This is a genomic window from Shinella sedimenti (assembly GCF_022601905.1).
GTDB lineage: Bacteria > Pseudomonadota > Alphaproteobacteria > Rhizobiales > Rhizobiaceae > Shinella > Shinella sedimenti.
Window position 1 is genome coordinate 110969 of record NZ_JAKVIN010000002.1, and the last position, 111528, is coordinate 222496.

General features: G+C 63.8%; 108 protein-coding genes and 1 tRNA gene (2 of these 109 only partly in view). 58 read left to right on the plus strand and 51 right to left on the minus strand.

The genetic code is table 11. The annotated features are described in order from the left end of the window. The 3 genes in view from MKI86_RS04715 to MKI86_RS04725 are tightly spaced (at most 31 nt apart) and all read right to left on the minus strand, a layout consistent with a single transcriptional unit that may run on beyond the window. Positions 1-466, minus strand: partial view of an ATP-binding protein gene (locus MKI86_RS04715; RefSeq protein ID WP_241598117.1) — the start only. The gene continues 917 nt to the left of window position 1, outside the view; only the first 466 of its 1383 coding nucleotides appear in the window; it begins with the start codon at positions 464-466; its stop codon lies beyond the left edge, outside the window. Positions 467-497: 31 nt separating this feature from the next. Next, on the minus strand, positions 498-1205 hold the full coding sequence (locus MKI86_RS04720; RefSeq protein ID WP_241599267.1) for a response regulator: 708 nt from the start codon (positions 1203-1205) through the stop codon (positions 498-500). Positions 1206-1229: 24 nt separating this feature from the next. Next, complete coding sequence (locus MKI86_RS04725; protein ID WP_370879907.1) at positions 1230-1718, minus strand: MarR family winged helix-turn-helix transcriptional regulator; 489 nt, start codon at positions 1716-1718, stop codon at positions 1230-1232. 254 nt (positions 1719-1972) lie between these two features. On the opposite strand from MKI86_RS04725, the gene MKI86_RS04730 reads away from it, so the two are divergent. Beyond that, complete coding sequence (locus tag MKI86_RS04730; RefSeq protein WP_241598119.1) at positions 1973-2860, plus strand: branched-chain amino acid aminotransferase; 888 nt, start codon at positions 1973-1975, stop codon at positions 2858-2860. 63 nt (positions 2861-2923) lie between these two features. On the opposite strand, the gene MKI86_RS04735 is transcribed toward MKI86_RS04730, so the two are convergent. Beyond that, complete coding sequence (locus tag MKI86_RS04735; protein ID WP_241598120.1) at positions 2924-3193, minus strand: hypothetical protein; 270 nt, start codon at positions 3191-3193, stop codon at positions 2924-2926. 290 nt (positions 3194-3483) lie between these two features. On the opposite strand from MKI86_RS04735, the gene MKI86_RS04740 reads away from it, so the two are divergent. Both MKI86_RS04740 and MKI86_RS04745 read left to right on the plus strand, forming a co-directional pair. Continuing rightward, positions 3484-3648: a hypothetical protein gene (locus MKI86_RS04740; RefSeq protein WP_241598122.1), complete on the plus strand. Its 165-nt coding sequence runs from the start codon at positions 3484-3486 to the stop codon at positions 3646-3648. 74 nt (positions 3649-3722) lie between these two features. Continuing rightward, the gene (locus MKI86_RS04745) at positions 3723-4364 is read left to right on the plus strand and encodes an MBL fold metallo-hydrolase (protein ID WP_241599271.1); all 642 of its coding nucleotides are present in this window, start codon (positions 3723-3725) and stop codon (positions 4362-4364) included. 49 nt (positions 4365-4413) lie between these two features. Here MKI86_RS04745 and MKI86_RS04750 read toward each other — a convergent pair whose 3' ends face one another. The 6 genes from MKI86_RS04750 to MKI86_RS04775 all read right to left on the minus strand — a co-directional run bounded on the left by MKI86_RS04750 (position 4414) and on the right by MKI86_RS04775 (position 9122). Further along, positions 4414-4848, minus strand: a complete 435-nt coding sequence (locus MKI86_RS04750) for a BA14K family protein (protein ID WP_241598132.1) — start codon at positions 4846-4848, stop codon at positions 4414-4416. 134 nt (positions 4849-4982) lie between these two features. Next, positions 4983-5198 (minus strand): cold-shock protein, encoded by a 216-nt coding sequence (locus MKI86_RS04755; protein WP_134647092.1) that lies wholly within the window; start codon positions 5196-5198, stop codon positions 4983-4985. Between the two features lie 401 nt (positions 5199-5599). Then, on the minus strand, positions 5600-6502 hold the full coding sequence (locus MKI86_RS04760) for a DMT family transporter (protein ID WP_241598133.1): 903 nt from the start codon (positions 6500-6502) through the stop codon (positions 5600-5602). A gap of 87 nt (positions 6503-6589) precedes the next feature. Then, positions 6590-7759 (minus strand): PQQ-dependent sugar dehydrogenase, encoded by a 1170-nt coding sequence (locus MKI86_RS04765; RefSeq protein WP_370879908.1) that lies wholly within the window; start codon positions 7757-7759, stop codon positions 6590-6592. Between the two features lie 72 nt (positions 7760-7831). Then, positions 7832-8035, minus strand: a complete 204-nt coding sequence (locus tag MKI86_RS04770; protein ID WP_241598137.1) for a hypothetical protein — start codon at positions 8033-8035, stop codon at positions 7832-7834. A gap of 175 nt (positions 8036-8210) precedes the next feature. Next, complete coding sequence (locus tag MKI86_RS04775; protein ID WP_241598139.1) at positions 8211-9122, minus strand: EAL domain-containing protein; 912 nt, start codon at positions 9120-9122, stop codon at positions 8211-8213. A 323-nt stretch (positions 9123-9445) separates the two neighbouring features. On the opposite strand from MKI86_RS04775, the gene MKI86_RS04780 reads away from it, so the two are divergent. Then, positions 9446-10648, plus strand: a complete 1203-nt coding sequence (locus tag MKI86_RS04780; protein WP_241598142.1) for a pyridoxal phosphate-dependent aminotransferase — start codon at positions 9446-9448, stop codon at positions 10646-10648. A 121-nt stretch (positions 10649-10769) separates the two neighbouring features. Continuing rightward, positions 10770-11003 carry a hypothetical protein gene (locus MKI86_RS04785; RefSeq protein WP_241598144.1) on the plus strand — a complete coding sequence of 78 codons (234 nt, stop codon included), beginning with the start codon at positions 10770-10772 and terminating at the stop codon, positions 11001-11003. On the opposite strand, the gene MKI86_RS04790 is transcribed toward MKI86_RS04785, so the two are convergent. The 5 genes from MKI86_RS04790 to trxB all read right to left on the minus strand — a co-directional run bounded on the left by MKI86_RS04790 (position 11000) and on the right by trxB (position 16196). Beyond that, entirely contained in the window at positions 11000-12094 is a 1095-nt protein-coding gene (locus tag MKI86_RS04790) for a calcium:cation antiporter (protein ID WP_241598145.1), read from the minus strand. The genes MKI86_RS04785 and MKI86_RS04790 overlap by 4 nt on opposite strands. 149 nt (positions 12095-12243) lie before the next feature. Then, positions 12244-13365, minus strand: coding sequence for an alkene reductase (locus MKI86_RS04795; protein ID WP_241598147.1), 1122 nt, complete (start codon positions 13363-13365; stop codon positions 12244-12246). Continuing rightward, positions 13362-13706, minus strand: coding sequence for an ArsR/SmtB family transcription factor (locus MKI86_RS04800; RefSeq protein WP_241598149.1), 345 nt, complete (start codon positions 13704-13706; stop codon positions 13362-13364). Before MKI86_RS04800 ends, MKI86_RS04795 begins: the two co-directional genes overlap by 4 nt. Positions 13707-14196: 490 nt before the next feature. Then, positions 14197-15093 (minus strand): LysR family transcriptional regulator VtlR, encoded by an 897-nt coding sequence (locus tag MKI86_RS04805; RefSeq protein ID WP_134647264.1) that lies wholly within the window; start codon positions 15091-15093, stop codon positions 14197-14199. 113 nt (positions 15094-15206) lie between these two features. Continuing rightward, complete coding sequence (trxB, locus tag MKI86_RS04810; protein ID WP_241598150.1) at positions 15207-16196, minus strand: thioredoxin-disulfide reductase; 990 nt, start codon at positions 16194-16196, stop codon at positions 15207-15209. 254 nt (positions 16197-16450) lie between these two features. On the opposite strand from trxB, the gene MKI86_RS04815 reads away from it, so the two are divergent. Next, a complete protein-coding gene (locus tag MKI86_RS04815; protein WP_241598151.1) occupies positions 16451-16918 on the plus strand; it encodes an Lrp/AsnC family transcriptional regulator in 468 nt (155 codons plus the stop codon). A 6-nt stretch (positions 16919-16924) separates the two neighbouring features. Here the strand turns inward: MKI86_RS04815 and MKI86_RS04820 are convergent, their stop codons facing one another. Further along, a complete protein-coding gene (locus MKI86_RS04820; protein ID WP_370879888.1) occupies positions 16925-17992 on the minus strand; it encodes a glycosyltransferase family 4 protein in 1068 nt (355 codons plus the stop codon). Between the two features lie 11 nt (positions 17993-18003). Then, positions 18004-18480: a transcription elongation factor GreA gene (gene greA, locus MKI86_RS04825; RefSeq protein ID WP_241598152.1), complete on the minus strand. Its 477-nt coding sequence runs from the start codon at positions 18478-18480 to the stop codon at positions 18004-18006. 223 nt (positions 18481-18703) lie between these two features. On the opposite strand from greA, the gene MKI86_RS04830 reads away from it, so the two are divergent. From MKI86_RS04830 to MKI86_RS04850, 5 genes are all read left to right on the plus strand, one after another. Next, positions 18704-18967 carry a hypothetical protein gene (locus tag MKI86_RS04830; protein ID WP_241598153.1) on the plus strand — a complete coding sequence of 88 codons (264 nt, stop codon included), beginning with the start codon at positions 18704-18706 and terminating at the stop codon, positions 18965-18967. A gap of 405 nt (positions 18968-19372) precedes the next feature. Continuing rightward, on the plus strand, positions 19373-19717 hold the full coding sequence (locus MKI86_RS04835) for a hypothetical protein (RefSeq protein ID WP_241599275.1): 345 nt from the start codon (positions 19373-19375) through the stop codon (positions 19715-19717). A gap of 10 nt (positions 19718-19727) precedes the next feature. Beyond that, positions 19728-20693, plus strand: coding sequence for an SDR family oxidoreductase (locus MKI86_RS04840; RefSeq protein WP_241598154.1), 966 nt, complete (start codon positions 19728-19730; stop codon positions 20691-20693). Positions 20694-20754: 61 nt separating this feature from the next. After that, complete coding sequence (locus MKI86_RS04845) at positions 20755-21984, plus strand: putative DNA modification/repair radical SAM protein (protein ID WP_241598155.1); 1230 nt, start codon at positions 20755-20757, stop codon at positions 21982-21984. Next, positions 21984-23441, plus strand: coding sequence for a UdgX family uracil-DNA binding protein (locus MKI86_RS04850; protein WP_241598156.1), 1458 nt, complete (start codon positions 21984-21986; stop codon positions 23439-23441). The genes MKI86_RS04845 and MKI86_RS04850 overlap by 1 nt, the downstream gene beginning before the upstream one ends. An 82-nt stretch (positions 23442-23523) precedes the next feature. Here MKI86_RS04850 and carB read toward each other — a convergent pair whose 3' ends face one another. After that, positions 23524-27006 carry a carbamoyl-phosphate synthase large subunit gene (gene carB / locus MKI86_RS04855; RefSeq protein WP_241598158.1) on the minus strand — a complete coding sequence of 1161 codons (3483 nt, stop codon included), beginning with the start codon at positions 27004-27006 and terminating at the stop codon, positions 23524-23526. A gap of 241 nt (positions 27007-27247) precedes the next feature. Next, positions 27248-28054 (minus strand): class D beta-lactamase, encoded by an 807-nt coding sequence (gene blaOXA / locus MKI86_RS04860; protein WP_241598160.1) that lies wholly within the window; start codon positions 28052-28054, stop codon positions 27248-27250. Positions 28055-28164: 110 nt separating this feature from the next. On the opposite strand from blaOXA, the gene MKI86_RS04865 reads away from it, so the two are divergent. Further along, entirely contained in the window at positions 28165-29052 is an 888-nt protein-coding gene (locus tag MKI86_RS04865; protein WP_241598162.1) for a LysR family transcriptional regulator, read from the plus strand. On the opposite strand, the gene MKI86_RS04870 is transcribed toward MKI86_RS04865, so the two are convergent. Together MKI86_RS04870 and MKI86_RS04875 are read right to left on the minus strand one after the other, a co-directional pair. Continuing rightward, positions 29049-30080 (minus strand): zinc-dependent alcohol dehydrogenase family protein, encoded by a 1032-nt coding sequence (locus MKI86_RS04870; protein WP_241598164.1) that lies wholly within the window; start codon positions 30078-30080, stop codon positions 29049-29051. The two genes, MKI86_RS04865 and MKI86_RS04870, sit on opposite strands and share 4 nt — an antisense overlap. 56 nt (positions 30081-30136) lie before the next feature. Beyond that, positions 30137-30796 carry a dihydrofolate reductase family protein gene (locus tag MKI86_RS04875; RefSeq protein WP_241598165.1) on the minus strand — a complete coding sequence of 220 codons (660 nt, stop codon included), beginning with the start codon at positions 30794-30796 and terminating at the stop codon, positions 30137-30139. A gap of 221 nt (positions 30797-31017) precedes the next feature. Here MKI86_RS04875 and ypfJ point away from each other — a divergent pair, with 221 nt between their 5' ends. The 4 genes from ypfJ (at position 31018) to MKI86_RS04895 (ending at position 35281) form a co-directional block, all read left to right on the plus strand. Then, positions 31018-31950, plus strand: a complete 933-nt coding sequence (ypfJ, locus tag MKI86_RS04880; protein WP_241598167.1) for a KPN_02809 family neutral zinc metallopeptidase — start codon at positions 31018-31020, stop codon at positions 31948-31950. Positions 31951-32131: 181 nt separating this feature from the next. Further along, positions 32132-33385, plus strand: coding sequence for a TCR/Tet family MFS transporter (locus MKI86_RS04885; RefSeq protein ID WP_241598169.1), 1254 nt, complete (start codon positions 32132-32134; stop codon positions 33383-33385). Positions 33386-33536: 151 nt separating this feature from the next. Next, on the plus strand, positions 33537-34907 hold the full coding sequence (locus MKI86_RS04890) for an MATE family efflux transporter (protein ID WP_241598170.1): 1371 nt from the start codon (positions 33537-33539) through the stop codon (positions 34905-34907). Then, positions 34907-35281: a nuclear transport factor 2 family protein gene (locus tag MKI86_RS04895; RefSeq protein ID WP_241598171.1), complete on the plus strand. Its 375-nt coding sequence runs from the start codon at positions 34907-34909 to the stop codon at positions 35279-35281. Before MKI86_RS04890 ends, MKI86_RS04895 begins: the two co-directional genes overlap by 1 nt. Positions 35282-35340: 59 nt before the next feature. Here MKI86_RS04895 and carA read toward each other — a convergent pair whose 3' ends face one another. Then, positions 35341-36549: a glutamine-hydrolyzing carbamoyl-phosphate synthase small subunit gene (gene carA, locus MKI86_RS04900; protein WP_241598174.1), complete on the minus strand. Its 1209-nt coding sequence runs from the start codon at positions 36547-36549 to the stop codon at positions 35341-35343. A gap of 323 nt (positions 36550-36872) precedes the next feature. Here carA and MKI86_RS04905 point away from each other — a divergent pair, with 323 nt between their 5' ends. From MKI86_RS04905 to recQ, 3 genes are all read left to right on the plus strand, one after another. After that, the gene (locus MKI86_RS04905; RefSeq protein ID WP_241598176.1) at positions 36873-37322 is read left to right on the plus strand and encodes a GatB/YqeY domain-containing protein; all 450 of its coding nucleotides are present in this window, start codon (positions 36873-36875) and stop codon (positions 37320-37322) included. Between the two features lie 124 nt (positions 37323-37446). Beyond that, entirely contained in the window at positions 37447-39447 is a 2001-nt protein-coding gene (gene dnaG / locus MKI86_RS04910; RefSeq protein WP_241598178.1) for a DNA primase, read from the plus strand. A 215-nt stretch (positions 39448-39662) separates the two neighbouring features. Further along, positions 39663-41501 carry a DNA helicase RecQ gene (recQ, locus tag MKI86_RS04915; protein WP_241598180.1) on the plus strand — a complete coding sequence of 613 codons (1839 nt, stop codon included), beginning with the start codon at positions 39663-39665 and terminating at the stop codon, positions 41499-41501. A 3-nt stretch (positions 41502-41504) separates the two neighbouring features. On the opposite strand, the gene MKI86_RS04920 is transcribed toward recQ, so the two are convergent. Next, entirely contained in the window at positions 41505-42275 is a 771-nt protein-coding gene (locus tag MKI86_RS04920; protein ID WP_241598182.1) for an SDR family oxidoreductase, read from the minus strand. 152 nt (positions 42276-42427) lie between these two features. Here MKI86_RS04920 and MKI86_RS04925 point away from each other — a divergent pair, with 152 nt between their 5' ends. The 5 genes from MKI86_RS04925 to rpoD all read left to right on the plus strand — a co-directional run bounded on the left by MKI86_RS04925 (position 42428) and on the right by rpoD (position 48411). After that, positions 42428-43156, plus strand: coding sequence for a class I SAM-dependent methyltransferase (locus tag MKI86_RS04925; RefSeq protein ID WP_241598184.1), 729 nt, complete (start codon positions 42428-42430; stop codon positions 43154-43156). Positions 43157-43290: 134 nt separating this feature from the next. After that, positions 43291-44478, plus strand: a complete 1188-nt coding sequence (locus MKI86_RS04930; protein WP_241598186.1) for a glycine C-acetyltransferase — start codon at positions 43291-43293, stop codon at positions 44476-44478. A 33-nt stretch (positions 44479-44511) separates the two neighbouring features. Beyond that, the gene (gene tdh, locus MKI86_RS04935) at positions 44512-45549 is read left to right on the plus strand and encodes an L-threonine 3-dehydrogenase (RefSeq protein WP_241598188.1); all 1038 of its coding nucleotides are present in this window, start codon (positions 44512-44514) and stop codon (positions 45547-45549) included. A gap of 43 nt (positions 45550-45592) precedes the next feature. Beyond that, the gene (locus MKI86_RS04940; RefSeq protein WP_241598190.1) at positions 45593-45940 is read left to right on the plus strand and encodes a GFA family protein; all 348 of its coding nucleotides are present in this window, start codon (positions 45593-45595) and stop codon (positions 45938-45940) included. A gap of 416 nt (positions 45941-46356) precedes the next feature. Further along, positions 46357-48411, plus strand: a complete 2055-nt coding sequence (rpoD, locus tag MKI86_RS04945; RefSeq protein WP_241598193.1) for an RNA polymerase sigma factor RpoD — start codon at positions 46357-46359, stop codon at positions 48409-48411. A gap of 63 nt (positions 48412-48474) precedes the next feature. Here rpoD and MKI86_RS04950 read toward each other — a convergent pair whose 3' ends face one another. Next, positions 48475-48714 (minus strand): DUF2798 domain-containing protein, encoded by a 240-nt coding sequence (locus tag MKI86_RS04950; RefSeq protein ID WP_241598194.1) that lies wholly within the window; start codon positions 48712-48714, stop codon positions 48475-48477. A 262-nt stretch (positions 48715-48976) separates the two neighbouring features. On the opposite strand from MKI86_RS04950, the gene MKI86_RS04955 reads away from it, so the two are divergent. Continuing rightward, positions 48977-50623 (plus strand): alpha/beta hydrolase, encoded by a 1647-nt coding sequence (locus MKI86_RS04955; protein WP_241598195.1) that lies wholly within the window; start codon positions 48977-48979, stop codon positions 50621-50623. Positions 50624-50715: 92 nt separating this feature from the next. Here MKI86_RS04955 and MKI86_RS04960 read toward each other — a convergent pair whose 3' ends face one another. Continuing rightward, positions 50716-51822: a branched-chain amino acid ABC transporter substrate-binding protein gene (locus MKI86_RS04960; protein WP_241598196.1), complete on the minus strand. Its 1107-nt coding sequence runs from the start codon at positions 51820-51822 to the stop codon at positions 50716-50718. 297 nt (positions 51823-52119) lie between these two features. Between MKI86_RS04960 and MKI86_RS04965 the strand changes: the two genes are divergently transcribed. From MKI86_RS04965 to MKI86_RS04985, 6 genes are all read left to right on the plus strand, one after another. Beyond that, entirely contained in the window at positions 52120-52692 is a 573-nt protein-coding gene (locus MKI86_RS04965; RefSeq protein ID WP_241598197.1) for a transglycosylase SLT domain-containing protein, read from the plus strand. 96 nt (positions 52693-52788) lie between these two features. After that, positions 52789-53142: a DUF1428 domain-containing protein gene (locus MKI86_RS04970; protein ID WP_241598198.1), complete on the plus strand. Its 354-nt coding sequence runs from the start codon at positions 52789-52791 to the stop codon at positions 53140-53142. Positions 53143-53193: 51 nt separating this feature from the next. After that, entirely contained in the window at positions 53194-53319 is a 126-nt protein-coding gene (locus MKI86_RS23790) for a hypothetical protein (protein WP_256464528.1), read from the plus strand. A 13-nt stretch (positions 53320-53332) separates the two neighbouring features. Beyond that, positions 53333-53755: a secondary thiamine-phosphate synthase enzyme YjbQ gene (locus tag MKI86_RS04975; protein WP_241598199.1), complete on the plus strand. Its 423-nt coding sequence runs from the start codon at positions 53333-53335 to the stop codon at positions 53753-53755. Between the two features lie 57 nt (positions 53756-53812). Further along, entirely contained in the window at positions 53813-54163 is a 351-nt protein-coding gene (locus MKI86_RS04980) for a nuclear transport factor 2 family protein (protein WP_241598201.1), read from the plus strand. A 110-nt stretch (positions 54164-54273) separates the two neighbouring features. Beyond that, positions 54274-54702: a hypothetical protein gene (locus MKI86_RS04985; protein ID WP_241598203.1), complete on the plus strand. Its 429-nt coding sequence runs from the start codon at positions 54274-54276 to the stop codon at positions 54700-54702. Between the two features lie 202 nt (positions 54703-54904). Here MKI86_RS04985 and MKI86_RS04990 read toward each other — a convergent pair whose 3' ends face one another. Continuing rightward, a complete protein-coding gene (locus tag MKI86_RS04990) occupies positions 54905-55666 on the minus strand; it encodes an SIMPL domain-containing protein (protein ID WP_241598204.1) in 762 nt (253 codons plus the stop codon). A gap of 157 nt (positions 55667-55823) precedes the next feature. Between MKI86_RS04990 and MKI86_RS04995 the strand changes: the two genes are divergently transcribed. Then, a tRNA-Ile gene (locus tag MKI86_RS04995) sits at positions 55824-55899 on the plus strand. Between the two features lie 125 nt (positions 55900-56024). After that, on the plus strand, positions 56025-57011 hold the full coding sequence (locus MKI86_RS05000) for an aldo/keto reductase (RefSeq protein WP_241598205.1): 987 nt from the start codon (positions 56025-56027) through the stop codon (positions 57009-57011). A gap of 69 nt (positions 57012-57080) precedes the next feature. Here MKI86_RS05000 and MKI86_RS05005 read toward each other — a convergent pair whose 3' ends face one another. Continuing rightward, on the minus strand, positions 57081-57278 hold the full coding sequence (locus tag MKI86_RS05005; RefSeq protein ID WP_241598206.1) for a hypothetical protein: 198 nt from the start codon (positions 57276-57278) through the stop codon (positions 57081-57083). Between the two features lie 168 nt (positions 57279-57446). Between MKI86_RS05005 and MKI86_RS05010 the strand changes: the two genes are divergently transcribed. The 5 genes from MKI86_RS05010 (at position 57447) to MKI86_RS05030 (ending at position 61897) form a co-directional block, all read left to right on the plus strand. Continuing rightward, the gene (locus MKI86_RS05010; RefSeq protein WP_241598207.1) at positions 57447-57830 is read left to right on the plus strand and encodes a hypothetical protein; all 384 of its coding nucleotides are present in this window, start codon (positions 57447-57449) and stop codon (positions 57828-57830) included. A gap of 247 nt (positions 57831-58077) precedes the next feature. Then, a complete protein-coding gene (locus MKI86_RS05015) occupies positions 58078-59103 on the plus strand; it encodes a sulfate ABC transporter substrate-binding protein (RefSeq protein ID WP_134647193.1) in 1026 nt (341 codons plus the stop codon). A gap of 5 nt (positions 59104-59108) precedes the next feature. Next, on the plus strand, positions 59109-59972 hold the full coding sequence (gene cysT / locus MKI86_RS05020) for a sulfate ABC transporter permease subunit CysT (protein WP_241598208.1): 864 nt from the start codon (positions 59109-59111) through the stop codon (positions 59970-59972). Next, entirely contained in the window at positions 59962-60825 is an 864-nt protein-coding gene (cysW, locus tag MKI86_RS05025; protein ID WP_241598209.1) for a sulfate ABC transporter permease subunit CysW, read from the plus strand. The genes cysT and cysW overlap by 11 nt, the downstream gene beginning before the upstream one ends. Before the next feature lie 19 nt (positions 60826-60844). Beyond that, positions 60845-61897, plus strand: a complete 1053-nt coding sequence (locus MKI86_RS05030) for a sulfate/molybdate ABC transporter ATP-binding protein (RefSeq protein WP_241598210.1) — start codon at positions 60845-60847, stop codon at positions 61895-61897. Positions 61898-61912: 15 nt separating this feature from the next. Here MKI86_RS05030 and MKI86_RS05035 read toward each other — a convergent pair whose 3' ends face one another. After that, entirely contained in the window at positions 61913-62056 is a 144-nt protein-coding gene (locus tag MKI86_RS05035) for a hypothetical protein (RefSeq protein WP_241598212.1), read from the minus strand. A 168-nt stretch (positions 62057-62224) separates the two neighbouring features. Between MKI86_RS05035 and MKI86_RS05040 the strand changes: the two genes are divergently transcribed. The 5 genes from MKI86_RS05040 (at position 62225) to MKI86_RS05060 (ending at position 67227) form a co-directional block, all read left to right on the plus strand. After that, positions 62225-63862: a phosphoethanolamine transferase gene (locus MKI86_RS05040; protein ID WP_241598214.1), complete on the plus strand. Its 1638-nt coding sequence runs from the start codon at positions 62225-62227 to the stop codon at positions 63860-63862. 94 nt (positions 63863-63956) lie between these two features. Next, positions 63957-64613, plus strand: coding sequence for a response regulator transcription factor (locus MKI86_RS05045; protein ID WP_241598216.1), 657 nt, complete (start codon positions 63957-63959; stop codon positions 64611-64613). Next, on the plus strand, positions 64610-65953 hold the full coding sequence (locus MKI86_RS05050; RefSeq protein ID WP_241598217.1) for a histidine kinase dimerization/phospho-acceptor domain-containing protein: 1344 nt from the start codon (positions 64610-64612) through the stop codon (positions 65951-65953). Before MKI86_RS05045 ends, MKI86_RS05050 begins: the two co-directional genes overlap by 4 nt. Positions 65954-66125: 172 nt before the next feature. Beyond that, complete coding sequence (locus tag MKI86_RS05055) at positions 66126-66347, plus strand: hypothetical protein (protein ID WP_241598219.1); 222 nt, start codon at positions 66126-66128, stop codon at positions 66345-66347. A gap of 103 nt (positions 66348-66450) precedes the next feature. After that, positions 66451-67227, plus strand: a complete 777-nt coding sequence (locus tag MKI86_RS05060) for an SDR family oxidoreductase (RefSeq protein ID WP_241598221.1) — start codon at positions 66451-66453, stop codon at positions 67225-67227. A 21-nt stretch (positions 67228-67248) separates the two neighbouring features. Here MKI86_RS05060 and MKI86_RS05065 read toward each other — a convergent pair whose 3' ends face one another. Both MKI86_RS05065 and MKI86_RS05070 read right to left on the minus strand, forming a co-directional pair. Beyond that, positions 67249-67503, minus strand: coding sequence for a hypothetical protein (locus MKI86_RS05065; protein ID WP_241598223.1), 255 nt, complete (start codon positions 67501-67503; stop codon positions 67249-67251). A 63-nt stretch (positions 67504-67566) separates the two neighbouring features. Beyond that, positions 67567-68415 carry a LysR family transcriptional regulator gene (locus MKI86_RS05070; RefSeq protein WP_241598225.1) on the minus strand — a complete coding sequence of 283 codons (849 nt, stop codon included), beginning with the start codon at positions 68413-68415 and terminating at the stop codon, positions 67567-67569. Between the two features lie 130 nt (positions 68416-68545). Between MKI86_RS05070 and MKI86_RS05075 the strand changes: the two genes are divergently transcribed. From MKI86_RS05075 to MKI86_RS05085, 3 genes are read left to right on the plus strand one after another with little or no spacing between them, the layout of a single operon-like run. Then, positions 68546-70996 carry a GcvT family protein gene (locus MKI86_RS05075; protein ID WP_241598227.1) on the plus strand — a complete coding sequence of 817 codons (2451 nt, stop codon included), beginning with the start codon at positions 68546-68548 and terminating at the stop codon, positions 70994-70996. Continuing rightward, a complete protein-coding gene (locus tag MKI86_RS05080) occupies positions 70993-73440 on the plus strand; it encodes a GcvT family protein (RefSeq protein WP_241598229.1) in 2448 nt (815 codons plus the stop codon). The genes MKI86_RS05075 and MKI86_RS05080 overlap by 4 nt, the downstream gene beginning before the upstream one ends. After that, complete coding sequence (locus tag MKI86_RS05085; protein ID WP_241598231.1) at positions 73437-74273, plus strand: isocitrate lyase/PEP mutase family protein; 837 nt, start codon at positions 73437-73439, stop codon at positions 74271-74273. Before MKI86_RS05080 ends, MKI86_RS05085 begins: the two co-directional genes overlap by 4 nt. Positions 74274-74325: 52 nt before the next feature. Here MKI86_RS05085 and MKI86_RS05090 read toward each other — a convergent pair whose 3' ends face one another. From MKI86_RS05090 to MKI86_RS05135, 10 genes are all read right to left on the minus strand, one after another. Then, entirely contained in the window at positions 74326-74841 is a 516-nt protein-coding gene (locus MKI86_RS05090) for a hypothetical protein (RefSeq protein WP_241598232.1), read from the minus strand. A gap of 59 nt (positions 74842-74900) precedes the next feature. After that, positions 74901-76004, minus strand: coding sequence for an ABC transporter substrate-binding protein (locus MKI86_RS05095; protein WP_241598234.1), 1104 nt, complete (start codon positions 76002-76004; stop codon positions 74901-74903). Continuing rightward, entirely contained in the window at positions 76001-76756 is a 756-nt protein-coding gene (gene fhuF, locus MKI86_RS05100; protein WP_241598236.1) for a siderophore-iron reductase FhuF, read from the minus strand. The genes MKI86_RS05095 and fhuF overlap by 4 nt, the downstream gene beginning before the upstream one ends. A gap of 168 nt (positions 76757-76924) precedes the next feature. Next, positions 76925-77098 (minus strand): DUF1328 domain-containing protein, encoded by a 174-nt coding sequence (locus tag MKI86_RS05105; RefSeq protein WP_241598238.1) that lies wholly within the window; start codon positions 77096-77098, stop codon positions 76925-76927. 116 nt (positions 77099-77214) lie between these two features. Then, a complete protein-coding gene (locus tag MKI86_RS05110; RefSeq protein WP_241598240.1) occupies positions 77215-78642 on the minus strand; it encodes a gamma-aminobutyraldehyde dehydrogenase in 1428 nt (475 codons plus the stop codon). Between the two features lie 23 nt (positions 78643-78665). Further along, positions 78666-79481 carry an ABC transporter permease gene (locus MKI86_RS05115; protein WP_241598242.1) on the minus strand — a complete coding sequence of 272 codons (816 nt, stop codon included), beginning with the start codon at positions 79479-79481 and terminating at the stop codon, positions 78666-78668. Continuing rightward, complete coding sequence (locus MKI86_RS05120; RefSeq protein WP_241598244.1) at positions 79471-80421, minus strand: ABC transporter permease; 951 nt, start codon at positions 80419-80421, stop codon at positions 79471-79473. The genes MKI86_RS05115 and MKI86_RS05120 overlap by 11 nt, the downstream gene beginning before the upstream one ends. Beyond that, positions 80421-81413, minus strand: coding sequence for an ABC transporter ATP-binding protein (locus tag MKI86_RS05125; protein WP_241598246.1), 993 nt, complete (start codon positions 81411-81413; stop codon positions 80421-80423). The genes MKI86_RS05120 and MKI86_RS05125 overlap by 1 nt, the downstream gene beginning before the upstream one ends. Before the next feature lie 235 nt (positions 81414-81648). After that, positions 81649-82809: an ABC transporter substrate-binding protein gene (locus MKI86_RS05130; RefSeq protein ID WP_241598254.1), complete on the minus strand. Its 1161-nt coding sequence runs from the start codon at positions 82807-82809 to the stop codon at positions 81649-81651. An 812-nt stretch (positions 82810-83621) separates the two neighbouring features. Beyond that, positions 83622-84530: a LysR family transcriptional regulator gene (locus tag MKI86_RS05135; protein ID WP_241598255.1), complete on the minus strand. Its 909-nt coding sequence runs from the start codon at positions 84528-84530 to the stop codon at positions 83622-83624. Positions 84531-84648: 118 nt separating this feature from the next. Between MKI86_RS05135 and MKI86_RS05140 the strand changes: the two genes are divergently transcribed. From MKI86_RS05140 to MKI86_RS05155, 4 genes are read left to right on the plus strand one after another with little or no spacing between them, the layout of a single operon-like run. After that, positions 84649-85284: a LysE family translocator gene (locus MKI86_RS05140; RefSeq protein WP_241598256.1), complete on the plus strand. Its 636-nt coding sequence runs from the start codon at positions 84649-84651 to the stop codon at positions 85282-85284. Between the two features lie 13 nt (positions 85285-85297). Further along, a complete protein-coding gene (locus MKI86_RS05145; protein ID WP_241598258.1) occupies positions 85298-86209 on the plus strand; it encodes an alpha/beta hydrolase in 912 nt (303 codons plus the stop codon). Continuing rightward, the gene (locus MKI86_RS05150; RefSeq protein WP_241598261.1) at positions 86206-86625 is read left to right on the plus strand and encodes an ACT domain-containing protein; all 420 of its coding nucleotides are present in this window, start codon (positions 86206-86208) and stop codon (positions 86623-86625) included. The genes MKI86_RS05145 and MKI86_RS05150 overlap by 4 nt, the downstream gene beginning before the upstream one ends. Then, positions 86622-86966: a PAAR domain-containing protein gene (locus MKI86_RS05155; RefSeq protein ID WP_241598264.1), complete on the plus strand. Its 345-nt coding sequence runs from the start codon at positions 86622-86624 to the stop codon at positions 86964-86966. Before MKI86_RS05150 ends, MKI86_RS05155 begins: the two co-directional genes overlap by 4 nt. A gap of 60 nt (positions 86967-87026) precedes the next feature. On the opposite strand, the gene MKI86_RS05160 is transcribed toward MKI86_RS05155, so the two are convergent. The 9 genes from MKI86_RS05160 to bcoG all read right to left on the minus strand — a co-directional run bounded on the left by MKI86_RS05160 (position 87027) and on the right by bcoG (position 99244). Continuing rightward, positions 87027-88658 (minus strand): ABC transporter ATP-binding protein, encoded by a 1632-nt coding sequence (locus MKI86_RS05160; protein WP_241598265.1) that lies wholly within the window; start codon positions 88656-88658, stop codon positions 87027-87029. After that, complete coding sequence (locus MKI86_RS05165; RefSeq protein ID WP_241598266.1) at positions 88651-89478, minus strand: ABC transporter permease; 828 nt, start codon at positions 89476-89478, stop codon at positions 88651-88653. The genes MKI86_RS05160 and MKI86_RS05165 overlap by 8 nt, the downstream gene beginning before the upstream one ends. Further along, entirely contained in the window at positions 89475-90584 is a 1110-nt protein-coding gene (locus MKI86_RS05170; protein WP_241598267.1) for an ABC transporter permease, read from the minus strand. Before MKI86_RS05170 ends, MKI86_RS05165 begins: the two co-directional genes overlap by 4 nt. After that, positions 90584-92173 (minus strand): ABC transporter substrate-binding protein, encoded by a 1590-nt coding sequence (locus MKI86_RS05175; protein WP_241598269.1) that lies wholly within the window; start codon positions 92171-92173, stop codon positions 90584-90586. The genes MKI86_RS05170 and MKI86_RS05175 overlap by 1 nt, the downstream gene beginning before the upstream one ends. 283 nt (positions 92174-92456) lie before the next feature. Next, positions 92457-93239 (minus strand): carnitinyl-CoA dehydratase, encoded by a 783-nt coding sequence (locus MKI86_RS05180; RefSeq protein WP_241598271.1) that lies wholly within the window; start codon positions 93237-93239, stop codon positions 92457-92459. Next, positions 93236-95296 (minus strand): acetate--CoA ligase family protein, encoded by a 2061-nt coding sequence (locus MKI86_RS05185; protein WP_241598279.1) that lies wholly within the window; start codon positions 95294-95296, stop codon positions 93236-93238. The genes MKI86_RS05180 and MKI86_RS05185 overlap by 4 nt, the downstream gene beginning before the upstream one ends. A 6-nt stretch (positions 95297-95302) precedes the next feature. Further along, positions 95303-96463, minus strand: coding sequence for an acyl-CoA dehydrogenase family protein (locus MKI86_RS05190; RefSeq protein WP_241598280.1), 1161 nt, complete (start codon positions 96461-96463; stop codon positions 95303-95305). A 172-nt stretch (positions 96464-96635) separates the two neighbouring features. Then, complete coding sequence (locus MKI86_RS05195; protein ID WP_241598282.1) at positions 96636-98129, minus strand: carnitine 3-dehydrogenase; 1494 nt, start codon at positions 98127-98129, stop codon at positions 96636-96638. A gap of 200 nt (positions 98130-98329) precedes the next feature. Next, the gene (gene bcoG / locus MKI86_RS05200) at positions 98330-99244 is read right to left on the minus strand and encodes a 3-dehydrocarnitine:acetyl-CoA trimethylamine transferase BcoG (RefSeq protein ID WP_241598285.1); all 915 of its coding nucleotides are present in this window, start codon (positions 99242-99244) and stop codon (positions 98330-98332) included. 114 nt (positions 99245-99358) lie between these two features. On the opposite strand from bcoG, the gene MKI86_RS05205 reads away from it, so the two are divergent. Further along, positions 99359-100333 carry a GlxA family transcriptional regulator gene (locus MKI86_RS05205; RefSeq protein ID WP_241598287.1) on the plus strand — a complete coding sequence of 325 codons (975 nt, stop codon included), beginning with the start codon at positions 99359-99361 and terminating at the stop codon, positions 100331-100333. On the opposite strand, the gene MKI86_RS05210 is transcribed toward MKI86_RS05205, so the two are convergent. After that, the gene (locus MKI86_RS05210) at positions 100330-101499 is read right to left on the minus strand and encodes a LysR family transcriptional regulator (protein ID WP_241598289.1); all 1170 of its coding nucleotides are present in this window, start codon (positions 101497-101499) and stop codon (positions 100330-100332) included. The genes MKI86_RS05205 and MKI86_RS05210 overlap by 4 nt on opposite strands. Positions 101500-101671: 172 nt before the next feature. Between MKI86_RS05210 and MKI86_RS05215 the strand changes: the two genes are divergently transcribed. The 7 genes from MKI86_RS05215 (at position 101672) to MKI86_RS05245 (ending at position 110829) form a co-directional block, all read left to right on the plus strand. After that, on the plus strand, positions 101672-103210 hold the full coding sequence (locus MKI86_RS05215; protein WP_241598291.1) for an aromatic amino acid lyase: 1539 nt from the start codon (positions 101672-101674) through the stop codon (positions 103208-103210). A 12-nt stretch (positions 103211-103222) separates the two neighbouring features. Next, a complete protein-coding gene (gene ertD, locus MKI86_RS05220) occupies positions 103223-104599 on the plus strand; it encodes a hydantoin-5-propionate amidohydrolase (protein WP_241598295.1) in 1377 nt (458 codons plus the stop codon). Between the two features lie 2 nt (positions 104600-104601). Then, entirely contained in the window at positions 104602-105870 is a 1269-nt protein-coding gene (locus tag MKI86_RS05225) for a Zn-dependent hydrolase (protein WP_241598298.1), read from the plus strand. Next, complete coding sequence (gene ertC / locus MKI86_RS05230; RefSeq protein WP_241598300.1) at positions 105870-106967, plus strand: thiohydantoin desulfurase; 1098 nt, start codon at positions 105870-105872, stop codon at positions 106965-106967. Before MKI86_RS05225 ends, ertC begins: the two co-directional genes overlap by 1 nt. Positions 106968-107046: 79 nt before the next feature. Then, on the plus strand, positions 107047-108708 hold the full coding sequence (gene ertB, locus MKI86_RS05235; protein ID WP_241598302.1) for a thiourocanate hydratase: 1662 nt from the start codon (positions 107047-107049) through the stop codon (positions 108706-108708). Between the two features lie 228 nt (positions 108709-108936). Beyond that, positions 108937-109962, plus strand: a complete 1026-nt coding sequence (locus MKI86_RS05240) for a glycoside hydrolase family 25 protein (protein ID WP_241598304.1) — start codon at positions 108937-108939, stop codon at positions 109960-109962. Positions 109963-110115: 153 nt separating this feature from the next. After that, positions 110116-110829, plus strand: coding sequence for a L,D-transpeptidase (locus MKI86_RS05245; protein ID WP_241598307.1), 714 nt, complete (start codon positions 110116-110118; stop codon positions 110827-110829). 13 nt (positions 110830-110842) lie between these two features. Here MKI86_RS05245 and MKI86_RS05250 read toward each other — a convergent pair whose 3' ends face one another. Next, positions 110843-111528, minus strand: the 3' portion of a protein-coding gene (locus MKI86_RS05250) for an ABC transporter substrate-binding protein (RefSeq protein WP_241598308.1). The gene runs 469 nt beyond the window's last position; 686 of the gene's 1155 nt are visible here — the last part of the coding sequence; its start codon lies off the right edge, out of view; the stop codon is at positions 110843-110845.

Genomic DNA, 111528 nt, shown 5'->3' on the forward strand with positions numbered 1-111528 from the left:
CGACGACCTTGCTCTCGCCCACGGTGTCGATCCAGAACGGCCGGCGAATCTGGCGGACAATTTCCTCGCTCAGGATCTCATCGAGGATATTGAAGAAGGGCTTGCTGCGCGGCGGCGGCAGCGTCGTGCCCTGCTCGACGGAGATGATGAGTTCCAGCCGCTCGCGGGCGATGCGTGTGATCTCGGCGTAGTCGTCGTCCTGCGGATAGGTCTCGATCAGGTCGATGATGGCGGCGATGTCGCGGGTAACGGCCATGGACAGGCGCTGCGTGACGAGCTGCCAGTGTCGTTCCATGAAGACGAAGGCGACGACGGCCTGGAGAAGCACCATCGGCAGGATGATGATAAGCAGCGAGCGGGCGTAGAGGCCGGTCGGCATCTGGTGGCGCAGCCAGCGCGTGAAGCGCTTCCAGCCGACTGACGGCGCGCGCTCGATATCCCGCCGGAAAGCCGAAAACAGGGTCATGTGGTCACATTCCCCGACGGGCCGCGCACGGTCAACCCTGCTCCACGCTCAGGCGGTAGCCGATGCCGCGCACGGTCTGGAGCCAGACGGGATTGGACGGATCTTCCTCGATCTTGCGGCGCAGGCGGTTGATCTGCACGTCGATGGTGCGCTCGCCCACCTCCGTTTCCTCGCCGATCAGTTCGTGGCGCGGAATGGTCTCGCCGGCCCGCTGGGCAAACAGCAGCATGATGTCCTGCTCGCGATCGGTAAGCCGGATGGGATCGCCGCCGCGTTTCAGTTCCTTGCGCACGATGGAGAACGTGTAGGGACCGAACATGACCTGCTCGATCTTCGGCCCGGCGGGCGCCGCATTGCGCTTGAGGATGTTGTTGATGCGCAGCACCAGTTCGCGCGGTTCGAATGGCTTGGACAGATAGTCGTCCGCCCCGGCTTCCAGACCCTCGATGCGCGCCCGGGATTCGGCGAGCGCCGTCAGCATGAGGATCGGTACGGGCCGGATTTCCCTGAGGCTCTTGGTGAGCGACAGGCCGCTTTCGCCGGGCATCATCACGTCCATGATGATGAGGTCGTAGTCGAGGCCGCGCAGTTTGCGCCGGGCCTCGTCGGCATCCGCCGCTACCGTCACACGAAACCCCTGCTCGACGAGATAGCGGCCGAGAAGGTCGCGGATGCGCGTGTCGTCATCGACGACCAGAAGGTGGGAAGCATCGTCGGAGGGCGCGCCGGCAGCCGTCATCGTCATCAATCTCCCTGAAACCGGTCAGTCGCTCTTGGCATTCTGCATGCCGGCGAGAAACCGGATTACGGTGCGCCGATCGTCCGGCGCCATTTTCTCGAATGCACGGGCGATGCGGCGGGATTGCGGCTCAGCCAGTGCGAGCGCCAGTTCCCGCCCCGTCCGCGTCGGGTAAAGCTTGCGCTGGCGGCGGTCCTCGGGGCCGGCCACCTGCTGGATATAGCCGGAATCCACGAGCTGCTTCAAGACGCGTGCCAGGCTCTGCTTGGTGATCTTCAGCGTGTCGAGAAGATCGGCGACCGTCATGCCGGGCTCGCGGTTGACGAAGTGAACGACGCGGTGATGGGCGCGCCCGAAGCCGCTCTTTTCGAGAATGGCGTCGGGATCGGAAATGAAGTCGCGGTAGGCGAAGAACAGACCTTCGATGATCTCCATATCGATGCGGCCGTCGCCGGTCATCGCGTCCTCGTGCAGCTCGTTCTTGCCGTCTTTGTCCGGCATCTGTCGGGCCACGGTGTCATTTCCTTTCATGTCGCGCCACCCTTGCGTAATTTTCGGCAAGATATGTCAGCTTTGTTGACATATTTTTCCGTCATTGCTAGGGTTCCCGTCGTTATTGCGGTCCCCGGGGCACCGTTGCGAGGTGTTTGCCCGATTCTCAATCTGGACTACCTTTCCACTCAGGTAATCCCGCCGTTTCTGGTTAGACCGCAATTGGCGAAACAATCAACAGAAAGAATGGCGTGAGAGCGCCGGAGGATGACACGATGGCAGTTCCCTTCGATCAACTGGATGGACAAATCTGGTTCAACGGTGAGTTCGTCGACTGGAAGGATGCAAAGATCCATGTGCTGACGCATGGCCTGCACTATGCAAGCGCCGTTTTCGAGGGCGAGCGCGCCTATGGCGGGCGCATCTTCAAGCTTACCGAGCATAACCAGCGCCTGCACGCCTCCGCCGAAATTCTCGGCTTCAAGATTCCCTATTCCGTCGAAGAGCTGGATGCCGCGAGCGTGGAGCTCCTGAAGCGCCAGGGCTTCTCCGAGGCCTATGTGCGCCCGATCGCCTGGCGCGGTTCGGAAATGATGGGTGTCTCGGCACAGAGCAACCGCATCAACGTCGCCATCGCCATCTGGCAGTGGGGCAGCTACTTCAATCCGGCCGAAAAGCTGAAGGGCATCCGTCTTGACATCGCCGAGTATCGCCGTCCCGACCCGCGGACCGCGCCGTCGAAGTCCAAGGCCGCCGGCCTCTACATGATCTGCACGATCTCCAAGCATGCCGCCGAGGCCAAGGGCTATGCGGATGCGATGATGCTGGATTATCGCGGCCAGGTGGCGGAAGCGACCGGCGCCAATATTTTCTTCGTCAAGGATGGCGTCATTCATACGCCCACGCCGGACTGCTTCCTCGACGGCATCACGCGCCGCACGGTGATCGAGCTTGCCAAGCGTCGTGGCTATCAGGTCATCGAGCGGGTCATCATGCCGGAAGAGCTGTCGGACTTCTCCGAATGCTTCCTGACCGGCTCGGCCGCCGAAGTGACGCCGGTCTCCGAAATCGGACCGTACCGCTTCACGCCCGGCACGATCTGCGAAACGCTGATGAACGATTACATGAAGGAAGTCTACCCGATCGCTGCGGCCGCTGAGTAAGCGTCAGCCGCGTCATTGACGCCAAGTCGGCGGCCCAGCGGGCCGCCGTTTTTCGTTCTGCGCTCAGGCCGCTTTCTTGCCGAGAACCGCGCCGACGATTGCGGTGAGCACGCCACCCCCGACCAGGCCGCCGATACCGTTGGCGACGAGGCCGCTCAGGCCCGCTTCGCCGCCGAGCAGCTGGAGCAGCATACCGCCGCCGACGCCGCCAATGGCGCCGACAATGGTGCGGACGATAACGCTGACGGCCGCCTGCTTCAGCGCCGCACCGGCGACGTTGCCTCCGACAGCGCCGGCAATGAGCTGCGTGATGATGGGCATCAATGCTTCCATGGAATTCCCCTCCTGATCGTCCGCCGAGGGTTACCCCAGGCGGACAGGTTGCCCTCGGACCGCAGCCCCTCGGGACCGCGCCCCGCGCCGATAGACTCGACAGTCGAAAGGTGCGGCCAATTTTGCGGCCTGTCAATTTATCCGTGTGAGCTGCATGGCGCATTCGCCGTCAGGTGCAGGGTAGATGCCCTGTATCCGCAGGAACAGACGCGTTTTGCGCGTCGCCGTAAAAGTCGTTGGAACAAACATGCCCCACGGCTATTTCCCCAGCACAATCAAGGAGACGGACAATGCATCCCACGACGAAGACGCCGCACGACACGGTTGCCAGAGGGCTTCGGCCGGTGGTTTTCCTTTATGCCATGCTCAATATCGTCGTCGCCACATTCCTGCTCTCGACCGTCTCCCTTTCGCCCGTCAGCGGCCCCGCGGAAGAAATGGCAAGCCTGCGCTGACGGCCCCCTTGGTGTGAAGCATCCCTTGCGGCTATAGGTGGGCAAAGCGGCAACCGAGCGAGGACCCTATGGGCATGCTTCAGGCGGGCATCATTCCCGTCACACCCTTCCAGCAGAACTGCACCATTCTCTTCGATACGGAGACCAAGGAAGGTGTCGTTGTCGATCCGGGCGGCGATGTCGATGCCATCTTGCGGACCATTGAGGAGAACGGCATCACGCTTAAGGCGATCTGGCTGACGCATGGCCATATCGACCATGCGGGTGGCGCGAAGGAACTCAAGGAAGCGCTCGGCCTCGACATTGTCGGCCCCCACAAGGATGACCTGCCCTTGCTGCAGGCGCTCGAAACGCAGGCGCAGCGCTTCGGTGTGGCGATGAAGGTCTCGAATGTCGTTCCCGACCGCTGGCTGGACGATGGCGACACCGTTTCCTTCGGGGAGCACGAGTTCGAGGTGTCCCATACGCCGGGCCACGCTCCGGGCCACGTTATCTACTTCAACCGCAAGCAGGGCTTCGCCCATCTCGGCGATGTATTGTTCCAGGGTTCGATCGGCCGGACGGACCTGCCGGGCGGCAACCATGAGCAGCTGCTCCAGTCTATCCGTGACAAGGTGCTTCCTCTCGGAGACGAGGTCGGCTTCCTGTGCGGTCACGGCCCGGGCGGCCGCATCGGCGAGGAACGGCGCACCAACCCGTTCCTGCGCGGTCTCTGAAACGAAAACGGGCGCCGTCAGGCGCCCGCTCTTGTTCATGTGGGTGGTGTCAGCCCGCGGTGCAGAAATGCTCGCGGCCGTCATAGCCGACGAATGTGCCGCTCTGCGGGTCGAACGAGCGATAGCGGCGGGCGCAGTAATCGTACCAGGACTGGGTCCAGGGTTCGTAGCTGGGGGCCGGACGGTAGATTACGCGGCGCTCGGGTTCGGGATAGTATTCCGGCTCGACATAGCGGCGCTCGACGTAACGCGGTTCGTCGTAGCGGGGCTGGGAAGCAAGCGCGCCGCCGATGATGACGCCGGTGGCAAGACCGAGCGCGCCGCCGATCAGGGCGTCGCGGTCACGGTGGCGGCGGTGTTCGCGATAGCCGCCGTCGCGCCAGTAACCGTCGCGGTCGCGCGCCTGGGAGACGCCGGCAGTTGCGGTCAGCGCCGTCGCGGCGACGGCTACGGACAGGACCAGGGCCTTCATTATGTTCTTCATGGCATCGTTCCTTTGGACGCCGGCCTTTGCCGGTCGATGACAGGAATAAACTAGACGGTTTTGGCTGAACGCAGGCTGAACGAAAAAACCCGGCATCACTGCCGGGCTCCAACTCAAAATCCTGAGATTACCGGTTAGCCGGCAATCTCGAGGTTGACCGCCTTCGGGCCTTTGCCGCGGCGATCAGGTTCCGTGTCGAAGCTTACCTTCTGGTTTTCGGAAAGGCCGTTCAGGCCGGAAGCCTGTACAGCAGAGATGTGTACGAAAATATCCGCACCACCATTGTCGGGCTTGATGAAACCAAAGCCCTTCTCAGTGTTGAAGAATTTTACAATGCCAGTTTCGGCCATGCGTCAGGTCCTTTTCTCTCTGCCCGTATATTGGCGGCGGGCAGAACGTCAGTTTTGCCCCGAAGGGCGTTAGGCAGGCAGTTCTCGAGGTTGAGGAAAGGGTCCTGTTTTCACCGCAGCCAGCCAACCATATGACCCTGGGATCATCCAGATGTTGGCTGCCCGGAATTATTTCGCGTCTCCGGCGCGCTTTTATTAAAGGTCTTCCCGTGTCCGCAAATTGCCCGAACAAAGGAAGATTGATGTGTTTGTGGCAAATTGGCAAGCAAAAGTTTTGGCGGGCATTTGACATGCCTCACTTTGGTCAAATTGCAGGGGATTGCCGAAAAAGTCACCCCTTGCCATGAAGGAAGAGGTTAGTGGCAAGATCTATATTGTGCGGTCGCGGGAAACGGCCGGCATCATACTTCGGCGGGCGTATTCCCGCGCCGCTCGCGCAGCAGTTCCGGCACCAGTTCCACAGCAAGCATCGCAAGGAAGATGATTCCGCAGCCAATATAACCGGCTGTGCTGATGGTCTCGCCCAGCAGAAGCACGCCGAAGAAGGCTGCGAACAGCGCCTCGCTGGACAGGAAGATCGCCGCCTGCGGCGCAGTCGTATAACGCTGCGCGATGTTCTGGACCATGAAGGCGAGGCCGCTGGAGAACAGGCCGGCATAGAGGATTTCCGGCAACGCGCCGGTTATGGCAGCAAGGCTGATGGGCTCGAAGAGCGCGCCGAAGGCGCAGCCGAGCACGCCGCAGATGGCGAACTGCGTAAGCGACAGCGCAAGCGGCCGCCCGGAGCGGCCGGCGAAGACACCGACGCAGATCATCTGCACGGACCAGAGAACTGCACATAGGATGGTCAGCATGTCGCCGACCGTCAGGGCCGCAAGCGTGCCGCCGGACAACAGGAAGATGCCGACGGACGCCATGACGGCGGCCGGCCAGATGACCCAGTGCGGCCGGCGGCGCAATATCAGCACGGTGAGAATGGGCGTGAAGACGACGTAGAGACCGGTGAGGAAGCCGGAATTGGTGACGGTCGTCGTGAGGAGACCGACCTGCTGGGAGCTGGCGGCGGCGAAGAGCGCAAGGCCTGTCAGCACGAAGCCGGCCATGTCCCTGCGGCTGACGGCGGTTTCGGCGCGCATCTGTTCCCACCGGGCGAAGGGCAGGGCGACGAGGGTTGCCACTGCAAAGCGCAGGCCTATGAACCAGATCGGCCCGAGCGTCTGCATCGCGGTCGATTGCGCGATGAAGCCCGCGCCCCAGATGGCGCCGGCCAGCAACAGGAGAAGGTTCGCCTGAATGCGCGTCATGTCATTCCACCCTGATGGAGGCAACCGGCGCGGAAGGCGCCGCTCATCCTGCTAGCAGGCGCCCGTTTTTTGGGCAAGGGTGGAGGCTCAGTCCGTCGCGTCGGCCCGCGACACGCGCAACAGGGCGCCGTCGTCCTCGTCGGTCAGAAGGAGAAGCGCTCCATCCGGCGCGACGACGACATCGCGGATGCGGCCAAACTCTCCGCCAAACATGCGCTCCTCCGAGAGGACCGCGCCGTTTTCATCGCGCTCCAGCCGGGCAACCAGGCGGTAGGCGAGTGCGGCGACAATCAGGTTGCCATCCCATTCGGGAAACATCGCGCCGCGATAGACGGCGATGGCGCCGGGCGCGATGGACGGATCCCAATAATAGAGTGGTGGTTCATAGCCGGCAGCCGTCGAGCCAAGCTCGAACTCTGCGCCCGAATAGTGGCGGCCATAGGAGACGCGCGGCCAGCCGTAGTTGCGCCCGGGCTGCGGATTGTTGATCTCGTCGCCGCCGCGCGCGCCGTGTTCGGCGGTCAGCAGCGTGCCGTCCTTCGGATCGATAGCGATGCCTTGCGGGTTGCGATGGCCCTTCGACCAGATCTCCGCCAGCCCGTCCGAGCTGCCGAGGAACGGGTTGTCCGCATGGGGCGTGCCATCGGGATTGATATGCATGATGGCGCCGGCATGGTCGCGCGGGTCCTGGGCGCGTTCGCCTTCGCCGCGATCGCCGATACCGAAGAAGAGGCTGCCGTCGCCGGCAATCGCGATGCGGGAGCCGAAATGCTGGCCGCGTGTCGTCAGGCGGCTCATCTGGAAGATGCGGGTCGTGTCCTCGAGCCGTGTGCCGTCTTCCGACAGCCGCCCCCGGGCGACGGCCGTGCCGACACCGCCATTGCCGCGTGCGCTATAGGTGAGGAACAGAATGCGGCTGGTCTCGAAATCCCCTGCCAGCGCAATGCCGAGCAGTCCGCCCTGACCGTTTGTCGCCACTTCGGGCAAGCCTGAGATGGGGGCGGAAACCTTTCCCGCCTGCACGCGCCGTAGCGTGCCGCCCTTTTCGGAAACCAGATAGCTGCCGTCCGGCAGCACTTCGACGGACCAGGGGTGGTTGAGGCCGCTCGCGACTGTCTCGACGGCAAGCGGGACCTTCTTGCTGGGAACGATGCGAATATCGGCCAAGGCCGGCGTAAGGGACAACGGCAGCGCGATGACGAGGGCGATGACCTTACTGCCCCATGTGACTATCCTGAGTCTTTGCCGTTCCTGCATAGCCATCTCCCGCCTCTTGCCGTTACCTGACGCAGAGCCGTGCGGCTTGCAAGAGCGGCGGCCGCCGGCGTGTCACTTTTGCGCGGGGTGAACCTGCTGGGAGGCTGCATTGCCGATACCGGAGGTCTTGATCGTGTCGAGCGCAACGGCCGGCGGCGACATCAGGCTGACCACCATAAGCACGCATGCGGCCAGTGCCGTCATGGCGATGAGAAACATGGCCCGCGACTCGCGGGCCTTTGGCGTCTTGCCGGGCTTGTCTTCATCCAGAAACATCGTTGTCCCCTGTCTTTGCTTTTTGCTTGAACGATGTCCAAAAGGCCTGCCGAAATCGGCGCGACAAGGACCGAATTGCGGCAAGGCCCGACATTTATTGTGGCGAAAAAAAGGCATGGTAAAAATGTCACGTTTCCAAATGCTTCAGGCGAATAGAAGGGGCGACTGCGCCGTCTTAGGCACCCCTTCTGCCGAAGTGCCGAATGGCTCTCGCGACACGGTGTTCGACCGGTGCTACGGCATCGGATAGGGGGGCGGCGGGTTGCTCCGCCGCAGGGCTATCCTCGCCGATATCGGGAAAGGTCGTGTTGAAGTGCGTCGGAGCCAGTTCCGGCCGGGCGAGAAGGAAGCCTTGCATCAGCGGTCCTCCCATCTCGCGGCAAAGCGCCATGGTCTCCGGTGTCTCGATACCGCCGACGATGGTTTGGATGTTCTTGTCTGCGAACTGGCCGATCACGACCCGCAGGAGCGCCAGGCCGGCCGAGTTTTCGGCAAATTCCTGCAGCCAGGATGTATCGAAGGCCACGAATTGCGGCTTCAGGCGCTCGAGGCGGGCAAGATCGCGGTCATCGCCGGTGTATTCGTCGATCGCGATGGAGAAGCCGGCCTCGTGCAGCCGGTCGGCGAAAAGCGCGAGGGCCTCGGCATCGTCGCCCGGCAGCTGACGAATTTCGCAGACGATCCGCTCGGGAGCGATTCCTGCCTCATGGGCGGCAAGCCGCAGCCACTCCACTTCCTGACGCATGGCCTGCGGCGCACGGTACAGGCCGGAATGGACGCTCATGATGAGGGCGACGTCAGGCCGGCCGATGAGGCCGGCATTGAGGATGTGCAGGCTGCGGCACAGGCCGTCGACTGCGGCGCGCTCATCCTCCGGCACACTCTGGAAGAACTCGCCGGGAGACGTCGGCATATCGCCGGCGCTGGCGCGGATCAGCCCCTTGAAAGCCGCGATCTGCAACCGTCCGTCCGCATGTTCGCGGAAGATGGGCTGGAGCGCCGATTGCAGGAAATAGGGGCCGTAAACGGCGCTGTAAGCACCGTCGGCCTGCCGCACGAGGTTGGTGAAGATGCTTCTTTCACTCATGCAGAGCACCATCAACGGGAGGGCTATCGACCGGCGCAGGATAGACCGAATCCGTTAAGGGCTGCTTAATCGTTCGCGTAAAAATCTCATCTTTTCTCTCGCCTCAACCATTTGGTGTCCGGAGTTCCCGACTTGTGGGCGATCCATTCGCTTTTGTGATGGGGCGTATGAAATTTTGCGCGAAAGCCCGGTTTTCCTGCTTTTTTTCGTTCGCGTGCTTGCAAGACCGGCGCAGTTTCGACATAGACCTAACCGCTATGGAGCCCGGCGCTCCGGGTCCATGGCTTCAAGCCGTCTTTGAACCCGATGAGGACATCTCCATCATGGCCTTTCTTGCCGACGCCCTTTCCCGTGTGAAGCCCTCCGCCACCATCGCTGTTTCCCAGAAAGCGCGCGAGTTGAAAGCGAAAGGCCGCGATGTCATCGGGCTTGGCGCAGGCGAGCCGGATTTCGATACGCCCGACAACATCAAGGCTGCCGCCATCGAGGCGATCAAGCGCGGCGAGACGAAGTACACGCCGGTCGCCGGTATCCCGGAACTGCGTGACGCCATCGTCAAGAAGTTCAAGCGCGAGAACAACCTCGATTACACCGCCGCGCAGACCATCGTCGGCACAGGCGGAAAGCAGATTCTTTTCAACGCCTTCATGGCGACGATGAATCCGGGTGATGAGGTCGTTATCCCGACACCTTACTGGGTCTCCTACCCGGAAATGGTTTCCCTGTGCGGCGGCACGCCCGTCTTCGTCGCCACGACACAGGAAAACAAGTTCAAGCTGAAGGCCGAAGACCTGGAAAAGGCGATTACGCCCAAGACCAAGTGGTTCATCTTCAACTCGCCGTCCAACCCGTCGGGAGCCGCCTACAGCCACGCCGAGCTGAATGCGCTGACCGACGTCCTGATGCGTCACCCGCATGTCTGGGTACTGACCGACGACATGTACGAGCACCTGACCTATGGCGACTTCAAGTTCGCGACGCCGGTCGAGGTCGAGCCCGGCCTCTATGACCGCACGCTCACCATGAACGGCGTTTCCAAGGCCTATGCAATGACCGGCTGGCGTATCGGCTATGCGGCCGGTCCGCTCAACCTCATCAAGGCCATGGACATGATCCAGGGCCAGCAGACGTCGGGCGCATGCTCGATTGCCCAGTGGGCGGCTGTCGAGGCGCTGAACGGCACGCAGGACTTCATTCCCGAGAACAAGAAGATCTTCGAGGGCCGTCGTGACCTCGTGGTCTCCATGCTCAACCAGGCCAAGGGCATCGAGTGCCCGTCGCCGGAAGGCGCGTTCTACGTCTATCCGTCCTGCAAGGGTCTGATCGGCAAGACTGCACCGTCGGGCAAGGTCATCGAGACCGACGAGGACTTCGTGTCCGAACTTCTGGAAGCGGAAGGCGTTGCCGTCGTGCACGGTTCGGCCTTCGGCCTCGGCCCGAACTTCCGCATCTCCTATGCGACGTCGGAAGCGCAGCTCGAGGAAGCATGCAAGCGTATTCAGCGCTTCTGCGCAGCCTGCAAGTAAGGCATACCGCCTTTCCTGATTGAAGAACCCGCCGGAGACGGCGGGTTTTTTACGTTCGGTCCATGAAATTGCTGTCATCGTGACCGATATAGAGGTGATATCGACAACGCGGAGCCGAACCATGAAAGCCATACCCCTCTCCATCGCGACCATGCTTGCGCTTTCCACCGCAGCCGTGGCCGCGGACGGCGATCGTTATACAGGGCAGGGGGACGATGCGCCGCGCGGCGGGGTGGTGGTCAGCGAAGGCGCGCGCATGATGACGGCGTGGGATTACTTCTTCAACAATCCGGAAAAATACCACTCCATGCGCAACGGTCCCGGTGAATACCATGTCGGCGGCATGCGCCGCTAAAGTCCAATCAGCGTCAGCATGATGAACGTGGCGAAGAGGATGAAATGCGTCATTCCTTCGATGGCGTTCGTCTCGCCGTCATTGAGGTTGATGGCGGCGGCGATGAGCGTGATGGTCACCATCACCGTCTGGACCGGCGACATCGCCATAATGAAGGGCTGGCCAGTGTAGAGCGCGATGGCCTCCATGACGGGCACCGTGAGGATGACCGTCGACAACGAAGCCCCCATGGCGATGTTGACGACCGATTGCATGCGATTGGCGAGCGCAGCGCGCAGTGCCGTCAGGATTTCTGGCGCGGCCGAAATGGCTGCGACGATCACCGCCATCAGCGCCGGCGGCGCGCCGGTGCCCTTGAGCCCGGCGCCGAGCAGCACCGACATCACTTCCGCCAAAGCGCCGATCAGCACCACGCCCGCGACGATAACGAGGATGGAGACGGTCGCGGATTCGTCTTCTTCCGGTGCGCTGCTGTCGGGGTGCTCCTTCCGCTCGGCGCGCGGATAGGCATAGCTGAAGAAATAGCTGTGTGCGCCAACCTGCATGCGCAGGAAGACGGCATAGAGCGTGATCATCGCGCCGATGGTGAACAGGGAATAGAGATGCCAGCTTTCGCGCGGTACGAATTCGGGCACGACCATGGAGATGCCCATGGCCGTCAGGATCATCACGCCATAGGTCTTGCCGGAATCGTCGTTATAGGGTTGCTCGCCGTGACGGATGCCCCCGAGCAGGGCGGCAAGCCCGAGGATGCCGTTGATATCGAGCATGACGGCGGCGTAGATCGTGTCGCGCACGAGCGTCGGCGAGGTTTCTCCCCGCATCATGATGGCGAGGATCACCACCTCCACCAGAACCGCCGAGAGCGTCAGGATCATCGTGCCGTAGGGATCGCCTACCTTGGAGGCGAGGATTTCGGCGTGGTGGGCGACGCGGGTGGAGACCAGCACGATCACTGCAATCAGCGCGAAGGCGGCAACCAGCATCGCCGGACGGCCCAACTCCAGCAGACTGTGTTCGGTCGCATAGGCAAGGACCGCCACGGCGAGGCCGACAAACAGGAAACGTTCCTTGGTGAGGCTGGAAAGCATGGGTGGCTGGCTCCGTGGCAGATGATCCGTCAGTAGATGTAGCCGCGACGCGCGAAAAGAAAACGCCCGCGTGATGCAACGCGGGCGTTTTATCTTGGGGACGCGAGCGGGCCAGAGAATGTCGGCCCTCCGGCGATGGGCTTAACCGGTCAGGCGACGTTCTCCAGCGCCGGATAGTCGGTATAGCCCTTTGCGCCGCCGCCGTAGAAGGTGCCCTGGTCCGGGGCGTTTAGAACTGTGTCGTTCTTCAGGCGCGTGACGAGGTCGGGGTTGGAGATGAAGAGCTTGCCGAAGGCGACGAGGTCTGCCTTGCCTTCCTCGATTGCGTCGATGGCCATTTCGCGATTGTAGCCGTTGTTGACCATCCAGGCGGCTTTCCCGCCCGCGGCCCGATAGGCGGCGCGCAGGGCATCGTAATCGAACGGGGCATCGCCCTGCTGGAAATCACGCGGACCGCCCGTGGCGCCCTCTATGACGTGGACATAGGCGAGGTCGTGGCGCGCAAGCCCTTCGACGACATGGGTGAAGAGCGGCTGCGGTGCCGGATCGAAGGCGTCGTTTGCTGGTGTTACCGGCGAGATACGGATGGCGGTGCGGCCGGCGCCGATTTCGGAGACGATCGCATCGACCACTTCGAAGAGGAAGCGGGCACGGTTTTCGATCGAGCCGCCGTAGTTGTCGTCGCGCTGGTTGCTGCCCGAGCGCAGGAACTGGTCTATCAGGTAGCCATTCGCGGCGTGGATCTCGACAGCGTCGAAGCCGGCGTCGATGGAGGCACGCGCCGCGCGGCGATAGTCTTCCACGATGCCGGCAATCTCCTCAGGGGCAAGCGCCCGGGGCTCTGATGTCTCGGCGAAGGAGCCGCTGCCATCGGCATCGATGAGATAGGTCTTCGACTTGGCGCGGATGGCAGAGGGGGCAACGGGCTTGCCGCCATTCGGCTGCAGGCTGTCATGAGAGATACGGCCGACATGCCACATCTGCACGACGATCTTGCCGCCGGACTTGTGCACGGCGTCCGTCACTTGGCGCCAGCCGGCAAGCGCTTCCGGCGTGTAGAGGCCGGGCACGTCGGCGTATCCCTGACCCTGCTGGGTGATCGGCGTTCCCTCGGTGATGATGAGGCCGGCCGACGCGCGCTGCTCGTAATAGGCGGCGTTCAACGTGTTCGGTACTGCGCCCGGAGAGCGGTTGCGCGTCAGCGGCGCCATGACGATACGGTTGGCAAGCTGGATATCGCCGATCTTGATGGGGTCGAAGAGCGAGGTCATGGAGTATCCTTTTTCTGGCTGGATGCCGGCTCGAGGGTGCTGTTGATGTGGTGGAGAAAGGCGGCGATTTTGTCTTCGTCGCGTTTGAAGAACACCCATTGGCCGACCTTGCGCGTCGTCACGAGACCGGCGCGTTGCAGCGTGGCGAGATGGGCGGAAACGGTGGACTGCGAAAGATCGCAGCGCTTTTCGATCTGTCCGGCGCACACGCCGAAGTCCAGCGGATGCTCCTGGCCGGCGAAATAGGCCTGCGGCTCCTTCAGCCAGGCAAGGATCTCCAGCCGCGTGGGATGGGCCAGCGCCTTCAGGATCTCGTCTGTGTCGGTGTCGGGGGCGGTCATGCCTTTTATGTCCGGTCCTTTGTATATCGCTTTTACCCGATATTGTGATCGTGTTTGCGCGATACAAGGGCGGCAGCAAAAAAAGAGGGCCACAAGCGTAAGCCTGGGCCCTGCAAAGTTTGAAGGTCAAGAACCTCCAGAGGGGAACAGCCAGCGCGCGGTACTGGGAGGAGAAAGACCGCATGTGCGTTGGCTGAAATGAATATGGGGGAGGGCCTGAGTTTCTTCAAGGCAAGCGCATACCAAGTTTTGCAAGAAACTTGGAAATTTCAACTTGGCTAATGAAAGGCAAAAAAAGAGGGCCACAAGATCAACTTGGGCCCTTTATAGTTTTGAAGGTAATAAAACCTCCAGAGGGGAACAGCTGGTGCGGTGGCACTGGGAGGAAAAAGCCACCGAAATGCATCAGCTGGGCGCGATATGATGCTTTTCTGAGCATGCGGCAACCATTTAATGTGCATGCCAGCCATGCGTAGGGCGCAGGCCTTGGTCAGAAGTTCCAGTTTCGGGCCTTGGCAACGATGAAATCCCTGAAAACCTTGAGTTTCGCCGAGTTTTTCATTTCGCTCGGATAGCAGAAATACGTATCGAAGGAGGGAATATCCGCGCTCAGCGGAAGCTGAAGCAGGCCCGGATCGCGCCCGACGATGTAATCGGGAAGCATAGCGACCCCGATTCCCAGCAGGCACGCGCGCTTGATCGACGTCTGGCTGTTGATTTGCAGGATGGAGGGGCGGGGATTGTCCGAATCGCGTCCGGCGATCTCCAGCCAGTTGACGTCGAGCAGGTAATTGGGGGCCGGCTCGCCGAAGGTGATGATCCTGTGGTTGTCGAGGTCGTCGATTGACTGCGGCTCGCCATAGCGGTTGATGTAGGACGGTGCGGCATAGATATGCATGTGCACCGTGAACAGACGCCGTTGGATGAGGTCCGACTGCTGCGGTTCGCGCAGGCGGATGGCGCAGTCGGCGTGGCGCATGTTCACGTCCAGCTCCTCGTTGTCGAGGATGAGCTGCACCTGCATGTCGGGATAGAGCGCGAGAAATTCCTGCACCTTGTCGGTCAGCCAGCCCTGACCGAGGCCGACGGTGGTGGTGATGCGCAGCTTGCCGCTCGGCTTCTCGGTGTTTTCCGTCAGCTGGACGCGCACGCCTTCGAGCTTCATCAGCACGTCGTGCGCTGTCCGGTAGAGGATTTCGCCCTGTTCGGTCAGAATCAGACCGCGTGCATGGCGATGGAACAGCTTGATGCCGACATCCTGCTCCAGCGCGCTGACCTGCCGGCTGATGGCCGATTGAGACAGGTGCAGCTTGTCTGCCGCGTGCGTGAACGAGCCGGCCTCGGCCGCGGCGTGAAATATCCGCAGCTTATCCCAATCGAGCGGCATTCTATCCCCCATAAGTCCCTCCTGCGGGCAGACGACGTCTCCCGCTCGGTCGCTGATTCAACTGTTCCCACGTGGGAGGTCGGATGGAATCCGCCTCCCTTGGTTGGCGGCTTCTACTCGGCCGCAATTGCGACAGGCATATGACCTGCAAGGTACTTTTCGGTTTCCAGGGCTGCCATGCAGCCCATGCCGGCGGCCGTCACGGCCTGGCGATAGATGTCGTCGGTCACGTCGCCGGCGGCAAAAACGCCCGGCACGTCCGTCGCGGTGGAATCGGGCGCGGTCCACAGGTAACCGTTCGGCTTGAGGCGCAGCTTGCCCTTGAAGAGTTCGACGGCCGGCGCATGGCCGATCGCCACGAAGACGCCATCAGTCGCCATGTCGCTGATGTCGCCCGTCTTGACGTTGCGCAGCCGCACGCCGTTGACGGAGGCCGGCATCGGCGGCTTCGGATCAGCGCCCAGATATTCCAGCACTTCATGATCCCAGACGATCTTGACGTTTTCCTTGGCGAACAGGCGCTCCTGCAGGATGCGCTCGGCACGGAAGGTGTCGCGGCGGTGCACGACGGTCACGGTCTTCGCGAGATTGGCGAGATAGAGCGCTTCCTCGACGGCCGAGTTGCCGCCGCCCACGACAATGACGTCCTTGTTGCGATAGAAGAAGCCGTCGCAGGTCGCGCAGGCCGAAACGCCGAAGCCCATGAACTTGTGCTCGGTCTCGATGCCGAGCCACTTGGCCTTGGCGCCGGTAGCGATGATCAGCGCGTCGGCGGTCCATTCGGTGCCGCTGTCGGTGGAGATGCGGAAGGGACGCACGTCGAGGTCGACATTCGTCACGAGATCGTTGACGATCTCGGCGCCGACATGCTCGGCCTGCTTGAGCATCTGCTCCATCATCCAGGGCCCCTGGACCGGATCGGCATAGCCCGGATAGTTTTCCACATCCGTGGTGATCATCAGCTGGCCGCCCTGTTCCATGCCGGCGATCAGCACGGGTTCCAGCATGGCGCGGGCCGTGTAGATGGCGGCGGTGTAGCCGGCGGGGCCGGAGCCGATGATCAGCACCTTGACGTGGCGCGAATTCGCGGAGGCGGCGGACATGGTCGTTCCTTTCGGGGCACTCTACCCCAAATCGGCCCCGCCGCGCGGCGTCGTTGCGCAGGGTAGGGCCAGCATTATCGTTGTTCAGGTCTCATTTATGAGGGGACTGCCGCGAGTTTCAAGTGCGCGCGGGCCGTTGCCAACAACCAAGCGGACCCCCGTGACATATTTGTGCCTCTTGCAGTAACAATGTTGCGCTGATGTGCCGATTCGGATCACTTCCGGTCGCCCTCCCGAAAGGTCTGAAAATTTCCATGTTCCGTGCCGAACTCGATGCAATCGACATCCGTATCCTGAAGGAACTCCAGGCGGATGGCCGGATGACCAATGTGGAGCTTGCCGCGCGCGCCGGCATTTCCGCGCCGCCCTGTCTGCGCCGCGTGCGCAAGCTGGAGGAGGCGGGCATCATCGAGGGCTATACGGCGCTCCTGAACGCGCCGGCGCTCGGCTACGATCTCGTCGCCTTCTGCATGGTCGGGCTCAAGCACCAGTCGGAAGCCAATCTCAAGGCGTTTGCCGCGGCGACCGGCGAATGGCCGATGGTGCGGCAGGCCTGGATGGTATCCGGCGATAGCGATTACCTGCTGCACTGCGTGGCGGAAAACCTCACCCGCTTCCAGGATTTCGTCATCGAGGAACTGACCGCCAATGCGCAGGTCGACACGGTGCGCACCATGCTGACGATCCGCCAGGTCAAGAAGGTAGGACTGGTCGAGCTTTAAGCCCGTTCAAAGGCCGATCGCGCGGGCATAGACCTCGCCCAGCCGCTGGGCTTCTTTCTCGATCGCAAAATGGGTCGAGACATGGCGCCGCCCCCGTTCGCCGGCCGCCTCACGACGGGTGTCATCGTCGAGCAGGGCCGCAGCCGCGGAGATCATTGCCGACAGATCGTTGATGGCGATCATCGTGCCGGTCTCTTCCGTGCCGCTTACGATCTGCTCGCTGAAGGCGCCCACATCCGTCGCGACGACGGGAACGCCGCTTGCCATCGCTTCGAGCGGGGTGAGACCGAAACCTTCCCATCGCTGCGGAGCAATGAACAGGTCCAGCGCCCGGTACCAGTCATTGATATTGGTGTGCTCACCGACGAAGAGGATGCGCTCGGACAAGCCTGCCTTCTCGACCTTCCGTTTCAGTTCCGCCTCGAAAGCGGCATGCTGCGGTGTGGTCCGGCCCGCGACAACGGCCGACCACGCCGGCCGCTCGGGCAGGAGCGCGATCATCGCATCGACGAAGAGGTCCGTGCCCTTCTGGTGGCGGACGCGGCCGAAACAGCCGACGAATTTCCGGTTCGCATCCAGTCCGCAGGCTTTCTTCGCCGCGATCTTGTCTGCCGGTGGCGAGAAACGGGTGATATCGATGCCGTGCAGGACGACGGTATTGGGTACGCGAAGATAGGATGCCGTCTTTTGGCTTGTCGCGACAACCGCATCCATCTTGGAAACGAGAAAACGTGTCCAGCCGCTATGGGCGCGCTGCGAGGCGGAGGTGAAGACCAGTCTGAGCTTCATGCGCAGGAGATCGCGCATGAGGATACCCGGCAACATTTCGAGGTTGCGCCGTGCATGCCAGACACGAAACGGTTTTTGCGCCGGCGCCTTCCAGAGAGAAAGAAGGTGACGCCAACGCATCGCCGGCAGGTTCGCAGGCAAGCCCGGCCCGAGGGTTGAAACCTTCTGGCCGAGCCGGTTCTGTATCGGGACAAGCTGGATGATCGTGGACGTCACGCCGGATAGCCGTCGCTTGAAATTCGGCGCGATGACCTCAACGTCCTGCATGTCCTTTATGTATGCCATGGAGTGCTGGTTCAGCCCCAGGTCACGGCGAGGATTTCGTAGGCCTTGGCGCCGCCGGGGGCGTTAACCTCGATCGAGTCGCCGACTTCCTTGCCAATGAGGGCACGCGCGATGGGCGAGGAAATAGAGATGCGGCCCTGCTTCACGTCGGCTTCCTGGTCGCCGACGATCTGGTAGACCTTCTCTTCATCCGTGTCCTCGTCGATGAGCTTGACACGCGCACCGAACTTGATCTTGTCGCCAGACATCTTGGAGAGGTCGATCACCTCGGCGCGGGCGACGAAATCCTCCAGCTCCGTGATGCGGCCTTCATTGTGGCTCTGGGCTTCCTTGGCCGCGTGGTACTCGGCGTTTTCCGACAGGTCGCCATGGGCGCGCGCCTCGGCAATCGCTTCAATGATTCGCGGGCGCTCTTCCTGCTGACGCCAGCGCAGTTCCTCCTGCAGCTTGACGAAACCGCCCTGAGTCATCGGCACCTTTTCAACCATTTTATCCCGTCCTTCAGAATGCGCCGCGCGGATTTCAGCCCGCGTAAAACGCAAAAGAAAACGGCCCCCGGAGAAGAATCCCCGGAACCGTCTGAAACATTCGAACGCCCCTTATAACAGATTGCCTGCTGTAAAAGCCAGTTTTTTCGCTGCAGGGGTCAGGTGCGCGCCCGCCGGAACATTCGCCCAGGGCTTCCGTTAGCCGTTCAGGCAGGAGGCAAGAATGGCCATCGAAAACGCGATTCATCTGGAAGGCAGGACCAACGCACACCGGCGCCTGTTGGTGGAACTCGTTTCGGTCCTTGCCGGCATTCCCGAGGCCCGCGAGGCGCTCGTTGCCATGGCGCGCGACAATGAAACGGTTGTCGACCATGAGGAGGATCCGGGCAGCGACCCCGATCCAGCCTTCGCCGCTCAGCAGATCGCCGACGATGAACTGCGCGCGATCCTCAAAGCGGCGATGGCGCGTCTCGAAACCAGATTGTGAGGAAAGACCATGAGCGTGATGCACAAGATATCCGGTTACTTCAAGCAGCTCGCCGGCGAGGTTTCCGGCAACCAGGCGCTGCATGACGAGGGTCGCCGCGAGGCGGGCTATCAGGAAAAGGACGAGCAGGTGGTTCCCGTGGCACCTGTCGCTGTTGCAGGTTCCGGCGATGTTGTGTCCGCGCAGACGGGGCGAAGGACGGTTGTGGAAGCCGACGCGGTTCCGCAGTTCGTGGTTTCGCAGGCGGGCGGCACAAATGACGGCGTTGCCAGCGCCAAGCCGCGCGTGATCACTGGCAGCGACGATGCGACGGCCCACCGCACACTTCCCGGCACGCCGGCCCCGGGCGCAGACTGGTCCGTCGGCTACGACGAAAACGCGCCGCGGCAGGATACGGAGGCATCGGTGACAGATTATTCCGATGTCGAGCAGTTGAAGCTTTACCGGCTCGTTCCGATTGCGGCGCCATCCGATCCAAACTGGGATAACGCGCAGAACCAGGGTGAAGTCGTGGTGCGGGCCCGTTCCAGCGGCGATGCCCGCGTTGTCGCGGCCGAAGCGGAGCTGGATTTCACCGAAATCGATGCGCTTCCCGGCGACGGGAATTCCACGACGTCATCGAGCGCTTTCCGCAACGAAAAGCTCTACACCGTCGCCGACGAGACGAACTCCGCCTATTCGACGGACGGTCCGCGTGGCGTGGTCGACGGCACGGTTCGTGTCGACAATATCCGCCCCACCCAGCTTTAAGGAGGCTGTCATGAGCCCGAGCCAATCCGCACGGACGGCTGCCAAACAGCGCAATATCCAGGACAACGTGGCTAAGGCCGACCGCAAGGGCGGCAAGCAGGGTGAGGAGGCCATGCAGGCCGGAGCGCGCCTCTATCCCGTGCCGCCCTTTCCCAAGCAGCACCAGCCGAAACCGGGCGTGGAGGCGAAGCTCGATCCGCCACCGATGTATGATGCGCCGTTCTACAAGGGATCGGGCAAGCTGGAAGGGAAGGTCGCGCTCATCACGGGTGGCGATTCCGGAATCGGTCGCTCGGTCGCGGTGCTCTATGCGCGGGAGGGTGCAGATATCGCCATCTGCCACCTCGAAGAGGGCAGGGATGCCAAGGACACCATTGCCGCCGTCGAGGCGGAAGGGCGTCGTTGCCTCGCCTTCGCCGGCGACGTCAAAGACAAGGCATTCTGCGTCCAGACGGTAGAATGCGTCGCGCGCGATCTTGGCCGGCTCGATGTCCTCGTCAACAATGCCGCCTTTCAGGTCCATAGCAAGGATATCCTTGACCTGACTGAGGAGCATTTCGACGAGACGCTGAAGACCAATCTCTACGGCTATTTCTACATGGCGCAGGCCGCCATTGCGCACATGGAGCCGGGTTCGGCGATCATCAACACGGGCTCCGTCACGGGACTGGAGGGCTCCAAGGATCTCATTGACTATTCCACGACGAAGGGCGGCATTCATGCCTTTACCCGTTCGCTTGCCAGCCAGCTCGTGCCGCGCGGCATTCGCGTGAATGCGGTTGCGCCGGGTCCGGTCTGGACGCCGCTCAACCCTTCCGACAAGAAAGCCGAGGATGTCTCGAAATTCGGCGCGAAGACGCCGATGAAGCGGCCCGCCCAGCCGGAAGAACTTGCGCCGGCCTATGTATTTCTCGCGTCGCCGCAGTGCTCCAGTTACATCACCGGCGAGGTGCTTCCCATCATCGGCGGCTATTGAGCCGCCGACCCAACCCGCCTCTCGCATTGACTCTCCGTATAAGAACATATAGTGAACAAATATGAAGAAATCGCTGCAGGAACGTTTGGCCATTCTGTCGGATGCCGCCAAATACGATGCCTCTTGCGCATCGAGCGGAACGGAAAAACGCGACTCCGTGAAGTCGGGAGGCCTCGGCTCCACGGAAGGGGCAGGGATCTGCCATGCCTATGCACCGGACGGGCGATGCATTTCGCTCTTGAAGATCCTGCTCACCAATTTCTGCGTTTTCGATTGCGCCTATTGCATCAACCGTTCTTCCAGCAATGTGGAGCGCGCACGATTCACGCCTGATGAGGTGGTCTGGCTGACGCTGGAATTCTACCGGCGCAACTATATCGAGGGACTGTTCTTGTCGTCGGGCATCATCCGTTCGCCCGATCATACGATGGGTGAAATGGTGCGGGTGGTGCGCGACCTGCGTACCGTGCACGGCTTTCGTGGTTACATCCACCTCAAGTCCATTCCGGATGCATCGCCCGAACTTATCGAGGAGGCGGGGCTTTATGCCGACCGCCTGTCGCTCAATATCGAGCTGCCGACGGATGCCGGCATCGGGCGTTTCGCGCCGGAAAAACGGCCGGAAGGTATTCGGCGCGCCATGGGCGACCTGCGCCGCAAGATCGAGGCGGCCGGTGAGCCGACGCTGCGCACGAAGCAGCGCAAGCGGTTCGTGCCCGGCGGCCAGAGCACACAGATGATCGTCGGTGCCGACGGCGCCGATGATGCGACCATTCTCAAGACCAGCGCGCGGCTTTATGGCAGCTACGGGCTGAAACGGGTCTATTATTCCGCCTTCAGCCCCATTCCCGATGCCTCGCGTGCGCTGCCGCTGATCAAGCCGCCGCTGGTGCGCGAGCACCGGCTCTATCAGGCCGACTGGCTCTATCGCTTCTACGGCTTCGGTGTGGATGAGATCACGGCCTCGACGGGCGGCATGCTCGATCTCGATATGGACCCCAAGCTCGCCTGGGCGCTTGCCAATCGTGCGCGTTTTCCTGTCGATGTGAACCGGGCGGAGCGCGAAATGCTGCTGCGGGTTCCGGGCATGGGTACCAAGACGGTGACGGCCATCCTGTCCAGCCGGCGTTTCCGGCGCCTGCGGCTGGAGGACCTGGCGCGGCTCGGTGTTTCGCTGCGCAAGGTGCGCGCCTTCATCGAGGCGGAAGGCTGGACGCCGCGGCACCTTGCCGACCGTGCGGACCTGAAGACGCTGTTTGCGCGTAAACCGGAACAGCTTTCGTTGCTCTGATGCACACGATCCCTCTCCTTGGCCGGGGTGATTTTTCCGAATGGCGCGATGCCGCGCGCGCACTCGCTGCCGCCGGCATCTCGCCGCGCGAGGTTGACTGGCGGGTCAATGGATCGGAAGAGCTGTTCGAAGTCGAGGCCCCCGAATTGCCCGCGCCATCCGCCACAGCGCCGCCGCTCACCGTTCCGCCCGCGTTCCTGCCGCTGGCCGAGGCCGTGGTCTGCCATACGGAGCCGGGCCGGTTCCATCTGCTCTACCGGCTGCTCTGGCGGCTGCAATCCGATAAGCGCCTGTTGGAGCTTTCGGCCGACAAGGACGTGGCCTGGGCGCGGATCCTGGCCAAGAACATCCATCGCGACAGCCACAAGATGACGGCCTTCGTGCGGTTCAAGGAAATTCCCGGTGCGGTGGAGGGCCGGCGGCGTTTCTTCGCCTGGTTCGAGCCGACGCATTTCGTCGTTGCCCGCACCGCGCCCTTCTTTCGGCGACGTTTTGCCGACATGGACTGGATCATCGCTACGCCAAAGGGTACGGCGAGCTGGGATGGCGAGAGCCTGATTTTCGATACGCGGCCGGGCGACAATCCCGGACATGGCGATCCGACCGACGATCTGTGGCGCACCTATTATGCCAGTATCTTCAATCCGGCGCGGCTGAAGCTGAAGGCTATGCAGGCGGAGATGCCGAAGAAATACTGGCGTCATCTGCCGGAAGCCGACCTGATCCCGGAACTCATCGCCAATGCCGAGGCGAATGTGCGCGCCATGGCCGAGCGCGCGGCGAGCGATCCGCCGCTCTTCCACTATCGCCTGCGCGAGAATGCCCCGGCACTGCCGCAGATCATACCGGCCGAGGCCGACACCATCGAGGGGCTTCGCGAGGAGGCGCGCCGCTGCCAGCGTTGTCCATTGCATTGTACGGCCACCCAGACCGTGTTCGGGGAGGGGCCGCCGGATGCACGTATCATGATGGTCGGCGAGCAGCCGGGCGACCAGGAAGACCTTGCCGGCCGCCCCTTCGTCGGCCCGGCTGGCAAGGTCTTCGATGCCGTGTTGAAAGAGGCCGATATCGCGCGCGATGCGCTTTACCTCACCAATGCGGTGAAGCACTTCAAATACGAGCCGCGCGGCAAGCGCCGCATCCACCAGAAGCCGGACCGCAACGAAATCGAGCATTGCCGCTGGTGGCTAGCCAAGGAGGTTGAACTCGTCAAGCCGAAGCTCATCGTGGCACTCGGCGCCACCGCCGTCTTTGCGCTGAGTGGCGAGCGCAAGCCGCTCAGCCAGTTGCGCGGCAAGCCGATCACCATGCAGGGCGATGTCGTGCTCTACCCGACCGTCCACCCGTCCTTCCTGTTGCGCCTGCCGGATGAGGCCGAACGCAAACGACAACACGCCCTCTTCGTGGAGGACATGCAGATGGTGCGGCATCTCTCGGAGACGATGGCGGCAGCGTGATCGGTCGCACGGAGTTGCGTCTCCATAAAAGAGAGCCGGGTGGCGGACCAACCGGCTCATTCTATTCGACCTGTTCGACGTCTCAGAAATACGACTGCAACGGACGCACTTCGAGCTGGCCCTGCTTGAGGGCCCGGATGGCCTGGGCGGCGGCGAGCGCGCCGGCCATGGTGGTGTAGTAAGGCACCTTCTGCATCAGCGCGGCGCGGCGCAGCGACTTCGAATCCGAGATCGCCTTGTTGCCGTCGGTCGTGTTGATGACCAGCTGGACCTGCCGGTTGCGGATGGCATCCTCGATATGCGGACGGCCTTCCTGCACCTTGTTGATCTTGATGGCCTCGATGCCCTTTTCGGCGAGGAAGCGGGCGGTGCCGGAGGTTGCCATCACCTTGAAGCCGATGCCGGTCAGGATGTTAATGGCAGCGAGTACGCGGTCCTTGTCCTCGTCGCGCACCGACACGAAGACCGTACCTTCGCGTGGCAGGTCGACGCCGGCGCCGAGCTGCGACTTGGCGAAGGCCAGCGCGAAGTCCGTGTCGAGGCCGATAACCTCGCCGGTCGAGCGCATTTCCGGGCCGAGCAGCGTGTCGACGCCCGGGAAGCGGGCAAACGGGAACACGGCTTCCTTGACGGCGATGTGCTTGAGGTTGCGCGGGTCCGGCTTCTTGCCATAGGCGGCAATCGCCGCGTCGAGGCCTTCGCCGGCCATGACGCGGGCAGCGATCTTGGCGATCGGCGCACCGATGGTCTTGGCCACGAAGGGCACGGTGCGCGAGGCGCGCGGGTTGACTTCCAGAACGTAGATCGTGCCGTCCTTGATGGCGTATTGCACGTTCATCAGGCCGCCGACATTGAGCGCCTTGGCCAGCGCCTTGGTCTGGCGCTCCAGTTCATCGACGATCTCGTTGGACAGTGTGTGGACCGGCAGCGAGCAGGCCGAGTCGCCCGAATGGATGCCGGCTTCCTCGATATGTTCCATGATGCCGGAAACGAAGACATCCTTGCCGTCGCACAGCGCATCGACGTCGACTTCCACGGCATTCGACAGGTAGCTGTCGAAGAGCAGCGGGTTCTTACCGAGCAGGGTGTTGATCTGGCCGGTCTTATCGTTCGGGTAGCGCTGCTTGATGTCCTCGGGCACCAGTTCCGGCACAGTGTCGAGCAGGTAGGTCTGCAACATCGATTCCGAATGGATGATCTGCATGGCGCGGCCGCCGAGAACGTAGGACGGGCGCACGACGAGCGGGAAGCCGATTTCGCCTGCGACCAGGCGGGCCTGCTCGACCGAGTACGCGATGCCGTTGTTCGGCTGGGCGAGGTCGAGCTTCTGAAGGAGCTTCTGGAAGCGGTCACGGTCTTCGGCAAGGTCGATCATGTCGGGCGCGGTGCCGAGGATCGGGATGCCGTTCTTCTCCAGCGCCTCGGCCAGCTTCAGCGGCGTCTGGCCGCCGAACTGCACGATGACGCCGACGAGCTCGCCGTTGGTCTGCTCGGCCTTCAGGATCTCGATGACGTCTTCGGCCGTCAGCGGCTCGAAGTAGAGGCGGTCGGAGGTGTCGTAGTCGGTCGAGACGGTTTCCGGGTTGCAGTTGACCATGATCGCCTCATAGCCGGCATCCTTCAGCGCGAAGGCGGCGTGGCAGCAGCAATAGTCGAACTCGATGCCCTGGCCGATGCGGTTCGGGCCGCCGCCGAGGATGACGACCTTCTTGCGGTCGGAAATGCCGGCTTCCGAGCGTGTGGCGCCGGCGAACGGCGTCTCGTAGGTTGAGTACATGTAGGCGGTCGGCGAGGCGAACTCGGCCGCGCAGGTGTCGATGCGCTTGAAGACCGGGCGCACGTTCAGGCCGTTGCGGAGTTCCGCGACTTCCTTCGGACGCTTGCCGGAGAGCGTGGCAAGGCGCGCGTCGGAGAAGCCCATGGCCTTCAGCATGCGCAGGTTTTCGGCGTCGGCGGGCAGGCCATGCTCGCGGATGCGGACCTCCATATCGACAATGGCCTTGAACTGCTCGAGGAACCACGGGTCGATCTTGGAGCCCTCGTGCACTTCCTCCAGCGACAGGCCAAGGCGCAGCGCCTGGGCAACCATGCGCAGGCGATCGGGTGTCGGCGTGGAGATGGCGGCGCGGATGGCGTTCTTGTCGTTGCCGTCGCCGAGGCCGGGGATTTCGATCTCGTCGAGGCCGGTCAGACCCGTTTCGAGGCCGCGCAGCGCCTTCTGAAGCGATTCGGCAAAGGTGCGGCCGATGGCCATGACTTCACCGACCGACTTCATGGCAGTGGTCAGCGTCGGCTCGGCGCCGGGGAACTTTTCGAAGGCGAAACGCGGGATCTTCGTGACGACATAGTCGATGGACGGTTCGAACGAAGCAGGCGTCGCGCCGCCGGTGATGTCGTTCTCCAGCTCGTCGAGCGTGTAGCCGATGGCGAGTTTTGCCGCGATCTTGGCGATCGGGAAGCCGGTGGCCTTGGAGGCGAGGGCGGAGGACCGCGAAACGCGCGGGTTCATTTCGATGACGACGAGGCGGCCGTTCTTCGGATTGACGGCGAACTGCACGTTCGAGCCGCCGGTCTCCACGCCGATCTCGCGCAGCACCGCAATCGAGGCGTTGCGCATGATCTGGTATTCCTTGTCCGTAAGGGTCAAGGCCGGCGCGACGGTGATCGAGTCACCCGTATGCACGCCCATCGGGTCGATGTTCTCGATGGAGCAGATGATGATGCAGTTGTCCGCCTTGTCGCGGACGACTTCCATCTCGTATTCCTTCCAGCCGAGCACGGACTCTTCGATCAGCACTTCGGTGGTGGGCGAGGCGTCGAGACCGGAATTGACGATCTCGAAGAATTCCGAGCGGTTGTAGGCGATGCCGCCGCCGGTGCCGCCAAGCGTGAAGGACGGGCGGATGATGGCGGGCAGGCCGATTTCGTCGAGCGCCTGCGCGCCGATCGCCATGGCATGGCTCATATAGCGCTGCTTGCGGTCGGTCTCGCCGAGGTTCCACTGGTTTTCCAGCTCGTCCAGCGCCTTGTCGAGCGCTTCGCCGGACAGTTCGGCCTTGAGCTTGGCGCGCTGGGCCTCATGAACCTTGCGGTCCTGGTCCTTGATCTCGGTGGCGTTGGCGAGCAGCGACTTCGGCGTCTCCAGGCCGATGCGGGCCATGGCCTCGCGGAAGAGGGCGCGGTCTTCCGCCATGTCGATGGCGGCGGGCTTGGCGCCGATCATCTCGACATTGTAGCGGTCGAGAACGCCCATGCGCTTCAGGGAGAGCGCGGTGTTGAGCGCTGTCTGGCCGCCCATCGTCGGCAGCAGCGCGTCCGGGCGTTCCTTGGCGATGATCTTGGCGACGACTTCGGGCGTGATGGGCTCGACATAGGTGGCGTCTGCCAGGCCCGGATCCGTCATGATCGTTGCCGGGTTGGAGTTGACGAGGATGACCCGGTAGCCTTCCTCCTTCAGCGCCTTGCAGGCCTGGGTGCCGGAATAATCGAATTCACAGGCCTGACCGATGACGATCGGCCCCGCGCCGATGATGAGGATCGATTTCAAATCTTGGCGCTTGGGCATATCTCTATCCGTTCTTCCGCTTTGCCGCGTGCGCGAAAAACCGGCATGGCGATGGGTTCACCGGGCCGGGCGCGCAAAAGTGGTCTTTCAAGGCTAGAAGCGGCTTATAGGCAAATGCGGGGGCGAGCGGAACCCCGAAAATTGCCCCGTCGACAGGAAAAATGCGGCGCGCGGGATCAGGCGCTCGGGGCGGTGCCGGCCGGGGGCGTGCTCCCCGCACCATAGCGGGGAGCGACAGGCCTCAGTTCTTCGCCAGAATGGCCGGCAGTTCGGCGAGGATGCCGTCGCGGGCGCGCAGGCTGGTGCGTGGTTCTTCCTTCTTCTCATCCTGCAACAGGCGCGCGAAAACGACCGTGCGATCGTCGCGCCGCGCCCAGCCGACATACCAGCCCCATGGTTTGGCATAATCGAAACTGCCGTCCGCCTTGCGGGGATAGGCCATGCCGGTCTTGCCCTGTGCGTGCCAGCCGTCGGCAATGTCCTTTCCTTCCACGATTTGCATGGCCGCATCCATGGCGTTGGCGGAAACCGGCAGTTCGTGGTTCACGAGCTTGGCGAGAAACGCCACCTGCTCGCGCGGCGATATTTTCAAGGAGGAAGCGATCCAGGCCCGCTCCAGGCCGTTGTCCTTGCCGGGATCGCCCGTCATGTCGCCGTTGCCGTAGCCGAAGGCATCCGCATAGTCGCGCAGCTGCTCGTAGCCGAGGAATTCTGTGATGCGCTGCGAGTACCAGACGACCGAAAACTCCATCCAGCGCTTCGGGGTGGTCGGCTGGCGCCAGTTGTCGCCGCCCCAATCCGGATAGCCCTTCATGAAGGGCAGGACCGGTTCTTCCGCGTTTTCCAGAAAGCCGGCATCGTAGCCCATGACGGCAAGAGGAACCTTGAAGGTGGAGGCGGGCGTCACCCGTGTCTTGCAGTCGCCCTTCTCCAGAATCATCGCACCGTCGGCGGCGTCAGTGACGATGGTACAAATAATGCGGGCTTCGGCCGGCGTGCAGAGGCTTGCAGCCAGCAGGGTGCCGGCCGCGAAAAGACGGATATCCATCACGGTTTCCTTGAATTCTGAATGACTTGCGCATTGTGGATAGCAATGATCTGATGCCGGGACAAAAGATCAATACTGGTCTCAGCCATTAGGAAAATTGGGGCATTGCCATGGTTCGGCCCTATCTGCCGCTGAACGCCTTCCGCGCCTTCGAGGCCTCGGCGCGCCATCTCTCCTTTACGCGCGCCGCCATCGAACTGAATGTCACGCAGGCGGCGGTCAGCCATCAGGTGAAGAGCCTCGAAGAGCAGTTGAACGTCGTGCTCTTCAAGCGGCTGCCGCGCGGGCTGATGATCACCGCGGAGGGCGAGAGCCTGTTGCCGGTGCTGCGCGACAGTTTCGATCGCATGGCCGATGTCGTGGAGCGGTTCCGGGGCGGTCATGTGCGGGAGATCCTCACGGTCGGCGCGGTCGGCACCTTCGCCGTCGGCTGGCTTCTGCCGCGCCTTGCGGGATTTAGCGAGCGCCATCCCTTCGTGGAAATCAGGCTTTCGACCAACAACAACCGTGTCGACCTCGCCGCCGAAGGGCTCGATTTCGCCATCCGCTTCGGGGCCGGCGCGTGGCACGGCACGGATGCCGTCAGGCTGTTCGATGCGCCGCTTTCCGTGCTCGCCATCCCCGCCATCGCGCGCGGGCTGAAGACGCCGGAGGACCTGCTCGGCCTGACGCTGCTGCGCTCCTATCGGCGGGACGAGTGGACGCGCTGGTTCGAGGCCGCCGGCTTGCCGCGCACCCCGCCGCCGCAGAACGCCATCGTCTTCGACACCTCGCTCGCCATGATGGAGGCGGTGCTGCAGGGGGAGGGCGTGGGCCTCGCTCCGCCGCTGATGTTTTCCCGGCTGCTTTCGGCCGGCACCGTCGTCCAGCCCTTCGAGACCAGCGTCGCGCTCGGCAGCTACTGGCTGACCCGCCTGCAATCGCGCAGCCTCACCCCGGCCATGTCGGCCTTCGCGGCATGGCTGGAGGAGACCGTGGCGGCGGAGGCGCTTGGCTAGTTTTTAAGGCCTGGCATCACAAGCACCTTCACCTCTCCAGGCCGGGGCGGGTTCGCCACGGCGTCCGGCAGGGCTTCGAGGCCGATGCGGCGCGAGATCAGCGGCTCGACCCGGATCGTTCCCTCCGCGATCAGGGCGGCGGCGCGGGCATGGGTATCGGGGTTGAGGAAAGCGGTCAGCACACGCACTTCCCGAAACAGCAGGTCGAAAGGCTCGATGGCGACCGTCTCGCCCTGCGGCATCACGCCGAGAATGACGACGGTGCCGCCGTTGCGGGCGAGTTTCGGCGCGTCCGCCACGGTCTCCGCCACGCCGGCGCATTCGATGACGACATCCGCGCCACCGGGCAGCAGGCCGCCCCGACCGCTGATTCCCTCGACCACATTGCCGCTGCCAGGATCGAAGGATGCAGTCGCGCCGGTTGCTTCCGCCAGCTGACGGCGCGTGGCCTGGCGGGTGACGAGGATGACGGAGGTCGCTCCGGCCAGCCTTGCGAGCTGCACCACCAGCATGCCGATGACCCCGCCGCCGAGCACGACGACGGAACTGCCCCGGTGGATGCCGGCCATGTCGATGCCGTGCAGGCAGCAGGCCAGCGGCTCGCAGAACGCGCCTTGCTCGGGCTGTAGCGAAAGCGGCAGTTCATGGGCCTGCTTTTGCGGCACCAGCACATAGTCCGCAAAGCCGCCGTCGCGGTGGATGCCGATGGCCTCCAGGTTCTCGCACAGATTGATGCGGCCGCGTCGGCACTGGGCGCAGCGCCCGCAATGGATGTTGGGATTGCCGGTGATACGTATGCCGGGGCGGAAATCGATGACGGCATCGCCGACCGCCTCCACGATACCGGAGAATTCGTGGCCGAGCGTCACCGGAGGCCTGCAGGGGAACGTGCCGTGCAGGAGGTGGCGGTCGGTGCCGCAGATGCCGGCGGCCTCGACCCGCACGAGTAGTTCGTCGGGGCCGGGCGACGGCGTTTCCACCGTGTGCACGTGAAATTCGCCGATCGCTTCGAGCCGCGCCGCCTTCATGCCGTCCTCCCTTGTCCTCGCAACGGATTGGATCGGGGAAGGCGCGCGCGGTCAAGTCATGTCAGGTTGCGGCGACGCTCCAGTTCGGCATCCGTCGGTGTGTCGAACTCGAAGGAGCCGGTCGTGACATCGCCCGCGCGGACATAGCGGCTGATGACGATGCCGTTCTGGCTCGTCCTGGAGCTTTCAAGGGTGAGGGCGCGCGGGAAGGAGGCATCGCCGAACAGGCGCTTGCCCTTGCCGAGGATGACGGGGAAGACGAAGACGTTGATCTCGTCGACAAGGTCGTTTTCGAACAGCGTCTTGAGGAAATCCGACGAGCCCTGCGTGAGGAGATCCGGCCCGTCGCCGCTTTTGAGCGCCTTCACCGCCGCGATAGCATCGCTACCAAGGGTCTGGCTGTTCTGCCAAGTGGTGCGGAAGCCGGGGTTGCGGGTCGCGACATATTTGGTCACACGGTCGAAGAGCGGGCCGATGGGGTCGTTCGCATCCGCATAGGGCCAGTGGGCCGCGAAGATGTCGTAGGTCTTACGGCCGAGCAGCAAGTCGAAGGGGCGGGCGAACAGTTCGCCGATGACGGCGCCAGCCGTTTCGTCGAAATAGGGCGCGACCCAGCCCCCGAAGCGGAAGCCGCCGATGGGATCCTCCTGCGGCCCGCCCGGCGCCTGCATGACGCCATCGAGACTGGTGAATGCACTGACGATGAGCTTTCGCATGGGGTTACTCCTGATCCGGATCGATTGACGATACCTAGAGACGATTGATGCGACGACGAGCCGACAGGGTGGCCGAAAATTCTTGGCAATGCAGCTTTGTGGACGGCGCCGAGCGCCCGCTTTTCGTTTTGCAAGCAGGCACGCACGCCCTATAAGCTGTTGCTGAGGAACGAATTCGTGTCGTGAACGTTCGTCGGCAATTCAATGCGGGGAAATGCGCCATGGAATGGAAAGGTCGTCGCCAGTCGGACAATATCGAGGACCAGCGCGGAGCCGGGCCATCCATGGGTGGGGGTAACCCCTTCGGGCGCGGCGGCGGCTTCCGCATCCCCATGGGCGGCGGGCGTCGTGCCGGCGGCGGCATGAGCATCGGCACGATCATCTTTCTTGTCGTGATCTATTTCGTCTTCAAGGCGATGGGCATCGATCTCCTGCAGGTCATGGGCAATGGCGGCCAGGTCAGCGTGCCGGGTGTCGAGCAGACGGAAAGCGCCAACCGGCGCACCTCGCCGCAGGAGGAAGAAACCAAGGCCTTCATGGCGACGGTCCTCGCCGAGACGGAAGACACCTGGAACGGCATCTTCCAGGCGGCCGGCGAGCGCTACGAGGAGCCCAAGATGGTGCTCTTTTCCGGTTCGGTCCAGTCGGCCTGCGGCTTTGCGTCGGCGGCATCAGGCCCGTTCTATTGCCCCGGTGACCGCAAGGTCTATCTCGACATGAGCTTCTTCGACGAGCTTGCCAGCAAGTTCGATGCGGCCGGCGATTTCGCCCAGGCCTATGTCGTCGCCCATGAGGTCGGCCATCACGTGCAGAACCTCACCGGCGTCCTGCCGCGCTTCAACCAGCAGCGCCAGCGCATGAGCCAGGCGGACGCAAACCAGATGTCGGTTCGCGTCGAGCTTCAGGCGGATTGCTATGCCGGCATCTGGGGCAAGTACACGCAGCAGAAGGGGCTTCTGGACGCGGGAGACCTCGACGAAGCGCTGAATGCCGCCACCCAGATCGGCGACGATACGATCCAGAAGCGCATGCAGGGCTATGTCGTGCCCGAGAGCTTCAACCACGGCACGTCCGAACAGCGCCGCCGCTGGTTCAAGCGCGGCTTCGATACCGGCCGCGTCGATCAGTGCGACACGTTCAAAGGCGACGTCTGAACCTGTCGTTTCATGCAAACGAAAAAACCCTCCGGCCCAGGCAGACCGGAGGGATTTTTTCATGGGCACGATTGCCAATTTGCGATGTTCATGGATTGTTTCGCCCCGAAAACTGAAATAGAAGTCGCCGCCTGACATTCTTGCGCCGGGCGGCGGTGTTTTTCGTTTCGAGGAATTTTTCATGGTCGATGCCAGGTCCACCCGGCGCGGGCTCTTTCTCGTCTTCATGATCATGTTCCTCGACGTGATCGGCATCGCCATCGTCGTGCCGGTGCTGCCCACCTATCTTCATGAACTGACCGGCGACGATATCAGCCAGGCGGCCATCGATGGCGGCTGGCTGCTGCTGGTCTATGCCGGTATGCAGTTCCTCTTCGCGCCGCTCATCGGCAATCTCTCGGATCGCTTCGGGCGCCGGCCGGTGCTGCTGGCCTGCATCCTCACCTTCGCCATCGACAACCTGATCTGCGCGCTGGCGACGAGCTACTGGATGCTGTTTGCCGGCCGCGTGCTGGCGGGCATCAGCGGTGCGAGCTTCTCCACGGCTGCCGCCTTCATCGCCGATGTCTCCAACGACGAGACACGGGCGAAGAATTTCGGCCTGATGGGCATCGCGTTCGGAACCGGCTTCGTGATCGGCCCTGTAATCGGCGGCGTGCTCGGGGAATTCGGCCCGCGCATCCCCTTCTACGGCGCCGCCGCGATCGCCTTCCTCAATTTTGTCGCCGCCTGCATCCTGCTGCCGGAAAGCCTCGCGCCGAAGAACCGCCGCCGGTTCGAACTCGCGCGCGCCAATCCGCTCGGCGCGCTGCTTCAGATGCGCAACCATCCGGGCGTGCTGTGGGTCGGCGTCGTGCTGTTCTGCTACGGGCTGGCGCATGCCGTCTATCCGGCGGTCTGGCCTTTCGTCGCGGCGCTGCGCTACGGCTGGAGCGAAGGCCAGATCGGCCTGTCGCTCGGCGTTTTCGGCATCGGCGGGGCGCTGGTCATGGCCTTCGTTCTGCCGCGCATCGTGCCGCGCATCGGCGAATACCGCACGGCGGTCGTCGGCATCTGCTTTTCCGTTCTCGGCCTGTCGGGCTATGCCGCTGCCTGGCAGGGCTGGATGGTCTATGTGGTCATCGTGCTGACGGCGCTCGAAAGCCTCGCCGACCCGCCGCTGCGCTCAATTGCGGCCGCGCGCGTTCCGCCATCCGCGCAGGGCGAGTTGCAGGGCGCGCTGACCAGCATATCCAGCATCACAACCGTCATCGGTCCGCTGCTCTTCACGCAGGCGTTCAGCTACTTCACCGGGCCGCAGGCGCCGGTCACGTTTGCCGGTGCGCCCTATGCGCTGGCGGCGGCGATCCTGTTCGTCGGGCTCATCGTCTTCGTCACGACGTTGCGCGGCGCAGGTGCGGGTCCGAAGGCGAAAACGGCACCGGAAACGGCCTGAAGGCGCTCTCAATCGTGATATTTCGACGAAATTTCGCGCGGAAACGGCCTGTTCCAGTCCGCTTTTCGTCTTTTTGATAAGAGCATCAATTCTATTCGATTGATCGCGGGCAGGACTTGTGATCGGAAGCGATGCGAAAGTGAGAACCATCATGCAAACCGCATCGCATCACGCCGACAACAGCTGGCGCGCGCATTTCCGCGCAACCTTGACGCTTGGCGTGCCGCTGATCGGCGCCCAGCTCGCGCAGCTGGGTATCCACACCACGGATGTGGTGATCCTCGGCCGGCTCGGCGCCGCGCATCTCGCGGCCATCGTGCTGGGGAGCCAGTTCTTCTTCACGCTGTTCATTCTGGGTTCCGGCTTTGCCAATGCCGTCATGCCCATGGTGGCGCAGGCCTATGGCCGGGGCGATACCGTTTCGGTGCGCCGTTCCGTGCGCATGGGCATGTGGGTGGTGCTCCTCTATGCCGCGCTCATGGTGCCGATCTTCTACAATGCGGAGAGCATCCTGCTCTATGCCGGCCAGACGCCCGAGGTGGCGGCCCTCGCCGGCAGCTACCTGAAGATCGCCCATTGGGGCATGGCGCCTGCGCTGCTCTTCATGACGCTGCGCGGGCTTGTCAGCGCGCATGGCCGCGCGGGCATCGTGCTCTATGTCACGATCGTCATCCTCACCGTCAACGCCTTCTTCGCGTATGCGCTGGTGCTCGGCCATTTCGGGTTCCCTGCCTGGGGCATCGAGGGGGCCGCCGTGGTCTCCTTCGGCGTCAACCTTCTCAGCTTCGTGCTGATCACCGCCTATATACAGTCGCGACCCGTCATGCGGCGCTACGAGCTCTTCGTGCGCTTCTGGCGACCGGACTGGGCCGCGTTCCGGGAGGTGGTGCAACTGGGGCTGCCGATCGGCTTGACCATGCTGGCGGAAGTCAGCCTCTTCACCGGTGCCTCGCTCTTGATGGGCCGCCTCGGCACGCTTGAGCTTGCCGCTCACGGCATTGCGCTGCAACTCGCCTCACTCGCCTTCATGATCCCGCTCGGCCTCGCGCAGGCCGGCACGGTGCGTGTGGGCGTGGCGCATGGGCGCGGCGATCGCCTGGGTGTCGTGCGCGCATCCTGGGCGGTGCTGGTCGTTGCCGCGACCATCGCGGTTTTCGGCGGCCTGCTCTTCGCGCTCGTTCCGCGGGAACTCGCCGCGATCTTCCTCGACAAGGCCGGCAAGGATTCGGCGGCGGTGCTGGCGATTGCCGGGCCCTTCGTGATGGTTGCCGGTCTTTTCCAGCTGGTCGATGGCCTCCAGGCTATCGCCGCCGGCCTGCTGCGTGGCCTTAAGGATACGCGCATACCCATGGTGCTTGCGCTGATTTCCTACTGGCCGATCGGCTTTCTCTGCGCATGGTTCCTGGCCTTCCCGGCTGGCTTCGGCGGGGTCGGCATATGGTTCGGCTTCGTCAGCGGGCTGGCCGCTGCCGCCGTGTTGCTCAACTGGCGCTTCTACCGCCTCGTGCGGCAGCGGGTCTGATGGACGTCGCGCTCGCGGATATCCGCGCGCTCGAGGAGGCGCTGCACCGCGCAGACGTGCGCGGCTCGCGCGCCGCTGTCGAGGCATTGCTGGCCGACGGTTTCGTCGAGTTCGGCAGTTCCGGCTCGATCTATGACCGCGAGGCCATCATCGGTCTTCTCGCCGCCGAAGCTGACGCGCCGGCCGAAGGCAGGCTGCGCGCCTTCGATTATGCGCTGACGGTCATATCCGCCGATGCCGTTCTGCTCACCTATCGCACCGAGCGGCTGGCAGACGGGAAACCGCCGCGCCATGTGCTGCGCAGTTCCATCTGGAAACGGACCGGTGCGGGCTGGAAGATGCTCTTTCATCAGGGAACGCCGACCGACGCGTGATCACAAACAGAAAAGGCCCCGGACATGTCCGGGGCCTTCCAATTTCTGTGCCGTGAGCCTTAAGCGCGTTCCGGCAGGGCTTCCTCGCCCTTCTTCGCACGCACCAGATTGATGAAGCGGCGGAAGAGGTAGTGGCTGTCCTGCGGGCCGGGGGATGCCTCGGGATGGTGCTGCACGGAGAAGACCGGCTTGCCGACGAGGCGCAGGCCGCAATTCGTGCCGTCGAACAGCGAGACGTGAGTTTCTTCCACGCCGTCCGGCAGCGACGACGAGGCGACGGCAAAGCCGTGGTTCATCGAGACGATTTCCACCTTGCCGGTCGTGTGGTCCTTGACCGGGTGGTTCGCACCGTGATGGCCCTGGTGCATTTTCTCGGTGGTGGCGCCGACTGCAAGGCCGAGCATCTGGTGGCCGAGGCAGATGCCGAAGATCGGCAGGCCCGTTTCGATGAGCTTGCGGATGACCGGCACGGCATATTCACCCGTTGCGGCCGGGTCGCCCGGGCCATTGGACAGGAAGATGCCGTCGGGCTTCTGCGCCAGCACGTCATCGGCGCTGGATGTGGCCGGCATGACCGTGACCTTGCAGCCGAGGCCGGCGAAGAGGCGCAGGATGTTACGCTTCACCCCGTAGTCGAGCGCGACGATGTGGTATTTCACGTCGCTGTCGGCGAGGTCTTCATAGCCTTCGTTCCACACCCACGGCTTCTCGCTCCAGCGCGAGGACTGGCCGGAAGAGGCGACCTTTGCGAGGTCGAGGCCGACGAGGCCGCTCCAGGCCTTGGCTTCGGCCTTCAGCGTCTCGATGTCGAAGACGCCGTTTGGGTCATGGGCGATGACAGCGTTCGGCGCGCCGTTTTCGCGGATCCATGCGGTCAATGCGCGGGTGTCGATGCCCGACAGGCCGATGATGCCGCGGGCCTTTAGCCAAGCGTCGAGGTCCTTGGCCGAGCGGTAGTTCGAGGGATCGGTGATGTCGGCCTTAAAGATGGTGCCGACGGCGCCGTGGCGGGCGGCGGGCGTCAGATCTTCGATATCCTCGTCGTTGGCGCCGATATTGCCGATATGCGGGAAGGTGAAGGTGACGATCTGCCCGAGATAGGAAGGATCGGTCAGGATTTCCTGGTAGCCCGTCAGCGCCGTGTTGAAGCAGACTTCCGCGGTCACCTTGCCAGTGGCGCCGATGCCCTTGCCTTCGATGACGGTGCCGTCGGCGAGGACGAGCAGGGCGGTGGGCTTTTCAGAGGTCCATGCGGGGGTCGAGGTCATGTTCATCCCGTTTCCGGCACCGGCACCGCCGGCTTGAAAGCCAGTGGACCAGGCACCATTTGAGGTCGCAGGCAAGGGCGCGCGGAAACCCGCGTTGGTTCGCCTTGATTGCCAAATTTCGTGCAGGTGCCGGAAAATAGACAAAGCGGATGGCGGGGTCAACCGCCGCCTGTGGATTGCGTGGAATTATAAAGCATTTTGAATCAGATGCTTACGCAATCCGTTTGCGGTCGGGCCCGTTGCCGGTCTATGAGCATGCACAATCGAACGACGACAAGGGCCTGTCGCGCATCCGGCGCCGGCGGCCTTTCATGGAGAAAATGATGCGCGAAATCTTCGCAAACGACCTGAAGGAAGCCCTCAAGGCAAAGGACGCCTGCCGTGTCTCCACGCTGCGCCTGATCCAGGCGACGCTGAAGGACCGCGACATTGCCAACCGTGGCGCGGGCAAGGGCCCCGTCGAGGAGGACGAAGTGTTGCAGATCCTCGCAAAGATGATCAAGCAGCGCGAGGAATCGTCCAAGATCTTCGCCGAAAACGGCCGCCCGGAACTGGCTGCCCAGGAACAGCAGGAAATCGCCGTCATCAAGGGCTTCCTGCCCGAGCAGCTTTCCGACGAGAAGGTGCGTGAGCTGATTACGGGCGTCATCGCCGAGATCGGCGCGCAGGGCCTGCGCGACATGGGCAAGATCATGGCCGTGCTCAAGGAGCGCTATCCCGGCCAGATGGACTTCGCCAAGGCCTCCGGCGTGGTGAAGGATCTCCTGAAGTAAGACGGGAAGGGCGGCTTCGGCCGCCCTTTTCCTTTGTGTCGCCGCCTGTGGATTGCTGTGGGTGACGGACTATCGCTGGCGGCGGGGCGTCCGCGTGGTTATATGAACCTCGACCGAGGTAACCATGCGCTTTTCCAATGCCTTTCTAGACGAGATCCGTGACCGCGTTCCCATTTCGGACGTGATCGGCCGGCGCGTGACCTGGGATCGCAAGAAGACAAATGTCTCGCGCGGCGATTACTGGGCCTGCTGCCCGTTCCACGGCGAGAAGTCGCCGAGCTTCCACTGCGAGGATCGCAAGGGTCGCTACCATTGCTTCGGCTGCGGTGTGTCGGGCGATCATTTCCGCTTTCTCACCGATCTCGACGGGCTGTCCTTCCCGGAGGCCGTGCAGCAGATCGCCGACCTCGCCGGCGTGGCCATGCCCCAGCCCGATCCGCAGGCCGAGCAGCGGGAAAAGGAGCGCATGGGCCTTGTCGAGGTCATGGAGATGGCAACACGCTTCTTCGAGGACCAGTTGCAGACCCCGGCCGGCGCCAAGGCACGCGCCTATCTGCGCGACCGCGGCCTGACAGGCCGCACCATCGAGACCTTCCGCCTCGGTTATGCGCCGGAAAGCCGCAATGCGCTGAAGGAGCATCTTGCGCGCAAGGGCGTGCCGAAGGAGGCGATGGAGGCCTGCGGGCTCGTCGTGCATGGCCCCGATATCCCCGTCTCCTACGACCGTTTCCGCGATCGCATCATGTTCCCGATCCATTCGGTGCGCGAGAAGGTCATCGCCTTCGGCGGCCGCGCCATGTCGCCGGATGCGCCGGCCAAATATCTCAATTCCAACGAGACAGAGCTCTTCCACAAGGGCAGCGTGCTCTACAATCATTCCCGCGCCCGGAAGGCTGCGCAGGGTGCCGGCCGCGCCGGCAGCGCCGCCCAGGACGATAGAGCCACCGGCACGATCATCGCCGTCGAAGGCTATATGGATGTGATCGCGCTCTATCAGGCCGGTATCGAGAACGCGGTGGCGCCGCTCGGCACGGCTTTAACCGAAAACCAGCTCGACCTTCTCTGGCGCATGACGCCGGAGCCCGTGCTGTGCTTCGATGGCGACGGGGCCGGCATTCGTGCGGCCAACCGCGCCGCCGATCTCGCCCTCCCGCTCATCAAGCCGGAGCGCACCGTACGCTTCGCACTGCTGCCCGACGGCAAGGACCCCGACGATCTGGTGCGCCATGAAGGCCGTGCGCCCTTTGACAAGGTGATGGCCAATGCCCGGCCGCTTGCCGACATGATCTGGAATCGCGAGGTGCAGGGCGCGAGCTTCGACACGCCGGAAAGCCGTGCGGCGCTGGAGGCGCGTCTGCGTCAGGTCACGGCCGTTATCGCGGACGAGGACGTGCGCCGCCATTACCAGCAGGCCATGCGCGATCGGCTGAACAGCTTCTTCCGTCCTGCGCAGCGGCAGGGCGGCGGCGGCAATTTCGGCGGCAACCGCCAGCAGAGAAGCGGTGGACGCGGCGGCCAGCAGGGTAACGCGGGGGCGACGGGGATTTCCGACCGGCTCGCGCGCTCGGCGCTGGTGCGCGGCGCGCAGGAACTGCCGGCATTGCGCGAGAGCGTTCTCGCACTCACCGTGGTCAACCACCCCGGCCTGCTGTTCAGCGATTACGACGATATCGCCAGCATCGAATATGACAACCGCGATCTCCAGCGCCTGTGGTCGGCGCTGCTGGGCATTGCCGGCTCCGTCGGCGCGCGGCTGGAGCGCGACCGGCTGATCGAGGACCTCGAGGCGGCGGGCTTCGAGGCGCTGCTCAAGGGGCTGGAACAACAGATCCGCAATTCTCGCCTGTGGACCGCAACGGCGGAAGCCGCGCCGGAAGATGCGCGCGAGGGTTATCTCCAGGCGCTCGCCCTGCACAAGCGCACCCGCGCGCTGCTCTGGCAGCGCCGCGAACTGGAGCGGGAGCTGGCCGTTTCCACCGAGGAGGGAGACGACGAGCGCGTGCCCCAGATCCTGCGCGCCCTTCAGGAGGTGCAGCTGGAGACTATGCGCATGGAAAACCAGGAAGCCATCATCGAAGGCTTCGGCGTGCTCTCCGGCCGCGTGAAGGGCCCTGCCGGTAAGTAAGGGTGCGCCTCTCATCCGCCCTGCGGGTGCTTTCTCCGCGCACGCGGGGCGAAGGTCGTAAGGGGAAGCGTCTCCATCGAGGGAACACCCGGCATCCTTCTTCTACCCGCTTGCGGGAAAAGGTCGCGGCCGCGGGATGAAGGCAAACGGCCGCTGAAAGGTTGCCTCGCCATGCCGCAAACCCCATAGTCCGCCGTGAACGAAACAGGATTCGCATGCTCGATACCTCCACCGCAACCGCCCGCCCATCCCCGCTCGACGTGCTGAAGCGCGTCTATGGTTACGATGCCTTTCGCGGCAAGCAGCAGGCGGTGGTGGAGCATGTCACTGATGGCGGCGATGCGGTCGTGCTCTTCCCCACGGGTGCCGGAAAGTCCCTGTGTTTCCAGATCCCGGCGCTGTGCCGCGATGGTGTGGGTATCGTCATCTCGCCGCTCATTGCCCTGATGCGCGATCAGGTGGAGGCGCTGAAGCAGCTTGGCGTGAAGGCAGCGGCGCTCAACTCCTCTCTGTCGCGCGACGAGTTTTTTGCCGTGCGCGATGCCATGCGCGCTGGCGAGCTCGACATACTCTATGTAACGCCGGAGCGCATCGTCACCGATGGTTTCAGCGAAATCGTGGCGGGTGCCCGCATCGCGCTCTTCGCCATCGACGAGGCGCACTGCGTCTCGCAATGGGGACATGATTTCCGGCCGGAATACCGCACGCTCGGCATGCTCGCAGAGCGCTATCCCGGCGTGCCGCGCGTCGCGCTGACGGCGACCGCCGATCCGCATACGCGCGAGGATATCATCGAGCGCCTCGGGCTCGAGGGTGCTGCCGTCTTCACCACCAGCTTCGACCGGCCGAACATCTCCTACGAGATCGCCGAGCGCGACCAGCCGCGCCAGCAGCTCCTGCGGTTCCTCTCAAAGCATCAGGGAGAGAGCGGTATTGTCTACTGCCTGTCGCGCGCCAAGGTCGAGGACACGGCGGACTGGCTGAACACGCAGGGTGTGCGGGCGCTACCCTATCACGCTGGCTTCGACAGGGCGGTGCGCGATGCCAATCAGGATGCGTTCCTGAAGGAGGAAAACCTCTGCCTCGTCGCGACCGTGGCCTTCGGCATGGGCATAGACAAGCCAGATGTGCGCTACGTCGCCCATCTCGATCTGCCGGGCTCGGTGGAGGCCTATTATCAGGAGACCGGCCGTGCGGGGCGTGACGGCCTGCCGTCCGAAGTCTGGATGGCCTATGGCATGGCCGATGTCGTGCAGCGTCGCAAGATGATCGATGAGGGCGGGGCAGCCGAGGAAATCAAGCGCATCGAGCGCGCCAAGCTGATGTCGCTGCTGGCGATCTGCGAGACGGCCGGCTGCCGGCGGCAGGCGATCCTGGCGCATTTTGGCGAGAGCCATGCGGGGCGTTGCGGCAATTGCGACACCTGCCGCAATCCGGTCGAGACCTGGGACGGCACCGAGGCGGCGATCAAGGCGCTGGCGGCAGTCTACCGCACCGGCGAGCGCTTCGGTGCCGCGCATGTCATTGATGTGCTGGTGGGCGCGGTCAACGAAAAGACGGAGCGCTTCGGGCATACGGAAATGCCGGTCTTCGGGGCTGGCAAGGACGTCGCCAAAAGCGTCTGGCAATCGATCTTCCGACAGCTCATGGCCATGGGGCTTGTCAGTGTAGACCATTCGGCCTTCGGCGCGCTGAAGCTGGAACCGGAGGCGCGCGCCGTTTTCCGCCGCGAGCGGGAGGTGCTTTTGCGCAAAGACCGGCCGCAGACCGGCCGCAAGGCCCGGGCGGGCGGTTCGCCCGCATCGCGCGAACGCTCCAATCTCAGCGGTTCCGACCTGGCGCTGTTCGAGGCGTTACGCGCCGAGCGCCTGGCCATCGCCAAGGACCTCGACGTACCGCCTTACGTCGTCTTCCCCGACACGACGCTGATCGCGCTTGCGCGCGAGCGTCCCGCCGATCTGGAGGAGCTTCTGGATATTCCGGGCATCGGCGTCTCCAAACGCGATCGCTTCGGCGAGGCCTTCCTCGCCGTGATCGAGGATTTCGACGGCTAGCAGCTACATCCTGACAGTCATGCCGCCATCCACAACAAGCACGTGCCCGTTGACGAAGGAGGCGGCGTCGCTGGCGAGAAAAAGCGCGGCGCCGGCAATCTCGTCGGGCCGGGCCCAGCGCTGGACGGGAATGCGCTGGCGCACGAAGGGCATCAGCTCTTCATTGGCGGCCATCGCCGCATTGGTCTCGGTGGCGAACCAGCCCGGCGCGATGGCGTTGCTGGTGATGCCGAGAGGGCCATAGTCGACAGCCATGCTGCGCATGAGGCCGGTCAGGCCCTGCTTGGCGGCGGGGTAGACCCCGTCATTGGGCATGGCGACATGCCCGCCGATGGACGTGACGGCGATGAGCCGGCCGTGGCCGTTCTTCTTCATGAGCGCAGCGGCATCGCGCGAAAGGCTGATGGCGGCCGAGAGGTCGGTGAGGATGAGATCGTCGATGGCGGCATCGTCCATGTCCTCAAGCGCGCGGCGGTCACGCGCGCCGACATTGTTGACCAGCACGTCCAGCCGGCCATGCCTGGCCTCGATGTCCGCAAGCGCCACGCGCTGGGCCGCCCTGTCGGCAATGTCGAAGGCGGCGGCGGATGCCTTGCCGCCGGCGGCGGCGATACGGGAGACGGCCTCCTCCAGTGTCGCGGCGTTGCGGCCGGTCACCACGACATGTGCGCCGGCCTGCGCCAGCCCCAGCGCGATCTCAAAGCCCAGACCGCGTCCGCCGCCCGTCACGAGCGCCACGCGGCCCTTTTGGGAAAACCTGTCCAGTATCGTCATCGCCCCAAGCCCCATTGTCGCCGCCACCGGACAAGAGGAGGGCCGCACTGTCAACCCTGCTTTGCGCACTGGCCCGGTATGGTGACTGCCGTCACCCCTCGCTTTTCCGCATGTGGAAAACGCGGTATGTCCTGTCCTTGAAAGGATGCGCCATGGCCCAGAACATCTATGACCAGCCAGCCTTCTTCGAGGGGTACAGCAATCTGCCCCGTTCGCTTTATGGACTTGCGGGTGCGGCCGAGTGGGGTTCGGTGCGAGAAATGCTGCCGGACCTCGCAGGCAAGCGCATTGTCGATCTCGGCTGTGGCTTCGGCTGGTTTGCGCGTCATGCGGCGGACGAGGGCGCGCAAAGTGTGCTGGGCCTCGATCTCTCGGAGAACATGATCGCCCGTGCGCGCGCCGAAACCGCGTCACCGGCCGTGCGCTACGAGATTGCCGATCTCGAGCGGCTCGACCTGCCGGCGCAGGCCTTCGATCTGGCCTATTCGTCGCTAGCCTTCCACTATATCGCGGATTTCGATCGTCTGGTCCGTATGATCCATGCCGCGCTCGTGCCGGGTTCGGATTTCGTCTTCACTATCGAACATCCCATCTATATGGCGCCATCCACGCCCGACTGGGCCGAGGTCGGCGGGAAAATGGTCTGGCCGGTCGATGGCTACCTCATCGAAGGCCAGCGCACGACGGACTGGCTCGCTGAGGGCGTCGTCAAATATCATCGCACGCTGGGCACGACGCTGAACGCATTGATCGAGGCGGGCTTCACGCTTCGCCATGTCGAGGAATGGCGGCCGAGTGCTGCGCAGCTCGCCGAGCATCCGGAATGGCAGGTCGAGCTTAACCGGCCGATGTTCCTGCTGATCGCCTGCGGGCGTCCCTGAATTCGCTGAAAGAGCGGCACTCCACGCCGCCTTTTCGCTCCAGAATAGCCTGCACGGCGTGATTGCGCCGCCAGGACGACAAACAGCAAGCCGGCATGCATCGGCCGACACTCATCGGGAAGGGAGTTAAGCCCATGACCTCCGCGTTCATCGCCCATCTGCAATCCGAGATCGAGGGCCTCAAGGCCGGCGGCCTTTACAAGTCCGAACGTGTCATCACCTCCAAGCAGGCCGGCGAGATCGCGGTCCAGTCGGGCGAGCGGGTGCTGAATTTCTGCGCCAACAACTATCTCGGCCTCGCCGACAACGCGGAACTGGCCGAAGCCGGCAAGGCGGCGCTCGACCGTTACGGCTACGGCATGGCCTCGGTGCGCTTCATCTGCGGCACGCAGGAAGAGCACAAGCAGCTGGAAGCGCGCATATCGTCCTTCCTCGGGCTGGAAGACACGATCCTCTATTCCTCCTGTTTCGATGCCAATGGTGGCCTGTTCGAAACCTTGCTGGGCGAAGAGGACGCGATCATTTCCGACGCATTGAACCATGCCTCGATCATCGATGGCGTGCGTCTCTCCAAGGCCAAGCGTTTCCGCTACGCCAACAACGACATGGGGAGCCTTGAGGAAGAGCTGAAAAAGGCCGAGGGCAGCCGCTTCAAGATGATCGCCACCGACGGCGTCTTCTCGATGGATGGCATCATCGCCAACCTTCAGGGCGTCTGCGATCTCGCCGAAAAATACGGCGCGATGGTCATGGTGGATGACAGTCACGCCGTCGGTTTCGTCGGCCGGCACGGCCGCGGTTCGGCAGAGCATTGCGGTGTCGAAGGCCGCGTCGATATCATCACGGGCACGCTTGGCAAGGCGCTCGGCGGCGCCTCGGGCGGCTATACGTCCGGAAAACGCGAGGTCGTCGAATGGCTGCGCCAGCGCTCGCGGCCCTATCTGTTTTCCAACACGCTGGCGCCGGTCATTGCGGCCGCCTCGCTCAAGGTCTTCGATCTCATCGACAATGGCGATACGTTGCGCACGCGCCTTTATGCCAATGCTGACCTCTTCCGCAGCGAGATGACGAAGCTCGGCTTCACGCTGGCGGGCGAGGGGCACCCCATTATTCCCGTCATGTTGGGCGATGCCGCGCTGGCGCAGGAAATGGCGAGCCGTATGCTGGCCCGGGGCGTCTACGTCATCGGCTTCTCCTTCCCCGTCGTGCCGCGCGGGCAGGCGCGCATCCGCACCCAGATGTCGGCCGCGCACAGCGAGGCGGATGTCCGCAGGGCTATCGACGTCTTCGCTGAGGTGGGACGTGAACTGGGCGTTATTTGAACTGTCTTCTGAATCCCTTGCGGAGGTTTCGTCATGTCGAACATGATGCGTGCGCTGGTTAAGGCAAAGCCCGAGGTCGGCCTGTGGATGGAGCATATGCCTGTGCCGGAGGTCGGGCCGAACGATGTGCTGATCCGGGTGAAGAAATCCGCGATCTGCGGCACGGACGTGCATATCTGGAACTGGGATCACTGGGCGCAGAAGACCATTCCGGTGCCGATGGTCGTCGGCCATGAATTCGTCGGTGAGATCGCCGAGATCGGCTCGTCCGTCACCAAGTACAAGGTCGGCGAGCGCGTCTCGGGCGAGGGGCATATCGTTTGCGGCAAGTGCCGCAACTGCCGCGCCGGACGTGGCCATCTGTGCCATTATACCAAGGGCGTCGGCGTCAACCGGCCGGGCTCCTTCGGCGAATTCGTCTGCCTGCCGGAATACAATGTCGTGCCCATCCCCGATGACGTGCCCGACGAAGTGGCGGCGATCTTCGACCCGTTCGGCAATGCCGTGCACACCGCGCTCTCCTTCGACCTCGTCGGCGAGGACGTGCTCGTCACCGGTGCGGGCCCGATCGGCATCATGGGCGCGATGGTCGCCAAGCGGTCGGGCGCGCGCAAGGTCGTCATCACCGACATCAATCCCGTCCGCCTGGAACTCGCCCGCAAGGTCGGCATCGATTACGTCGTGGATGCCTCCAGCCAGGATCTCGCGGAAGTGATGACGCAGATCGGCATGACGGAGGGTTTCGACGTCGGGCTTGAAATGTCGGGCGCGCCGCCGGCCTTCCGCTCGATGATCGACACGATGAACAATGGCGGCAAGATCGCCATCCTTGGCATCGCGCCTGACGGTTTCGGCATCGACTGGAACAAGGTCATCTTCAAGATGCTGACTCTCAAGGGCATCTACGGACGCGAAATGTTCGAAACGTGGTACAAGATGATCGCTTTCGTGCAGGGTGGCCTCGACCTTGCCCCGATCATCACGCACAGGATCGGGATCGACGATTTCCGCGATGGTTTCGAGGCGATGCGCTCGGGCAATTCCGGCAAGGTTGTCATGGACTGGTATTGAGGCCTGCCGCGATGGCGGCGGACATGGATGGGGAGGAGAAGCGATGATGTATGAGGGAAGCTGCCATTGCGGCAACATTGCCTTCGAGGTGGAGGGCACGTTCGACAGCGGACTCGACTGCAACTGTTCCCTGTGCCGGCGGCGCGGCGGGTTGCTGGCCTTCGTACCGGCGGAAAACCTGCGGCTGACCACGCCGCGAGAGAACGTGTCGACCTACACGTTCAACCATCACGTCATCCAGCATCATTTCTGTGCCAATTGCGGTATCGCGCCCTATGGCGAGGGCGCCGACCCCAAGGGAAACCGCATGGCGGCGGTCAATCTGCGCTGCATTCCGGCCATCGATATCGAGGCGCTGACGATCACGAAGGTGGACGGGCGGTCCTTCTGAGAGGCTGAAGCGAATCGCCTGGGCCGGATCGCCGGACATCAGGCGCTTGCAAGCCCTTGTCTTTGCGCGAAGCGCACCTACATGAGGGACAATCACCCTGCTATGCCGGCTTTCCCGTCTAGAAACCCGAATCGTAGGCTTTTACGGGTTTTTTGCCGGAAAAGCTTGACGCAACCGAAAATTCTGGGAATCACCATTGTTGGCGAGCAAGGAATGGGTACGGCGATCGGGAAGTCATGCAGTCGTGTCGCCTCGGCGGCGCGTTCACAAGCCCGCAGGCCGGGCGTGGTTAATCGGGATTTAATTGTCCATCCGTTAGGTCAGGGATGCTGATTCGCGGTAACGCACGCCGAAGGGCGATCGGCTGCGGACCCCCAACCGCTTGGAAACGGATATTCAGGAAAGCGACAGAGTAAATGGCGACGAAGGTCAAAGAGAACGAGGAAGTCGAAAACGAACGCGAAGGCGCATCCGACGGCCCACTTCTCGATCTTTCCGATGATGCCGTCAAGAAGATGATCAAGGCCGCCAAGAAGCGCGGCTATGTCACGATGGATGAGCTGAATTCCGTTCTGCCCTCCGAGGAAGTCACCTCGGAGCAGATCGAGGACACCATGTCCATGCTCTCCGACATGGGCATCAACGTCATCGAGGATGAGGACGCCGAAGAGGCGGCCCAGGGCGGCGACGACGAAAGCAGCGACGACGACAACGAAAGCGAAGGCGGCGAACTGGCTGCTTCCGGCGGCACCGCGCTTGCGACCGCCAAGAAGAAGGAGCCGACGGACCGTACCGACGACCCGGTGCGCATGTATCTGCGCGAGATGGGCTCGGTAGAGCTTCTGTCGCGCGAAGGCGAAATCGCCATCGCCAAGCGCATCGAAGCCGGTCGCGAGACCATGATCGCCGGCCTCTGTGAGAGCCCGCTGACGTTCCAGGCCATCATCATCTGGCGGGATGAACTCAACGAAGGCCAGACGCTGCTGCGCGAGATCATCGATCTCGAAACCACCTATTCCGGTCCTGAGGCGAAGGCCGCTCCGCAGTTCCAGTCTCCTGAAAAGATCGAGGCCGACCGCAAGGCCGCCGAGGAGAAGGAAAAGAACCGCAAGCCGCGTGCGGCAAACGACGACGACATCACCAATGTCGGCGGCGAGGGCCAGCCGGCGGAAGAAGAGGAAGAGGACGACGACGAGTCGAACCTTTCGCTCGCCGCCATGGAAGCGGAACTGCGTCCGCAGGTCATGGAGACGCTCGACACGATCGCCGAGACCTACAAGAAGCTGCGCAAGCTGCAGGACCAGCAGGTGGAAGCCCGCCTGCAGGCGACCGGCACGCTGTCGCCCGCCCAGGAGCGCCGCTACAAGGAGCTCAAGGACGAGCTGATCACGGCCGTCAAGTCGCTGTCGCTCAACCAGAACCGCGTCGACAGCCTCGTCGAGCAGCTCTACGACATCTCCAAGCGTCTGATGCAGAACGAAGGCCGCCTGCTGCGCCTTGCCGAAAGCTACGGCGTCAAGCGTGACTCGTTCCTCGAGCAGTATTCCGGCGCGGAACTCGATCCGAACTGGATGAAGTCGATTGCCAATCTGGCCGCTCGCGGCTGGAAGGAATTCGCCAAGAGCGAAAACACGACGATCCGCGACATCCGTCAGGAGATCCAGAACCTCGCGACCGAAACCGGCATTTCGATCGCCGAATTCCGCCGCATCGTTTCGATGGTGCAGAAGGGCGAGCGCGAAGCTCGCATCGCCAAGAAGGAGATGGTGGAAGCCAACCTCCGTCTCGTGATCTCGATCGCCAAGAAGTACACGAACCGCGGCCTGCAGTTCCTCGATCTCATCCAGGAAGGCAATATCGGCCTCATGAAGGCGGTCGACAAGTTCGAGTATCGCCGCGGCTACAAGTTCTCCACCTACGCGACGTGGTGGATCCGTCAGGCGATCACCCGTTCGATCGCCGACCAGGCCCGCACGATCCGTATCCCGGTGCACATGATCGAGACGATCAACAAGATCGTCCGCACCTCGCGCCAGATGCTGCACGAGATCGGCCGCGAGCCGACGCCGGAAGAACTGGCCGAAAAGCTTGCCATGCCGCTCGAAAAGGTCCGCAAGGTCCTCAAGATCGCCAAGGAGCCGATCTCGCTGGAAACGCCTGTCGGCGACGAAGAAGATTCGCATCTCGGCGATTTCATCGAAGACAAGAACGCGCTTCTGCCGATCGATGCCGCCATCCAGGCGAACCTGCGCGAGACGACGACCCGCGTTCTGGCCTCGCTTACGCCGCGCGAAGAGCGCGTGCTGCGTATGCGCTTCGGCATCGGCATGAACACCGACCACACGCTGGAAGAAGTCGGCCAGCAGTTCTCGGTCACGCGCGAACGTATCCGCCAGATCGAGGCGAAGGCGCTGCGCAAGCTCAAGCACCCGAGCCGCTCCAGAAAGCTGAGAAGCTTCCTGGACAGCTGAGCCTGTCCTGCACTCTTGCAAGGGCCCGGTCGTTTTCGCGACCGGGCCTTTTGCGTTTGTGCGTCAGGCCGGCCGAACAAGCAGCCGTACGAGGCGGCGAGTGAGCGGCAGGGCGAGAAGCAGGGTTGGGAAGGCGATGGTCCAGGATATCACCCAGGCCGGCAGCCAATGGCTGGCGAAATCGGCCTGCAGGCCGAGATTGCGCCAGGTGGCGACGGCCGACACGACCATCGTCATGATAACGGAAAGGATGAGGGGCATTACGAAACCCGCATAGCGGGCCGGCAGGCGCGTAAGCTGCATGGCAGTTTTCCTTTGAAGGGAAATCGTTCTGGCGTCGGCATCGTAAACCTTGCGCAAACGCCCTCGCGGACGATTTCAGGTCTGGATGCGTTGCTTGACGTCAAACGCTTACGGCCGATCAGTCATCGACGATGTCCCGATAAGCCATCCTGCAGCATATGGCAATCCGTATCCGTGTGCGAAGGATGGGCAAAACGTGCACCTACGGTTGCCTCCCGGCAGCTGCTGTGCGAGGTTCCGGGCGACTGCGAAGGAGGTGCGGATGCGGGATCGGTTGTGGTCTTTTCTCTTGTCTTTCTCCGTGGTCGGCCTGCTGCTCGGTACGCTGTTCTTCGCGGTTTCGCTGACGCCGAGCCTGTTGCCGCGCACCTATGTCACGCAGGGCATTCTTTCGGGTGTCGCCATGGCCTGTGGCTATGGACTGGGCGTCGCGCTTGCCGCGCTCTGGCGCTGGTTCGAGCTGCCGGTGACGCAGGGGCCGGTGCGGCTGTGGCTTCGGGTTGTCGCCGGCGCGCTCTGCGCCATCGTCGTGCTCGTCTTCCTCTGGCGCGCGGCCGAGTGGCAGAACTCCATCCGCACGCTGATGCATCTGCCGCCGATCGAGACGGCGCATCCGTTCTATGTCGGCGCCATAGGACTCGGCATCTTCCTGCTCCTGCTTGCCTTCGGCAAGCTCTTCGCCCTTGTCGTGCGGCTCATTGCCAGCACGTCGCGTGTCGCCGCGCCGCGGCGGGTGTCTTACGTCATCGGCACGGCACTCGCCGCCACGCTATTCTGGACGATGGCGGACGGGCTGCTGCTGCGCTTCGTGCTGCACACGGCGGATTCCTCCTTCCGCCGGCTCGACCAGGTCATCGAGCCCGACACGGAAGAGCCTTCCGACCCTTTGAAATCGGGAAGTAACGCCTCGCTGGTGCGTTGGGACGAGCTTGGCCGTATGGGGCGCTCCTTCGTGGCCAGCGGCCCCTCGGCGCAGGATATTGCCTCATTCACCGGCAAGCCGGCCATCGAGCCGCTGCGCATCTATGCCGGGCTCAATGCAGCCGAGACGCCGGAGGCGCGCGCGCGGATCGCGCTCGACGAGTTGATCCGCGTCGGCGGCTTCGAGCGCGCGACGCTGCTGGTCGTGATGCCGACCGGCACTGGCTGGATCGATCCCGAGGCTCTGGATACGGTCGAGTACCTGCACCATGGCGATATCGCGAGCGTCGCCATCCAGTATTCCTATCTCGCAAGCTGGCTGTCGCTGATCGCCGAGCCGGATTACGGCGCGGAGGCGGCCCGCGCGCTGTTTCGCGCCGTCTACAATCACTGGACGACGCTGCCGAAGGAAAGCCGGCCGAAGCTTTATCTCTACGGTCTCAGCCTGGGTGCACTGTCGTCCGAGCAGTCTGCCGAACTGTTCGAGGTGATCGGCGATCCCTATCAAGGAGCACTATGGGCCGGCCCGCCGTTCCCCAGCCGCATCTGGCGCAAGATGACCGCTGACCGCAATCCCGGCACGCCGGCCTGGCTGCCGCGCTTCCGCGATGGTTCCTATGTGCGCTTCACCAGCCAGAAGAACGTGCTGCCGGAGGCCGGCGACCACTGGGGCCCGATGCGCATCGTCTACCTGCAATATGCCAGCGACCCCGTGACCTTCTACGATCCCTATTCGCTGTATCGCCAGCCTGCCTGGATGGCCGTCCCGCGTGGACCGGATGTCTCGCCGGACTTTCAGTGGTATCCGGTGGTCACCTTCCTGCAATTGACGCTGGACATGGCGATGGCCACCACCGCGCCGATGGGGCTGGGCCATGTCTATGCCGGCGAGCACTATATCGACCCTTGGATTGCGGTGACCGACGTGCAGGACTGGAGCGACGCCGATATCGCCCGCCTCAAGGAAAAGTTCCGCGCCGAGCGATAAGGCCCGCGTGGGAAGACACGCGTTTGCCCCCCATCCGCAAACAAAAACGCCGGGGCAGGGCCCCGGCGTTCGCATGTCTAGGTCGCGCCTGGTTACTCGGCGGAGACGATCTTGCCGTCTTCCCACTTGAAGAGCGAGAAGCTCTGCGAGGTGAGGTCACCGGTTTCGCCATAGGTCAGCTTGCCGATGGCGGTCGGGATCTCTTCGCCGGACTTCAGCGCAGTGGCGACAGCGGCCGGGTCATCGGCGCTGCCGGCCTTCTCGATGCCGGCCTTCAGCACTTCGACGGCGGCGTAGGCATTGAGCGTGAAGGCTTCCGGCGGAATGCCCTTTTCCTTGAGCGCGGCGACGGCGGCCGAGGAGTCGGGGTTCTTCAGCGCGTCGGATGCGTTGGTGAACAGCGTACCGGCTGCGGCTTCGTTGCCGATGGCCCAGTATTCGCTGTTAGACAGGCCCTCGCCGCCGATGATGGTGGCGTTGACCGACAGGTCCTTCAATTGGCGTGCGAGCAGGCCGCCTTCCGGGTGGTAGCCGCCGAAATAGATGACTTCGACGCCATCGGCCTTGAGGCGGGTGAGCAGCGAGGAGAAGTCCTTCTCGCCGGGCGTGACGGAATCATAGAGCGCTTCTGTGATGCCGCCGGCATTGATCGCTGCCTTGAACGCATCGGCAAGACCCTTGCCATAGGCGCCCTTGTCGTGGATCACAGCGACCTTCTTGTCCTTCAGGTTCTTCAGAACATAGGCGGCGGCGACTTCGGCCTGCTGGTCGTCGCGGCCGCAGGTGCGCAGAACATTGGTGAGGCCGCGGGCGGTGAGGTCCGGTGCCGTCGCCGTCGGGGTGACCATCAGGATACCGTTTTCGGCCAGCACGTCGGAGGCCGGAATGGCGACGCCCGAGGTGACCGGGCCGACGACGAAGCGGATGCCTTCGCCGACGATCTGGTTGGCGGCCGAAACACCCTGCTTGGGCTCGCCACCGTCATCGGTCAGCTTCAGCACGACCTGTTCGCCGAGGATGCCGCCGTTCTTGTTGATCTCGGCGACGGCCGCTTCCGCGCCGTTCTTGACCTGGTCGCCATAGGCTGCGACGGGGCCCGTCAGCGGGGCGATGAGGCCGATGACGATATCGGCATGGGCAAGCGGGGCGAAGGCGACGGAAGCAGCGAGCAAGGCTCCGGCGAAAATTGGCTTCTTCATGATGTTCTCCTCAACGGGGGCCATCGGGGCCCGGTTGCAAGCGCCCATGCATGCGGATGGCGTTGGCCGAAATCCGGGTGCAGGGGCCGTGTTCAGCGGTCCGGAACAATCGTGCGCGAGAGGCCGGCTAGCTATGGATTGATTAGGCCGCGAGGGCAAAAAGAGCAACAAAATAATGCATTTGCATCTTTGATGGGCGGATCAGCCGCATAGATGGGACAGACTTCCGGCAATTGAATCAAAACGAATTGTTAAGATTTACCTTTTATAAATATCCTCGATTTTCGAGGAACTGCGATGCGTTGCGTATTGATCGTCGTTCTCCTGCTGCTTGCCGGTTGCGCGTCTGTCCCCAGGCAGACACAGAATGCCTGCGCGATCTTCGAGCAGCGCGATGGACTTTTCGATAACTGGCGGAAAGCCGCCTATGGTGCCCAGCGGGAATATGGCGTGCCCGTGCCCGTGCTGATGGCAACGATCTACGCCGAATCCGGTTTCAGGCACAATGCGCGCCCGCCGCGCACCAAGCTGTTCGGCTTCATTCCGTGGAAACGCCAGTCGTCGGCGCTCGGCTTCTCGCAAGCGCTCGACGGCACCTGGAAGCGCTACCAGCGCGAGACAGGCCGCTGGGCGGCAAAGCGCACCAACTTCAACGACGCGATCCGCTTCATCGGCTGGTATCACACAGAGAGCAACCGCCGGAACGGCATTGCCCTCAACGATACCTACCGCCTCTACATCGCCTATTATCACGGTCATACGGGTTATCAGCGCGGCAACTGGAGCGGCACGGCAAAGGCCGGCGCGAAGCGGGCCTCGACCATGGCGTCGAATTATGCCCGCCAGCTGAGGTCCTGCGGCGGCTGGTAATCCGCCGTCGCAAGGCATGCGGAAAAATGTCGACCCCTTGTCGGATCGGGCCCGCGCCCCACGTCCTTGTCCTGTGCAAAACAGGAGGAGACGCTCATGACCTATGTTGACGGTTTCGTGCTTGCCGTGCCGAAGGCCAATATCGAGGCTTACAAGGAGATGGCCCGCACCGCTGGCGATGTCTGGAAGGAACTTGGCGCGATCGACTACGTGGAATGCATCGGTGACGATGTGCCCTATGGTGAACTGACCTCGTTCCCCCGTGCCGTGCAGGCGCGCGACGACGAGGTCGTGATCTTCTCATGGATCACCTACCCATCCCGGGAAAAGCGCGACGAGATCAATGCGAAAGTGATGAAGGATCCGCGCATGCAGGGCGACGCGTGGAAGGACGTGCTGGACGGCAAGCGCATGATCTATGGCGGCTTCCGGCCCTTCCTCGAGTTGTGAGGCCGCGCGGCCTGCGCTATCACTCTCCCATCCGTCAGGAAAGGACGCAGCATGAACCACCTCTATTACGCGATCGTCGGTGATACGACGGATACCAATATGGGGCTCGCCCGCTTCATGGGCGTCATCGTGGTGTTCATCGTGCTGGGCGGCGGTCTGTCCTGGCTTATCGGTTGAGGCGGCTTTCATCGTGCCGCAACGCATGATCGAGATATCCACGCGCGGGCAGGGGCTCTACGAGTTCACCCGCGAGGTAGAGGCTTTCGTTCGTGAAGCCGGCGTAACGGAGGGGCTTCTGACCGTCTTCGTGCGCCACACCTCCTGTTCGCTGCTGATTCAGGAGAATGCCGATCCCGACGTGCGGCACGATCTCGACCGGTTCTTCCGCCGGCTCGTGCCGCCGTCCGATGATCCCTCCATGCGCTGGGTCGTTCATACGATGGAAGGACCGGATGACATGCCGGCGCATATAAAGGCGGCGCTCACGCAGGTCTCCATCGGCATTCCCGTCATGGCCGGACGGCTTGCGCTCGGCACCTGGCAGGGGCTCTATCTCTTCGAGCATCGTGATCGCCCGCACCGGCGCGAGATCGTGCTGCATCTCGGCGCCTGACGGGAACCCTTTTCGGGCTCGCCCGTTTGGCGCCTTGCCCATCGAGAGGAGACCCCCATGGCTGATACGACCGACCTTGCCCGCACCGTCATCGCCGCGCTGAACGCCCGCGATTTCACCACGCTTTCCGCCCGTGTGCAGGAGGATGTCGTCCTCTCCGGCATCGGCGAGGGAAGCGACAATGGCCGTGAGGCGCTGCGCGACCGCTTTGCCCGCTATTTCCAGTCATCCGACGAGACCTATGCCGATGCGCTCGTCATGAGCGATGCCGCAGGCCAGGCGGTGGCCATCCGCGTGACGGCGCATGGCAAGACGGCGGGCGGCGGCACCTATTCGCGCGAAAAGATCCTGCTTCTGGAGGTCGATGAGGGGGAAATCACCCGCGTTGCCCTGTTCAACGGTTCATGAAGTTGAACGCAGGCTGAACGGACGATTCCATTTGCGTTCAGCATCGCAGCCATAAGGTGTTTTCAATCGCCGGTCAGAAAAGGTTCTGCCGGAGCCAACAGGAGCCTCTCATGAAGACCTTTCTGACCAAGACCATTCTCGCCGCCGTCCTCGGTCTCGGCGCCCTGACTGCTTCTGTTCCGGCCGCCTCGGCTGCCGGCCTGAGCGTGACCATCGACAACGTCGGCTACCGCAACGGTTTCCTTCAGGTCCAGCAGGGCTGGGGCGATGATGGCGGCTGGGATCGCCGTGACCGTCGCGACCGCGGTGACCGCTGGGATCGCCGTGACGATCGCCGCCATGGCGGTGGCTGGGGTCGTGGCCGCGGCCGCTGCGCACCGGGCCTTGCAATCGAGAAGGCGCGCGATTTCGGTATGCGCCGCGCCAACATTGCCGACATGTCGCCACGTCGCGTCGTGGTCGAAGGCTTCCGCCGCGGCGAATATACCCGCATGATCTTTGCCAACGAGCGCGGTTGCCCCGCCATGTGGCGCCGCTGAACAGCTGCGGGGCCGGCGTAACGCCGGCTTCCGCGAGGAAAGCTGTTCGCCTCGTCACCCCCGGCCGGCGAACGGCCTGCCCTCCCGACATCGTCGGGAGGGCTTTTGCGTTTTGATGTCCTTGGGAAGCGCCCCGATCCTGTCAGCAACGAAAAAGGGCCGGTTTCCCGGCCCTTCGTCATTTCTGCAAGCGTGCGCTGTGTCAGTTGTTCAGCGCGAAGGTCACGTTGACGGTGACGGAGTAGCTGTTCTCGCCGGCTGCGATCGGCACCGATCCGCTGGCAGCGAAATCCTTGGCCATGGCGCGGGCGATCGGCATCGCTTCGGCGCGGTAGGACGTTTCGGAAATCTCGATCACGCGGCCGAGGCCCACACCGGCGGCTTCCGTCAGTTCCTTCGCCTTGGCGACGGCATTCTCGACGGCCTTCTTGCGGGCGGCGCTCACGGTCGATTCCGGCTTGTCGTTGACGAAGCGGATGCCGCTGCCCTGGTTGGCGCCGAGCGTCACGGTCTTGTCAACGATCTCGCCGAGCTTCGTCAGGTCGCGCACGCGCAGCGTCACCGTGTTGGTGACCTGGAAGCCGATGAGAACCGGCGGCGGGTTTTCGCCCGTCGAGCTCTGCGGATACTGGTACTGCGGGTTGATCATGAAGCCGGAGGTCTGCACGTCGCGTTCCTCGATGCCCGCTTCCTTGAGGGCGGCGAGGATGTCGGCCATGGCCTTGTTGTTGGCGTCGAGCGCCTCGCGGGCCGTCTTGCCGTCCTTGACGACGCCGAGATCGACAACGGCCATGTCGGGGGCCACTTCCGCGCTGCCTTCTCCGGTCACGATGATGGTCGCCTCGCGCGGCTTTGCGGCGGCGGCATCCTGGGCGTGCGCGGCAAGCGGCAGGGCGGTGGCGGCGGCAAGCGAGAGGGCGAACAGGCTGGCGCCCGTGCGACGGCCGGTGATTGCATGGAACATGCTGGCAAGTCTCCTGATGATTGTGTCCCTTGTCGTGTTCATCGTCGTTCATTGTGTAGAGATTACGGCAGTGCTTGTGAGAAAAGACTATTTCGTCTAGACGGTTAACACCGTCGGCCGCCATTGACCGACGAACCCCCGCCGCCACGGCCGGGAAGGGCCTGTAGCTCAATGGTTAGAGCCGGCGGCTCATAACCGCTTGGTTGGGGGTTCGAGTCCCTCCGGGCCCACCAAAATACTTTAAAATCAACGATCTACCAGAATGTTTGCCACCGTGGATGGCTGGGCGGTGAAACGGAGTGCTTTCTGCGGTAGGGTGCTGACAGCGGCCGGGAGGCCGGGTGATGAGGAGAATAGCATGAAGGATAGACAGTTCGGGCGCACGGGCCGTGTCGTTTCGGAGATCGGGTTCGGGGCCTGGGCCATCGGTGGAGCCTGGGGAGATGTTTCGGAGGATGAGGCGCGGGGCGCGCTGCATGCGGCGCTCGATGCCGGCACCACCTTCATCGATACGGCCGATGTCTATGGCGACGGCCGTTCGGAGCGCATCATCGCCGACGTGCTGAAGGAGCGCGGCGGCGAGCGGCCCTATGTGGCCACCAAGGCGGGGCGCCGCGCCGCGCCGCATGTAGCGGACGAATATAATCGTAAGAACCTGACCGCCTTCATCGACCGCTCTCTGCAGAACCTTGCAACGGATTGCCTCGATCTGGTGCAGCTGCATTGCCCGCCGACGGAGGTCTATTACCGTCCCGAGGTCTTCGGCATCCTCGACGACCTCGTAGCGGCGGGCAAGATCCGCAATTACGGCGTTTCTGTCGAGAAGGTTGAGGAAGCGCTGAAAGCGATGGAATATCCCGGCGTCGTGTCGGTCCAGATCATCTACAACATCTTCCGCCAGCGCCCGGCCGGCCTGTTCTTTCGTGAGGCCAGGGCGAGGAATGTGGCGGTCATCGTGCGCGTGCCGCTGGCCTCGGGCCTGCTGACGGGCAAAATGAATGCAGCGACGACGTTCGCCGCGGACGACCATCGGGCGTTCAACCGCAACGGCGAGGCCTTCGACAAGGGCGAGACCTTCTCTGGCGTACCTTATGACGTAGCGCTGGAGGCTGTCGAAGAGGTGCGCAAGCTGGTGCCGGGTAATGTCACCATGGCCCAGTTCGCGTTGCGCTGGATCCTGATGGAAGAGGCTGTCAGCGTCGTGATTCCGGGCGCGAAGAATGCCGGCCAGGCCAAGGGCAACAGTGCGGCAAGCGACATCGCCGCCTTGCCGGCCGAGACGATGGGCGCATTACGCGCGCTGTATCGCGAGCGGATCGCGCCGCATGTCCACCAGCTCTGGTAGGCATCACGCGAATCAGGCGGCGGCGGATATCGCCGCCGCCTGATTTGCGTGTGCCGGTCCTGATGCGGATCAGAAGTTGAGAAATTGCTTGGGGTCCTTGCGCGCGCGCATCAGAAGATCGAGCTCCCGCTTGGACGGGCCGAACTTCTCGAAAAGCCGTTCGGCTTCCGTGTGCGACAGCCCATAGGCCGTGCGAAAGCTATCGAGCGTATACCGTTCTCCCGAAAGCCGCCGGTGATCGGGAAAGAGCTTAGACTGTTCCTGCATCTGCCATCGTGCCCAAACAAGGTTGCGTGCCCTTTCAACCGGTTGGGGCGGGGATTGTTCCGGCGGCACGCAGCAAAATCACGGGCAAAATTCGGGTGCATGTCCAAGCGTGAAAGGATTGCAGTGCAGCATCGCGATTTGGGAGTTATCTGCCTGGAGGATTACCGCATGAACCGTCTCGTTGCGACTGTTATCGGCTTGCTTGCCCTCGGCTTCAGCCCATCGATAGCAGCTGCGGAAGGTGCCTATGTGGCCTGTGACAACGGCTTGCGCTGCTTGGTCGTGCCGTGCCCGTCGACCACCGTCCGCGACCTTGCCAGCGGCCGCGACATCAAGGGCGTCTATCCCGATATCGATGGCTTGCCGGAAACCGATCGGCAGCGCCTTCGTGACACCGACGCGCTCTATTTCGGGACGCGCGTGCTGCGTGGTCATATCGAGGACCGCGAGACGGTGATCAGGGGCAGGACACACCGCCTGCCCACACTCGTCGTGACGGGTCTCGACCGTGCCGCGACCGCCGCCGAGCGGCGTCATTGCCCGCGGCGCTGAGCGCGGCAGCCCGGATTTTTCGCTGAACGGGTGCCGCGCACGGTCCCGGCAGGGTGATTTCGCGTGAACGAATATGCTCGCGAAGGCGGGCTTGTCCCCGTTGTCCGTTCCATGTGCCGGGTCTTTCGCGATGCGGCTTTTGCCCTATCCCGGCTGAAAGGGAACCGGTTTTGCAAACGTCTCGAGCATTGTTGACTAACTCTAGTAATTCCCTAGGCTTTTGGCAGAAACGCACAGGAGGTTGGACATGTCTATTTTGGTGAAACGGGTAGGGGCCTTGCTCCTGGGTGTCGGGCTGGCCTTTGGCAGCGTCACGGCGACGTGGGCGCAGACGACATTGCTCAACGTGTCCTACGATCCGACCCGCGAACTCTACAAGGATTACAACGAGGCCTTCGCCAAGCACTGGAAGGCCGAGACCGGCGAGGATGTGACGATCCAGCAGTCGCATGGCGGCTCGGGCAAGCAGGCCCGCGCGGTGATAGACGGCCTGGAGGCCGATGTCGTGACGCTGGCGCTCGAAAGCGACATCAACGCCATCGTGGAAAAGACCGGCAAGATCAACAAGGATTGGCGCACGCGCCTGCCCAACAATTCCTCGCCCTACACCTCGACGATCGTCTTCCTCGTGCGCAAGGGCAATCCCAAGGGCATCAAGAACTGGGGCGACCTGGTGAAGGGTGACGTGCAGATCGTGACGCCGAACCCGAAGACCTCGGGCGGCGCGCGCTGGAACTACCTCGCTGCCTGGGCCTGGGCGAACGAGGAATTCGGTGGCGATCAGGACAAGATCAAGGCCTATATCGCCGATCTCTACAAGCGGGCGCCGGTTCTCGACACGGGAGCGCGCGGCGCCCTGACGACCTTTGCCCAGCGCCAGATCGGCGACGTTCTGCTCGCCTGGGAAAACGAAGCCTATCTGGCCGGTGCGGAATTCGGCGCTGATGCGTTCGACATCGTCGCCCCGCCGATCTCGATTCTCGCCGAGCCGCCGGTCGCCGTGGTCGATGGCAATGTCGATGCCAAGGGCACGCGCAAGCAGGCCGAGGCCTATCTGAACTACCTCTACTCTGAGGAAGGCCAGAACATCGCAGCCAAGCACTTCTATCGCCCTTCCAAGCGCGAAGTGGTGAAGCCGGAGTTGCTGCAACAGCTTCCCGAGATTAAGCTGGTCACCATCGACGACCCGATCTTCGGCGGATGGGCCAAGGCGCAGCCCGAGCACTTCGGCGACGGTGGCGTCTTCGACCAGATCTACAAGCCGGGGAACTGAGAACGTTGACGACGACTGCTGCTGCTTCCGGGCGGTGGCGACTGAAACAGCCGAGCGTTATTCCGGGTTTCGGACTGACGCTCGGTTTTTCGCTCGCCTATCTCACGCTCATCATCCTTATTCCGCTTGCCGGCCTCGTCTGGCGTTCGGCAACGCTCTCGGGTGCCGAATTCTTCGGCATCCTTTCCGATCCCCGAACGATCAATGCGCTGAAGATCTCCTTCGGCACCGCTTTCATCGCGGCCATCGTCAATGTGGTCTTCGGCGTCATCGTCGCCTGGGTCATCGTGCGCTACGAGTTTCCCGGCCGGCGCATCGTCGATGCCGTTGTCGACCTGCCCTTCGCGCTGCCCACAGCGGTTGCCGGTATCGCGCTTGCGGCGCTCTATGCGCCGAACGGCTGGATCGGCCAGATCCTCAATGTCTTCGGCATCAAGGCGGCCTTCAACCCGACGGGCATTGTGATCGCGCTGGTCTTCATCGGCCTGCCCTTCGTGGTGCGCACCGTGCAGCCTGTGATGGAGGAGATCGACAGCGAGATCGAGGAGGCGGCGGCGACGCTCGGCGCAAACCGTTTCCAGACGGTCTTCCGCGTGCTGCTTCCGGGCCTGGCGCCGGCCATCCTCACGGGTTTCGCGCTCGCCTTCGCCCGCGGCGTGGGTGAATACGGTTCCGTCATCTTCATTGCCGGCAATATTCCCTATGTGTCGGAAATCGCGCCGCTGCTCATCGTCATCCGGCTGGAGGAGTTCAACTACGGCGCAGCGACCGCCATCGCCACGATCATGCTGGCGCTGTCCTTTGCCATGCTGCTGGTCATCAACCTCATCCAGGCATGGAGCCGCAGGAGATATGGTCATGGCGCATAAGTCTTCCCGCCGCCTGCGCTCTCCTACGACGGAGGCGCCCGCCGCCCGCTACACGCTGATGGCGCTGGCCTTCGTCTTCCTGGCGCTTTTCCTGCTGTTGCCGCTGGCCGCCGTGTTTATCGAGGCATTCCGCAAGGGAACGGAGGAGTTCCTCGCGGCTTTCGGCGATCCCGATACGCTGGCCGCCATCCGGCTGACGCTGCTGGTGGCCGTCATCGCGGTGCCGCTCAACCTGGTCTTCGGCGTGGCGGCGGCATGGGCCATCGCCAAGTTCGAGTTCAAGGGCAAGGCGTTCCTGACGACGCTGATCGATCTTCCCTTCTCGGTCTCGCCGGTCATTTCCGGCCTTGTCTATGTGCTGTTGTTCGGCGCGGGCAGCGTGCTCGGTCCGTGGCTCAAGAGCCATGGCATCGAAATCCTATTCGCCGTGCCGGGCATCGTTCTCGCCACCATCTTCGTGACCTTCCCCTTCGTGGCGCGCGAGCTCATCCCGCTCATGCAGGAGCAGGGCACGGGCGACGAGGAGGCGGCCCTGTCACTTGGGGCAAGCGGCTGGCAGACCTTCTGGTATGTCACGTTGCCCAACATCAAGTGGGGCCTGCTCTACGGCGTGCTGCTCTGCAACGCGCGCGCCATGGGCGAGTTCGGCGCGGTCTCGGTGGTCTCGGGCCATATCCGCGGCCTCACCAACACGATGCCGCTGCATGTGGAGATCCTCTACAACGAGTACAATTTCGTCGCCGCCTTCGCGGTGGCGTCGCTGCTCGCCGCACTCGCGCTCGTTACGCTGGTCGTCAAGACGGCGCTCGAACTTCACTACGGCGCGGAAATCGCCGCCGGCCGCAAGCATTGATCTGAAAGGCACGCCCGCAATGGACGTCAGTGTAAAAAACCTTCGCAAGGAATTCGACCGTTACCCGGCGCTGCACGATGTCTCGCTCGACATCCGCTCCGGCGAGCTGATCGCGCTTCTGGGGCCGTCCGGCTCCGGCAAGACCACCTTGCTGCGCCTCATCGCCGGCCTCGAGCAGCCCACGCTCGGCAGCATTCACTTCGGCGATGAGGACGCCTCGCACAAGACCGTGCAGGAGCGCAATATCGGCTTCGTGTTCCAGCATTATGCCCTTTTCCGCCACATGACGGTGGCCGACAACATTGCCTTCGGGCTGACGGTGCGTCCGCGCGGCGAGCGGCCTTCCAAGGCCGAAATCCGTCGTCGCGCCAGCGAGCTTCTGGAGATGGTACAGCTGTCGGGGCTGGAGAAGCGCTACCCCAACCAGCTGTCCGGCGGCCAGCGCCAGCGCGTGGCGCTCGCCCGTGCCATGGCGATCGAGCCGCGCGTGCTTTTGCTCGACGAGCCGTTTGGCGCGCTCGATGCCAAGGTGCGCAAGGAGCTGCGCCGCTGGCTGCGCGAATTCCATGACCGCACCGGCCACACCACCGTCTTCGTCACCCATGACCAGGAAGAAGCGCTGGAGTTGGCCGACCGCGTCGTGGTGATGAGCCAGGGCAAGATCGAGCAGGTCGGCTCGTCTGACGATGTCTACGATCGGCCGAATTCGCCCTTCGTGTTCTCCTTCATCGGGGACAGCGCGAGTGTGCCGGTCAGCATCGTCAATGGCTCGGTGCGTTTCCGGGGCAACGAGATCGGGGTTGCCACGCGCCAGGGCGATATCGCCAGCGGCGAGGCGACGCTGTTCTTCCGCCCGCAGGACGTGACCCTCGTCACCGACCCTTCCGCACCGGCGCTGGAAGGGCGCGTCGTGACGTCCCGGCGGCTGGCTGGCACGCGTATCGCCGATCTGGATATCGGCGGGGCGGACGAACCGCTCCATGTGGAGATCGAGGTGCCGCTGGATGCGCAGGCGGCCAACGGCACGTCGATCCGCTTCCGTCCGCTCCGCTTCAAGCTGTTTGCGAAATAAAGGGAGGGGCCGGCCTTAGTCGGTCCCTGTTCCGAAGGCCTGCCGCAGCGCCTCGTCATGCGAGCGCAGGGATGGACCCTGCGCGAGCGGTATCACCAGGACGAGAACGACCAGCGACGTGATGAAAAGCGCGCCTGGCAGCAAGAACCTCGATTTCACGCATCACCTCATATCTGCATGCGCCCCTTTTTCCCGCTCAACCTGACAGAGGGCTGAATGGGCGGGGCTGCATTCGTTCAGCCGTCTGTCAGCTTGCATGGGCAGGGAAGGCGTCAGAATGGCGGAGCGCGAATGCGCCTTCGCCGGATGGACGTGAAAGGATACACCATGCGCGAAGGAAGCGGCCGCTTCACCCTGTGGCGGCCCGAATTGGGAAGCGTCACCGTCAGCATTCTGACGGCGCTTTACCTGCTGGCCCTGACGAACTGGAGCTTCTGGTCGAAGGGCTGGCTCTACCTGCAAGGCCGGCCGACAACCTTCGCCTCCATCGCCATCGGCATCACCTGCCTCTACATCGCGCTTTGCGTTGCCGTTTCGGTAAAATATACGATGAAGCCCATCTTCATCGTGCTCATCCTCGGCGCGGCCTCGGGCGCGTGGTTCATGGACCGCTTCGGCGTCGTCATCGACATCGAGATGATCCGCAACGCCGCGCAGACCAACAGCTCGGAAGCGGGCCATCTCGTCACGCCGGGCTTCCTGCTGCACATGTTCGTCTACGGCGTCCTGCCGTCGCTTCTCCTGATGTGGGTTCGGGTGCGGCACAGGACCTTCCTTGCGAAGGTGCGCGGCAACCTCGCCGTCATCGCGCCGGCTCTGGTCATCGCGCTCGTCGCCGGCCTGTCGCATGGCCGCATCTATGCCGCCACCGTTCGCGCCCATCACGACTGGTTCGAGACGCTCAATCCCTTCGTGCCGCTCGTCACGGCCATCCAGTATGCTGCCGGTGAGACGAGTGACAGCAACATCGTGGCCGCCCCGCTGGGCGAGGACGCCCATGTCGCCGACAGCCCGCTTGCCGAACGCAAGCCGCGCCTGATGATCGTGGTCGCCGGCGAAACGGCGCGCGCGGAGAATTTCTCGCTTGGCGGGTATGGCCGGAACACCAATCCCGAGCTTTCCAAACAGGATATCCTGTATTTCCCGCAGACGTCGAGCTGCGGCACGGCGACCGCCGTTTCGCTGCCCTGCATGTTCTCCGTCTATACGCGGGCGGAATATACCCATCGCAAGGGGCTGGAGACGCAGAACCTCGTCGACGTGCTCGGCCATGCCGGCGTGAATGTCGAATGGTGGGACAACAATACCGGCAGCAAGCAGATCGCCAGCCGCATCAAGGAGCTCGAGCTCTTCAAGAGCGGCATTCCCGGCCTCTGCTCCGGCGAGGAGTGCCGCGATCAGGTGCTGCTCGACAATCTCGATGCGTTCATCGGGTCGGTGAAGTCCGACACGGTACTCGTCCTGCACCAGATCGGCAGCCACGGGCCGGCCTATTACCAGCGTTACCCGGAGGAGTTCCGCCACTTCACGCCCGAGTGCCGCGCCGCCGATTTCTCCGAATGCAGCCGCGACGAGATCGTCAATGCCTATGACAACTCCATCGCCTATACGGACCACATCCTTTCAACCGTCATCGACAAGCTGCGCGGACAGGAGAATCGCCTCGACGTCTCCATGATCTACATGTCGGATCATGGCGAGTCGCTCGGCGAACTCGGTCTCTACCTGCACGGCACGCCCTATATGATCGCGCCGAGCCAGCAGACCCACGTGCCGTTCGTGCTGTGGCTCGGCAAGGATGAAAAGGCCGCCTATTCCGCGGATTGCCTCAAGGCGGAAACGGAAAAGCCGCAGTCGCACGACAATCTGTTCCACACGGTGCTCGGCATGATGCGGGTGCAGACGAAGGTACGTGACCCCGCGCTCGACCTCATGTCGGCGTGCCGGCTTGGCGCGCTCAGCTGAAACGGGGGCGATGGCGAGGCGCACCGCATCCATGTATTCTCCGGATTCGGAAGGCGGGCGAAAACGCGCCGCTCACAGACGGAGAGTGCGGCGCTTGAGGGTTCTGCTGACCGAAGACGATGCCGTTCTGGGCGAGGCCGTGCGCGATTACGTCGCCGGCCTCGGCCATGCGGTGGACTGGATGCAGACACTGGAGGACGCGCGTTCGGCGGCGGATACCGTGGCCTACGACCTCCTCCTGCTCGATCTGAGGCTGCCCGACGGCAGCGGGCTGTCGCTGCTGAAAGCCTTGCGCCGGGCGGGCGCGACCATGCCGATCATCATCCTCACTGCACATGACCAGATTTCCGACCGCATCGAGGGATTGAACAGCGGCGCGGACGATTATCTCGTGAAACCGTTCAATCTCGGTGAGCTCGGTGCGCGCATGCTGGCCGTCGCACGGCGCTATTCGGGTGCCGCGGTGCCGGTGGTGGAGGCCGGGCCGCTGACGATCCGGCTCGCCGACCGGCGCGTGCTGCGCGAAGGTGAAGTGATCGATCTTTCCAGCCGCGAATGGGCCGTGCTCGCACGTCTTGCGGCGCGCCCGGAGGCGATCGTCTCCAAGGGGCAGATCGAAGAGGCGCTCTACGCCTTCGGCTCCGAAATCGAGAGCAACACGGTGGAGGTCTATGTCAGCCGGCTGCGCAAGAAGCTCGGCAAGGATTGCGTCGAGACGCTGCGCGGCATCGGCTACAGGCTCGGCCGATGAGGGGAATCAACAGCCTCGCCGGCCAGCTCATGCTGTGGATCGCCGGCACGATTACCGTGCTCTGGCTCGTGGCCGTGGCTTTTGGCGCGTTCGTCATGCGCGAGGAATTCGGCGAGATCTTCGACGGGGTTCTGCAGGAGACGGCCGAACGGCTTGTGCCGCTCGCGCTGGACGATCTTCTGGCGCAGGCAAAGGCGGGTGCCGCGCTGCGCCGGGGCTCGCTGCCGGCCGAGCCGGGCGAGGGCAACCTGACCTATCAGGTCCGCGACGGTGCCGGCAACGTGCTTCTTCATTCCCATGCCGCAGCCGAAAAGCCCTTCGATGCACCGCTGGAGACCGGGTTCTTCGAGGGCAGGGACGGGCGCGTCTACACCGCCTCGGATGAGGACGGCACGATCTTCGTGCAGGTGGTCTATTCCGCAGACGAGCGGCAGGAGGCGGTGATGGAGGGCTCGCTCGCGCTTCTCCTGCCGGTGCTGCTGATCGTTCCGGTCACGCTTCTGGCGGTGTGGTTCGTGGTGCGGCGCGTGCTGTCGCCGGTGGAGGCGCTGCGCGCGGCGATCGGCGAAAAGGACGGCGGTAACCTCGCGGCCATCGAGGAGGTGAGGCTTCCGCGTGAGCTGAAGCCGATCCAGCGCTCGGTCAACCTTCTGCTTGCCCGCCTGCGCGCCGTCATCGATGCCGAGCGCGAATTCACCTCAAACAGCGCGCATGAATTGCGCACGCCGCTTGCCGGCGCGCTCGCGCAGACGCAGCTGCTCCTCTCCGAACTGAAGGATGGTCCCGTGCAGACCCGTGCCCGCCAGATCGAGGCTGCGCTGCAAAGGCTGACCAAGCTCACGGAGAAGCTGTTGCAGCTCGCCCGCGCAGAAGCCGGCGTCGGTGTGACCGAAGCCACATTCGATGTTGGCGATGTCGTCAATCTCGTCGTTACCGATTTCCAGCGTTCCTCCGACGATACCACACGCATTCGCCTGCACGGCCATGGTTCGGCTCCTGTGCTGCGCGGCGGCAATGCCGACACCTTCGCCATCGTGGTGCGCAACCTCGTGGAAAACGCGCTTTTGCACGGACAGGAAGGCGAGCCGGTCGATATCCACATTGCACCGACGGGCAATGTGCGCGTCGTCAACGCCGCGCCGGCGATGACCGTTGCCGAACTTGCGGCCGTTCGCAAGCGCTTTTCCCGCGGCAAGGCGCTTGCAGCCGGCTCGGGGCTCGGGCTTTCCATCGCCGAGCGGCTTTTGTCGCAGATGCGCGCCAGCCTCGTCCTGACATCGCCGGCACCGGGTCGTTTGGATGGTTTTCAGGCAGAGATCGTGTTTCCCGTCCCGGATTGATGCCCGGTTTGCCCGGTTCTGTTTTCTTTTCGCACATCCTCGTTTCCCGGCGTTCTTAGCTGGAACACCGTCGCCGTCCTGTGCGATATTTTCTGTCTTTGTGTGAGAAAAATGTGGCTTTGTGCCATGTTTTGTGGTTTTATGTGTTTATAATCAAAAACAGGTGGGGAACATGGGTCGTAAACCGGAAGAGTATGCGCGCCTGCTTGCCAGCGCGCTTTGCAAACTGCATGCAGCAGAAAGCGGCGGGGCATACCCCCTGGTTTCTGAAAACAGTATCCGCGTCATCAGCGAAACCTTCGCAACAGCGATTGATGAAGCGCGGAAAATCTATATCGAACAAGATCTTGTGGCGCGGCGTGAACGCCACGAGCGCATTCATCTTCATTCCTGAGCCCGTGCCGGCCGTCCGCGGCCGTCATGTCCCGCGATGACTTTCCGGTCGCCGTGCGCTAGGTGTTTGTGCATCGAGCACGGCGATTTCGGGGAGAACGGGCATGACGGACTGGGGCAGCACCGGCAAGGGAAGGATCGCGCTGGTCACGGGCGGCGGCACGGGTATCGGCCTTGCCATCGCCCGAGGGCTGAGCGCGGAAGGCTATGCCGTGATCATCACCGGCCGGCGCGCCGCCGTCTTAGAAAAGGCGGCCGCGGAGATTGGCGCCGAGACCGGCCAGGCCGTCCGGGCGATCGTCTGCGATGTCGGCGATCCCGTTCAGGTGCAGGCGACCTTTACAGAGGTGAAGCAGGATTTCGGGCGGCTCGACCTTCTCGTCAACAATGCCGGCTCGAATGTCTCGCCCGCGCTTCTGGAGGACATTCCCTTCGAGGAATGGACGAACATCCTTGCCGCCAATCTCACCGGCGCGTTTCTCTGCACGCAGCAGGCGTTCCGCCTGATGAAGGATCAGAGTCCACGCGGCGGGCGTATCATCAACAACGGCTCGATCTCTGCCACCACACCCCGCCCGAACTCGGCACCCTACACGGCGACCAAGCACGCCATCTCCGGCCTTACCAAGTCGACGGCGCTCGACGGACGCAAATACGGCATCGCCTGCGGCCAGATCGATATCGGCAATGCCGCCACGGACATGACAGCGCGCATGAGCACCGGCGTGTTGCAGCCCAATGGCGAGACGGTGCGCGAGCCGACCATGTCGGTCAAGCACGTCGCCGATGCGGTGATCTACATGGCCAGCCTGCCGCTCGACGCCAATGTGCTCGACATGACCGTCATGGCGACCAACATGCCCTTCGTTGGTCGCGGATAGCGGCGGGCGCTACACCGAGTGTCAGCGCCGCGGCTCTCCGCCTGCGGCATAGACCGTCTTCTGCTGGAACTTGAAGATGTGGCCGCAGCGGCAGCGGATCATGTGCTTGTCGGGATACTTCGATGGCCGCTCGGTGGCGAAGCCGCGCGGCAGTTCGTCCACCCTGAAATCGGGGTCTTTGCGCGTCGGCATGTCGTCTTCCGATACTTCCGCATAGCCGGAATGGCCGCACATGGCGCATTCTAGTTTGCGCGAATAGCGGTCGCGGGCGGCCATGGGAACTCCTTCGTCGGATCTGATTTGCCGTTAATAGGCAGCGCGCGGGGCAGTTTCAATGCTTCATGCCGCAAGAAGCGCCTGAAGGATGGAGATGATGCGCCGGTGCTGATGCGCATGGCGCGTGCGCACGTTTACTGCGGCATAGACGGGCTGTAGGATCGGCTCGGCGCCCTCCACACGCTGCACCGTGCCGGCGCGCACCAGCCGTTCGGCATCGGCCCGCGTCACGAAGGCGGAGCCGCCGAGTTTCTGCATCAGGGCGAGGATCGCGGTGGTCTCGCCGCTGGCGATCGGCGCCGTCGACAGGTCGGGATGCGCCTGCCGGTGCATTCGGTCGAAGGCAGGAGAATAGACGGCCTGGATGTAATCGTCCGGGCGCACATCTTCGATGCGGCGCACCCGGTTGCTCACCATCTCGTAATGCATGTCGCCGATGCGCTCATAATGCAGGTCGGGCAGGTAGTGCGGCGTGAAGAGGATGGCGAGGTCGAGGTCGCCCGCACCCAGATCGCGGTTCATCTGGCTGGAATAATCCACCTCCAGATAGATGGAAGTGGCCGGCAGTTCGCGGCGCACGGCGGCCAGCCATTCGCCGGCATAATGGGCAGCGAGATCGTGCTGCAGACCGATGCGCATGGAGCGCTCGTAGGCACCGGCCGTCTCTACCGCGCGCGTTGCCTCATGCCATTGATGTTGCAGCGCTTTCGCGTGGTCTAGAAAGCGCAGCCCCGCGGCCGTCGGCTGCGTTCCGCCCTTGTTGCGGGCAAAGAGTTTGCGCGCGAACTGCGCCTCCAGCGCATTGATGCGATGTGTGACCGTGGATTGCGTCACGTTCAGCCGCTCAGCCGTGCGGTTGAAGTTGCGGGTTTCCATCAGGTCCAGGAATGTCTCGATCAGAACGATTTGCATGAAGGCGCCGTCTTTTCCCGAATGTTTCGAGGAAATGTAATCGGTGCTTTCGATTAATAAAGCAAAATCCGCCGGGTTGCCGCCCTTCGCTTTGATTGCCAAAAATCAAGCGCAAAGAAGGGGAACGAGAATGTCCGCACTGCCAAGCCATGCCCGCGTCGTCATCATCGGCGGAGGCGCCGTCGGCGCGTCCGCGCTTTATCATCTGGCAAAGGCCGGGTGGACGGATTGCGTGCTGCTCGAAAAGAACGAACTGACCGCCGGCTCCACCTGGCATGCCGCTGGCAATGTGCCGACCTTCTCCGCGTCCTGGTCGATCATGAACATGCAGCGCTATTCCGCTTCGCTCTACCGCGAGCTGGGCGCGCTGGTCGATTATCCCATGAACTACCACGTCACCGGCTCCATCCGGCTTGGCCATTCGAAGGAGCGCTTGCAGGAGTTCAAGCGCGTCGTCGGCATGGGCCGCTATCAGGGCATGGACCTCGACATTCTCACGCCCGACGAGATGCAGGGAAAATACCCCTTCCTCGAAACGCACGACCTGACCGGCGCACTCTTCGACCCCTATGACGGCGATATCGACCCCGCGCAGCTGACGCAGGCGCTCGCCAAGGGCGCGCGCGACATGGGCGCGAAGATCTTCCGCTTCTGTCCCGCCACCGGCGCGCGGCGCGAGGGCGAGGAGTGGGTGATTTCGACGCCGCAGGGCGAAATCCGCTGCGAGAAGGTCGTCAACGCCGCCGGCTATTATGCGCGCGAGGTGGGAAAATGGTTCGGCCGCGAGGTGCCGATGATGGTGATGAGCCATCAGTACATTCTCTTCGAGGAAATCCCCGAGCTTGCCGCATGGTCCAAGGAAGCCGGCCACAAGCTGCCGCTGCTGCGCGACGTGGATTCGTCCTACTATCTCCGCCAGGAGAAGACGGGCATGAATCTCGGCCCCTATGAGCGCAATTGCAAGGCACACTGGGTGACGCCTGATGATCCGATGCCGGACGATTTCTCGTTCCAGCTTTTCCCCGACGATCTCGACCGTCTCGAATGGTATCTCAACGATGCCGTCGAGCGCGTGCCGATCCTCGGCACGGCGGGCCTGTCGCGCATGATCAACGGTCCCATTCCCTATGCGCCCGATGGCAATCCGCTGATCGGTCCGATGCCCGGCGTGCCGAACGCCTATGAGGCCTGCGTGTTCACCTTCGGCATCTGCCAGGCCGGCGGCGCGGGCAAGGTGCTGGCCGAGTGGGTGACGGAAGGTGAGACGGAGTGGGACATGTGGTCCTGCGATCCGCGCCGCTATACGAGCTTCGCCGCGAATAAGGATTACTGCATCGCAAAGGGCATGGAAATCTACGGCCACGAATATGCCATGCACTTCCCCAAGCATGCCTGGCCGGCAGGACGCGACCAGAAGCTCTCGCCGATCCACGATCGCATCAAGGCGCTCGGCGCGCAGTTCAAGCCCTATAACGGCTGGGAGCGCGCCATGTGGTACGCCAAGCCCGGCGACGACATATCCGAAGAATCGACGCAGACCTGGAACCGCGAGGGTCCGTGGCGGCCGCGCATCGAGGAGGAGTGCCGCGCCGTCACCGAGGCCGCCGGCATTCTTGATCTTCCCGGGTTCTCGCGCTTCCGCGTGAAGGGTGAGGGGGCGACGGCGTGGCTCTCGACGTTGACCACCGGCAAGCTGCAGAAACCCGGCCGCATCGGTCTTGCTTATTTCGCCGACGACAAGGGGCGCATCGTCACGGAAATGTCAGTGATGATGCTGGACGAGGATTTCTTCTTCCTGATCACCGCCGCAACCGCCCAGTGGCACGATTTCGAATGGCTGCAAAAGCATCTGCCCAAGGATGCAGCCTTCACCATCGACGACGTGACCGAAAGCTTTTCCTGCCAGATCCTCTCAGGCCCCAATTCCCGCGCCATCCTTGCGGAGGTTTCGGATGCCGATCTTTCCAAGGGCTGGTTGACGCATCAGAGCTGCCAGATCGCCGGCCGCTGGTGCCAGCTGGTGCGAGTCTCCTTTGCCGGCGAACTCGGCTGGGAAATCCACACGAAGATCGAGGATACCGCCGCCATCTTCGACGCCGTGTGGGAAGCAGGCCAGAAGCATGGCCTCAAACCCTTCGGCATGGAGGCGCTGGACAGCCTGCGCATCGAGAAGGGCTATCGCGCCTGGAAAGGTGATCTTTCGACCGATTACACCATCCTGCAAGGTGGTCTCGACCGTTTTGTCGACTGGAGCAAGCCCGATTTCAAGGGCAAGGCGGCGCTGGAGCGCGAGAAGCAGAACGGCGTCACCAAGCGCTTCGTGCTTTTGACGGTGGAGGCCGGCGACTTCGACGCGCCCTACATGTCGACGCTGTGGCATGGCGGACAGGTGGTCGGCGAGACCACCTCCGGCAACTGGGGCTACCGTGTCGGCAAATCCATCGCGCTCGGCATGCTGCGCGCCGACCTCGCCGTGGCAGGCACCGAGATCGAGGTGGAAATCTACGGCGACCGTTTCAAGGCAGTGGTCCAGCCGGACGGGCCGCTTTTCGACCCCAACAATGAAAGACTGCGTGCATGAGCAAGCCCATCCCTTCGAAGGCAAGAGCCGTCATCATCGGCGGCGGCGTGTCCGGCTGTTCGGTCGCCTATCATCTGGCGAAACTCGGCTGGACGGATGTGGTGCTGCTGGAGCGCAAGCAGCTGACATCAGGCACGACGTGGCATGCGGCGGGCCTCATCGGCCAGCTGCGCGCCTCGCAGAACATGACGCGGCTCGCGAAATATTCCGCCGACCTCTACACCAAGCTCGAGGCCGAGACCGGCATCGGCACGGGTATGCGCCAGTGCGGCTCGATGACGGTGGCGCTGACGGAGGAACGCAAAGAGGAGATCTACCGCCAGGCCTCGCTTGCCCGCGCCTTCGATGTCGACGTGCGCGAGATTACCGTCGATGAGGTGAAGGCGATGTATCCGCATCTCAACACAGCGGATATCAAGGCGGCCGTGCATCTGCCGCTCGACGGCCAGTGCGATCCAGCCAATATCGCCATGGCGCTTGCCAAGGGTGCGCGCCAGAACGGTGCGACCGTTCTCGAAGGTGTCAAGGTCATGTCCGTCGAGACAAAGGACGGCCGCGTGACGGGCGTCACCTGCGAGCAAAACGGCGAGACGTTCACCATCGAGACCGAAAACGTCGTCAACGCCGCCGGCATGTGGGGCCGCACGCTGGCTGACATGTCGGGTGTTACGCTGCCGCTGCATGCCTGCGAGCATTTCTATATCGTCACCGAGCCGATCCCGAACCTCCAGCGCCTGCCGGTGCTGCGCGTGCCGGATGAATGCACCTACTACAAGGAAGATGCCGGCAAGATGCTGATCGGCGCCTTCGAATTGAAAGCCAAGCCCTGGGGCATGGACGGCATTTCGGAGGATTTCTGCTTCGACCAGTTGCCGGAGGATTTCGATCACTTCCAGCCAATCCTCGAAAACGCCATCAACCGCATGCCGATGCTGGAAACGGCCGGCATCCACACCTTCTTCAACGGCCCCGAGAGCTTCACGCCCGACGACCGCTACTATCTCGGCGAGGCGCCGCAGCTGAAGGGCTACTGGGTCGCGGCCGGTTACAACTCCATTGGCATCGTCTCCTCCGGCGGTGCGGGCATGGCGCTGGCGCAATGGATGAACGACGGCGAGCCGCCCTTCGATCTCTGGGAGGTGGATATCCGCCGCGCCCAGCCGTTCCAGAGGAACCGTGCCTATCTCAAGGACCGTGTTTCCGAAACGCTCGGCCTGCTCTATGCCGATCACTTTCCCTATCGCCAGATGGCGACCGCCCGCGGCGTGCGGCGTTCGCCCATCCACGAGCATCTGAAGGCGCGCGGTGCCGTCTTCGGAGAGGTCGCCGGCTGGGAGCGTGCCAACTGGTTTGCGAAGGAAGGCCAGGAGCGCGAGTACCGCTATTCCTGGAAGCGGCAGAACTGGTTCGAGAACCAGAGGCAAGAACACCTTGCCGTCCGCAACGGCGTCGGCCTGTTCGACATGACGTCCTTCGGCAAGATCCGCGTCGAGGGCCGCGATGCGCTGGCTTTCCTCCAGAAACTCTGCGCCAACCAGATGGACGTCGCCCCCGGCAAGATCGTCTACACCCAGATGCTCAACGCTCGTGGTGGCATCGAGAGCGATCTGACGGTGACCCGCCTTTCGGAGACCGCCTTCTTCCTCGTCGTTCCCGGCGCGACGCTGCAGCGCGACCTTGCCTGGCTGCGAAAGCATTTGAAAGACGAGTTCGTCGTCATCACCGACGTCACGGCCGCTGAAAGCGTGCTCTGCGTCATGGGGCCGAAGGCGCGTGACCTCATGCAGAAGGTCAGCCCGAACGATTTCTCCAATGCCGCACACCCCTTCGCCACCGCACGGGAGATCGAGATCGGCATGGGCCTCGCCCGCGCGCACCGCGTCACCTATGTCGGCGAGCTTGGCTGGGAACTCTATGTCTCCACCGACCAGACGGCCCATGTCTTCGAGGCGCTCGAAGAGGCGGGTGCGGATGTCAGCCTGAAACTCTGCGGCCTGCACACGCTGGATTCGTGCCGCATCGAAAAGGCATTCCGCCATTTCGGCCACGACATCACCGACGAGGACCATGTGCTGGAAGCCGGTCTCGGTTTTGCCGTGCGCACGAAGAAGGGCGATTTCATCGGCCGCGACGCCGTTCTCAGGAAGGAAGAGGAGGGGCTGAAGCGACGCATGGTGCAATTCCGCCTCACCGATCCCGAGCCGCTGCTCTTCCACAACGAGGCGCTGGTGCGCGACGGCGAGATCGTTTCGACCATCACGTCGGGCAATTACGGCCACTTCCTCGGCGGTGCCATCGGCATGGGTTACGTGCCCTGTGCAGGCGAGAGCGAAGCCGATATGCTCGCCTCCTGCTATGAAGTCGAGATCGCGGGCGTGCGGGTTAAGGCGGAAGCCTCGCTCGTGCCGCTCTACGATCCGAAATCCGAAAGAGTGCGCGCGTGACCAGCCTTGCCGACCGCCATCGCCGTTTCCATCAACTCCATCAGTCGGGCTGCTTCGTCATCCCCAATCCGTGGGATATCGGCTCGGCGCGCATGATGGCGGCATCCGGTGCGGTGGCGCTCGCCACGACCTCGGCCGGCTTTGCCTTCACGCTCGGCCGGCCCGACATGGGCCGCGTCAGCCGCGAGGAATCGCTCAGGCATGCAGAGGATATCGTGCGCGCCACGCCGTTGCCGGTGTCGGGCGATTTCGAGAACGGCTTTGCCGATGCGCCCGACGATGTGGCCGAGACGATCCGGCTTGCGGCCGAAGTTGGCCTGTCCGGCTGCTCCATCGAGGACACGCAGATGGTGGAGGGTAACCCCGCCTATGCATTCGACCTTGCTGTCGAGCGTATCCGCGCCGCTGCGGACGCCGCCCGTTCGCTCGGCCGGCCCTTCATCCTGTGCGCTCGCGCCGACGGTGTTATGAACGGCGTCTACGATCTCGACGAAGCGATCCGCCGCATTCAGGCCTTCGAAAAGGCCGGCGCGGATCTGGTCTATGTGCCGGTGCCGCCGGGCGAGGCGGAACTGCGCCGCGTCGTCGACGCCGTGGCCATACCCGTCAATGCGCTGGCAGCAGGGCCGCTACGCGCGCTCACCGTGCCTGAAATCGCTGGCATCGGCGTGCGCCGCATCTCGCTCGGCTCGATGATCGCGCGCGTCACCCATGCGGCAATAGCCGAGCAGATGGAGGCGATCGTCAGGGATGGCAGCTTCGCAAAACTGTCGGCCGCCGCCTCGGGGGATCGCATCAACGCGATGCTGATCGCCGGTGCGGACGAGGGCTGAGCCCAGAAGCATTTCCAGCCGAAGCGGGATCGCTTCGGCGTCGAACAATGCTCTATCGGGCCGCCGAACGCACGTCGCGCACGCCAAAATCCCATTCGGGCGCCGTGACCGGGTTGAAGTCGCTGCCGGGGAACACGGCGAAGGTAGAGAAATCCTGGGTTTCTCCCGGTAGCACACGCAGCAGAACGAGCGCGTCGTCGCGGCCCACTTCCCGGCAGGTCCCGCCGGGGCAATCCGACAGAATCACGTCGAGCCGGAAGGACTGCATGGGGCTTGCACCCTTGTTGGCGATGCGGCCGGTGACACGGTAGCTCGTTTTCGTCTGGGCCATCGTCGCCTGCATGTCGGAGAGCTCGACCGTATCGGCGAGGATGACCGACGTTGCCACGTTGCCGGAAACCGGCTCGCCCTTCGGAATGCGGTCTTCCCGCAGCCAGATCAGCAGAGCCGAGACCAGCCCGATGGCAACCACGATGGTCAGTGCGGGTTCGACCCAGCTTTGGAAGCGCCGGAAGCGCAGTGCGAGATAGAGAATTGTCGCCGCTGCGACCGCAAATGCCCAGATCATTCAAGTCCTCCTGGACCTGATATAGCCTCTGGCATCCCGTCCCGAAAGGGCGCGCGTGGTCAATTCGACTTGAGGTCGATCCAGTAGGCGCCGACGAAGGGTACGGCGGCGAAGCGCGCATTGATCTCCTTCAGGGTCTCGTCGGGATCGATGCCGGCAAAGACATCCGGCCGTAATCGCTGCGCGAAGAATTCGGCGGCGACGATGTTCAGCGGCACGGCGTTGAAAAAGTTCCACAGCGCATGCACCCGCCCTTCGCGCACGGCGCGCAGGTTCGCGAGATGCGGCGCTTCCACGAGGCGGGCGAGCGTTTCGCGCGCCCGGTCCGGATCGACGCCCGGGCCGACCGTCAGCGATGTATAGGCACCATCGGGCAGGGCCGTTGCGATATAGACATCGGGATCGGCACCAATGACCAACTCCGCGCTCACCGTGCCGCCCTGGCGCGGCAGGTCGGCGGCGATGTTGCGGCTGCCGGTGATGGCGAGGAATTCGCCCAGGCCGCCGGTGCCGAAGGCAAAGCAGCATTTGTCCGGGTTCGGCAACCCGTCCATGAAGACGGTGGGGCCGGGTTCGGGATGTGCCGCGGCCAGGTCGCGAATGCGCTTCACCCGTGCTTCGTAAAAGTCGGCGAAGGCGTTGGCCTGTTCCTCACGGTTCAGCACGCGGCCGAGAAAGCGCATGTTGCGCGCGGTGTTCTCCAGCGCATTGCTGTTGAAATCCACCACGATGACAGGGACGCCGGCCTGTTCGAGAAAACCGATCGCCTGCCGGCCCGCATCGGTGTCGGCCTGCCAGTTGGCGAGAATGGCAAGGTCGGCGTTCAGCGACAGCAGCGCCTCGAAGGAAACCGATATGCCGTCGCCGATAACAGGCACCTTCTCGATGGCGGGAAATTTCTCCCTGAATTGCGCATAGAGCCCCGACTTTTCGCCCTTCATGTCGCCGGCCCAACCGGCCAGCAGGCTGACGGGATCTGGATGGATAAGCGACAGCGCCACAAGATCGAGCCCGGTGCCGAGCAGGATCGCCTTCGGTGCGGCGGGGATTGTGACCTCGCGGCCGAAGGAATCCGTCACGGTCAGCGGATACTGCACCTCGGCGCGTGCGGGCAGAACGGCGAACAGGAGGAAGGCCAGAAGGGCAAGGGCGCGTTTCGTCATTGTTTTCTCAGTTCCGGCAGGGCGCAGAGTTCGCCGCACGCCGGAATGCCCGGCAGCATGTAGCGCAGGCAGCAGACCTTGCGGCGGCAGTGGATCGCTTCCGCTTCCACATCATGGCGCAGGCAGCCGTGAAAGGGATTGCGGTTTCCGTTGGCAAGGTGCGGGCAATGGAACAACGGACGGGAGGGCCAATGGTCATCGCCCTCGGGCTGCGACCGGTCCGTCGTGTTGAACGCGTAGTCGAGGTAGACGGCGGCATTGGTCCACGCGAGCCGGGTGGCGATACCGGTCTTTTCCTTCAGCGCGTTTACGACCGGGGCCAGATGCGTCTCCACCAACGGCGCCACCACATCGAGCAGATCGCCGTCCTCGCTCCATTCGCCTTCGTCCGGCAGTCCGAAGGCGCGCGGCAGGCCGTCGTCCGAAAGCGCGATGGTCATGGTGTCGATGGAAACAGGCAGCCGGGTTTCCGCCCGGCGCGCCACCACATAGGGAATGTTGAGCGCAGAGAAATAGTAGAGCGACCAGTAGGAAGCGACCGCGCGGCGGTCCGCGCCCGGGTGGTGCGCCGCATAACGCTCGAGCGTATCGCGCAGCCCGTCCCCGCTCAGCAAGTCACGAAGCGGTATCGCGCCCTCGAGTTCTGACGACAACATCATCTTCTCTCCGCACCAGGCGTGCTCGCCGGCGAAGATCGCCTTGAGACCGGGTGCGAACGCACCGGCACCCTGCATCGTTTCGGCCGATGTCATGCCGCCTCTCCGGCAGCGGAACGCGGGTGTCTTTCAGCGCGGCATGGATTGGAGTGGGGCATAAGGACGACAGGCGATCACGGGTTAAAGGTGATCGCTTTTATCATCTTTATTGCCGCCGTCACACCCCGGAGCGCGGAAAATCGCGCTCCGGGATCGCGGGGTCCATCAGACAACAGCACTACCGGCCATCAGCGCCAGCACGATGAAGATCAGGAAGATTACGATGGCGATGGCGAAGAGGACCTTCGAGATCGTCGCCGTTGCCGACGATACGCCCGAAAAGCCGAGGAAGCCGGTGATCAGCGAGATGACGAGAAAAATCAGAGCCCATTTCAGCATGGAAGTACCTCCTGTCAGGTCTCGCAAAGACGCGCCAGAGGCAAAAAGGTTCCACCCGGTTATACCCCTCTGGCCGGCCAGAGGGGGGTGATCAAGCCCGACCACCCTCAACGAACTCACCCGTGATTGATCATCACATGGCGCACGGCGGTGTAGTCTTCCAGCGCGTAGATGGACATGTCCTTGCCGTAGCCCGACTGCTTGACACCGCCATGCGGCATCTCGTTGGTCAGCATGAAGTGTGTGTTGATCCAGGTGCAGCCATACTGCAGGCGCGACGCCGCGGTCATCGCCTTGCCGATATCCTTCGTCCAGACGGAGGAGGCGAGGCCGTAATCGCTGTCGTTCGCCCAGGTGATCGCCTGGTCCGCATCGGAAAAGCGGGTGACGGAGACGACGGGGCCGAACACTTCCCGGCGGACGATCTCGTCCTCCTGCGTGGCGCCGGCCACCACTGTCGGCTGGAAGAAGAAGCCGTCATCACTGCCGGCATGGCCGCCGGTGGTGATCTCGATATGCTTCACGTCGGAGGCGCGCTCCACGAAGCTCGCAACGCGGTCGCGCTGGCGGCGCGAGATCAGCGGGCCGATCTCGTTCAGCGTGTCGTCGGGATCGTTGTACTTGATGGTCGAGACGGCGGCGGAAAGATCGGCGACGAGCTTCTCGTAGATGCCGTCCTGCGCATAGACGCGGCAGGCCGCCGTGCAGTCCTGCCCGGCATTGTAGTAGCCGAAGGCGCGCACGCCGGCGACGACCGCCTCCAGATCGGCATCGTCGAACACGACGACCGGGGCCTTGCCGCCGAGCTCCAGATGGGTGCGCTTCACGGTCTTGGCGGCGGCGGTCAGCACCTTCTTGCCGGTGGCGATGTCCCCGGTGATCGAGACCATGTTGATCTTCGGATGGTTGATCAGCGTGTTGCCGACCGTCTCGCCGCGGCCGAGCACGATGTTGACCACGCCTTCCGGCAGGATGTCTGCGAGCAGCTTCGCCATTTTCAGCGCCGTCAGCGGCGTCTGTTCGGAGGGCTTGAAGACGACGGTGTTACCACCGGCGATGGCGGGCGCGAGCTTCCAGGCCATCATCATCAGCGGGTAGTTCCACGGCGCGATCGAGCCAACGATGCCGACCGGATCGCGGCGGACCATGGAGGTGAAGCCGGGCAGATATTCGGCGGCGACCGGCGCATGCAGCGAGCGGATCGCACCGGCGAAGAAGCGCCAGCAATCGACGATGGCGGGCAGTTCGTCATTGCGGGCGGCGTTGATCGGCTTGCCACAGTTCAAGGCCTCAAGCGCGGCAAAGGCGTCGGCATCCTTCTCGATGGCGTCGGCGATCTTCAGGAGATAGGCGGAGCGCTCGCCCGGCGTGGTCTTCGCCCAGGAGACGAAGGCGTTCTCGGCGGCGTCGACGGCGGCATCGATCTGCGCGTGGGAGGCCTCCGGCAGGTCGACGATCCTGGCGCCGGTCTTGGGGTTCAGAATGTGTTCTTCCGCCTCGGTGCCGGCTTCGAAACGTGCGCCGATCAGCATCTGGGTGTCCATGATGTTCTCCCTTGTCGTTTGGTTCATTTGCCGCCGCCGGCGACCTGATCGCCGTCGCGGGTGAGGTAGTAGGCGCCGAGGATCGGCAGGAAGGTGACGATGACGACGACCATGGCGACGACGTTGGTCACCGGGCGCTGGCGCGGCCGCACCAGTTCCTCGAGCATCCAGATCGGCAGGGTCGATTGCTGGCCGGCGGTGAAGGTCGTCACGATCACCTCGTCGAAGGACAGCGCGAAGGCGAGCATGCCGCCGGCCAGAAGTGCGGTGCCTATATTCGGCAGGATGATGTAGCGGAAGGTCTGGAAGCTGTCGGCGCCGAGGTCCATCGAGGCCTCGATCAGCGAGCCCGAGACGCGCCGGAAGCGGGCCACCGCGTTGTTGTAGACGACCACGACGCAGAAGGTCGCGTGGCCGAGCACGATGGTCCAGAAGGAGAAAGGGATTTCCGCAAAGGAAAAGGCAGAGCGCAGCGCGATGCCGGTGATGATGCCCGGCAGCGCGATGGGCAGGATCACGAGCAGCGAGATCGTTTCGCGGCCGAAGAATTTCGTGCGGGAAACGGCGGCCGCGCAGAGCGTGCCGAGCACCAGTGCGATGGCCGTCGAGATCGTGGCGACGCGCACGGAAAGCCCGAGCGCCTCCCACACATCCGGCCGGTTCCAGGTGACAGCGAACCACTTGAGCGTCAGCCCCGGCGGCGGGAACTGGTAGCTCTTCTCCTCCGTCGTGAAGGCGTAGAGGAAGATCAGCAGGATCGGCAGGTGCAGGAAGGCGAGCCCCGCGCCTGCGGCGATCTTCAGGCCGAGGGGGGCGGCGGTGTTTCTGTCAGAGCGCATCGAAGGCTCCCTGTCGCTTGGCCATCCACAGATAGAGGCCCATGATGACGATCGGCACGACGGAGAAGGCGGCGGCCAGCGGGATGTTGCCGGCCGTGCCCTGCTGGGCGTAGACCGCCTGGCCGATGAAGAGCCGCGACGAGCCGATGATCTGCGGGATGATGTAGTCGCCGAGGGTGAGCGAGAAGGTGAAGATCGAGCCCGCGATGATGCCGGGCAGGGCGAGCGGAAACAGCACGAAGCGGAAGGTCTGCGCCGGGTTGCCGCCAAGATCGGCCGAGGCCTCGATCAGGTTGCCCGGCACGCGCTCCAGCGCCGCCTGGATTGGCAGGATCATGAACGGCATCCAGACATAGATGAAGACGATGAAGGTGCCGGTATAGCTGATCGACAGCGAGGACCCGCCGACCACGGGCAGCGCCAGCCAGGCATCGAGCAGCCACAGGAGGTGCAGCTTGGCGAGGAACCAGGTGAGGATGCCCTCCTTGGCGAGGATCAGCTTCCAGGCATAGATCTTGACGAGGTAGCTCGACCACAGCGGCAGCATCACGCCGAGATAGAAGATGACCTTCCATTTTCCCCTGGCATAACGTGCCGCGTAGTAGGCGATGGGGAAGGCGATGACCGCCGAGGCGAGGGTCACCATCACGGCCATGACGACGGTGCGCAGGATGATGTCGAAATTCGATGGGATGAGCAGTTGCCTGTAGGTGGCAAGCGTGAACTCGTAGTTGATCAGCCCGGAAAAGTCGTCGATCGAGAAGAAGCTTTGCAGCAGCAGCGCGATCAGCGAGCCGAGATAGATGATGCCGAGCCACAGAAGCGGCGGCGTCAGCATCAGGAGCAGCAGTATCCCGGGTTTGCGCCAGAAGAGGTCGGAGAGCCGGCCGGAAAGGCCGCCGCGGCGTGCGAGGATGGAGGTGTCGGTGGCGATGCTCATCACGCGCCATCCATCGTGTGCAGGTCTTCCGGCAGGAAAGAGAGGGTGACGGTCTCGCCCTGCGCGGGAACCGCGACGGCGCCGGGCAGCATGGCGGCGATGCGGGTGCCGTTGGCGTCCACCGTCACGCGGTTGGCGGCGCCGAGGAAGCTTGCGGCGGTCACGCGGCCGGAGACATGCTTGCGGCCGGGGCCGTCGCCGAGCGCGATGGCTTCGGGGCGCAGGCTTGCATGGTGCCGGCCGAAGCCCAGTGTCTCGACGAATTCCGGCGGCAGCACGTTGGACGAGCCGACGAAATCGGCGACGAAGCGCGTCGCCGGCCGTTTGTAGACCTCTTCCGGCGTGCCGAGCTGCTGGATCCGGCCGTCGTTGAACACGGCGATGCGGTCCGCCATGGAAAGCGCCTCGCCCTGATCGTGCGTGACGAAGACGAAGGTGATGCCGAGCGATTTCTGCAGAGCCTTCAGCTCCTCCTGCATCTGCTCGCGCAGCTTGAGATCGAGTGCGCCGAGCGGTTCGTCGAGGAGAAGCACGCGCGGCCGGTTGACGAGTGCGCGGGCAAGCGCCACGCGCTGGCGCTGGCCACCGGAGAGCTGGCCGGGGCGGCGCGTGCCGTAGCCGGGCAGCTTGACCATGGCGAGCGCGTCCTCCGCCGCCTTCAGCCGCTCGGCCTTGGGCACGCCCTTGACCATCAGGCCATAGGCGACATTCTCGAGGATCGAGAGATGCGGGAAGAGGGCATAGTCCTGGAACACCGTGTTGACGTTGCGCCGGTAGGGCGGCACGCCCTCCGCCGTCTCGCCGAAAATCTCGATATGCCCCGCCGTCGGCTGCTCGAAGCCGGCCATCAGGCGCAGGCAGGTCGTCTTGCCGGAGCCGGACGGCCCGAGCATCGCGAAGAATTCACCCTCGGCGATGGCGAGATCCACGCTGTCGACGGCGCGCACGGCGCCGAAATGGCGGGACACTTGCTGGAACAGAACGGCGGTCATGGGGGCTCCCGGTGGTTTTGAGCGATGGGCGAAACGTCCATCGCCTGGAGATCATGGGCAGCAAAAAGGCGCAGCTATCCAATCTCCGCCCTTATGGGAGAGATGCCCGGCAGGGCTGAGGGGGTATCATGCGCCGCCCGGTCAGATGTCGCCGCTTCGCGGCCACCCCCTCTGTCAACTTCGGTGACATCTCCCCCACAAGGGGGAGATCAAGAGGGGTATGCCGCAGCGCTTCCTATCGCCCACCGATCACGCCGATATAGTCGGATACCCAGCGGTGGTAGGGCACGCATTCGCCCTGGCTTTCGCACTTGGAGACGGGCGTGCGCCAGAAGGCGATCTTGTCGAAGTTGTCGAAGCCGTTGGTCGAGCAGCCTTCGTCGGTGAGCAGCGCATTGCCCTTGCAGGCCGCCGGAACCGACGGCACGGCGCCGAACCAGGCTGCGGCGTCACCCTGCACCTTGGCGGAAAGTGAGTGTTCCATCCACATATAGGCGCAGTTCGGATGCTGGCTTTCGGCATGCAGCATGGTCGTGTCCGACCAGCCGGTGACACCCTCTTCCGGGAAGGTCGAGGCGATCGGCTGCTTTTCGGCCTTCATCAGGTTGACCTGGAAGGGCCAGGAACCCGAGGCGACGACACCTTCGTTCTTGAAGTCGTCGATCTGGATCATGGCGTCGTGCCAGTAGCGGCCGACCAGCGTGCGCTGCACGCGCAGAAGGTCGAGCGCCGCCTTGTACTGGTCCTCGTTCAGCTCGTAGGGATCCTTGATGCCGAGTTCCGGCTTGTGCGCCATCAGGTATTGTGCGGCGTCGGCGATGTGGATCGGGCCGTCATAGGCCTGAACGCGGCCCTTGTTGGACTTGCCGTCCGGCAGCGTCATTTCCTCGAAAACAACCTTCCAGCTCTTCGGCGCCTCGCCCTTGAAAGCGTCGGTGTTGTACATCAGCACGTTCGGGCCCCAGAGATAGGGGGTGCCGTAGTGCACGCCGTTCACCGTGTGCCACGGCGCGCTTTGCAGGCGCTCGTCGACGGTCTTCCAGCTCGGGATGAGATCGGTGTTGATCGGCTGCACGCGCTTGCCGGCCACGAGGCGGAGCGACGCGTCGCCCGAGGCGGTGACGAGGTCGAAGCCGCCCTCATTCATCAGGGCGACCATTTCGTCCGAGGTGGCGGCGGTCTTCACCGTCACCTTGCAGCTCGTCTTCTTCTCGAACTCGGTGACCCAGTCATAGGCCTTGTCCGTCTCGCCGCGCTCGATATAGCCGGCCCAGGCAACGATCGAGACTTCGCCTTCGCCTGGTCCCAGCTCCTTTAAAGGCTCCTGGGCGATGGCGGATGTGACGAAGGCGAGCGAAAGGGTAAGCGCCGTGCAGGAATGCAGAAGTCGCGTCATGACAGTCTCCCGGTTTGATCCGCTTTCAGCGGTATTGTTCCCGGCGAAAAAGGTGCCGTGCTTTCGCCGCTTTCGCAAATTCATTAATCAGAATGTCGGTATCGGAAATTCCGAAAGCGGAGATTTTTCGTGCGGCCGGCGCAGCCGATGGCGCTCGTACAGTCTACGGCCGCGCCGCATGCGACATGGCTGCCGCAGCACGATCCGAGGACATACCCCCAGCGCATGCCCTGATTTCGCAGCAAAATTCGGCGTCGTTCTCCCCGCTCGCATCATCCATGCCTACAATTCCCCATCCCGCCCTCGGATACACCGCAAGGCGTTGCGGCGAGGCGGGGTCGGCGCGGGGCGTGAGGGGATGACGCGAAACCTCATGCACCGGGCTCGCGGAAAATGGTCTCCCTCCGGCGACACGGGGGAAATGGCGGGATGTCGGACCGATCCTGCCGTTTCAGCCCCGAACGGCGCGTCGGGCGTGCCTGTGCGGCACACAAGGGGGCGGAACTGGCGGATGCGTCGGCATCGTCCGCCGGGATGGAAACAGGCCGGGCGGTGGCAACACCTTCCGCCGTATCGCCAAGGCGTGCGCTACGGATGTCAAACGGCCATGCCCTTCCCGGAAACCGGCGGTCAACATCCTCCAGTCCCGCTTTTGCAGAGAGACCGGAGTCGCGGGTAAAAACCGCTGAACGGGGCGCCGGAAGGTGTCACCTATTTACTTTCAGTCGAGGCAGCTTCCGGCGCCCCGTCCGACATCTTTCGACACCCGGTGCGCCCGCACGCGGGTCCGTCACCGCATGCCTTGAAGGCCGCTATCGTCCGCGCCCGCTTCTGAGCGCTTCGGCCAGCCCGACGAAGTCGCGCGCGGCCTGCGGCATGCCGGAGCCCTTGCGCCAGACCATGCCGATCTGCACAACGGGCAGGGCGCCGGAGACGTCGCGGCTTTCGATGCGGTCGCCTTCCAGCGACCAGGGGCGGTAGACGAGGTCGGGCAGCAGCGCGATGCCGGCACCCGTCGCCACCAGGCTGCGCACCGCCTCCACCGAGCGCGTGCGGAAGGCGACATGCGGGCGCGCGCCGAGCGCCGACAGCAGCTTGCCGGTGTTTTCCTCGATTTCATCTACCGTCAGCATGATCAACGGTTCCTTGGAAATATCGCTGACGGAGATGATGTCTGCCGAAACGAGCGGATGGCCGATCGGCAGCCACAGGCGATAAGGCGAGGTCTCGATGATCTCGGCCTGCAAGGCCATACGGTCGCGCAGGTTGGAGATGACCATGACCGCCACGTCCAGCTCACCGCCCACCAGCAGGTGTTCGAGATAGGAGCCGTTATCCTCGATCGCGCTCACCTCGATGCCGGGAAAGGCGCGGCGGTAGCGCGACAAGAGGTCGGAGAGCACGTAGCCGGCGACGAGCGAGGTCACGCCGAGATTGAGCTTGCCCCGCTCGGGCGTGCGGTTGTCGGAGAAGGAGCGGCGGGCATCCGACACGTCGGCAAGGATCTTCGTGGCGTGGCGCAGGAACTGGTGGCCGTTATGCGTCGTGGTCAGCCCGCGCGGATGACGGTCGAAAAGCTCCACGCCGAGGTCCGATTCGAGCTCCTTGATCGCCTCGGTGATCGACGATTGCGAGATCGACAGGTTCTGCGCGGCGCGCGTCACCGAGCCCTGTTCCGCGACGGCGACGAAATACTGCAATTGCCGGAAGGTGAAAGCCATGGCGGCCAGTTAATATGGCCGGCATCGGCGGCGCAAGGCGCATCGCCATCGTACCCGGTGCATTCCCCTGCACCATTTCCTGCGGTAAGCTTTGCAAGGGACCGCGACAGGAGAGACCATGCCGCCCTTCGAGACATTGCTAGCCTTCTTCCTGACCACGGCGGTCTTCGCCTATGTGCCGGGCCCGGCCATGCTCTATGCGACGGCGCAGACCATCGCGCGCGGCCGCTGGTCGGGGCTTATGGCGAGCCTTGGCATTCATCTTGGCGGCTATGCGCATGTCATCGCCGCCGCGGCCGGCCTTTCCGCTCTCTTTCATGCGGTGCCATCGCTCTATCTGGCGGTCAAGCTTCTCGGCGCTGTCTATCTCATCTGGCTCGGCATCCGAATGTTCCGCGCGCGGCTGGAGGCGCAGCCGGAGGTTTCGACTAAGAACATCCGCAGGAGCGGCTGGCGCGCCTTTGCCGAAAGCGTCTCGGTCGAGGTGCTCAATCCCAAGACCGCACTGTTCTTCCTGGCCTTCCTGCCGCAGTTCGTCGATCCCTCGGCCGCGCTGCCGGTTTGGATGCAGCTTTTCATCCTCGGCACCGTCGTCAATCTGATGTTCACCTCCGCCGATGTGGTCTGCGTTCTGCTGGCCGGCGCGCTCGCCAAGCGGCTGAAGGGCTCGGCGCGGGTGCAGAAGGGGCTGCAGCGGGCGGGTGGAACGATCCTCGTCGGGCTCGGGCTGAACCTTGCCCTGCAGAAAAGCTGAGCGGGGCGCCGACATGAGCGAACGTCCCATGCCGAGCGAGGAGGGTATCCTCGCTTTCCACAAACGCTGCGAGGACTTCTATCCGGCCGATGCCGTGGATGCGGATATCATTCAGCAGCGCGCCTGGTACGATGCGCTTTGCGCCGCCTTCGACGTGCCCGCGCCCGCGGGCATGGTCAAGCAGGATGGCATGGTCGCCGATCGCATTCCCGTCCGCCGCTATCGGCCGGCCGGGGTCACGACCGATACGCGACTGTTCTACATCCATGGCGGCGGCTTCGTCGTGGGTTCGCTCGACAGCCACGATGCGATCTGCGCGGAAATCTCCGAAGCGGCGGGAGCGGAACTTGTCGCCATCGACTACCGTCTTTCGCCCGAGCATGTCTGGCCCGCCGCCTTCGAGGATTGCTGGGCGGTGCTCGTCGATCTGCTTTTGAAGCCTGTGAGCGTCGTCGTCATCGGCGACAGCGCGGGCGGCAATCTGGCGGCCGGCATCGTCATGAAGGCGCGCGACGAGGGGCTGAAGGGCATTGTCGGGCAGGCGCTGGTCTATCCAGGCCTCGGTGGCGATCTCGTCTCCGGCTCCTATGTCGAAATGGGCGAGGCACCGGGGCTGACGACGGCCGATGTCGCCTATTATAGGGATATCTACAAGGCGCCCGATGCCGCGCCCCACGCTTTCCCCCTGCAGGCGCAGGACCTTTCCGGCCTGCCGGCGACCTTCATCACCGGTGCCCATTTCGATCCGCTGCGCGACGATGCGCGCGCCTATGCGGCGCGTCTCGCGCTGGCCGGCGTGGCTGTGGAGTTTCGCGAGGAAAAGCAGATGATCCATGCCTGGCTGCGTGCCCGCTTCATGAGCGAGGGCGCGAAGGCCGGCTTTGCGGCCCTGTGCGATGCCGTGCGCCGGATGGCCCGGCCGTGAGCGGCGTCACCGATCTTGCTGCGCTGATCGACACGATGGAGCCGGTTCTGGTGGAGGGGCGTTTCGTCTATGCCTGCGTGCCGGCCGGCGAACTTGCCGACCATCTGACGCGCGCGCCGCTCGGCATGTTCAGCGAGGCGGAGGGCGTAACGCTGATCCTACCGGCGGAGGCTGCCGGTGATCTCGCCGCCAGCCCGCCCATGCGCATGATCACGCTTACCGTGTATTCCTCGCTCGAGGCCGTCGGCCTCACGGCGGCCTTCGCCACGGCGCTGACGGCCGAGGGCATCAGCGCGAATGTGGTTGCCGGCTTTCATCACGACCATATATTCGTGCCCGAGCGGCAGGCCGAACAGGCGCTTGCGGCGCTGCGGGCCCTGTCCCGCGGGGCGCGTGAAAAGGGAGAAGCAGGATGATGCTATTGCGGTTTGCCGGTCTCGGCATGGTTTTCGGACTTTCGGCGCTCGCCGGGCCATCCTTTGCCAAGGACGCGGCGCCCATTCCATCCTGCGCCATGTCGGGCTCCAAGAGCGTATTCATCGGTGGCGCGCCGGCTCTAAGGTTGTCGGATGTGGTGAACTGCCCGCCGGAACTTTACGAGATCGTGCCCAGCATCATGATCGAGGGGCAGCCCATGGTGAAATTCCGCTCGGGCGCCGGCGAAAAGGGTAACTGCACCGCGCGTGGCGAAGAGACGGTGATGGCCGAAGGCGAACAGACCAGCCGCCTCGGCGACGTATCCTGCTCGCAGAATTGAGGGACATCAGGCCTCGGCGCTCCTGAAAGGAAACGGGCGGCCGAAGACCGCCCGCTTTGATCAGTTCCCGGCGCTCTCCATGCGCCGTGTCGCCAGCACCTTTTCCAGCCAGCCGATCTCCATTTCGGGGACGGATTTCAGGAGAAGGTCGGTGTAGTCGTCGAAGGGCGGTGCCAGCACCTTCGATTTCGGGCCGAAGCGCACGAGCTTGCCCCGGTGCATGACGGCCACGCTGTCGGCGATCGCGCGAACGATGGCGATGTCGTGGGTGATGAACATGTAGGAGACATGCGTTTCGTCCTGAAGCTTCAGGAGCAGTTTCAGGATGCCCTCGGCCACCAGCGGGTCGAGCGCCGAGGTCGGCTCGTCGCACAGGATGAGTTCCGGCTGCGCGGCAAGTGCGCGGGCGATGGCGACGCGCTGCTTCTGGCCGCCGGACAGTTCGGCCGGGTAGCGGTCGGCGAAGCGGCCGCCCATTTCGATCTGCTCCAGCAGTTCTTTCACCCGCTCCGTCTTCTTCGCGCCGCGCAGGCCGTAGTAGAAGGTGAGGGGGCGGCCTATGATGTCGCGCACCGTCTGGCGCGGATTCATCGCCGTATCGGCCATCTGGTAGATCATCTGGATGCGGCGCAGCTGGTCGTTCGTGCGGCCTTTCAACGACTTGGGCAGCACAGTGCCCTCGAAGCTGATCGTGCCGTCCTGCGGCGGCAGGAGGCCGGTGATGACACGGGCCAGCGTGGATTTGCCCGAACCGGACTCACCCACCACCGCCAGCGTCTGCCCCTTCGGCAGGTGCAGCGAAACGTTCTGCAACACCTTGAAGCCGTTGGAATAGCCGGCTGTGATGTTCTCGACCTTCAGCAGCGTATCCGTCTGGTCGGGCGCCTCGTCGCGGGCGGTGCCGCGCACGTTGACGAGCGCGCGGGTATACTCTTCCTTCGGCGCCTCGATGATGTCCTTCACCGAGCCGTATTCCACCATCTTGCCGTGCCGGAGCACCAGGATGTCGTCCGTGATCTGGGCGACGACGGCAAGGTCATGGGTGATGTAGAGGGCCGCGGTGTTGGTCTCCTCGATGGCATGCTTGATGGCGGCGAGCACATCGATCTGCGTCGTGACGTCCAGCGCGGTGGTTGGCTCGTCGAAGACGATGAGTTCCGGGTTGGGGCAGAGCGCCATGGCGGTCATGGCGCGCTGCAGCTGACCGCCGGAGACCTGGTGCGGATACCGCTGGCCGAAGGTTTCCGGGTTCGGCAGGCCAAGGACCTTGAACAGGTAGAGCGCGCGTTTTTCCGCCTCTGCACGGTTCATGATGCCGTGTTTCAGCGAGGCCTCGATGACCTGTTCGCCGAGCCGGTGTGCGGGGTTGAAGGCGGCTGCGGCGGATTGCGCGACGTAGCAGACCTTGGCGCCGCGCACCTTGCGGATGCCCGACGGCGAGAGCTTGAGGAGGTCTTCGCCGTTAAGCTTGACCTCGCCTCCGGTGATACGCACGCCGCCGCGTCCATAGGCGAGCGCGGTAAGCCCGATGGTCGACTTACCTGCACCGGATTCGCCGATCAGGCCGAGAACCTTGCCCTTCTCGACATCGAAGTTAATCCCCTCGACGAGCGTCACGGTCCGTGGTGCTTCACCCGGCGGGTAGCTGGTGGCCTCGATCTTGAGGTTTCTGACGGAAAGAAGATCAGGCATCGCCACGCCCTCCCTTGAGGCTGGAGGTTCGTTTCATCAGCCAGTCGACGACGAGATTGACGCAGATGGCCAATCCCGCAATAGCCCCGCCCGGAATGAGGGCGGCGGAAATGCCGAAGATGATGCCGTCCTTGTTGTCCTTGACCATGCCGCCCCAGTCCGCCGCCGGCGGCTGGATGCCGAGGCCGAGGAAGGAGAGGGTGGACAGGAACAGGATCGAGAAGGCGAAGCGCAGGCCGAACTCAGCAAGCAGCGGCGACAGCGTGTTGGGCAGGATTTCCTTGAAGATGATCCAGCCGGTGCCTTCACCGCGCAGCCGCGCGGCCTCGACGAATTCCATGACCGCGACATCGAGCGCCACGGCTCGGCCGATGCGGTAGACGCGGGTCGAGTCCAGGATCGCCATCACGAGGATGAGGATCCAGAGCTGCTGCGGCAGCACGGCCAGCACGACGAGGGCGAAGATGAGTGTGGGGATCGCCATCATCAGGTCGTTGAAACGCGAGAAGATCTGGTCGATGAACCCGCCCGTTACAGCTGCGATGAACGACAGCAGCATGCCGAGCGAGAAGGACAGAACGGTCGCCGCCAGCGCCACGAAGATGGTGGTGCGGGCGCCGAAGATCAGACGCGAGAACAGGTCGCGCCCGAGATTGTCGGTTCCGAGCAGATACTGGCCGCCCATCGGCTCCCAGACGGAACCGACGATCTGGCTTTCGCTGTAGGGCGCGATGAGGGGGGCGAAGATGGCGCAGAACAGGGCGAGCACGATGCCCAGGATGCCGATCCATGCGCTGACGGGAATGGAGCTTAGTCTCATCGCGGATGCCTCAATCTGGGGTTCGCGATGATGGCGAGGATATCGGCGAACATGTTGAGGAAAATGTAGAAGGCGGCGAAGATCAGGCCGCAGGCCTGCACGACAGGCATGTCACGCACCGTCACGGCGTCGACCATATACTGGCCCATGCCGGGATAGACGAACACCACTTCCACCACGACGACGCCGACCACGAGATAGGCGAGGTTAAGCGCTATGACGTTGATGACGGGTGCCACGGCATTGGGCGCGGCATGCTTGGCGATGATGCGCAGGCTGGACAGGCCCTTCAGTTCCGCCGTCTCGACATAGGCTGACGACATCACGTTGAGGATCGCCGCGCGTGTCATGCGCATCATGTGGGCAAGTACGACGAGGACGAGCGTCGCCGTGGGCAGGGCGATGGCCGACAGCCGCTGGCCGAAGGTCATGGATTCATAGACCGTCGCAGGGAAGGTTGCGACACCCATCTGCACGGCGAAGAACAGGATCAGCAGGTATCCGACGAAGAATTCCGGCAGCGATATCGCCGCCAGCGAGACGACGTTGATGATCTTGTCGGGCAGCCGGTTTCGGTATTGCACCGCCAGCATGCCAAGCCCGACGGCGAGCGGCACCGATATGATGGCTGCGAAGAAGGCGAGGAACAGGGAATTGCCGAGGCGCTTGCCGATCTGCTCGCTTACGGAGTTTCGCGAGGCCCAGGAGGTGCCGAAATCGCCCTGCAGCGCGCCGCCAAGCCACTGGAAGTAGCGGGTGGTGGCGGACTGGTCGAGACCGAGTTCCTTGCGGATGTTCTCCACCGCCTGCGGCGTGGCGGATTGGCCGAGATAGGTCGTGGCGAAGTCGCCGGGCAAGGCTTCCACGCCCCCGAAGATCATCAGGGACACGGCGAAGAGCAAGGCAACGCTGAGCGCGAGGCGTTGCGTGATCAGCGCCGCGAGCGGGCTGCTCTTGGCGAATTTCGCCCAGACGGAAGGCTTGGCTTCGACAAAAGGGGTTCCTGGGGACGCAACCGACCCGGCAGCGCCGGCAGACTGCGGGCTATCGCCCGCAGCCGCCGTTGCTGTCAGTTCCGGACCGTGCGCCGGTCCGCCGCCGGTCATCAGGCTTCGAGCCACACGCGGGTGGCGACATAGCCGTTCGACATGTCGTTGCCGATGTCGTGCACGTAGCCCTTCACGCTCTTGCTGGACGCGTTCACGAAGTCGTTGAACATCGGCAGGATCAGGCCGCCTTCGTCACGCACCATCATGGCCATGGTGCGGTACATGTCCTTGCGCTTGGCCTCGTCGAGTTCCGAACGTGCCTCGAGCAGCAGCTTGTCGAAGTCTTCGCGCTGGAAGCGCGTGTCGTTCCAGTCGGCCGTCGAGAGATAGGCGGTGGAGTACATCTGGTCCTGGGTCGGACGGCCGCCCCAGTAGGAGGTGGAGAAGGGCTGGACGTTCCAGACGTTCGACCAGTAGCCGTCGCCCGGCTCGCGCTTCACCTCGATATCAATGCCGGCCTTCTTGGCGCTCTCCTGATAGAGGACCGCCGCATCGACGGCGCCGGGGAAGGCGACGTCGGAGGTGCGTAGCAGGACGGAACCGCTGTGGCCCGACTTCTTGTAGTGGAAGGCGGCCTTGTCCGGATCGTATTTGCGCTGCTCGATGCCTTCGGGGAACAGGGCGTAGGTCTCGTTGATCGGGAAGTCGTTGCCAACCTTACCGTAACCGCCGAGCACCTTCTCCAGCATGGTCTCGCGATCCATCGCATACTTGAGAGCCATGCGCAGGTCGTTGTTGTCGAACGGCGCCGTGTTGCAATGCATGATGAACACGTAGTGGCCGCGGCCGGAGGTGGAGAGGATATCCACGGTCGGGGCGCGCTTCAGGAGGTCCACGGTCTTCGGGCTGACGCGGTTGATGTAGTGGACCTGGCCGGAGGACAGTGCGGCGATACGGGCGGTGGCGTCGTTCATCGCGATCATTTCGATCGTGTCGACATAGCCACGGTCCTGGCGCCAGTCATCCTTGTTGCGCTCGAAGGTGGCGCGCACGCCCGCCTCGAAGTTCACGACCTTGTAGGGGCCGGTACCGATCATGGCGTTCGGATCGTCCAGGCCGCCATTCGGCTGGATGATGAGGTGGTAGTCGGTCAAAAGCAGCGGCAGGTCGGCATTGCCTTCCGACAGCACGAGCACGAGCTTGTCGCCGTCGGCCTTGATTTCCTTGATCGACTTCATGACGCCGAGCGCGCCCGACTCCGATTTCTCATCGGTGTGGCGCTGCAGGGTCTTGATGACGTCGTCAACGGTCAGTTCCTTACCGTCATGGAACTTCACGCCCTTGCGGATGATAAAGGTCCAGGTGGCGGCGTCGGCGGACGGCTCCCAGGATTCGGCAAGTGCCGGAACGGGCTGGCCGGTCAGCGGCTCGGATTCGACGAGCATGTCGCCCCAGTTGCGGCCGACGACGAACATGAACTGCGACAGCGCCTTGGCGGGATCCTTCGAGTCGGTGGCGGCTGCGCCTTCCAGGCCGAGCTTCAGGTTGCCGCCGCGCTTGGGCTCCTGCGCGCGGGCTGCGGTGTCGAACATGGTGCCGGCGGCGGCGAGCGTGATGCCGAAGGCAGCTGTGCGGCCCAGGAACTCGCGGCGGTTCATCTTGCCGAGCGAGACCTGGCTCGTGAGGTATTTGGTGTAATCAGTCATTCCCCTGTTCCCTTTGCTGTGCTCTTGCGGGCGAGCATTTGTCGTTGTGATTGGCAGAATTTCTGTTTTTGGCTTTTAAATCAACCGTGCAGGCCGGTTTTTATCCCGGTGCGGGCGCATTCAGCGGTTTCGCGAAAACCTGATGTCTTTACCGCGAAGCGGATCCTCCTTTTGCGAATTTCGATGCCTGATGCATGGTGGGCATGAAAAATTTCTTAATTCTTTTCAAATGTTTATGCTTTTCGCAGTGGCTGGCCCGCATTGGGGCCGGCCACTGATTTTCTCATCGTCCCTTCCAGACGGGGTCGCGCTTTTCGGAAAAGGCGCGTGCGCCCTCAAGCTGGTCCTCGCTGGAGTAGAGAATATCGACTGTGCGGAACTGCCGTTTGGTGATCCTGTTCATCGTCGTCTGGAAGGTTTCACCCTCCGCGGCGCGCACCACTTCCTTGATGGCGGCGTAGACGAGCGGCGGACCGCTTTCGAGTAGGCGGGCGAGCTCCCAGGCCCGGTCCATCAGCTTGTCGGCGGGAAGGACCTCGTTGACGAAACCCCATCGGTGGGCCTCCTGCACATCGAGCCAGCGGCCCGTCAGGAGCATGTCCATCGCGATGTGATAGGGGATGCGCTTGGGCAGCTTGATCGAGGCCGCATCGGCCACCGTTCCCGAGCGGATTTCCGGCAGCGCGAAGGTGGCGTGCTCGGCGGCGAGGATCAAATCTGTGGAAAGCGCAATTTCGAGGCCGCCGCCGCAGCATATCCCGTTCACGGCGCAGATGATCGGCTTGTTGAGGTCGCGCAGTTCCTGCATGCCGCCGAATCCGCCGATGCCGTAATCGCCATCGACCGCGTCGCCCGCGGCCGCCGCCTTCAAATCCCATCCCGGACAGAAGAATTTCTCCCCCGCACCGGTGATGATGGCGACGCGCAGGCTGTCGTCGTCGCGGAAATTCGCGAAGATTTCGCCCATGATGCGGCTGGTCACAAGGTCGATTGCGTTCGCTTTGGGGCGATCGATGGTTACTTCAAGGATGCCGCCTTCGCGGCGTTGCAGGATCGGTCCGGTCATGGGTTCTCCCTCAGACGGATCAGTGCGTCGGCTGCAACGACACCGTCGCCAGCAGGCAGCACCATTATAGGATTAACGTCCAGTTCTTCGATTATTGAAGCGTTTGAAACGACATAGGATGCCGCTGATGCGACGGCGGCCACAAGGGCGTCGAAATCCCCCTTCGGGCCGCCGCGATAGCCATCGAGAAGCCTTGCAACCCTGAGGCGGGCGATGGCTTCTCGGATCGCCTTTTCATCGGTTGGCAGGGTCAGGATGGCCGAATCCTCGAGCAGCTCGACGAGGATGCCGCCGGCGCCGATGGTAAGAACCGGTCCGGCGACGGGATCGCGCATGGCGCCGACGATGAGTTCGGCGATGGGCTTGCCGACCATCTTTTCCACGAGGAAACCGGAGGCGACGCCGGCCATGCTCTCAGCAGCCTGCATGACGGCCTCGCGGCTTTGCAGGTTGAGCTTCACCGCGCCGGCTTCGGTCTTATGGGCCACGCCGAGCCCCTTGAGCACGACGGGGAAGCCGAGCGTTTCGGCTGCGTCGGCGGCGGCTTGCGGCGTTTGGGCGGTCAGGCCCTTCGGCACGGTCAGGCCATGGGCGGCGAGCGCCCGCTTGGCCTCGTGTTCGGTGAGCGTGACGGCTTCGCCTTCACCGGCGGCACTCTTGAGGAGCGGGGCCGATTGTGGCCGGGCCCAGGCCTCGCCGATGCCGGCGGCTGCGTCGGCGGCGGCAAGCGCCTCCTCGATACCGTAGAAGGGAACGACACCGTTCTGCATCAGCATTTCGGCGGTCGCCTCCGGCATGTTTTCACCCATGGAGGCGACGATGCCGGCATTGGCCCCGGTCGCCTTCGACGCATCGATGACGGCGTGGCAGGTGGTGGTCCAGTCCTCAGCATCGCAGCGGTCGAGGCGGGGGAAATCGAGCACGATGAGGTTCAGGGCGTAGCCGCCCTGCATCATGGTGGTGAAGGCCGCCGTCTGCTTCTCGCGGTTGCCCCAGACGAAGGTGTGGTAATCGAGCGGATTGGAGATCGTCACCATCTGGCCGAGCGTCTCGCGCAGCGGCTGGCGCTGGAAGTCCTTGAGCGCACGGTAGTTCACCTTGCGCTTTACCCCGGCATCCGCCATCAGCGAGGCCTCGCCGCCCGAGCAGGACATTGAGGAGATGTCATGGCTGGGCAAGGGGCCGGCGATGTGCAGCAGTTTCAACGTTTCCAGCAATTCCGGCAGCGTTTCCACGCGGCCGATGCCGAGGCGGGCCAGCAGGGCGGAGGAGACGGCGTCGTTGCCGGCCAGCGATGCCGTGTGTGAGACCGTCGCGAGCTGCGCCTGCTCCGATTTGCCGACCTTCAGCGTCACTACCGGCTTCTTTAGTTCACGCGAACGAAGCGCCAGCCGTTCCAGCGATTCGAGACTGTCGAAGCCTTCGATATGCAGGCCCACGGCGGTGACGCGGGGGTCTTCCAGCACGGCGCAGGCGAGGTCGGCGAGGCCAGTCTGTGCCTGGTTGCCGGCCGTCAGGATATAGGCGAGCGGCAGGCCGCGTTGCTGCATGGAGATGTTGCAGGCGATGTTGGACGACTGCGTGAGGACGGCCACGCCCTTGTCGATGCGCAGCATGCCGTGCTGGTCGGGCCAGAGCAGGGCGCCGTCGAGCATGTTGATGAAGCCGTAGCAGTTCGGCCCGAGGATCGGCATGTCGCCGGCGGCCTCCACCAGGGCCGTCTGCAGGTCGTCGCCATCGGCGAGTTCGCTGACGGCCTCGCGGAAACCCGAGGCGTAGCACACGGCGCCGCCGGCGCCGCGTGCGGCGAGGTCACGGATGATGCCGATGGTCAGCTCGCGGTTGACGCCGACGAAGGAGGCATCCGGCGCGCCGGGCAGCTCCGCCACCGACCGGTAGCATTTGCGGCCGAGGATTTCGTCCTCGCGCGGATGCACCGGCCAGATCTCGCCGGAAAAGCCCATCTTGTCGCACTGGAAGATGACCCGCCGCGCCTCCTTGCCGCCGAAAACGGCGATGGATTTGGGCCGGATCAGACGGTCGAGGGAACGGGTCATCTATGACTACGCTCCCAGTGGCCGCAGCAAGTCGCGGCTGATGATGTGGCGCTGGATTTCCGATGTGCCGTCCCAGATACGTTCCACGCGGGCATCGCGCCAGAAGCGGGCGAGCGGCAGGTCGTCCATCAGGCCCATGCCGCCAAAGATCTGGATCGCCTCGTCGGTGACGCGCGCGAGCATTTCCGTGGCATAGACCTTGGCCGAGGCGATTTCGCGGTTCGACGGCAGGCCCTGATCGAGCCGCCAGGCGGCCGAGAGCGTCAGCAGGTCGGCGGCATCGATTTCGGTGATCATGTCGGCCAGCTTGAAGGACACACCCTGGTTCGCACCGATCGGCTTGCCGAACTGTTTGCGCTCGGCGGCGTAGTTGAGCGCGTAGTCGAAGGCGCGGCGGGCGCGGCCGACGGATGTCGCGGCGACCGTCAGGCGCGTCGCATAGAGCCAGTCGTTAGCGATGTCGAAGCCCTTGTGCACCTCGCCCAGGATCTGGGAGGAGGGCAGGCGGCATTCGTCGAAATTCAGGATGCAGTTCTTGTAGCCGCGGTGCGAGACCGAGTTGTAGCCCTCGCGGATTTCGAAGCCGGGCGTGCCGCGATCGACGAGGAAGCAGGTGATGAGCTTCTTCTTGCCGCGCGGCGTGTCCTCTTCGCCCGTCGCGATGAAGACGATGACGAAATCGGCGATATTGGCGTGGCTGATGAAGTGCTTGGTGCCGTTGACGACCCAGTCGTCGCCGTCCTTGCGGGCAAAGCATTTCATGCCGCGCACGTCTGAGCCGGCATCGGGCTCGGTCATGGCGAGCGCGTCGAACTTCTCGCCGCTGACGGCCGGCAACAGGTATTTTTCACGCTGCTCGCCTTCGCAGGCCATCAGGATGCCCGAAGGACGGCCGAAAAAGACGGTGAGCGCCATGGAGCCGCGGCCAAGCTCACGCTCGACCAGCGTGAAGGACGTATGGTCGAGGCCGGCGCCGCCCACCTCTTCGGGGAAGTTGCAGCCGAAGAAGCCGATGTCCTTGCACTTGCGCGCGATCTCCTGGCCGAGCTCCGGCGGCACGTGGCCCGTGCGCTCGACCTCGTTTTCATGCGGATAGATTTCCGTTTCGACAAACAGGCGAACCGTGTCCACGATCATCTGCTGTTCGTCGGTAAGTGCGAAGTTCATTGCATTGTTCTCCCAGTATTCTCTTTACTGGAGGTGCGTTTGGTCACCCCCCTCCGGCCTGCCGGCCATCTCCCCCACAAGGGGGGAGATTGAATTGTGGCACTGCCTTGTCCAGGCCGAGGTCCCTTTTTGGAGGAGATGGCCGGAGGGCAGAGGGGTAAGGTCTCGCGCCTTACGTTCGCTTCTGCCCCACGCTCCTGCCGGCACCTTCCGGCATCGGGAGCGTCGCATGGGCTTCGGCGATCGGCTTGATCTTCGCGAGCACTTCCGCCGGTGCCTCGACGCTCTTGCCGGCCTTCGAGTCGACATGGACCATCATCTGCTCGGCGGTGGCGATGACGTCGCCCGTCGCCGCGTCATGGATGCGGGTGAAGAAGTGCAGGCGCTTGGCGTCGGACGACAGAAGCTGGAGCGTCGTGTAGAGCGCCTGGCCGAGCTTGCCTTCGCCGAGATGGCGGATGTGGGTTTCCACCGTGTAATAGCTGTGGCCGGCCTCCACGTAATCGAAATCGACACCGATAAGGCGCAGCAGCGCATCCGAGGTGTCGCCGAACAGCTGAAGATAGCGGTGTTCGGTCATGTGGCCGTTGTAATCGACCCAGGCGGCGTTGACCTTGGTATCGAGCAGGCGCAGCGGTTCGGCAGCAGAGACCTCGACCTTCGCCTTGCCGGCCTTGGCCCACAGGTGCGCCTCGAAATCGGCGAGCAGCTTGCCGGAGCCCCAACCCTTGCCGTCATCGCCGGCCTTCAGCGCGTGCATGATGCCGACGAGGTTCTGATCGCGGATGCGCTCCAGCTCGCGGATGCCGCGTGCGCCGGACTGGGCGTCCGACTGGTCGGCGATCTTCGCGACCAGTTCATCGTTCAGGTCGACCACATCGGTGAGCTTCGTCCACGGCCAGGACAGGCAGGGACCGAACTGCGCGAGGAAGTGGCGCATGCCCGCCTCGCCGCCGGCGATGCGGTAGGTCTCGAACATGCCCATCTGCGCCCATCGCATGCCGAACGAATAGCGGATCACGTCATCGAGCGTCTCGGTATCGCAGATATCGTCCTTGATGAGCCAGAGGCCTTCGCGCCAGACGGCTTCCAGAAGACGATCGCCGACAAAGGCCTCGATCTCCTTGTTGATGATGACGCCCTTCATGCCGATGGGCGCGAGCTTGGCCTTGGCGTCTTCCAGCACCGCGCGCGACGTCTTCTGGCCGCCGACGAGTTCGGCAAGCGGCAGGAGATAGACGGGGTTGTATGGATGCGCCACGAACAGACGCTCGGGATGCTTCATGTCGCGCTGCAGGTCGGTCGGCATGAGGCCCGAGGTGGAGGAGCCGATCAGCGCCTTGGGGTCGGCGGCGGCATCGATCTGGTTCAGCACGCCGCGCTTCAGTTCGAGGCGCTCGGGCACGCTTTCCTGAATCCAGTCAGCGCCTTCGACGGCTTCCTCAATGCTCTTGGCGAAGGTGACCTTTCCCTTCGGCGGCAGCGGCGCCATGGTGAGCATGCCATAGGCACGCTCGGCATTGGCCATGACTTCGCCGATGATGCGCTCGGCTTCCGGGTGCGGATCGAAAATCTTCACATCGATGCCGGCCAGCGCGAAACGCGCGACCCAGGCCCCGCCGATGACGCCGCCGCCGATGCAGGCTGCCTTGTGGATGGTGCTCATGCTGTCGTTCCCTTGTATTTTGTGGTCGGTTGCCTGCGCCCGCGTGCTTTCACACATGGAGCGGCCGCCCCCTCATCCGCCTGCCAGCACCTTCTCCCCGGCAGGGAGAAGGGAAGGATGCCCGCCTTGCCACATTCTCCTTCTCCCCCACGGGAGAAGGTGCCCGAAGGGCGGATGAGGGCGCGGCGCTGCCGTTCCCGTCAACCGCGCGGCGCGCGCTTCGTCAGTTTCAGCTTCTCGCGCACTTCGGCCGGGCCGATGACGCGGGCGCCCATGCTTTCGATGATGTTGACGGCCTTGTCGACGAGCTGCGCATTGGTGGCGAGCTGGCCCTTGGCGACGTAGAGGTTGTCTTCCAGGCCGACGCGGACATTGCCGCCGGCAAGCACGGCCGCGGCCGGATAGGCCATGGCGTTGCGGCCGATGGAGAAGGCCGAGAAGGTCCAGTTGGACGGCACGTTGTTGACCATCGCCATGAAGGTGTTGAGATCGTCAGGCGCGCCCCACGGAATGCCCATGCACAGCTGGATGAGGACCGGATCCTCGATGACGCCTTCTTCGACGAGCTGCTTGGCGAACCAGAGATGGCCGGTATCGAAGGCTTCGATTTCGGGGCGCACGCCGAGATCGGTCATCATCTTGCCCATGGCGCGCAGCATCGACGGCGTGTTGGTCATCACATAGTCGCCGAGCGAGAAGTTCATGGTGCCGCAATCGAGCGTGCAGATTTCCGGCAGGCATTCGGCAACGTGGGACACGCGCTCGGTGGCGCCCACCATGTCGGTGCCGACAGGGTTCAGCGGCAGCGGCTGTTCGGTGCCGCCGAAGATCATGTCGCCGCCCATGCCGGCGGTGAGGTTGAGCACCACGTCGACTTCGGCGTCACGGATGCGCTCGGTGACTTCGCGATAGAGATCGTTGCGGCGGCTGGGCGCGCCGGTCTCGGGGTCGCGCACATGGCAGTGCACGACGGCGGCACCCGCCTTGGCGGCGTCGATCGCGGATTCGGCGATCTGCTTGGGTGAGCGCGGCACATGCGGCGACTTGCCTGCGGTATCGCCGGAGCCGGTAACAGCGCAGGTAATGAAGACGTCGCGGTTCATCGAAAGAGGCATTCTCGTTCTCCCAGTATTCTCGTTAAGGCCATTACGAGCCAAGAGACGGCGCAATGCTTTCACTTTTCAGATCTATCCTTGACAATTTGAGAGGTGCATTTGCATGCTTGCGTCATGCTCGACCTCTCCTCCGATACGCTCGACATCGATCTTCTCATCCTGCCCGAGACGAACCTCATCCTCGTCGCCTCGGTCATCGAACCCCTGCGCGCGGCCAACCGCATTTCCGGCCAGGCGCTTTACCGCTGGCGGATGTTCTCGCCGGATGGGCAACCCATCGAGACGCGCAGCCGCATTCCCGTTCCCGTCGACGGCGTGTTCCGGCCGGAGAAGGAGACGGCGCCGCTCTTCGTGCTGTCGAGCTATCAATGGCAGATGAGTGCGACGCCTCTGTTGCGGCGCCAGCTTTCGCAGACCGCGCGCTACCGGACGATGATGGCGGGCATCGAATCGGGAAGCTGGCTGCTGGCGGAGGCGAGCCTCTTGGACGGCTACTCCGTGACCGTTCACTGGGAGGACATGGAGGAATTCGCTTCGTGCTATCCCCAGATTGCCGTGATGCGGGAGCGCTATGTCATCGACGGAAAGCGTGTCACCTCCGGCGGATCGCTGCCGACGCTCGACCTGATGCTGGAAATCATTCGCCGAAGGCAGGGCTATTCGCTTGCGCTGGAGGTATCGCGGCTGTTCATCTACGAACATGAGCGCACCGGCGGTCTCCTGCAGGTGCCGGCGCTCGGCAACATGCGCGTTGCCGACCAGCGCGTCAGCCAGTCGGTGCGGCTGATGGAGGAAACGGTCGATGCGCCTCTGACGCTCGCGCGGCTGGCCAAACGCGTGGGCATCAGCGCGCGGCATTTGCAGGACCTGTTTCAGGAATCGATGGGCGTGGCGCCGCATCAGCACTATCTGGCACTGCGCCTCAACGCGGCTCGACGCAAGGTCATAGAGACCAAGACGGAGTTTGCCGACATCGCCGCGCTTACCGGCTTCAACTCGTCATCGGCCTTCTCGCGCAGCTACCGCGCGCACTATCACGAAAGCCCGACGGAGACGCGTCGGCGGCTGCGCGCAGGCGTCAAGGTTTAAGGCACACGCCGCGACAGGATGGGGATCACCGTTTCCGCCGCCTGGCGGGACAGCGTGTCACGCGGCCAGACGAGGCTCAGCGATTGGCGGTAGGCCGGGCCGAGCGGCAGCAGCGCCGGCGGCGGGCTGATATTGGCCAGTGAGTTCTCCGGCAGGATGGCAAGGTGGCCGTGTTTCAGCACGAGGTTGATGATGACGGGGATGGAATCCACCTCCACCAGCGTCAGGCGTGCCCGCTCGGCCGGCGTGAGCGTGGCCTCCAGAAAACGGTCCGTCATCTGGCGCAGGCCGCTGCGCGGGCTCGGTACGGCAATCGGATAGCGGCGCATGAGATCCGCGAGTTCCTGCCGGTCGTCTTCCTTCAGGTCGCGGGGGGCGGCGAGGGCGAGTTGCGACTGGTCGATCAGGCAGCCATCGAACTCCACGGGATAGCGGTCGGTATCGAGCAGGATCAGGTCGAAACGGCGGTTCTTGAGACCGGAAACCAGTTCATCGGCCGTTGTCGACGACAGGAAGAGCGGCTGGCGCGGGCGGGCGGCGCGCCACTCGACCGCGAGGCGCGCCAGCATGCCGGCGATCTCGCTTTCATGGCCGAAGGGGATGATGGCGCCGAGCCGCCAGGTTGCGGCGCTGCGCCGGAAACGCTCCGTGGAGGCAGCGGCGAGCGTTTCCCAGGCGGTGGTGATGTGCTCGGCAAGGGCAAGGGCTTCAAGGCCCGCCGGCGTGCAGGTAATGCCCTTTGCCGAACGGTCGAACAGCGTGCAGCCGATGGCCTTCTCAAGATGCGCGAGCTGACGGGTCAGCTGCGGCTGGCCGAGGCCGTGGCTTCTGGCAGCGGCATTGATGCTGCCGGCCTTGGCAGCGGCGGCGAAGCGAGAGAGCGATGCGAGTGGGATGGCGCGCCCGGCCGATGTGCCTTGCCCGAGCGACAAAAGCGTCGCCGCGGCGCGCGCGATCTCGGCAAAATGTGGCAGGCGGGTTTCCCCCTCCAGCGTGGGCACCAGCGCCTGCCCGTCGCGCCGAACAAGCGGCACCGAAAGGGCGGCTTCGACCCGTCGCAGTGCCGCACTTGCGCTGGAGGCCGGCCGGCCGGCGCGGGCGGCGGCCCGGCGAATGCCGCGCTGTTCGAGTATGTCGTGCACGAGGCTGAGGGTGGCCAGATCCACGGTCGGCGCTTTCGTTTAGCGGATGATGTTCGGCTTATAGCATAGGGCGTGCGGATTTTGGGATATCTGTTTGTGCTGTGTTGCGCTTAACATCCATCCCGTACTTTTCTGCAATTGCCGGAAAAGCCAGCGCGGCTTTTCCGATGCTGCACTCGATACAGGCTTTGGGGACATGCTCGCTTCCGCCGATACGCTCTATCTCACCGGTCAGCCGCTCGATTTCACCGCGCTGGAGGCGATCGGCCGGGCGGGCCGGCATGCGGTGGCCTGCGAGAAGGGCATGGGGCGGATCGTGACGGCGCGGCATGTCGTGACCGATCGACTCGCCACTGGCCTGCCCATCTACGGTGCCAATACCGGCGTCGGATCGATGAAGGACAAGCTGTGGACGGCCGACGATCTCGTCGAGTTCAACAATAACCTCGTCAAGGCGCATCATTTCGGCACGGGCGAGCCCTTCACGCTGCCGATCGTGCGCAAGGCCATGGCGATCCGGGTGAACACGGCGCTCGGCGGTTATTCCGGGTGCAGTCCGGAGCTGATCGATGCCTTCCTCGCGCTGCTCGAAAAGGATGTCGTGCCGGTTGTGCGCCGGCACGGGTCTATGGGCTGCGCCGATATTGGCCTGATGGGCCAGATCGCTGCCGTGCTCATGGGCGAGGGCGAGGCGTGGTATCGCGGCGAGCGTGTGCCGGCCGCGGAGGCACTGAAGCGGGCCGGGCTGAAACCTCATCATATGCAGCCGCGCGATGCGCTCGCCGCCCTCAGTGTCAACGCCATCTCGCATGCCGCCGCAGCCGACGTGGTGCGCGAGGCGGCCAAGGCAATCCGCAACCTCATGGTGACAGGCGTTCTCTCGTCGCTGGCGCTCGGGGCATCTGCCGATCCTTGGCGGGTCGCCGCGCGCCTTTCGGCCCATGGCGAGGCGATGGCCGGGCGCTGGTTCGAGGCGCAGGCCGCCTCGGGCCACTGGCCCAAGCCATCGGCGATCCACGATCCGCTCAGCCTGCGCATGACCGCGCAGGTCTTCGGCGCCAGCCTCGATACGCTGATGAACGCGGCAGAGCGCATCGTCGAGGCGACCGCGCAATCGGATGACAACCCCGTCGTCATCGACGGCGTGATCATGGCCTCCGGCGGCTCGCTGCCGCTCTCGACCACGCTCTATGTCGAGGCCGCGCAGACGGGGTTCGCGCATCTTGCCCGAAACGTGCTGAACCGCTGCGTGCTGCTGGCGAACGGCGTGCGCCGTAACCTGCCGGTCAATCTCGTTGCGCCCGGCGAGGCGGCGACCGGCTTCGGGCCGCTCCTGAAGCTCGCAGTCGAGCTCTATATGCGCATTCAGTCGCTGGCCGTGCCGATCTCTGCGCAGTCGATCGTCGTGGCGGGCGGGCTGGAGGAGGAGGCGACCTTCCTGCCGCTGATCGTCGAGCGCATGGAAAGCCAGGTGCGCGACCTTCGCCAGCTTGCCGCGCTCGAAGCCATGCTGTCGGCGCAGGCCGTTGATCTCTCGGGCGACAATGTCGAGGGCGTGGCCGCCATCGCCTACCAGCGCACGCGCGCCATCAGCCCGTTCTACCGCAAGGACCGGCCGCTTTCCGCGGAAATCGAGGCGCTCGACCGCGATCTCGCCTGCCCGGGCGCGCTGGCCGCCTTCCTCGATGCGGCGCCGATGGCCGATTTCGACACCTTCTTCGCCCTCAAAGCCTGACGGAGACACGATATGGCCGATTTCGATCTCGTTGTGAAAGGCACCGTCGTCCTGGCGGACCGCATTGTCGAAGGCGGCCATGTCGCGGTTCGCGACGGCAAGGTGGTGCATGTGGGACAGGGCGCGATGCCGGCGGCGAAAGAGCGGCACGACCTCTCGGGCGCGCTGATCCTGCCCGGCGCCATCGATGCGCAGGTCCATTCGCTCTCGCAAAAGAACCAGGAGGATTTCATCTGGTCGACGCGCTCAGCGGCGGCGGGCGGCGTCACCACCATCGTCGACATGCCCTATGACGAGGGCAACCTCGTCTGCTCGGCGGCGGCGGTGAAGATCAAGGTCGATCATGCCGCGCCGCAGGCACGCGTCGACTTCGCGCTCTATGGCACCGTCGATCCCGAAGAAGGGCCGGCACGCATCGGCGAAATGGTCGAGGCGGGGGTTGCGGCCTTCAAGTTTTCGACCTTCGGAACGGACCCGAAGCGTTTTCCGCGCATTCCCGCCGCGCTGCTCGAAGACTGCTTCCGTGCCATCGCCCCGACGGGGCTGACCGCCGGCGTGCATAACGAGGACGACGAGGCGGTGCGGGCGGCGATCGCCAAGGTCAAGGCGGCGGGCATCACCGACTATCGCGCGCACGGCCTGTCGCGCCCGCCGCTGACGGAGCTGCTTGCCTCCAACCAGATCTACGAGACGGGCGCGCAGACCGGATGTCCGGCGCATGTCGTGCATTGTTCGCTCGGCCGCGGCTATGAGATCGCCGCCGCCTACCGTGCGCAAGGACGCCGCGCGACCATCGAATGCTGCATCCACTATCTTGTTCTCGACGAGGAAAATGACGTTGCCCGGCTCGGCGGCAAGGCGAAGATCAACCCGCCGATCCGTCCGCGCGCCGAGGTGGAAAAGCTCTGGCGACACGTCGCCGCCGGCAATGTCACGCTGGTTTCCACCGATCATGTCAGCTGGTCGGAAGACCGCAAGACGAACCCGGACATGCTGGCTAATGCATCCGGCGTGCCGGGGCTGGAGGTCATGGTGCCGCTCTTCGTCAAGGGCGCACTGGAGCGCGGCATTCCGCTGACGCGCGCGGCCGAACTGATGACGCTGAACCCGGCACGTCACTTCCGGCTCGACCATGTGAAGGGGGCGCTGGAAGCGGGGAAGGATGCCGACATCACCGTTTTGACGCCTGAGCCTTACACCTACGATGCGGCCGCGAGCGGCAACAATGTCGTGGGATGGTCGCCCTATAACGGCATCCGCCTGCCATGGCGGGTCTCGGGCACCTATCTGCGTGGCAGGCTCGCCTTCGATGGCACGAACGTGCTTGCCGAACCGGGTACCGGCGCCTTCGTGCGGCCGCTGCCGACGCTCGTTTCCAGGGGGGCCTGAGGATGGCCCGTTCAACCAATCTGCCGGTCGATCCAGCGCGCATCGCTGATGTGATCGACGGGCTTGCCCGGCTCACCGATCCGGGACGGCCCTACACACGGCGTGCCTTTACCGCTCTGTTCCCGGCAGGGCGGGATTTTCTTGACGATGCGTTTCGGGCCGCGGGGCTCGAGACGCGCATCGACGCGGCAGGCAATCTCATCGGCCGCCGGCCGGGCCGCGTGCCCGGTCGCGGCACGATCATGCTAGGCTCGCATTCCGACACGGTGCCTGATGGCGGACGCTATGACGGCATCGCGGGCGTCGCGGTGGCGCTGGAAGTGGCGCGTGCGCTCACCGATCAGGACATCGAACTCGATCATGATCTGGAGGTCGTGGATTTTCTTGCCGAGGAAGTCTCTGTTTTCGGTGTCTCCTGCATCGGCAGCCGCGGCATGGCCGGTGTGCTGCCTGAAGATTGGCTGACGCGCGACAGCGGGGGGCTGACGCTGGCGCAGGGCATCCGCGATGCCGGCGGCGATCCTTCACGTATTGTCGCCGAAGCGCGCAGGGACATTGCGGCGTTCCTTGAACTGCATATCGAGCAGGGGCCGGTGCTGGAGACGGAAAAGCTCGACATCGGCGTGGTGACGGCGATTGCGGGCATCACGCGCATCGAGATCATCGTGGAGGGGCGCGCCGACCATGCGGGCACGACGCCGATGGGCGCCCGTGCCGATGCACTGGCGGCGGCGGCAAGGCTGGTGACGGGCATCGAGGCGCTGGCGAAATCGTTTTCCGACGGCCCCGGCCATTTCACCGCGACGGTGGGTGAATTTTCCATCGAACCGAATGCCGCCAATGTCGTGCCGTCGCGGGCACGCCTGCTCATCGATGCACGTGCGGAAGAGCGTACCACCATGGATGTGTTCGCCGCCTCCGTGGACCAGCTCACGGACCAGATCGCGCGGGAGACGGGCACCGTTATCGCGCCGCCGCGCCGCATCTCCGACAACATGCCCACCCCCGGCGATCCGCTGCTGCTCGACGTTCTCGATGCGGCCTGCGAGGCGGTCGGCGCCGGGCATCGCCGCATGGCCTCCGGTGCAGGGCACGACACGGCCTTCATGGCGAAGGTGACGCGGGCTGCGATGATCTTCGTTCCGTGCCTTGGCGGGCGCAGCCACGCGCCGGAGGAATTCGCCGAGATCGACGACATCGCGCTCGGCGCGGCGGTGCTTTTTAACGCGGTGATTCAGCTGGATGAGAAACTGATTCAGGAGAACGTCTAATGGGCCGGATTTTAAAGGAAAAAGACGTCGAGGCGGCCGTTCGGGGCGGCTCGGTCTACGCCGCCGGCGGTGGCGGCTGGGCCGATCACGGGCGTATGCTGGGCCATGCGGCGGTTTCCATCGGCAAGCCGGAACTGGTGTCCATCGACGAACTCTCAGACGACGACTGGGTGGCGACGGCGGCCGCCATCGGCGCGCCGGCCTCGACCACGCCTTGGGAGATGCGCGGCGTCGATTACGTCAAGGCCGTCGAGTTGCTTCAGGAAGCGCTCGGCGAGAAGGTCGCGGCGTTGATGGTGGGGCAGAACGGCAAGTCATCGACGCTGAACGGCTGGCTGCCGTCCGCGATCCTCGGTACAAAGGTGCTGGATGCAGTGGGCGACATGCGCGCGCACCCGACCGGCGACATGGGCTCGATCGGCATGGCCGGCTCGCCCGAGCAGATGATCCAGACCGCCGTTGGCGGCAATCGTGATGAAAACCGGTACATCGAACTCGTCGTGCGCGGCGCGACGGCGAAGGTCTCGCCGATCCTGCGCACCGCCTCTGACATGTCCGGCGGCTTCATCGCCTCGTGCCGCAACCCGCTGCGCGCCTCCTATGTGCGCAGGAATGCGGCGCTCGGCGGCATCTCCCTGGCGCTGAAACTGGGCGAAGCGATCCTTGCGGCAGAAGGCAGGGGCGGCTCGGCGATCATCGATGCCATCGTGAAGACGACGGGCGGCGGCATCCTGACCGAGGGCACGATCACCGACAAATCCGTGGTCTACACGAAGGAAGCCTTCGACATCGGCACGGTGACCCTCGGCAAGGGCGACAAGGCTTCGGTGCTTCATGTGATGAACGAGTACATGGCGGTTGAAACCGCCGACGGGACACGGCTTGCGACCTTCCCCGATGTCATCACCACGCTGTCGCCAGAGGGCGAGCCGCTGAGCGTCGGACAGCTGGAGGTCGGCATGTCGGTCTTCGTGCTGCATGTGCCCAAGACGATCATTCCGCTTGCCTCGAGCGTGCTGGATCCGACGGTCTATCCCTCGGTGGAGAAGGCGATGGGGATCGAGCTGGCGCGGTATGCGCTGGAGACGGTGGTTTAGGAGAAGACAGCCGCGTTACCCCCTCTGCCCTGCCGGGCAGAGGGGGTGAGCCTCCCCACGAATATATGAGGAGACACCCATGCCCAAACCGAACGCCCGCCACCCGAACTATCCGATCCCGTCCGGCCCCGTGCTGCGCGCCAAGGGCTGGCGGCAGGAGGCGCTGTTGCGGCTGCTCGAAAACGTGCTGTCGGTCGGCGAGGACCCAGACAATCTCATCGTCTATGCCGCGCTCGGCAAGGCCGCGCGCAACTGGGCGGCGCATCGGGCGATCGTCAAGGCGCTGACCGAGATGGACGAGGACCAGACGCTGGTCATCCAGTCCGGCAAGCCGGTGGGGCTGCTGAAGACCCACTCCAAGGCGCCGCTCGTCATCATGGCGAACTGCAACATCGTCGGGCAATGGGCGAAGGCGGAGGTGTTCTATGAACTCCAGCGCAAGGGGCTGATCTGCTGGGGCGGCCTGACTGCCGGTGCGTGGCAATATATCGGCAGCCAGGGCGTCATCCAGGGCACCTATGAAATCTTCATGCGCATTGCCGAAAAGCGCTTCGGCGGCAGTCTCGCCGGCCGCTTCATCCTGACGGCCGGGCTTGGCGGCATGGGCGGCGCGCAGCCGCTTGCCGGCCGCATGGCCGGGGCGGCCATCCTCTGCGTCGATATCGACCCGGCACGGGCGGCAGCACGCAAGGCGGTCGGCTACCTCGAACATGTCGCGCCGGATCTCGACACGGCGCTTGCCATGATCGATGCGGCGGTGAAGGAAAAGCGCGCCACCTCCATCGGCCTCGTCGGCAATGCGGCGGAGGTCTACCCCGAGATCGCGCGGCGCGGGATCGTGCCCGACATCGTCACCGACCAGACCTCGGCGCATGACCTCGTCTACGGCTATGTGCCGAAGGGCATGAGCCTCGACCAGGTGAAGGGGCTGCGTGACGACGGGCAGGGGCAGCTGATGGCCGCGAGCCGCGCTTCCATCGTCGAGCATGTCTCGGCCATGCTGGAGTTCCAGAAAAGGGGCTCGGAAGTCTTCGATAACGGCAACCTCATCCGCACACAGGCGCGGGAAGGCGGCGTTGCCAATGCCTTCGACATCCCGATCTTCACGGAAGCCTATCTGCGCCCGCTCTTTGCGCGCGCCATCGGTCCGTTCCGCTGGATGGCGCTGTCGGGCGAAGAGAGCGATATCGCGCGCATCGACGACCTCGTGCTGGAGATGTTTCCGGACAATTCCATCGTCACCAACTGGATCCGCCTTGCGCGCGAGAACATCCCCTTCGAGGGCTTACCTGCGCGCATTGCCTGGCTAGGGCACGGCGAGCGCACCGCGCTGGCGTTGGCGGTCAACAAGTTGGTCGCCGCAGGTGAAGTGAAGGGGCCGATCGCTTTCTCGCGCGACCATCTCGACGCCGGCGCGATGGCGCACCCCAACATCATGACGGAGCGGATGAAGGATGGCTCCGACGCCATCGCCGACTGGCCGCTGCTCGATGCGATGCTGCTCTGCTCGTCCATGGCCGATCTCGTCGTCGTGCATTCCGGTGGTGGCGGCTATGCCGGCTACATGACGAGCTGCGGCGTAACGCTGGTGGCGGACGGAACAGACGGCGGGGCCGAACGCCTCGAACATGCCCTGACCAACGACACCTCGCTTGGCGTGATCCGCTATGCGGATGCGGGCTATGACGAGTCGTTCGACGAGATCAAGAGGAAGGACATCGGCCACATCTCGCTGGGATGATGCCGTCTGGCGGGGCCGCTGGCGCTGCCTGCCTTATCCCTCGGCCTTGGGGCCGTTTCGGGAGATTAATAACAATTGTCAGAAAACGCGAGGCATTCCGCCTTAAGTGACTGAAATGTCTCAGTCAGCTGTAAACGTTGCATTTAACATTTCGCGGTAATCTTCCGTTAGTAATTCCGTCCCGGCATCGAGAGGGCGGGCTCCGGTTAGTTTTGCGTGCGAGTGCCTATGCGTCTTTCGATTCTTACGGCGGCCCTCCTTGGCTGTGTTACCCTGGCGGGCTGCGCTTCGAGCGCAGGTCCCGAAACGGTCCTGTCAATCAAGCCGTCGCGCGAGACGACGAGTTCGGTGAAGGCGAGCGGGCCGGTGCCGGAAGTCGCAGTCGGCCAGAGCAAGGTGAAGGCCGAGGGTGCGAGCGAAATGCTCGCCTGGGCCGGGCCGGTGCCGGGAACCCAGGTCTTCGAAAGCGTGACCGAAAAGGCCGTGCGCCCCACCGCGCGTCCGACGGATACCGCCGAAACGGCCGAGATGCCGTCCATCGGGAAGCTGGGCAAGCGCTCACGCATCTACAGCCAGCAGTTCCGCGATGCCAAGCCGATCAATTTCGGAAAGCACGCGCCCAAGCACTATCAGGTGCATGGCGTCGACGTTTCGCGCTGGCAGGGCGATATCGACTGGATGAAGCTGCGCACGCAGGGCGCCAACTTCGCCTTCATCAAGGCCACCGACGGCGGCGACCACACCGACCCGATGTTCCGCCACAACTGGCGCGCCGCCAAGGAGGCGGGCATCCGTCGCGGGGCCTATCACTTCTTCTACTGGTGCCGCGTGGCCAGCGAGCAGGCGGACTGGTTCATCCGCAACGTGCCGAAGGACCCGGACGCGCTGCCGCCCGTCATCGACGCCGAATATAACGGTGAATCAAAGTGCAAGCGCCGCCTGACGCGCGCGCAGTATGTCGAGAAGATCCGCGTCTTCGCCGAGCGGCTGGAGCGCCATTACGGCAAGCGGCCGATCATCTATACCGCACCGGACTTCTATGCCGACAACCTGTCGGGCGAGCTGAAGGAATATCCGTTCTGGCTGCGTTCGGTCGCCGCGCATCCATCGGTGCGTTACCCGAACCGCCGCTGGCTGTTCTGGCAGTATTCCGGCTCGGGCCTGTCGCATGGCGTGAGTGGAAAGATCGATCTCAACGTCTTCGTCGGCAGCGAGAACGACTGGCACAACTGGCTGGCCGGCCAGTCGACCTGATCGCGTTCCGACCGCTGCCGTGTCTTGAAGGCAACGGCAGCGGCGGTAACGCTGTGCATCCCGAAGATGTGATCTTCCAATTGCTTGCCGCCGGCATCGCCGTTGGCTAGCGATCCTGCATCCATACGGGACTTGCAGGAGTTGTTTCTAGAAATGTCTGAGATCGGTGTCTTGTCGCGCAGGGCCTTCCTCGTGGGGGCTGCAGCGACGCTGGCGGGGTGTGCAACCACGGAAGGCGGCGTGAAGAACGTGCCTGTTCCGCAGAAGGTCAGCTACCCGATCGTACCGGCGACGGACGAGGAGCTTGCCGCGCGCTATGCGGCTGTCGAGGATGGCGGACATCTCATTCCCGCGATCCCCTACAAGGAGATCGATCCGAAATACTATCGCCAGCGCGTGAAGGATCCGACCGGCGAGGCGCCCGGCACTGTCGTCGTGGATACGCCTGGCCGCTTCCTCTATCTGGTCGAGCCCGGCGGCACGGCGATGCGTTATGGTGTCGGCATCGGCCGCGACGGATTTGCCTGGGAAGGCGAGGGTATCATTCACTGGCGCCAGCCCTGGCCGCGCTGGAAGGTGCCGGCCGACATGATCGCGCGCACGCCGAGCCTCGCCAAATATTCCGTCGAGAACGGTGGCATGGAGCCCGGCATCAAGAACCCGCTCGGTGCGCGTGCGCTCTATATCTTCCAGAACGGGAAGGACACGCTCTATCGCCTGCACGGCTCGCCGGAATGGAAGTCGATCGGCAAGGCGACATCGTCGGGCTGCGTGCGACTGATCAATCAGGATGTGATCGATCTCTATAAGCGCGTTCCCTATCACGCGCGCATCGTCGTGCATCAGGGGCCGCTCGGTTCGGTCTGAGACCGGTTGCCGCTCAGGCTGCTTTGAACCGCGCCATCACCTCGGCGCGTGCCGGATCGGTCAGTGTCACCGCGGCACCGAATTCGAGCGGGGTGAGCGCGGCCTCGTCGGGATAGACGATCCTGTTGCCGGTGATTTCGGCCGGCAGCAGGGCGACGACGCGGCTGTCGGTGGCCGGCGTGCCGTTGGCGATGTGCTCCCGCACTGCGTTCTGCGGGTCCATCAGGAAGTTCAAGAGCGCGTAGCCGGCTGGCTTGTTGGGTGCATTCTTTGGAATGGCGTAGAAATCCGACCAGATCTCGCCACCGTCCGAACCGAGGGTGAAGGCGATCTCCGGCACGTCGCGACTGAGCTGTGCGCCGTCACCGGTCCAGCACATGGTCATCCAGGCGTCAGTGCCGCGCATGGCCGGCTGATAGTCGCTGGTGACGGCATAGAGATGCGGCTTGACCTGGAGCAACAGTTCCTCGGCCTTTGCAAGCTCCTCGGGTTTCACCGAGTTGAAGGAAAAGCCGAGCGCGACGAGGGCATTGCCGATGGCGGTGAGCTGGTAGTCGTGCACGATCGCGCGGCCATCTGCCTCGTCCATGGCGGCTGCGAAGAATTCTTTCCAGCTCGTGACCGTCACCTTGTCGGTATTGTAGGCAATGCCGGTCGTGCCCCAGTTCTTCGGCAGCGCATACACCTTGCCTTCGGCGG

Excerpts from the sequence above, each read along its gene's own strand:
- MKI86_RS05050 (WP_241598217.1), top strand. The coding sequence starts at position 64,610 with ATGAGGGGAATCAACAGCCTCGCCGGCCAGCTCATGCTGTGGATCGCC.
- MKI86_RS04765 (WP_370879908.1), bottom strand. The coding sequence starts at position 7,759 with ATGCAGGAACGGCAAAGACTCAGGATAGTCACATGGGGCAGTAAGGTC.
- MKI86_RS04895 (WP_241598171.1), top strand. The coding sequence starts at position 34,907 with ATGGACGTCGCGCTCGCGGATATCCGCGCGCTCGAGGAGGCGCTGCAC.
- MKI86_RS04990 (WP_241598204.1), bottom strand. The coding sequence starts at position 55,666 with ATGTTCCATGCAATCACCGGCCGTCGCACGGGCGCCAGCCTGTTCGCC.
- MKI86_RS04960 (WP_241598196.1), bottom strand. The coding sequence starts at position 51,822 with ATGAAGAAGCCAATTTTCGCCGGAGCCTTGCTCGCTGCTTCCGTCGCC.
- MKI86_RS05205 (WP_241598287.1), top strand. The coding sequence starts at position 99,359 with ATGCTCGACCTCTCCTCCGATACGCTCGACATCGATCTTCTCATCCTG.
- MKI86_RS05090 (WP_241598232.1), bottom strand. The coding sequence starts at position 74,841 with ATGATCTGGGCATTTGCGGTCGCAGCGGCGACAATTCTCTATCTCGCA.
- MKI86_RS05015 (WP_134647193.1), top strand. The coding sequence starts at position 58,078 with ATGTCTATTTTGGTGAAACGGGTAGGGGCCTTGCTCCTGGGTGTCGGG.
- MKI86_RS05190 (WP_241598280.1), bottom strand. The coding sequence starts at position 96,463 with ATGAACTTCGCACTTACCGACGAACAGCAGATGATCGTGGACACGGTT.
- MKI86_RS04865 (WP_241598162.1), top strand. The coding sequence starts at position 28,165 with ATGGTTCGGCCCTATCTGCCGCTGAACGCCTTCCGCGCCTTCGAGGCC.
- MKI86_RS04950 (WP_241598194.1), bottom strand. The coding sequence starts at position 48,714 with ATGCAGCTTACGCGCCTGCCGGCCCGCTATGCGGGTTTCGTAATGCCC.
- MKI86_RS04845 (WP_241598155.1), top strand. The coding sequence starts at position 20,755 with ATGAAGAAATCGCTGCAGGAACGTTTGGCCATTCTGTCGGATGCCGCC.
- MKI86_RS04965 (WP_241598197.1), top strand. The coding sequence starts at position 52,120 with ATGCGTTGCGTATTGATCGTCGTTCTCCTGCTGCTTGCCGGTTGCGCG.
- MKI86_RS04775 (WP_241598139.1), bottom strand. The coding sequence starts at position 9,122 with ATGAGTGAAAGAAGCATCTTCACCAACCTCGTGCGGCAGGCCGACGGT.
- MKI86_RS04870 (WP_241598164.1), bottom strand. The coding sequence starts at position 30,080 with ATGAAGGCGGCGCGGCTCGAAGCGATCGGCGAATTTCACGTGCACACG.
- MKI86_RS04760 (WP_241598133.1), bottom strand. The coding sequence starts at position 6,502 with ATGACGCGCATTCAGGCGAACCTTCTCCTGTTGCTGGCCGGCGCCATC.
- MKI86_RS04840 (WP_241598154.1), top strand. The coding sequence starts at position 19,728 with ATGAGCCCGAGCCAATCCGCACGGACGGCTGCCAAACAGCGCAATATC.
- MKI86_RS23790 (WP_256464528.1), top strand. The coding sequence starts at position 53,194 with ATGAACCACCTCTATTACGCGATCGTCGGTGATACGACGGATACCAAT.
- MKI86_RS04970 (WP_241598198.1), top strand. The coding sequence starts at position 52,789 with ATGACCTATGTTGACGGTTTCGTGCTTGCCGTGCCGAAGGCCAATATC.
- MKI86_RS04740 (WP_241598122.1), top strand. The coding sequence starts at position 3,484 with ATGCATCCCACGACGAAGACGCCGCACGACACGGTTGCCAGAGGGCTT.
- MKI86_RS05185 (WP_241598279.1), bottom strand. The coding sequence starts at position 95,296 with ATGACCCGTTCCCTCGACCGTCTGATCCGGCCCAAATCCATCGCCGTT.
- MKI86_RS05110 (WP_241598240.1), bottom strand. The coding sequence starts at position 78,642 with ATGGACACCCAGATGCTGATCGGCGCACGTTTCGAAGCCGGCACCGAG.
- MKI86_RS04790 (WP_241598145.1), bottom strand. The coding sequence starts at position 12,094 with ATGCTTTCCAGCCTCACCAAGGAACGTTTCCTGTTTGTCGGCCTCGCC.
- MKI86_RS04815 (WP_241598151.1), top strand. The coding sequence starts at position 16,451 with ATGTTCCGTGCCGAACTCGATGCAATCGACATCCGTATCCTGAAGGAA.
- MKI86_RS05115 (WP_241598242.1), bottom strand. The coding sequence starts at position 79,481 with ATGCGCTCTGACAGAAACACCGCCGCCCCCCTCGGCCTGAAGATCGCC.
- MKI86_RS05005 (WP_241598206.1), bottom strand. The coding sequence starts at position 57,278 with ATGCAGGAACAGTCTAAGCTCTTTCCCGATCACCGGCGGCTTTCGGGA.
- MKI86_RS05165 (WP_241598266.1), bottom strand. The coding sequence starts at position 89,478 with ATGAGACTAAGCTCCATTCCCGTCAGCGCATGGATCGGCATCCTGGGC.
- MKI86_RS04735 (WP_241598120.1), bottom strand. The coding sequence starts at position 3,193 with ATGGAAGCATTGATGCCCATCATCACGCAGCTCATTGCCGGCGCTGTC.
- MKI86_RS05155 (WP_241598264.1), top strand. The coding sequence starts at position 86,622 with ATGATGCTATTGCGGTTTGCCGGTCTCGGCATGGTTTTCGGACTTTCG.
- rpoD (WP_241598193.1), top strand. The coding sequence starts at position 46,357 with ATGGCGACGAAGGTCAAAGAGAACGAGGAAGTCGAAAACGAACGCGAA.
- cysW (WP_241598209.1), top strand. The coding sequence starts at position 59,962 with ATGGCGCATAAGTCTTCCCGCCGCCTGCGCTCTCCTACGACGGAGGCG.
- MKI86_RS05010 (WP_241598207.1), top strand. The coding sequence starts at position 57,447 with ATGAACCGTCTCGTTGCGACTGTTATCGGCTTGCTTGCCCTCGGCTTC.
- MKI86_RS05070 (WP_241598225.1), bottom strand. The coding sequence starts at position 68,415 with ATGCAAATCGTTCTGATCGAGACATTCCTGGACCTGATGGAAACCCGC.
- MKI86_RS05140 (WP_241598256.1), top strand. The coding sequence starts at position 84,649 with ATGCCGCCCTTCGAGACATTGCTAGCCTTCTTCCTGACCACGGCGGTC.
- MKI86_RS04940 (WP_241598190.1), top strand. The coding sequence starts at position 45,593 with ATGATGTATGAGGGAAGCTGCCATTGCGGCAACATTGCCTTCGAGGTG.
- MKI86_RS05095 (WP_241598234.1), bottom strand. The coding sequence starts at position 76,004 with ATGACGAAACGCGCCCTTGCCCTTCTGGCCTTCCTCCTGTTCGCCGTT.
- MKI86_RS05040 (WP_241598214.1), top strand. The coding sequence starts at position 62,225 with ATGCGCGAAGGAAGCGGCCGCTTCACCCTGTGGCGGCCCGAATTGGGA.
- MKI86_RS05175 (WP_241598269.1), bottom strand. The coding sequence starts at position 92,173 with ATGACTGATTACACCAAATACCTCACGAGCCAGGTCTCGCTCGGCAAG.
- blaOXA (WP_241598160.1), bottom strand. The coding sequence starts at position 28,054 with ATGGATATCCGTCTTTTCGCGGCCGGCACCCTGCTGGCTGCAAGCCTC.
- MKI86_RS05135 (WP_241598255.1), bottom strand. The coding sequence starts at position 84,530 with ATGGCTTTCACCTTCCGGCAATTGCAGTATTTCGTCGCCGTCGCGGAA.
- trxB (WP_241598150.1), bottom strand. The coding sequence starts at position 16,196 with ATGTCCGCCGCCTCCGCGAATTCGCGCCACGTCAAGGTGCTGATCATC.
- MKI86_RS04720 (WP_241599267.1), bottom strand. The coding sequence starts at position 1,205 with ATGACGGCTGCCGGCGCGCCCTCCGACGATGCTTCCCACCTTCTGGTC.
- MKI86_RS04875 (WP_241598165.1), bottom strand. The coding sequence starts at position 30,796 with ATGCGAAAGCTCATCGTCAGTGCATTCACCAGTCTCGATGGCGTCATG.
- MKI86_RS04795 (WP_241598147.1), bottom strand. The coding sequence starts at position 13,365 with ATGACCTCGCTCTTCGACCCCATCAAGATCGGCGATATCCAGCTTGCC.
- MKI86_RS05245 (WP_241598307.1), top strand. The coding sequence starts at position 110,116 with ATGTCTGAGATCGGTGTCTTGTCGCGCAGGGCCTTCCTCGTGGGGGCT.
- MKI86_RS04730 (WP_241598119.1), top strand. The coding sequence starts at position 1,973 with ATGGCAGTTCCCTTCGATCAACTGGATGGACAAATCTGGTTCAACGGT.
- MKI86_RS04905 (WP_241598176.1), top strand. The coding sequence starts at position 36,873 with ATGCGCGAAATCTTCGCAAACGACCTGAAGGAAGCCCTCAAGGCAAAG.
- fhuF (WP_241598236.1), bottom strand. The coding sequence starts at position 76,756 with ATGACATCGGCCGAAACGATGCAGGGTGCCGGTGCGTTCGCACCCGGT.
- MKI86_RS05105 (WP_241598238.1), bottom strand. The coding sequence starts at position 77,098 with ATGCTGAAATGGGCTCTGATTTTTCTCGTCATCTCGCTGATCACCGGC.
- MKI86_RS04985 (WP_241598203.1), top strand. The coding sequence starts at position 54,274 with ATGAAGACCTTTCTGACCAAGACCATTCTCGCCGCCGTCCTCGGTCTC.
- ertC (WP_241598300.1), top strand. The coding sequence starts at position 105,870 with ATGGGCCGGATTTTAAAGGAAAAAGACGTCGAGGCGGCCGTTCGGGGC.
- carA (WP_241598174.1), bottom strand. The coding sequence starts at position 36,549 with ATGACCTCGACCCCCGCATGGACCTCTGAAAAGCCCACCGCCCTGCTC.
- MKI86_RS05075 (WP_241598227.1), top strand. The coding sequence starts at position 68,546 with ATGTCCGCACTGCCAAGCCATGCCCGCGTCGTCATCATCGGCGGAGGC.
- MKI86_RS05065 (WP_241598223.1), bottom strand. The coding sequence starts at position 67,503 with ATGGCCGCCCGCGACCGCTATTCGCGCAAACTAGAATGCGCCATGTGC.
- MKI86_RS04920 (WP_241598182.1), bottom strand. The coding sequence starts at position 42,275 with ATGACGATACTGGACAGGTTTTCCCAAAAGGGCCGCGTGGCGCTCGTG.
- ypfJ (WP_241598167.1), top strand. The coding sequence starts at position 31,018 with ATGGAATGGAAAGGTCGTCGCCAGTCGGACAATATCGAGGACCAGCGC.
- MKI86_RS05130 (WP_241598254.1), bottom strand. The coding sequence starts at position 82,809 with ATGACGCGACTTCTGCATTCCTGCACGGCGCTTACCCTTTCGCTCGCC.
- MKI86_RS04820 (WP_370879888.1), bottom strand. The coding sequence starts at position 17,992 with ATGGCATACATAAAGGACATGCAGGACGTTGAGGTCATCGCGCCGAAT.
- MKI86_RS05225 (WP_241598298.1), top strand. The coding sequence starts at position 104,602 with ATGGCCCGTTCAACCAATCTGCCGGTCGATCCAGCGCGCATCGCTGAT.
- bcoG (WP_241598285.1), bottom strand. The coding sequence starts at position 99,244 with ATGCCTCTTTCGATGAACCGCGACGTCTTCATTACCTGCGCTGTTACC.
- MKI86_RS04750 (WP_241598132.1), bottom strand. The coding sequence starts at position 4,848 with ATGAAGAACATAATGAAGGCCCTGGTCCTGTCCGTAGCCGTCGCCGCG.
- carB (WP_241598158.1), bottom strand. The coding sequence starts at position 27,006 with ATGCCCAAGCGCCAAGATTTGAAATCGATCCTCATCATCGGCGCGGGG.
- MKI86_RS04925 (WP_241598184.1), top strand. The coding sequence starts at position 42,428 with ATGGCCCAGAACATCTATGACCAGCCAGCCTTCTTCGAGGGGTACAGC.
- MKI86_RS05060 (WP_241598221.1), top strand. The coding sequence starts at position 66,451 with ATGACGGACTGGGGCAGCACCGGCAAGGGAAGGATCGCGCTGGTCACG.
- MKI86_RS04955 (WP_241598195.1), top strand. The coding sequence starts at position 48,977 with ATGCGGGATCGGTTGTGGTCTTTTCTCTTGTCTTTCTCCGTGGTCGGC.
- MKI86_RS04800 (WP_241598149.1), bottom strand. The coding sequence starts at position 13,706 with ATGACCGCCCCCGACACCGACACAGACGAGATCCTGAAGGCGCTGGCC.
- MKI86_RS05160 (WP_241598265.1), bottom strand. The coding sequence starts at position 88,658 with ATGCCTGATCTTCTTTCCGTCAGAAACCTCAAGATCGAGGCCACCAGC.
- MKI86_RS05195 (WP_241598282.1), bottom strand. The coding sequence starts at position 98,129 with ATGAGCACCATCCACAAGGCAGCCTGCATCGGCGGCGGCGTCATCGGC.
- ertB (WP_241598302.1), top strand. The coding sequence starts at position 107,047 with ATGCCCAAACCGAACGCCCGCCACCCGAACTATCCGATCCCGTCCGGC.
- dnaG (WP_241598178.1), top strand. The coding sequence starts at position 37,447 with ATGCGCTTTTCCAATGCCTTTCTAGACGAGATCCGTGACCGCGTTCCC.
- MKI86_RS05030 (WP_241598210.1), top strand. The coding sequence starts at position 60,845 with ATGGACGTCAGTGTAAAAAACCTTCGCAAGGAATTCGACCGTTACCCG.
- MKI86_RS05000 (WP_241598205.1), top strand. The coding sequence starts at position 56,025 with ATGAAGGATAGACAGTTCGGGCGCACGGGCCGTGTCGTTTCGGAGATC.
- MKI86_RS05080 (WP_241598229.1), top strand. The coding sequence starts at position 70,993 with ATGAGCAAGCCCATCCCTTCGAAGGCAAGAGCCGTCATCATCGGCGGC.
- recQ (WP_241598180.1), top strand. The coding sequence starts at position 39,663 with ATGCTCGATACCTCCACCGCAACCGCCCGCCCATCCCCGCTCGACGTG.
- MKI86_RS05120 (WP_241598244.1), bottom strand. The coding sequence starts at position 80,421 with ATGAGCATCGCCACCGACACCTCCATCCTCGCACGCCGCGGCGGCCTT.
- MKI86_RS04885 (WP_241598169.1), top strand. The coding sequence starts at position 32,132 with ATGGTCGATGCCAGGTCCACCCGGCGCGGGCTCTTTCTCGTCTTCATG.
- MKI86_RS04890 (WP_241598170.1), top strand. The coding sequence starts at position 33,537 with ATGCAAACCGCATCGCATCACGCCGACAACAGCTGGCGCGCGCATTTC.
- MKI86_RS05180 (WP_241598271.1), bottom strand. The coding sequence starts at position 93,239 with ATGACCGGACCGATCCTGCAACGCCGCGAAGGCGGCATCCTTGAAGTA.
- MKI86_RS05170 (WP_241598267.1), bottom strand. The coding sequence starts at position 90,584 with ATGACCGGCGGCGGACCGGCGCACGGTCCGGAACTGACAGCAACGGCG.
- MKI86_RS04770 (WP_241598137.1), bottom strand. The coding sequence starts at position 8,035 with ATGTTTCTGGATGAAGACAAGCCCGGCAAGACGCCAAAGGCCCGCGAG.
- MKI86_RS04785 (WP_241598144.1), top strand. The coding sequence starts at position 10,770 with ATGAAAGCCATACCCCTCTCCATCGCGACCATGCTTGCGCTTTCCACC.
- MKI86_RS05055 (WP_241598219.1), top strand. The coding sequence starts at position 66,126 with ATGGGTCGTAAACCGGAAGAGTATGCGCGCCTGCTTGCCAGCGCGCTT.
- MKI86_RS04980 (WP_241598201.1), top strand. The coding sequence starts at position 53,813 with ATGGCTGATACGACCGACCTTGCCCGCACCGTCATCGCCGCGCTGAAC.
- MKI86_RS04930 (WP_241598186.1), top strand. The coding sequence starts at position 43,291 with ATGACCTCCGCGTTCATCGCCCATCTGCAATCCGAGATCGAGGGCCTC.
- MKI86_RS05145 (WP_241598258.1), top strand. The coding sequence starts at position 85,298 with ATGAGCGAACGTCCCATGCCGAGCGAGGAGGGTATCCTCGCTTTCCAC.
- MKI86_RS05125 (WP_241598246.1), bottom strand. The coding sequence starts at position 81,413 with ATGACCGCCGTTCTGTTCCAGCAAGTGTCCCGCCATTTCGGCGCCGTG.
- MKI86_RS04830 (WP_241598153.1), top strand. The coding sequence starts at position 18,704 with ATGGCCATCGAAAACGCGATTCATCTGGAAGGCAGGACCAACGCACAC.
- greA (WP_241598152.1), bottom strand. The coding sequence starts at position 18,480 with ATGGTTGAAAAGGTGCCGATGACTCAGGGCGGTTTCGTCAAGCTGCAG.
- MKI86_RS04805 (WP_134647264.1), bottom strand. The coding sequence starts at position 15,093 with ATGCCGCTCGATTGGGATAAGCTGCGGATATTTCACGCCGCGGCCGAG.
- MKI86_RS04755 (WP_134647092.1), bottom strand. The coding sequence starts at position 5,198 with ATGGCCGAAACTGGCATTGTAAAATTCTTCAACACTGAGAAGGGCTTT.
- MKI86_RS04745 (WP_241599271.1), top strand. The coding sequence starts at position 3,723 with ATGCTTCAGGCGGGCATCATTCCCGTCACACCCTTCCAGCAGAACTGC.
- MKI86_RS05215 (WP_241598291.1), top strand. The coding sequence starts at position 101,672 with ATGCTCGCTTCCGCCGATACGCTCTATCTCACCGGTCAGCCGCTCGAT.
- ertD (WP_241598295.1), top strand. The coding sequence starts at position 103,223 with ATGGCCGATTTCGATCTCGTTGTGAAAGGCACCGTCGTCCTGGCGGAC.
- MKI86_RS04780 (WP_241598142.1), top strand. The coding sequence starts at position 9,446 with ATGGCCTTTCTTGCCGACGCCCTTTCCCGTGTGAAGCCCTCCGCCACC.
- MKI86_RS05240 (WP_241598304.1), top strand. The coding sequence starts at position 108,937 with ATGCGTCTTTCGATTCTTACGGCGGCCCTCCTTGGCTGTGTTACCCTG.
- tdh (WP_241598188.1), top strand. The coding sequence starts at position 44,512 with ATGTCGAACATGATGCGTGCGCTGGTTAAGGCAAAGCCCGAGGTCGGC.
- MKI86_RS04850 (WP_241598156.1), top strand. The coding sequence starts at position 21,984 with ATGCACACGATCCCTCTCCTTGGCCGGGGTGATTTTTCCGAATGGCGC.